106 protein-coding genes and 2 riboswitches (2 of these 108 cut by a window edge) are annotated in these 115343 nt (G+C 50.0%); of the genes, 17 read left to right on the forward strand and 89 right to left on the reverse strand.

Going from position 1 to position 115343, the window contains the following annotated elements; genetic code table 11:
- From AC506A_RS06880 to AC506A_RS06890, 3 genes are all read right to left on the reverse strand, one after another.
- On the reverse strand, window positions 1-1177 hold the 5' portion of the coding sequence (locus AC506A_RS06880; protein ID WP_495460224.1) for a Glu/Leu/Phe/Val family dehydrogenase. The gene continues 77 nt to the left of window position 1, outside the view; the window shows 1177 of its 1254 coding nt (coding positions 1-1177); its start codon is at window positions 1175-1177; its stop codon lies beyond the left edge, outside the window.
- Window positions 1178-1254: 77 nt separating this feature from the next.
- Window positions 1255-2823, reverse strand: a complete 1569-nt coding sequence (gene pruA / locus AC506A_RS06885; protein ID WP_495460983.1) for an L-glutamate gamma-semialdehyde dehydrogenase — start codon at window positions 2821-2823, stop codon at window positions 1255-1257.
- A gap of 60 nt (window positions 2824-2883) precedes the next feature.
- Entirely contained in the window at window positions 2884-3798 is a 915-nt protein-coding gene (locus AC506A_RS06890; protein ID WP_495460225.1) for a proline dehydrogenase family protein, read from the reverse strand.
- 214 nt (window positions 3799-4012) lie between these two features.
- On the opposite strand from AC506A_RS06890, the gene AC506A_RS06895 reads away from it, so the two are divergent.
- The gene (locus AC506A_RS06895) at window positions 4013-5770 is read left to right on the forward strand and encodes a sigma-54 interaction domain-containing protein (RefSeq protein ID WP_495460226.1); all 1758 of its coding nucleotides are present in this window, start codon (window positions 4013-4015) and stop codon (window positions 5768-5770) included.
- Between the two features lie 86 nt (window positions 5771-5856).
- Here AC506A_RS06895 and rocF (AC506A_RS06900) read toward each other — a convergent pair whose 3' ends face one another.
- The 6 genes from rocF (AC506A_RS06900) to AC506A_RS06925 form a co-directional block, all read right to left on the reverse strand.
- Complete coding sequence (gene rocF, locus AC506A_RS06900; RefSeq protein WP_495460227.1) at window positions 5857-6789, reverse strand: arginase; 933 nt, start codon at window positions 6787-6789, stop codon at window positions 5857-5859.
- A 55-nt stretch (window positions 6790-6844) separates the two neighbouring features.
- Window positions 6845-8035: an ornithine--oxo-acid transaminase gene (locus AC506A_RS06905; protein WP_495460228.1), complete on the reverse strand. Its 1191-nt coding sequence runs from the start codon at window positions 8033-8035 to the stop codon at window positions 6845-6847.
- A 41-nt stretch (window positions 8036-8076) separates the two neighbouring features.
- A complete protein-coding gene (rocF, locus tag AC506A_RS06910) occupies window positions 8077-8988 on the reverse strand; it encodes an arginase (protein WP_495460229.1) in 912 nt (303 codons plus the stop codon).
- Window positions 8989-9337: 349 nt separating this feature from the next.
- Window positions 9338-10213, reverse strand: coding sequence for a LysR family transcriptional regulator (locus AC506A_RS06915; RefSeq protein ID WP_495460230.1), 876 nt, complete (start codon window positions 10211-10213; stop codon window positions 9338-9340).
- A 104-nt stretch (window positions 10214-10317) separates the two neighbouring features.
- Window positions 10318-10605 (reverse strand): HesB/YadR/YfhF family protein, encoded by a 288-nt coding sequence (locus tag AC506A_RS06920; protein ID WP_495460231.1) that lies wholly within the window; start codon window positions 10603-10605, stop codon window positions 10318-10320.
- Between the two features lie 104 nt (window positions 10606-10709).
- Window positions 10710-11945 carry a D-alanyl-D-alanine carboxypeptidase family protein gene (locus AC506A_RS06925; RefSeq protein WP_495460232.1) on the reverse strand — a complete coding sequence of 412 codons (1236 nt, stop codon included), beginning with the start codon at window positions 11943-11945 and terminating at the stop codon, window positions 10710-10712.
- 193 nt (window positions 11946-12138) lie between these two features.
- Between AC506A_RS06925 and AC506A_RS06930 the strand changes: the two genes are divergently transcribed.
- Entirely contained in the window at window positions 12139-14505 is a 2367-nt protein-coding gene (locus AC506A_RS06930) for a heavy metal translocating P-type ATPase (protein WP_495460233.1), read from the forward strand.
- Window positions 14506-14538: 33 nt separating this feature from the next.
- On the opposite strand, the gene AC506A_RS06935 is transcribed toward AC506A_RS06930, so the two are convergent.
- The 7 genes from AC506A_RS06935 to AC506A_RS06965 form a co-directional block, all read right to left on the reverse strand.
- Window positions 14539-15042, reverse strand: a complete 504-nt coding sequence (locus AC506A_RS06935) for an NUDIX hydrolase (protein WP_495460234.1) — start codon at window positions 15040-15042, stop codon at window positions 14539-14541.
- A gap of 339 nt (window positions 15043-15381) precedes the next feature.
- The gene (locus AC506A_RS06940) at window positions 15382-16302 is read right to left on the reverse strand and encodes an aldo/keto reductase (protein ID WP_495460984.1); all 921 of its coding nucleotides are present in this window, start codon (window positions 16300-16302) and stop codon (window positions 15382-15384) included.
- Window positions 16303-16428: 126 nt separating this feature from the next.
- A complete protein-coding gene (locus AC506A_RS06945) occupies window positions 16429-17580 on the reverse strand; it encodes an MGDG synthase family glycosyltransferase (protein ID WP_495460235.1) in 1152 nt (383 codons plus the stop codon).
- Between the two features lie 238 nt (window positions 17581-17818).
- The gene (locus AC506A_RS06950; protein WP_495460236.1) at window positions 17819-18625 is read right to left on the reverse strand and encodes an MBL fold metallo-hydrolase; all 807 of its coding nucleotides are present in this window, start codon (window positions 18623-18625) and stop codon (window positions 17819-17821) included.
- 144 nt (window positions 18626-18769) lie between these two features.
- Window positions 18770-19093 carry an ArsR/SmtB family transcription factor gene (locus tag AC506A_RS06955; RefSeq protein ID WP_495460237.1) on the reverse strand — a complete coding sequence of 108 codons (324 nt, stop codon included), beginning with the start codon at window positions 19091-19093 and terminating at the stop codon, window positions 18770-18772.
- 1 nt (window position 19094) lies between these two features.
- Window positions 19095-19523, reverse strand: coding sequence for an SRPBCC family protein (locus tag AC506A_RS06960; RefSeq protein ID WP_495460985.1), 429 nt, complete (start codon window positions 19521-19523; stop codon window positions 19095-19097).
- 129 nt (window positions 19524-19652) lie between these two features.
- Window positions 19653-19799, reverse strand: a complete 147-nt coding sequence (locus AC506A_RS06965; protein WP_495460238.1) for a hypothetical protein — start codon at window positions 19797-19799, stop codon at window positions 19653-19655.
- Window positions 19800-20058: 259 nt separating this feature from the next.
- Between AC506A_RS06965 and AC506A_RS06970 the strand changes: the two genes are divergently transcribed.
- Window positions 20059-20982: a DMT family transporter gene (locus tag AC506A_RS06970; RefSeq protein WP_495460239.1), complete on the forward strand. Its 924-nt coding sequence runs from the start codon at window positions 20059-20061 to the stop codon at window positions 20980-20982.
- 365 nt (window positions 20983-21347) lie between these two features.
- On the opposite strand, the gene AC506A_RS06975 is transcribed toward AC506A_RS06970, so the two are convergent.
- The 4 genes from AC506A_RS06975 to AC506A_RS06990 all read right to left on the reverse strand — a co-directional run bounded on the left by AC506A_RS06975 (window position 21348) and on the right by AC506A_RS06990 (window position 25736).
- The gene (locus AC506A_RS06975) at window positions 21348-21983 is read right to left on the reverse strand and encodes a hypothetical protein (RefSeq protein WP_495460240.1); all 636 of its coding nucleotides are present in this window, start codon (window positions 21981-21983) and stop codon (window positions 21348-21350) included.
- A 79-nt stretch (window positions 21984-22062) separates the two neighbouring features.
- Window positions 22063-23127: a M42 family metallopeptidase gene (locus AC506A_RS06980; protein ID WP_495460241.1), complete on the reverse strand. Its 1065-nt coding sequence runs from the start codon at window positions 23125-23127 to the stop codon at window positions 22063-22065.
- Between the two features lie 66 nt (window positions 23128-23193).
- Window positions 23194-24873 carry an ATP-binding cassette domain-containing protein gene (locus AC506A_RS06985; protein ID WP_495460242.1) on the reverse strand — a complete coding sequence of 560 codons (1680 nt, stop codon included), beginning with the start codon at window positions 24871-24873 and terminating at the stop codon, window positions 23194-23196.
- A complete protein-coding gene (locus AC506A_RS06990; protein WP_495460243.1) occupies window positions 24870-25736 on the reverse strand; it encodes an energy-coupling factor ABC transporter ATP-binding protein in 867 nt (288 codons plus the stop codon). The genes AC506A_RS06985 and AC506A_RS06990 overlap by 4 nt, the downstream gene beginning before the upstream one ends.
- A 96-nt stretch (window positions 25737-25832) precedes the next feature.
- On the opposite strand from AC506A_RS06990, the gene AC506A_RS06995 reads away from it, so the two are divergent.
- The gene (locus tag AC506A_RS06995) at window positions 25833-26477 is read left to right on the forward strand and encodes a biotin transporter BioY (protein WP_495460244.1); all 645 of its coding nucleotides are present in this window, start codon (window positions 25833-25835) and stop codon (window positions 26475-26477) included.
- Between the two features lie 29 nt (window positions 26478-26506).
- Here the strand turns inward: AC506A_RS06995 and AC506A_RS07000 are convergent, their stop codons facing one another.
- The 7 genes from AC506A_RS07000 to AC506A_RS07030 form a co-directional block, all read right to left on the reverse strand.
- Complete coding sequence (locus tag AC506A_RS07000) at window positions 26507-27097, reverse strand: hypothetical protein (RefSeq protein ID WP_495460245.1); 591 nt, start codon at window positions 27095-27097, stop codon at window positions 26507-26509.
- Between the two features lie 158 nt (window positions 27098-27255).
- Window positions 27256-29052 (reverse strand): allophanate hydrolase, encoded by a 1797-nt coding sequence (atzF, locus tag AC506A_RS07005; protein ID WP_495460246.1) that lies wholly within the window; start codon window positions 29050-29052, stop codon window positions 27256-27258.
- Window positions 29049-32699 carry an urea carboxylase gene (uca, locus tag AC506A_RS07010; protein WP_495460986.1) on the reverse strand — a complete coding sequence of 1217 codons (3651 nt, stop codon included), beginning with the start codon at window positions 32697-32699 and terminating at the stop codon, window positions 29049-29051. Before uca ends, atzF begins: the two co-directional genes overlap by 4 nt.
- A gap of 39 nt (window positions 32700-32738) precedes the next feature.
- Window positions 32739-33392 (reverse strand): urea amidolyase associated protein UAAP2, encoded by a 654-nt coding sequence (locus AC506A_RS07015; protein WP_495460247.1) that lies wholly within the window; start codon window positions 33390-33392, stop codon window positions 32739-32741.
- 49 nt (window positions 33393-33441) lie between these two features.
- Window positions 33442-34170: an urea amidolyase associated protein UAAP1 gene (locus AC506A_RS07020; protein WP_495460248.1), complete on the reverse strand. Its 729-nt coding sequence runs from the start codon at window positions 34168-34170 to the stop codon at window positions 33442-33444.
- A 52-nt stretch (window positions 34171-34222) separates the two neighbouring features.
- Window positions 34223-34333: riboswitch (guanidine-I (ykkC/yxkD leader) on the reverse strand.
- A 202-nt stretch (window positions 34334-34535) separates the two neighbouring features.
- Complete coding sequence (locus AC506A_RS07025) at window positions 34536-36476, reverse strand: LTA synthase family protein (protein WP_495460249.1); 1941 nt, start codon at window positions 36474-36476, stop codon at window positions 34536-34538.
- A gap of 27 nt (window positions 36477-36503) precedes the next feature.
- On the reverse strand, window positions 36504-37379 hold the full coding sequence (locus tag AC506A_RS07030; protein WP_495460250.1) for a radical SAM/SPASM domain-containing protein: 876 nt from the start codon (window positions 37377-37379) through the stop codon (window positions 36504-36506).
- A 193-nt stretch (window positions 37380-37572) separates the two neighbouring features.
- Between AC506A_RS07030 and AC506A_RS07035 the strand changes: the two genes are divergently transcribed.
- Window positions 37573-38379, forward strand: coding sequence for a hypothetical protein (locus tag AC506A_RS07035; RefSeq protein ID WP_495460251.1), 807 nt, complete (start codon window positions 37573-37575; stop codon window positions 38377-38379).
- Between the two features lie 684 nt (window positions 38380-39063).
- Here the strand turns inward: AC506A_RS07035 and AC506A_RS07040 are convergent.
- The 4 genes from AC506A_RS07040 to AC506A_RS07055 form a co-directional block, all read right to left on the reverse strand.
- Window positions 39064-39390, reverse strand: coding sequence for a hypothetical protein (locus AC506A_RS07040; RefSeq protein WP_495460252.1), 327 nt, complete (start codon window positions 39388-39390; stop codon window positions 39064-39066).
- A 97-nt stretch (window positions 39391-39487) separates the two neighbouring features.
- On the reverse strand, window positions 39488-39784 hold the full coding sequence (locus AC506A_RS07045) for a DUF6509 family protein (RefSeq protein WP_495460253.1): 297 nt from the start codon (window positions 39782-39784) through the stop codon (window positions 39488-39490).
- A gap of 52 nt (window positions 39785-39836) precedes the next feature.
- The gene (locus AC506A_RS07050; RefSeq protein WP_495460254.1) at window positions 39837-40343 is read right to left on the reverse strand and encodes a methylated-DNA--[protein]-cysteine S-methyltransferase; all 507 of its coding nucleotides are present in this window, start codon (window positions 40341-40343) and stop codon (window positions 39837-39839) included.
- Between the two features lie 31 nt (window positions 40344-40374).
- A complete protein-coding gene (locus AC506A_RS07055) occupies window positions 40375-40923 on the reverse strand; it encodes a bifunctional transcriptional activator/DNA repair enzyme AdaA (protein WP_495460255.1) in 549 nt (182 codons plus the stop codon).
- A 180-nt stretch (window positions 40924-41103) separates the two neighbouring features.
- Between AC506A_RS07055 and AC506A_RS07060 the strand changes: the two genes are divergently transcribed.
- The gene (locus AC506A_RS07060; protein WP_495460256.1) at window positions 41104-42000 is read left to right on the forward strand and encodes a DNA-3-methyladenine glycosylase family protein; all 897 of its coding nucleotides are present in this window, start codon (window positions 41104-41106) and stop codon (window positions 41998-42000) included.
- 47 nt (window positions 42001-42047) lie between these two features.
- Here the strand turns inward: AC506A_RS07060 and AC506A_RS07065 are convergent, their stop codons facing one another.
- Window positions 42048-42266, reverse strand: coding sequence for a cold-inducible protein YdjO-related protein (locus AC506A_RS07065; protein WP_495460987.1), 219 nt, complete (start codon window positions 42264-42266; stop codon window positions 42048-42050).
- A 124-nt stretch (window positions 42267-42390) separates the two neighbouring features.
- Window positions 42391-42498, forward strand: a riboswitch (guanidine-I (ykkC/yxkD leader).
- 93 nt (window positions 42499-42591) lie between these two features.
- Here AC506A_RS07065 and AC506A_RS07070 point away from each other — a divergent pair.
- Window positions 42592-43944, forward strand: a complete 1353-nt coding sequence (locus AC506A_RS07070) for an APC family permease (protein WP_495460257.1) — start codon at window positions 42592-42594, stop codon at window positions 43942-43944.
- A 31-nt stretch (window positions 43945-43975) separates the two neighbouring features.
- Here AC506A_RS07070 and AC506A_RS07075 read toward each other — a convergent pair whose 3' ends face one another.
- From AC506A_RS07075 to AC506A_RS07085, 3 genes are all read right to left on the reverse strand, one after another.
- Window positions 43976-44494, reverse strand: a complete 519-nt coding sequence (locus AC506A_RS07075) for a glutathione peroxidase (protein ID WP_495460258.1) — start codon at window positions 44492-44494, stop codon at window positions 43976-43978.
- A gap of 106 nt (window positions 44495-44600) precedes the next feature.
- Window positions 44601-45509 carry a hypothetical protein gene (locus AC506A_RS07080; protein ID WP_495460259.1) on the reverse strand — a complete coding sequence of 303 codons (909 nt, stop codon included), beginning with the start codon at window positions 45507-45509 and terminating at the stop codon, window positions 44601-44603.
- Window positions 45510-45586: 77 nt separating this feature from the next.
- The gene (locus tag AC506A_RS07085; protein ID WP_495460260.1) at window positions 45587-45805 is read right to left on the reverse strand and encodes a hypothetical protein; all 219 of its coding nucleotides are present in this window, start codon (window positions 45803-45805) and stop codon (window positions 45587-45589) included.
- Between the two features lie 192 nt (window positions 45806-45997).
- On the opposite strand from AC506A_RS07085, the gene AC506A_RS07090 reads away from it, so the two are divergent.
- From AC506A_RS07090 to AC506A_RS07105, 4 genes are all read left to right on the forward strand, one after another.
- Complete coding sequence (locus tag AC506A_RS07090) at window positions 45998-47080, forward strand: endospore germination permease (protein WP_495460261.1); 1083 nt, start codon at window positions 45998-46000, stop codon at window positions 47078-47080.
- Window positions 47073-48458: a spore germination protein gene (locus tag AC506A_RS07095; RefSeq protein WP_495460262.1), complete on the forward strand. Its 1386-nt coding sequence runs from the start codon at window positions 47073-47075 to the stop codon at window positions 48456-48458. The genes AC506A_RS07090 and AC506A_RS07095 overlap by 8 nt, the downstream gene beginning before the upstream one ends.
- A complete protein-coding gene (locus tag AC506A_RS07100; RefSeq protein WP_495460263.1) occupies window positions 48455-49564 on the forward strand; it encodes a Ger(x)C family spore germination protein in 1110 nt (369 codons plus the stop codon). The genes AC506A_RS07095 and AC506A_RS07100 overlap by 4 nt, the downstream gene beginning before the upstream one ends.
- 190 nt (window positions 49565-49754) lie before the next feature.
- A complete protein-coding gene (locus tag AC506A_RS07105; protein WP_495460264.1) occupies window positions 49755-50492 on the forward strand; it encodes a C40 family peptidase in 738 nt (245 codons plus the stop codon).
- Window positions 50493-50706: 214 nt separating this feature from the next.
- Here the strand turns inward: AC506A_RS07105 and AC506A_RS07110 are convergent, their stop codons facing one another.
- The 10 genes from AC506A_RS07110 to AC506A_RS07155 form a co-directional block, all read right to left on the reverse strand.
- Window positions 50707-52035: a deoxyguanosinetriphosphate triphosphohydrolase family protein gene (locus tag AC506A_RS07110; RefSeq protein ID WP_495460265.1), complete on the reverse strand. Its 1329-nt coding sequence runs from the start codon at window positions 52033-52035 to the stop codon at window positions 50707-50709.
- Between the two features lie 145 nt (window positions 52036-52180).
- Entirely contained in the window at window positions 52181-53488 is a 1308-nt protein-coding gene (gene odhB / locus AC506A_RS07115; protein WP_495460266.1) for a 2-oxoglutarate dehydrogenase complex dihydrolipoyllysine-residue succinyltransferase, read from the reverse strand.
- Entirely contained in the window at window positions 53481-56405 is a 2925-nt protein-coding gene (locus tag AC506A_RS07120; protein ID WP_495460267.1) for a 2-oxoglutarate dehydrogenase E1 component, read from the reverse strand. The genes odhB and AC506A_RS07120 overlap by 8 nt, the downstream gene beginning before the upstream one ends.
- A 246-nt stretch (window positions 56406-56651) precedes the next feature.
- Complete coding sequence (locus AC506A_RS07125) at window positions 56652-57155, reverse strand: disulfide oxidoreductase (RefSeq protein WP_495460268.1); 504 nt, start codon at window positions 57153-57155, stop codon at window positions 56652-56654.
- Window positions 57152-57874, reverse strand: coding sequence for a DsbA family protein (locus AC506A_RS07130; RefSeq protein ID WP_495460269.1), 723 nt, complete (start codon window positions 57872-57874; stop codon window positions 57152-57154). The genes AC506A_RS07125 and AC506A_RS07130 overlap by 4 nt, the downstream gene beginning before the upstream one ends.
- Before the next feature lie 74 nt (window positions 57875-57948).
- Window positions 57949-59889: an ATP-dependent DNA helicase gene (locus AC506A_RS07135; RefSeq protein ID WP_495460270.1), complete on the reverse strand. Its 1941-nt coding sequence runs from the start codon at window positions 59887-59889 to the stop codon at window positions 57949-57951.
- Between the two features lie 126 nt (window positions 59890-60015).
- The gene (locus AC506A_RS07140) at window positions 60016-60213 is read right to left on the reverse strand and encodes a cation transporter (RefSeq protein ID WP_495460271.1); all 198 of its coding nucleotides are present in this window, start codon (window positions 60211-60213) and stop codon (window positions 60016-60018) included.
- A gap of 25 nt (window positions 60214-60238) precedes the next feature.
- Complete coding sequence (locus AC506A_RS07145; RefSeq protein WP_495460272.1) at window positions 60239-62443, reverse strand: heavy metal translocating P-type ATPase; 2205 nt, start codon at window positions 62441-62443, stop codon at window positions 60239-60241.
- Between the two features lie 135 nt (window positions 62444-62578).
- A complete protein-coding gene (locus tag AC506A_RS07150) occupies window positions 62579-62902 on the reverse strand; it encodes a metal-sensitive transcriptional regulator (RefSeq protein ID WP_495460273.1) in 324 nt (107 codons plus the stop codon).
- Window positions 62903-62961: 59 nt separating this feature from the next.
- Complete coding sequence (locus tag AC506A_RS07155) at window positions 62962-63495, reverse strand: hypothetical protein (protein ID WP_495460274.1); 534 nt, start codon at window positions 63493-63495, stop codon at window positions 62962-62964.
- A 240-nt stretch (window positions 63496-63735) separates the two neighbouring features.
- On the opposite strand from AC506A_RS07155, the gene AC506A_RS07160 reads away from it, so the two are divergent.
- Window positions 63736-64206 carry a C40 family peptidase gene (locus AC506A_RS07160; protein WP_495460275.1) on the forward strand — a complete coding sequence of 157 codons (471 nt, stop codon included), beginning with the start codon at window positions 63736-63738 and terminating at the stop codon, window positions 64204-64206.
- Window positions 64207-64234: 28 nt separating this feature from the next.
- Here AC506A_RS07160 and AC506A_RS07165 read toward each other — a convergent pair whose 3' ends face one another.
- Window positions 64235-65503 carry a chloride channel protein gene (locus AC506A_RS07165; RefSeq protein WP_495460276.1) on the reverse strand — a complete coding sequence of 423 codons (1269 nt, stop codon included), beginning with the start codon at window positions 65501-65503 and terminating at the stop codon, window positions 64235-64237.
- Window positions 65504-65658: 155 nt separating this feature from the next.
- Between AC506A_RS07165 and AC506A_RS07170 the strand changes: the two genes are divergently transcribed.
- On the forward strand, window positions 65659-65814 hold the full coding sequence (locus AC506A_RS07170) for a DUF1540 domain-containing protein (protein WP_090983801.1): 156 nt from the start codon (window positions 65659-65661) through the stop codon (window positions 65812-65814).
- Between the two features lie 156 nt (window positions 65815-65970).
- Here the strand turns inward: AC506A_RS07170 and AC506A_RS07175 are convergent, their stop codons facing one another.
- From AC506A_RS07175 to AC506A_RS07185, 3 genes are all read right to left on the reverse strand, one after another.
- On the reverse strand, window positions 65971-66777 hold the full coding sequence (locus AC506A_RS07175) for a sugar phosphate isomerase/epimerase family protein (protein WP_495460277.1): 807 nt from the start codon (window positions 66775-66777) through the stop codon (window positions 65971-65973).
- Between the two features lie 75 nt (window positions 66778-66852).
- Entirely contained in the window at window positions 66853-68625 is a 1773-nt protein-coding gene (locus AC506A_RS07180; RefSeq protein ID WP_495460988.1) for an ABC transporter ATP-binding protein, read from the reverse strand.
- A gap of 64 nt (window positions 68626-68689) precedes the next feature.
- Window positions 68690-69652 carry a serine hydrolase domain-containing protein gene (locus AC506A_RS07185; protein ID WP_495460278.1) on the reverse strand — a complete coding sequence of 321 codons (963 nt, stop codon included), beginning with the start codon at window positions 69650-69652 and terminating at the stop codon, window positions 68690-68692.
- A 105-nt stretch (window positions 69653-69757) separates the two neighbouring features.
- On the opposite strand from AC506A_RS07185, the gene AC506A_RS07190 reads away from it, so the two are divergent.
- A complete protein-coding gene (locus tag AC506A_RS07190) occupies window positions 69758-70522 on the forward strand; it encodes an alpha/beta hydrolase (protein ID WP_495460279.1) in 765 nt (254 codons plus the stop codon).
- A 71-nt stretch (window positions 70523-70593) separates the two neighbouring features.
- Here AC506A_RS07190 and AC506A_RS07195 read toward each other — a convergent pair whose 3' ends face one another.
- From AC506A_RS07195 to AC506A_RS07325, 27 genes are all read right to left on the reverse strand, one after another.
- Window positions 70594-71943, reverse strand: a complete 1350-nt coding sequence (locus AC506A_RS07195) for a beta-propeller fold lactonase family protein (RefSeq protein ID WP_495460280.1) — start codon at window positions 71941-71943, stop codon at window positions 70594-70596.
- A 478-nt stretch (window positions 71944-72421) separates the two neighbouring features.
- Entirely contained in the window at window positions 72422-73936 is a 1515-nt protein-coding gene (locus tag AC506A_RS07200) for an MDR family MFS transporter (protein WP_495460281.1), read from the reverse strand.
- Window positions 73937-74115: 179 nt separating this feature from the next.
- Entirely contained in the window at window positions 74116-75024 is a 909-nt protein-coding gene (locus AC506A_RS07205) for a CapA family protein (protein ID WP_495460282.1), read from the reverse strand.
- A gap of 19 nt (window positions 75025-75043) precedes the next feature.
- Window positions 75044-75196 (reverse strand): 50S ribosomal protein L33, encoded by a 153-nt coding sequence (gene rpmG / locus AC506A_RS07210; RefSeq protein ID WP_495460989.1) that lies wholly within the window; start codon window positions 75194-75196, stop codon window positions 75044-75046.
- Between the two features lie 114 nt (window positions 75197-75310).
- The gene (locus AC506A_RS07215) at window positions 75311-75520 is read right to left on the reverse strand and encodes a hypothetical protein (protein ID WP_495460283.1); all 210 of its coding nucleotides are present in this window, start codon (window positions 75518-75520) and stop codon (window positions 75311-75313) included.
- A 77-nt stretch (window positions 75521-75597) separates the two neighbouring features.
- The gene (gene uraH / locus AC506A_RS07220) at window positions 75598-75939 is read right to left on the reverse strand and encodes a hydroxyisourate hydrolase (RefSeq protein ID WP_495460284.1); all 342 of its coding nucleotides are present in this window, start codon (window positions 75937-75939) and stop codon (window positions 75598-75600) included.
- Complete coding sequence (gene pucL / locus AC506A_RS07225; RefSeq protein ID WP_495460285.1) at window positions 75936-76931, reverse strand: factor-independent urate hydroxylase; 996 nt, start codon at window positions 76929-76931, stop codon at window positions 75936-75938. The genes uraH and pucL overlap by 4 nt, the downstream gene beginning before the upstream one ends.
- Before the next feature lie 23 nt (window positions 76932-76954).
- Window positions 76955-77455, reverse strand: coding sequence for a 2-oxo-4-hydroxy-4-carboxy-5-ureidoimidazoline decarboxylase (gene uraD / locus AC506A_RS07230; RefSeq protein WP_495460286.1), 501 nt, complete (start codon window positions 77453-77455; stop codon window positions 76955-76957).
- Window positions 77452-77937, reverse strand: coding sequence for a nucleoside deaminase (locus AC506A_RS07235; RefSeq protein WP_495460287.1), 486 nt, complete (start codon window positions 77935-77937; stop codon window positions 77452-77454). Before AC506A_RS07235 ends, uraD begins: the two co-directional genes overlap by 4 nt.
- Window positions 77934-78437, reverse strand: a complete 504-nt coding sequence (locus AC506A_RS07240) for a (2Fe-2S)-binding protein (RefSeq protein ID WP_495460288.1) — start codon at window positions 78435-78437, stop codon at window positions 77934-77936. The genes AC506A_RS07235 and AC506A_RS07240 overlap by 4 nt, the downstream gene beginning before the upstream one ends.
- On the reverse strand, window positions 78434-80725 hold the full coding sequence (gene pucD, locus AC506A_RS07245; protein WP_495460289.1) for a xanthine dehydrogenase subunit D: 2292 nt from the start codon (window positions 80723-80725) through the stop codon (window positions 78434-78436). The genes AC506A_RS07240 and pucD overlap by 4 nt, the downstream gene beginning before the upstream one ends.
- Window positions 80726-80762: 37 nt before the next feature.
- Window positions 80763-81671 (reverse strand): FAD binding domain-containing protein, encoded by a 909-nt coding sequence (locus AC506A_RS07250; RefSeq protein ID WP_495460290.1) that lies wholly within the window; start codon window positions 81669-81671, stop codon window positions 80763-80765.
- 33 nt (window positions 81672-81704) lie between these two features.
- On the reverse strand, window positions 81705-82634 hold the full coding sequence (locus AC506A_RS07255) for an ABC transporter permease (protein WP_495460291.1): 930 nt from the start codon (window positions 82632-82634) through the stop codon (window positions 81705-81707).
- 18 nt (window positions 82635-82652) lie between these two features.
- Window positions 82653-83765 (reverse strand): ABC transporter permease, encoded by a 1113-nt coding sequence (locus AC506A_RS07260; protein ID WP_495460292.1) that lies wholly within the window; start codon window positions 83763-83765, stop codon window positions 82653-82655.
- On the reverse strand, window positions 83762-85306 hold the full coding sequence (locus AC506A_RS07265; protein WP_495460293.1) for an ABC transporter ATP-binding protein: 1545 nt from the start codon (window positions 85304-85306) through the stop codon (window positions 83762-83764). The genes AC506A_RS07260 and AC506A_RS07265 overlap by 4 nt, the downstream gene beginning before the upstream one ends.
- Before the next feature lie 25 nt (window positions 85307-85331).
- Window positions 85332-86507 carry a BMP family ABC transporter substrate-binding protein gene (locus AC506A_RS07270; protein WP_495460294.1) on the reverse strand — a complete coding sequence of 392 codons (1176 nt, stop codon included), beginning with the start codon at window positions 86505-86507 and terminating at the stop codon, window positions 85332-85334.
- 116 nt (window positions 86508-86623) lie between these two features.
- Complete coding sequence (locus AC506A_RS07275; RefSeq protein ID WP_495460295.1) at window positions 86624-87262, reverse strand: nucleotidyltransferase family protein; 639 nt, start codon at window positions 87260-87262, stop codon at window positions 86624-86626.
- Window positions 87259-88278, reverse strand: a complete 1020-nt coding sequence (locus AC506A_RS07280) for an XdhC family protein (protein WP_495460990.1) — start codon at window positions 88276-88278, stop codon at window positions 87259-87261. Before AC506A_RS07280 ends, AC506A_RS07275 begins: the two co-directional genes overlap by 4 nt.
- A gap of 216 nt (window positions 88279-88494) precedes the next feature.
- A complete protein-coding gene (locus AC506A_RS07285; RefSeq protein ID WP_495460296.1) occupies window positions 88495-88848 on the reverse strand; it encodes a hypothetical protein in 354 nt (117 codons plus the stop codon).
- Between the two features lie 77 nt (window positions 88849-88925).
- Complete coding sequence (locus tag AC506A_RS07290) at window positions 88926-90242, reverse strand: DUF4129 domain-containing protein (protein ID WP_495460297.1); 1317 nt, start codon at window positions 90240-90242, stop codon at window positions 88926-88928.
- Window positions 90239-91333, reverse strand: a complete 1095-nt coding sequence (locus AC506A_RS07295; RefSeq protein ID WP_495460298.1) for a DUF58 domain-containing protein — start codon at window positions 91331-91333, stop codon at window positions 90239-90241. The genes AC506A_RS07290 and AC506A_RS07295 overlap by 4 nt, the downstream gene beginning before the upstream one ends.
- Window positions 91334-91361: 28 nt before the next feature.
- On the reverse strand, window positions 91362-92327 hold the full coding sequence (locus AC506A_RS07300; RefSeq protein ID WP_495460299.1) for an AAA family ATPase: 966 nt from the start codon (window positions 92325-92327) through the stop codon (window positions 91362-91364).
- Between the two features lie 94 nt (window positions 92328-92421).
- A complete protein-coding gene (serS, locus tag AC506A_RS07305) occupies window positions 92422-93696 on the reverse strand; it encodes a serine--tRNA ligase (protein WP_495460300.1) in 1275 nt (424 codons plus the stop codon).
- 319 nt (window positions 93697-94015) lie between these two features.
- The gene (locus tag AC506A_RS07310) at window positions 94016-94288 is read right to left on the reverse strand and encodes a hypothetical protein (RefSeq protein WP_210658353.1); all 273 of its coding nucleotides are present in this window, start codon (window positions 94286-94288) and stop codon (window positions 94016-94018) included.
- A gap of 200 nt (window positions 94289-94488) precedes the next feature.
- Window positions 94489-96297 (reverse strand): ABC transporter ATP-binding protein, encoded by a 1809-nt coding sequence (locus AC506A_RS07315; protein ID WP_495460301.1) that lies wholly within the window; start codon window positions 96295-96297, stop codon window positions 94489-94491.
- 56 nt (window positions 96298-96353) lie between these two features.
- Window positions 96354-98102, reverse strand: a complete 1749-nt coding sequence (locus AC506A_RS07320) for an ABC transporter ATP-binding protein (RefSeq protein WP_495460302.1) — start codon at window positions 98100-98102, stop codon at window positions 96354-96356.
- A gap of 353 nt (window positions 98103-98455) precedes the next feature.
- Complete coding sequence (locus AC506A_RS07325) at window positions 98456-98989, reverse strand: ADP-heptose synthase (protein WP_495460303.1); 534 nt, start codon at window positions 98987-98989, stop codon at window positions 98456-98458.
- 165 nt (window positions 98990-99154) lie between these two features.
- Here AC506A_RS07325 and AC506A_RS07330 point away from each other — a divergent pair, with 165 nt between their 5' ends.
- Window positions 99155-100147: a YpdA family putative bacillithiol disulfide reductase gene (locus tag AC506A_RS07330; RefSeq protein ID WP_495460304.1), complete on the forward strand. Its 993-nt coding sequence runs from the start codon at window positions 99155-99157 to the stop codon at window positions 100145-100147.
- A 74-nt stretch (window positions 100148-100221) separates the two neighbouring features.
- On the opposite strand, the gene AC506A_RS07335 is transcribed toward AC506A_RS07330, so the two are convergent.
- The 12 genes from AC506A_RS07335 to AC506A_RS07390 all read right to left on the reverse strand — a co-directional run bounded on the left by AC506A_RS07335 (window position 100222) and on the right by AC506A_RS07390 (window position 112054).
- Window positions 100222-100749, reverse strand: coding sequence for a hypothetical protein (locus AC506A_RS07335; RefSeq protein ID WP_495460305.1), 528 nt, complete (start codon window positions 100747-100749; stop codon window positions 100222-100224).
- Window positions 100750-100775: 26 nt separating this feature from the next.
- Window positions 100776-101066 carry a hypothetical protein gene (locus AC506A_RS07340; protein WP_495460306.1) on the reverse strand — a complete coding sequence of 97 codons (291 nt, stop codon included), beginning with the start codon at window positions 101064-101066 and terminating at the stop codon, window positions 100776-100778.
- Window positions 101067-101146: 80 nt separating this feature from the next.
- Window positions 101147-103453, reverse strand: a complete 2307-nt coding sequence (locus tag AC506A_RS07345) for a thiamine pyrophosphate-dependent enzyme (RefSeq protein WP_495460307.1) — start codon at window positions 103451-103453, stop codon at window positions 101147-101149.
- 38 nt (window positions 103454-103491) lie between these two features.
- Window positions 103492-104502, reverse strand: a complete 1011-nt coding sequence (locus AC506A_RS07350) for a 2-oxoacid:acceptor oxidoreductase family protein (RefSeq protein WP_495460308.1) — start codon at window positions 104500-104502, stop codon at window positions 103492-103494.
- A 227-nt stretch (window positions 104503-104729) separates the two neighbouring features.
- A complete protein-coding gene (locus AC506A_RS07355) occupies window positions 104730-105650 on the reverse strand; it encodes a polysaccharide deacetylase family protein (RefSeq protein ID WP_495460309.1) in 921 nt (306 codons plus the stop codon).
- A gap of 130 nt (window positions 105651-105780) precedes the next feature.
- Complete coding sequence (locus AC506A_RS07360; RefSeq protein ID WP_495460310.1) at window positions 105781-106803, reverse strand: phosphotransferase; 1023 nt, start codon at window positions 106801-106803, stop codon at window positions 105781-105783.
- Window positions 106804-106839: 36 nt separating this feature from the next.
- On the reverse strand, window positions 106840-107499 hold the full coding sequence (locus tag AC506A_RS07365; RefSeq protein WP_495460311.1) for an MOSC domain-containing protein: 660 nt from the start codon (window positions 107497-107499) through the stop codon (window positions 106840-106842).
- A 276-nt stretch (window positions 107500-107775) separates the two neighbouring features.
- Window positions 107776-109449 carry an APC family permease gene (locus AC506A_RS07370; protein WP_495460312.1) on the reverse strand — a complete coding sequence of 558 codons (1674 nt, stop codon included), beginning with the start codon at window positions 109447-109449 and terminating at the stop codon, window positions 107776-107778.
- Window positions 109450-109553: 104 nt separating this feature from the next.
- A complete protein-coding gene (locus AC506A_RS07375) occupies window positions 109554-110147 on the reverse strand; it encodes a response regulator (protein WP_495460313.1) in 594 nt (197 codons plus the stop codon).
- Window positions 110148-110167: 20 nt separating this feature from the next.
- A complete protein-coding gene (locus AC506A_RS07380) occupies window positions 110168-110779 on the reverse strand; it encodes a DUF3298 and DUF4163 domain-containing protein (RefSeq protein ID WP_495460314.1) in 612 nt (203 codons plus the stop codon).
- Between the two features lie 52 nt (window positions 110780-110831).
- Window positions 110832-111332, reverse strand: a complete 501-nt coding sequence (locus AC506A_RS07385; protein WP_495460315.1) for a GNAT family N-acetyltransferase — start codon at window positions 111330-111332, stop codon at window positions 110832-110834.
- Window positions 111329-112054 (reverse strand): phosphonate ABC transporter ATP-binding protein, encoded by a 726-nt coding sequence (locus AC506A_RS07390; protein WP_495460316.1) that lies wholly within the window; start codon window positions 112052-112054, stop codon window positions 111329-111331. Before AC506A_RS07390 ends, AC506A_RS07385 begins: the two co-directional genes overlap by 4 nt.
- 172 nt (window positions 112055-112226) lie before the next feature.
- Here AC506A_RS07390 and AC506A_RS07395 point away from each other — a divergent pair, with 172 nt between their 5' ends.
- Both AC506A_RS07395 and AC506A_RS07400 read left to right on the forward strand, forming a co-directional pair.
- Window positions 112227-112448 carry a hypothetical protein gene (locus tag AC506A_RS07395; RefSeq protein ID WP_091215788.1) on the forward strand — a complete coding sequence of 74 codons (222 nt, stop codon included), beginning with the start codon at window positions 112227-112229 and terminating at the stop codon, window positions 112446-112448.
- A gap of 361 nt (window positions 112449-112809) precedes the next feature.
- Window positions 112810-113553, forward strand: a complete 744-nt coding sequence (locus AC506A_RS07400; RefSeq protein WP_495460317.1) for an HAD family hydrolase — start codon at window positions 112810-112812, stop codon at window positions 113551-113553.
- 68 nt (window positions 113554-113621) lie between these two features.
- On the opposite strand, the gene AC506A_RS07405 is transcribed toward AC506A_RS07400, so the two are convergent.
- A protein-coding gene (locus tag AC506A_RS07405; protein ID WP_495460318.1) for a DNA topoisomerase 3 crosses the window boundary here: on the reverse strand, window positions 113622-115343 show its 3' portion. The gene runs 696 nt beyond the window's last position; the window shows 1722 of its 2418 coding nt (coding positions 697-2418); its start codon lies beyond the right edge, outside the window; the stop codon is at window positions 113622-113624.

A 115343-nucleotide genomic window follows, 5' to 3' on the forward strand; every position in this document is an offset into this window, starting at 1 on the left:
TCTTCTTCTCTTGTGATGTGCGGTATACATTGTTGAATGCATCCACAAGTATCTTTTTCAGCCGATCGTTCACTTCTTCTTCTGTCCAATAGTATCCCTGATTATTTTGTACCCATTCGAAATAAGATACAACCACGCCGCCGGCGCTCGCAAGCACATCGGGAACGATCATAATTCCGCGTTCGGTTAAAATTTGTGTGGCCATCTGAGTCGTAGGTCCATTCGCAGCTTCTACGAGCAGCTTTGCTTTAATCAGATGTGCATTGTCTTCCGTAATTTGATTCTCGATCGCCGCTGGGATTAGGATATCGCAATCCTGAATCAATAATTCCTGATTGGTAATTCGATTCGGGAAGAGATTCGTCACACAGCCAAATGAATCGCGGCGGTCCATCAAATGATCGATATCAAGCCCATCCGGATTATAGAGTGCCCCAGCCGCATCGGAAATTCCGACGATCGTTGCACCGGCATCATGGAGGAATTTGGCCAAATAACTGCCTGCATTCCCGAACCCTTGAATGATGACGCGCGCCTTCTGAATCGGAATACCGAGTACTTTGGCCGCTTCGTTCATCACGATGCTGACACCCAGCGCTGTTGACGATTCACGGCCGATCGAACCGCCAAGCACTAGAGGTTTGCCCGTAATAAAACCTGGGGAGTCAAACTCGCGGATGCGGCTGTATTCGTCCATCATCCACGCCATAATCTGCGAATTCGTAAACACATCAGGAGCCGGAATATCCTTCGTCGGTCCGACAACTTGACTGATCGCTCTTACATAGCCACGGCTAAGTCGCTCCAATTCACCGAAGGACATCGTACGCGGATCACACTGAATGCCGCCCTTTCCGCCGCCATAGGGTAAGTTCGTCACGCCGCACTTGATGCTCATCCACATCGACAGCGCTTTCACTTCTTCCTGCGTAACATCCGGATGGAAACGAACACCGCCTTTAGTCGGTCCGACCGCATCATTATGCTGCGCACGGTAGCCTGTGAACACCTTCACCTTGCCATCATCCATTTTCACCGGGATACGGACGGTTAGCAGACGCAATGGCTCTTTAAGCAGCTCATAGAAAGCGCTCTCATATCCAAGTTTAGTTAAAGCCGTTTCAATTACTTGCTGCGTTCTTGCAAGTACATCAACATTTTCTTTGACCTTATTCATCTGTTTTGGGCCCCCTCAAGTGTGTGTGAAGAGAAAAAGGCCCTCCAAGCAATTTGCATAGAGGGCCGCAAAGTTCATTAGATTTTGCGGGAAGTCAGTTTAGCTTGAGTGAAGAGCAGCAAGTAATCATAGCCGCCAGCTTTGGAATCCGTACCGGACATATTGAAGCCGCCAAACGGATGAACACCTACAAGTGCGCCTGTGCATTTACGGTTGATATACAAGTTACCGCAATGTACCGTTTCCAGCGCTTCTGCAATCCGATCTTCGTCAGTGGAGAAGTAGGAACCTGTCAAACCAAACTCGGTATCGTTGTACATTGCAATGGCTTCCTGCCAGTCTTTCGCTTTAGCAAGCGCCAGTACCGGTCCGAAGATCTCTTCTTGCATGATCCGTGCTTTGCCGCCTACATCACCGAACACTGTCGGTTGGATGTAGTAGCCGTTGCCTTCTGCTTTGTCACCGCCAACAAGCAGTGTCCCCTCTTGTTTGCCGACTTCGATATAATCAAGAATGCGGTCATAGGAAGTTTTATCAATAACTGGACCTGCAGCAAAATCATGCTCTTGCAGACCCCACTTCAACTTCTTCGTCAATTCGACAACACGTTCAGCCACTTGATCGTAAACAGATTCTACAATAACCGCACGCGAGCCTGCCGAACACTTCTGGCCTTGGAAACCGAATGCAGATGCTACGATTGCCGCCGCTGCCGCTTCCAAATCAGCTGTCTCATCGACCACGATACCGTCTTTCCCGCCCATCTCAGCAATAACCCGTTTGATCCAAATTTGACCCGGAACCGTGTCAGCCGCCAGCTTGTTGATACGAAGACCAACTTCTTTGGAGCCAGTAAAGCTGATGAAACGAGTTTTCGGATGCGTCGTCAGGTAGTCGCCGACTTCAGCGCCGCTGCCCGGAATAAAGTTGATTACGCCTGCCGGCAAGCCTACTTCTTCCATGAGAGCGAAGAATTTATGCGCGATAACCGGTGTTGTCGATGCTGGTTTCAGTAGCACTGTGTTACCCGATACAACCGCTGCTGTCGTCATACCCGCACATATCGCAAGCGGGAAGTTCCATGGCGGAATCACAACGCCTACGCCAAGCGGAATGTAAGAGATTTTGTTGTCTTCCCCCGGAATCTTCGTAAGCGGCTGCGTCTCGTTCGTGTTGCTGAGGCGTATCATTTCACGACCATAGAACTCCAGGAAGTCGATTGCTTCCGCCGTATCAACATCAGCTTCCACATAGTTTTTGCCGGATTCAAGGATCATCGTTGCAGAGAACTCATGCTTGCGCTCACGCATTAGATGCGCGGCTTTGAACAAGTATTCCGCACGTTCGCGAGCAGGCACTTTCTTCCACGTTTCGAATGTTGTCAATGCCGCTTGCATCGCTTGCTCAGCTAGCTTCTGGTCGGCTTTACTCACATAACCGATCACTTCGTCCACATTACCGGGATTAATCGACGTAATTTTCGCTTCCGTCTCGATTTTCTCGCCGCCGATCGTAAGCGGATAATGACGACCCAGTTCAGATTTCACCTTTGCAATTGCCGCTTCCATTGCTTTCTTATTCTCTTCAAGCGCAAAGTTCGTGAACGGCTCGTTTGCATATGGTTTAACTTCTGTGTATGTTTTCATCATTGTCATGCTCCTCTCCCGGTTACGGGTCTATTTTATTCATGTATGAGTAAGCGCGTGTTATTTAAACATGTTCTTAAGGACGAACCAAACGTTGGCAGGACGTTCCGCCAAGCGGCGCATGAAATATCCGAACCAATCAACGCCATAAGGAACATAAACACGAACGCGGTAGCCTTCTTGCACAAGCTGCTTCTGAAGATCCTCGCAAATCCCGTACAGCATTTGGAACTCGAAGCGTTCCTTGGAAATGCCCTCCACTTGCACGAATGCTTTCGTAAAATCAATAATGGCAGGATCATGGCTGGCTACAGCGGTATAATTGCCGTTCTTCATGTGCTGCTGGATGATTCGCTTAAGATTGTCATCAACATCTTTCTTCTCGGGGAATGCTACTTCAGGCGATTCCTTATAAGCACCTTTCACAAGGCGCAAATTAGCGCTAAGTGCATTCAAGTTCTGAATATCTTGCTCCGTCCTGTACAAGTAGGCTTGAATGACGATGCCGACGTTGTCGAATTCCTTGCGAAGCTCTTCGTAGATATCGATTGACACTTGGCAGTGCGCGTAATCTTCCATGTCAATGCGGACAAAATTATGATGCATCCGTGCACGAGTCAGAATCCGTCTCATATTGCTCATGCATAACTCGCGGCTGATATCCAGGCCCAGCGAGGTCATTTTAAGCGACAGATTGGACGTAACACCGGAGCTTGCGATCGCATCAAGTGTCTGAATACACATCTCTGCGGACTCGCGTGCCTCTTCTTCACTAAATACAAATTCACCCAAATGATCGAGTGTCGCAATACAACCGTCTTCATTGAGTTTGCGTACGGCATCTATCGATTGTTTAATCGTCTCGCCTGCGACAAAACGGGCTGCGCCAAAGCGAAGACCATATTTCTTAGCTAAACGGTTGGCAGATCGGCTCTTGCCTAATGCTTGAAACATATTTCGAAGCATCATTTCCATGCCATCAAGTCCCCCCCGTGGAGTTGTACAATACTGTTCATTTCACTACAATGAATTATACACTAACAGCATCAAATTGAACAGTAGTTGTTCAAAAATAGTGTTCATCCAATGTTTTGAACAACTGTACAAGCTGCTCCATGGGCAATTTTGTTGAATAACTCCGACAAAGTATGGTAAATTTGAGTCATCTTACGCCAGAGCGAGGGTCATTATGTTCAAAGTTGAACAACTGCCATTGAACAATCAAGTCATGTTTCTTCCTGGTGCAGCGACAGTAGAACAGCTGCTGCAACCATTAAGAGATGGCAAAGCCGTCATTCTTGCTATTAAGGAAGACATGAAACAAGCTGTCCTCGTCATTCCGGAGGATCTTGCGCTCTTCGATAACAACGGACTTCTGAACAAGCAAGCATCGGCACCGGAGATTCTTATGGAGAATCCTTGGTTTCGTTCTGTCCTATGCGAAGTCGTGAATGACTCCTTTAACCTACTACCCTCCACGACGAATCGCCCCGTACTTCTTCGTGATGCGAGCGGTACGATTCTGGGCTACATTCATTTATCCGAACTGGTTCGTCACCTCCATTCGGAGCGGCAGCGCTGGTCGGCCTACTTCAGCACGCTCTCGGAAACCGTAACGGAAGCAATCACGGTTGTCGATCGAAGCGGCGAGGTGATTTGCTGGAACCCGGTCGCGGAAGAAATCTATAACTTACCCAAAGCCGACATTCTTGGCCGACGAATCGGGGAACATTTTGATACAGAAACACTGATGGTATTGAAAATACTTGATGAAGGCAGACTGATTCGCAACACCTATCATCGGCCGCGCGAAGACACTCATGTCCTTATTAATGCAGCTCCCATTCGTGATCCACAGGGTGTTATCATCGGCGGTATCGCAGCCGAACAGGATATTACGCAGCTCGTTAGACTCAACGAACAGCTGAGCTCAGCTCACACCTTCTCGCATCTGCAGAAATCCGCCGATAAGGAACTGTTCTCGCTTATGAAGGGCAAAGGGCCTGCGATCGGCAAAGTCATGCAATGGGCTAAGAAGGTTGCCGCAACCGATACGCCCGTTCTGCTCATCGGTGAAGGCGGCGTCGGCAAGGAGCAGCTCGCTCAAATCATTCATAATTCCGGACCGCGTGCCGATCACGCGTTTCTGTCCGTGAATTGCGGCATCGTCCCCATGGGCCTTTTGGAAACAGAACTGTTCGGATTCCAGGGAGGAGCATTCACCGGAGCCGAATCCGGGGAAGCCGGTAAGCTGGAGCAAGCAAAGGACGGCACCTTGTTCATTAACGAAATCGACCGCCTGTCACTGGAACTGCAAGCGAAGCTGTATCATTACATTTCGCAGCAGACCATTACCCGTACCGGCGGCAGTAAGCCAATTGCGCTTCGAACGCGAATTATCGCGGCATCGACGACTGACTTGGCGGCTAGAGTAGCAGAGCAGCTTTTCCGGTCCGATTTGTATTATGCGCTGAATGTCGTCTCCCTCTCCATCCCGCCGCTTCGCGAACGGCCGGAAGATATTCCTGCTATGCTGCAGATGTACCTGAAACAGTTCTCGCTTCATTATCAGAAGCCGCTGCCATCGCTCTCTCCCGAAGTGATGCTGGCATTCGCCAATTATGATTGGCCGGGCAACATCCTTGAGCTTCGCAATGTGATCGAACGCTGCATCATATTGAGTGACGAAGATACGATTGCACTGGAGCACTTGCCTATAACTCTGCAAGCCAGACAACCCAGTCTGGCACTGACTCGCAAGGATGCCGACTCGCACTCCTCGGAAGGTGAGAAGCGATTGAAGGCAAGCATCAACAATGAAGAAGAACAGTCGCTCATTCACGATGCGCTGGCGAAGACAGCCGGCAATAAGAGCGCCGCTGCCAAGCTGCTCGGAGTGTCCAGAGGCACGCTTTATAACAAGATGAAGGAATTCGGGCTGGAATAGACACCGGACTGACCGGATTTGCAAAACACAAAAGCCGTTACGAGTGCGATCCTGAGATCGTAATCGTGACGGCTTTTGTATGGTCGCTATAGAATTCGTTTACCGAGCAGAGAAGCAATCAGCCCGATAGCAAGACGAGCCGTTCGGCGGCTTTCATCCATCATCGAGTTCACTTCGACCACATCGATGGAGATGATCCGATTCGCCTCAGCCAGCAGCTCGCACGCAAAATGCGCTTCACGATAGGTCAGTCCACCGGGAACTTGCATGCCGACTCCCGGTGCTTCCATCGGATCGAGGCAGTCTGCGGAGAAGCTTACATGAATGCCATCTGTGCCTCGACCTGCAATTTCAACAGCCTTGGCAATAACCTTCTCAATGCCCATTCGGTCAATCTCATGCATCGTAAATACGGTAATGCCTTCGGACAGAATAAGTGCTCTCTCTTCCGGTTCTACATCACGGACTCCGATTAGGACCACATTTTCTTTCTTAATCGCTGTGGTCGATACTCCGCTCGTAATATCGGCAAGGGTAAGCTTGGCTTTGCTAAGTGCAACGGCTAGCGACATGCCGCCCATTTTGCCTGTTGGCGTATTCTCTTCCGTATTAAGCCCGGCATGCGCATCGAAGTAGATTACGCCAACGCTTGCGATTTCCTTCGCAAGACCTGCCAGTACACCGATCGTTACACTGTGGTCGCCACCCAGCACAAGCGGAATGCTGCCTTTGCCCACTTCTTGTGCGACGAGATCAGCCACTTGCTTGCTCATTTCCTTCACTTCAGGCAAATGCTTGAGACTTGAATCTTTGGCAGACGCCGCTGTCGGCTTCTGCGGGCACTTTACTTTGTAATCGCCTATAATCTCGTAGGCTGTCTTGCGGAGCTGACGCAATAATCCGACCTGCATCATGCTCTCCGGCCCTTCTTCTGTTCCCGGTCTTCCTGCACCGAGTCCGAATGGCACCGCGATCAAACTTAGTTTCTTCTTATCTGCTGCTTGGTTAACTTCTGCCATCGTGGCCCACCATCCTACTCGTCGTCTACGTGCTCGTTGCCGGCTGCTGCCCGGTCTAGAAAAGCTGCTTGATTCGCTCGAGCGCCCAATCCAGCTGTTCTTTCGTAATCGTAAGCGGTGGTGCAAAGCGAATGGTCGTTTCATGCGTTTCTTTGCACAAAATGCCCAGCTCCTTCAGCTTCTCGCAATAAGGCCGAGCTTCACCGTGCAGCTCCAGGCCGATGAACAAACCGCGTCCCCGTACTTCTTTAATAACCGGATTCGCAATTAGACGAAGCTGCTCTAAGAAATAAGCCCCGAGCTCATTCGAGCGTTTCACCAGCTCTTCATCCTTCAAGACATCGAGTGCAGCGATCGCAACCGCGCAGCCAAGCGGGTTGCCGCCGAATGTCGATCCGTGTGACCCTGGGCTGAATACGCCGAGAATTTCTTCATTTGCCGCAACGGCCGAGATTGGGAATACGCCGCCGCCCAGTGCTTTGCCCATAATGTACATATCCGGTTCGACGGATTCCCAATCGCATGCGAACAACTCGCCTGTGCGGCCAAATCCGGTTTGGATTTCGTCTGCCACAAACAGCACATTGCTTTCTTTACACAGTTCAGCAGCTGCCTTCAGGAAACCTTCAGTCGGTATAATAATTCCGGCTTCGCCTTGAATGGGCTCAACCAGAAACGCTGCTGTGTTCGGCGTAATGGCTGCTCGAAGTGCATCGAGGTCGCCGTATGGAATGATTTTGAATCCTGGTGTAAAAGGACCGAAGCCTTGCTTATATTCCTCCGAGGAAGAGAATGAAGTTACCGTAATAGTCCGTCCGTGGAAGTTGCCTTCGCATACGATGATTTCCGCTTGATCTGTAGGTACCTGCTTCACGCTGTATGCCCAGCGACGAACCGCCTTAAGCGCCGTCTCGACCGCTTCCGCGCCTGTGTTCATCGGCAGAATCATGCTTTTCCCGGTCAACGCCGTAAGCTTCTCATAGAATTCGCCAAGCTGATCATTATGAAATGCACGCGAGGTTAGCGTTACTTTGTCTGCCTGTTCCTTGAGGGCAGCGATGATGCGGGGATGGCGGTGTCCATGATTCAGCGCCGAATACGCGCTCAGCATATCCATAAACTTGTTGCCTTCCGGATCTTCCACCCATACGCCTTCAGCCTTGGAGATGACGATCGGCAGCGGATGATAATTCGGTGCTCCGAAGCGCTCCGTTTGTTCGATAATGCGATTAGTCACGGTACCCATACTAGCACTCTCCCTTACGATGTCTGTTACAGCATATGCGGTTATAGGATACGTTCGCCAAACACCGATCCGATCAATTCGACTGCGGCCATTGCCGTCTTATTATGCTGATCCAGCATCGGATTCACTTCAACGAACTCCGCGGATACGAGAATATTGCGTTCAAAGAGCAATTCCATGGCAAAATGGCTCTCGCGATAAGACATCCCGCCTGACACCGGCGTACCTACGCCCGGCGCTTCAAACGGATCCATGCCGTCGAGGTCCAAGCTCAGATGGACGCCGTCTGTTCCATTCGTGACGATCTCAATCGCTTCTTCCATGACCTGTTTCATGCCGTTGCGGTCAATGTCATGCATCGTGAAGACGCGAATGCCTTTCTCCTTCAGAAAAGCACGCTCGCCCGGGTCTATCGACCGCGCGCCGATAATGACAACGTTCTCCGGACGAAGCTTCGTCTCCACGCCGCCTATGCCAATAAGATCAGGATGCCCGTAACCGAGTACGGCTGCCAGGGACATGCCATGGATATTACCGGAGTTCGTCGTTTCATGTGTATTCACGTCCGTATGGGCATCAAACCAGATGACGCCAAGCCGCTTCACATGCTGCAGTACGCCTTTTATCGTTCCAATCGCAATGCTATGGTCACCGCCCAGAACGAGCGGGAATTGGCCTTTACTCATTTCAACGGAAACTTGTTCGCAAAGCTTCGTATTGACACGTACTATTTCGCTGAGATGCTTCAATTTCTCGCCTTGCTGCGGTGCTTCGAGCATACGCTGTACGCTGAGATCCCCTAGATCCTCAATGTTAAAACCGAGCGTTTTCAACCGTTCATGAACGTTCGCTCCTCGAATCGCATCCGGCCCTAAGTCGACACCTTTGCGATCTGCACCATACTGCAGCGGCACACCGATAATGGAAATGTTGTTGTTTCTCACCGCGTTCATCTGCTGCACTCCTTCCGTATCTTCAAGTATGTCCATTGTAGCATAGTGAATTTTAATGAAAAAATTGAAATAGTTAATGATTACAATTGGGAAAACCTATGTATTATTATGCACGGATATACTGAGGCGCGTTGGAGGGGATTGGGTGTGGGGGTTCCGACCGTTTCTTGTACTCGAATTAATTTGAACAATACCCTGCGGATATTATTCGAGTACAAATACGGACGCTGGCGCTTCTCCACTCCCCACACCCATCCCCTCTTCTATGCTACTTCGTTGTCCGTGCAACTTTAGAGCAAAAAACCTTCAATCCGTTTCTAACTCGGATTGAAGGTTTTAGTTAACAAGTTTAGTCCCACTCTTTCCAGATTCGCTGGACGATTTCGGAGAAGGATTGGATGTTTTGTTCGGTGATCCTTTTCTTGAGGATGACCATGGAGGTTTCGATTTTGCCGGGGAAGCGGTGGATTTCGGCTAATGTGCCTTTGCGGAGCTCGTCTTCAACGAGTGCAGAGCCAAGCAATGCGGTACCGGTATGATACATCACCGTGCGTTTGATCGTTTCGTCGGTGACACACTCGATATATTTATCAGGCGTAAAGCCATACTCCTGCAAGCATTCGTTCACGAGCCTCTGAATGTTGGAACCGGATTTGTAGGTGATAAACGGATAGGTTTCAAGCAATGTACGGGTGTCGTGCTTCTCATACAGCTCTTTGGTTGTGACGAGTACAAGATCTTCTTTGCCAAGCGGCAGCAGTTCCATCTGCTGTGACTCACATGGCCCGGCGATGATGGCCAGATCCGCTTCGTTCGTAGCCACTTTCCTCATCGCGTCGTTACTGTCGCACGAGAACAGCTGCAGCTTCACCTTCGGATTTTGCGAAATATAGGAATGAATGATAAGTGATAGATACTGCGTACAATAAAATTCAGGTGCTGCCACGGTAAGTAAACCATGCGGATTATCCAGTTTGCGGAGTTCCGCTTCCATCTCTTCCATCAGCGCAAATGTTTGATCGACGTAATGCTTGACCAGCTTACCGGATGGCGTAAGATACGTCTTCTTCCCGACACGATTCAGCAGGGTAACCCCGAGCTCGCTTTCAAGCGATTGCAGCTGCAAGGTAATGGTCGGCTGCGTATAGCCGAGCAGTTGCGCAGCTTTTGTTAAATTCAGTGTATCGGCAACGATTTGGAAGGTCTTATATTTCTTAAAATCCATGCGACAATCCGCCTTTATCAAGCCATAATGACTCATTATAGAGGTGAACGCAAAGAAGGGCAAGCACGGAGCCTGCCCTTCTACTCTACGGTATTGTTCAACTTTTACACGAGGTCTATCCAGATGTCATCCTCTTGCTCGTTAAACCGAATCTGCAACTCACGATCCTCCAGATACCACAAATTGTCCGCTTCCATAAAGAACGTAATGCCTTCCACAATTTGATGAAGCCCTGGTTCTCTTGGTTCATCCTTCATAATGCCGAGTGAATAGCCTGGTTGAACACTGCCGCTGCCACCTAAACGAACGAAAATACGCAATTGATCGCCATCCGACAATTCCATTTCTCTGATATACCAGCGTGCGGCCGATTGTTCTACCATGATCCTCATCGCTTCCATCTCCTCATTTTGGATACGGTTACATGTTATATATACGCCGTCCAGCCCGCTTTTACCTCTTTGTTCGCAAAGAATCCATTCGTGCCTAAATCCAGCTATAATTCACTCGAACGCTCCTGTTTCTGCCGTTTAAGCCTCAAGTACGCAAGCACCGCCAGGTACACGATTAATGACATCCATATGATAAAAATCGTCAACTTCGTACTTCCCGAAGGCTCGTCACTTTGTACGTCTGCCGCCATCTTCACATCTTCTTCCAGCGTTGGCGTAACAGAAGCAACAGACACAGGAAGCTCAGGCTTGACTGCTTCCATTGTACCAGCATCTACCGTCCCAATCGAGCTAGTTACCAAAACATTTCCTTGGGAGGTTACGGTAACAGCAGGAGTCTCTCCTTTGGGGAGGACCGCCCACATCGGTTCGCTCGCAATGAATTCGGCAGGCGAGCTGCTTGTGAAGGGAAAGGATTCATTTGCAGCGATTAGCTGCTTCAGTTCAAAATGTTCAAAGCCGTAATCAAGCATGGCAGTCATATCCTCGTAAACAGCTGGCTTAGACGGGGACTTTAGAATAACACCGATCAGTTCCATGCCATCTCGTTTGGCCGACGTGACAAGCGTAAAGCCTGCCGCTTGTGTATATCCGTTCTTAATCCCTGTAGTTCCTTCATAATCTTTGAGCATTTGGTTGTGGTTGATGAGCGACGAGGTCCACTCCTTGCCTACCCATGGCATTCGCTTCGTTGCGACGATTTTGCGGAACATCTCGTTTTGCATGGCATATCTGCTGATTCGCGCCATATCGAGTGCTGTTGTGACCTGCGCTTCGTCTGGCAGACCGCTCGGATTAACGAAATTGGTGTGCTCCGCACCTGCTTTTTCCTTGACAAAAGCATTCATTCGCTCGGCGAATTTAACCTTGGACCCATCTACATATTCAGCAATCGCCGTTGCTGCATCATTGCCGGAATTCATGAGCATCCCATATAGAAGCCTCTCCAGCGACACCTGCTCGCCTTCTGCCAGATAGATGCGTGTCCCCTCTTCACCTCGGGCTTCCTTTGACACCGTCACCAAGTTGGATAAAACGCTTTCATACTCTAAAGCGACAATGCCTGTTACGATCTTTGTAATACTAGCCGGAAACTGCAGCTGCTCGGCATTCTTTTGAAATAATACGGTTCCGGTTTGAGCGTCCATCAGAATAGCCGATTCCGAAGCTAAGTTGGGCTGAGCCTGTACAGCCTCTTCTGCATAAACTGGAGCAGCAAAACAGAAAACGTGTATGATAAGAAGCAATGCGCTAATGCGCTTAAGGTTGATTTGAGTCATGATTGTAAACGACCTCCCAGTACGCTCGAAAGCCTGCATCTTCTACTAACGTACCATCTGGAAAGGCTGTACTTCAATTATTATTTTATGGCATCTGACAAAAGCTACTATGGATTGGTTTGACAGCTCGTCATGATCAACCTATTCTAAAAGCAAGATCTCATAAATCGAGGGTGCAGAGAGGGTTGTCTCTATGAATGAATATCGCGTAAAAGGACTCTCGTGTCTGAGTTGCACATTGGAGCTCGAACGACAGATTCGCAAGCTTGAGCATGGCAATGAAGCCGCTCTGAGCTACACATCAGGCAAACTGAAACTCCCTCCTCTGGTTTCACTTCAAGACGTGGAGAAGCTGCTTAAAGAAGAGCGGGCTTTCATCGTACACGAAGCTGGCGAGAAACATGAGGACCATGGGCACAGTCACGATCATGAACATGCACATGATCATGGACACGATCATGAACATGCACATGATCATGGACACGATCATGTGCACGGTCACGGTCACAAGCATGACCATGAGCACGAGCATGAGAATGACCATCGGCAAACACATGATCACGGCGGATCACACCATCCTGTTCAGAACAAAAGTCATCATCACAGCTACGCTCACGGGCATGATGGTCACGATCATTCGCATGATAGTCACGATCATGACCATTCTCACGCGCACGGCGGCAGTCTGCTCGAGAACAAAGGGCTTATCGCTGCGGCAGTCCTTTATGGTGTTGCTTTTTTTGCACAGGAGTACTGGATTTCCGGACTTATCATTGCGCTCTATCTCGTATCCATCGTTCTAAGCGGGTACACAACGTTCATGCGCGGCCTCAGAAACTTAATCAAGCTGCGGTTTAATATCGATACATTAATGACCATAGCGTTAATCGGCGCGATTGGCATACAGGAATGGAAGGAAGCTGCTTTCGTTTCGCTCCTCTTCGGTATCAACGAGTGGCTCGAAGGCCTCGGTATGGAGAAGGCTCGCCGTTCGATGTCCGCATTACTGGATTCAGCGCCGAAGGAAGCTGTTACGCTGGTCAATGGAATAGAGAAGCTTGTACCGATCACTTCACTTCGTCCGGGTGATCTCGTTATTGTGAACCCGGGCTCTCAAATCCCATCTGACGGTAAGGTCTCGAGCGGTCGAAGCTCCGTAAGTGAAGCAGCCATTACCGGCGAATCGCTTCCCGTTGACAAAACAATTGGGGATCAAGTATTTGGCGGCAGCCTGAATAATGAAGGTGTGCTTCATGTTGAAATCGAGAAAGCGTACAACGACTCTTCACTTGCGAAAATTTTGCATTTGGTCGCTGAAGCTCAGGAAACAAAGACACCGACGGAGCTCTTCATCAATCGTTTCTCACGCATCTACACGCCGATCATTATGACCATCGCTGCAATCGTTATTTTGGTGCCGCCGCTATTCTTAGATGGTTCCTGGAGCAAATGGCTCTATCAAGGTCTGGCTGTTCTAATCGTGGGTTGTCCATGCGCGCTCATTCTCTCCTCCCCCATTGCGATTATCTCTGGCATTACCAGAAACGCTCGAAACGGGATCCTTGTCAAAGGAGGCGTGTATTTAGAGCAGCTTGGCAAAATCAATACCCTTGCATTCGATAAAACAGGCACACTCACCAAAGGAGTTCCAATCGTGGAGGAAACAGTCGTGTATGAAGAGAAACGTTTCTTCACGATTGCAGGAACGATTGAACGCAGCTCATCGCACCCATTAGCCAAAGCGATCATGAAAGCCGTAACGGAGCATGGGGCTGAGCTGCTGCACGCAGAAGATATTGAGACATTGCCCGGCCGCGGCGTCAAAGCCGTTATTTCCGGCCAAACCTACTGGCTCGGTAATGAACATAGTCTTGCACATCTTGTTTTGCCATCGGAAGTGCGAGATCAATTGAGACTGCTCAAAGAACGCGGCCTAACCGTCGTTCTGGTTGCAGATGACGCAAAAGTGCTCGGTTTATTTGGAATCGCAGATGAGATTCGCGAAGAGAGCGGCGCCGTCATCGATGCATTGCATCGCCTCGGCATGAAGCGCACCGTGATGTTAACCGGGGATCACGCCATTTCCGCTCAGAAAGTAGCACAGCGCGTCGGTGTATCCGAATACCATGCAGAACTGCTGCCAGAGGATAAAGTAAACAAAATCAAAGAACTCGCAAGAGACGGACGAGTCGCAATGATCGGAGACGGCATTAATGATGCTCCTGCGTTAGCCTTTGCTAACCTAGGAATAGCGATGGGCAAAGGGACGGACAGTGCCATCGAAACCGCAGATATTGTACTCATGCAGGATCACCTCGGAAAACTGCCTGATGCGATTAGAGTGGCCAAACGCATGAACCGTGTGATTTTCTTCAACATCTCCTGTGCACTTGGACTGAAGCTGATCGCGTTATTGCTTACAATTCCGGGCTGGCTGACCTTATGGATCGCTATTTTATCCGATATGGGGGCTACGATCTTCGTTACCCTTGTCAGCCTAACGATTCTCATCGGCGCTAATAAACCGATTGAACCATCAAAAAAACGGATTGACGGTTAACCGTCAATCCGTTTTTTTGTGCTCAGATGTTGCCTAAACCTTAGCTTGCAATGCATCTATCTCTGAAGATATCGGTACAGCTTCATATGCGGTTAACTGGTTATTGTCTATGATACACCGATGCTCGTAGCATACTTTGTCGGACAAGACAGCAGGTAAATATCTAGGTATGATGATGCCCATACCATGATTCGCTTTGTCCAGCACCCACGACTTTTCCTTCCACTCCAATAAGCCCTCTTCTATTCTGAGCGGAGTGCTAAGCTTGATATGCTCCGGAACTGATGCGCGGAACACATACATGCCTCCACTTTCAACTTGATCTACTCGCCAAGTCACGATCCCGCAATACCGGAAGCTCGTGAGATGAAGTCCTGTCTCTTCAATGACTTCCCGTTCCACACCTGCCAGCGGCGTCTCCCCCGCATCAAGCTTCCCGCCAACACCGTTCCACAGCCCCATCGCCGGAGGACGATCTCTGTTAAGTAAGAGCAGCTTATCCCCTTGTTCGATAAAACAAATCGTATACTTGTACATCCCGCGCCTCCATATGTATGAGCTGATCATTACGTCTCATCTAGTTTAGCACGGATTTGTCAGTGCTTGCTAAAAGGGGAAGGCTGAGAGTGACGAAAACCAACTCTCAGCTGTATTCGATCTGGAAAGCTGAGAGTCGCGAAATCCAACTCTCAGCTTCAAAACGTAGCATTTTGGATGACGAGAGTCGGAAAAACCATCTCTCAGCTGCACAAATTAGGTGATTTATTCGATCTGGAAAGCTGAGAGTCGCGAAATCCGTCTCTCGCTCCTCAACTACCCAGTAAAACAAAAAAAAGGTTGAACAGGAACCCCTGTTCAACCTCAACTTCACAAATGCTACACCTGCACATCCTGCGGATGGCCCGATTCCAACAGCGCGACGACGCTAGCATTGGAATCAACCTGCGCCGGGCTTTTGCAACCTGGAATGACAGCCGTCACAGCAGGATGCTTCAGGCACCAAGCGAGCGCCCATGCCGCCATATCGACACCAGCAGGCACTTCCTCAGCCGCAATGCGCTGTACTTCCTGCAGCTTCTGCACGGTGCTCTCGCGATCATGGCGATGACGCACATCCGTTACATCGAAGACGGCATCCGGCTTGTATTTGCCGCTGAGATATCCGCTTGCGAGCGGAACGCGTGCCAGCACGCCAAGGTCCTGTCTCAAGCAGGAAGGGAATACTTCCTCTTCCGGCGCTTGATCGAGGCGATTATAGACCACTTGAATCACCTTAGAGCCAACCTGCGTAGACGCATCCACCTGATGCACGTTACGGTTGCTGCCGATCGAAGTTCCGAGGTGTCTGATTTTGCCGGCTTGCACCTGCTTGTCCAGCACCGTCCATAGCTCGTCATTATCGAAGACGGCATCCGGCCCGGAGTGGAATTGGTACAAATCAACGTAATCGGTCTTCAGTGCGGAGAGCGAAGCATCGAGCTGCCTAATGACGTCTGCCGCCGAGAAATCATCCGTACGTGTGAATCGTTCATGAAAATGATGGCCGAACTTCGTCGCAACGATCCAATTGTCACGTTTGCGGCGGGAAAGATAATCCCCGATCAGTGCTTCGGATAAATGATCGCCATAACATTCAGCGGTATCGATCAAGTTAATGCCAAGCTCTGCTCCGCGGTCCAATATCGCATCCGCTTCAGCCTGCGTAAACGACTGTCCCCATTCACCGCCAAATTGCCACGTGCCAAGTCCGATTACCGACACGTTCAAATCGGTTTTACCAAGTCTGCGATATTTCATACTCATGTTACGTTTCGCCTCCGATTTCCCACTCGATTCACAAGCAGATAAGAATGATCCACTCCGTCATTATTGTTCTATCACAAGGAGCGGCGTGAATCAAATCGCTCCAACCACATCTGCAGCTTAGACGGTTTGTTTATTCGACTGCGATATGAGCTCCGCAACCAATGCAGCAGCCGCTTCAGCGGAATAAGGCTTACTCGCTTTCTTCGCTTGTCTGCGCATCGTATCAAGCCGAACAGGCGATTTCAGCAGCATCCGCATCGTTGCTAAGAGCTCCGTCTCATCCTCAATGTGTACAGCTGCACCGCAGTTGCGCAAGAAGTTCGCATTATCAATCTCTTGACCGGGAAGAGGCTTATAGATCAGCATAGGCAAGCCGGCAGCAAGCGCCTCGGAAGACGTAAGTCCTCCGGATTTGGTAAGAAGCAGATCGGATGCTGCCATCAGCTCCGGTACCTGGTCCGTAAAGCCTGTAACAACGATTGGCAGCTTATACGCAAATTTCAGCCGTGTAAGCTGAAGTCTGAGCTTATCGTTATGTCCGCAAACAAAGATCATTTGCGCATTAAGCTCTCTTCGCGACAGCGCGAGGCACAGCGCCTCCCCAATCTCCTGCCCCATCAAACCATTGCCGCCGCCCATAACAAGGACCGTCGGGCGCTCTGGTTCAAGCCCAATATCCGTCAGAATAGCCTGCTTATCATATACCCGGTTATATTCAGGACGAATCGGGATGCCCGTCACCGAAATCCGCTCAGGCGCAACACCCACCTTGGACAAGCTATGGGCAACCTCAATTGAACCCACGACATAATAGTCTGTCTCCGGATACAACCAATAACTGTGATCCGTAAAATCCGTAATAACGGTGACCGTCGGCACCACATAAAGACCGTTATCTTTCATAAATGACATCGCACCGGCAGCCAGCGGGAACGTAGATACAACAACAGATGGTTTGACCGTTTGCAGCATCGACAGAAATTTCCCAAGACCAAGCGCCTGCATATATTTCAGGCTGCTTGTTAACCGATTATGATGACGTGTTTTGCCATAGAAATATCCATAGGTCTTAGGGAACGTTTGCACACCACTCAAATAAACATATTTGCTAATAGGATGAACCCTAGGATGAGCTTCTGCCATATAATCCATGATGTCTACTTTCATTTCAGGATGAAGCGCAGCCAGTGCTCTTCGGAGCGCGTGCGCTGCTTGAATATGTCCGGACCCATAATCGCCGGTCAGGATCAGAATCGGTCCTTTCTCCATCAACGTCTCCCCCTCAAGTCGTTTCGAAGGCAAATGGATGCTTTGCACCGAATGAACATACTACCCCACATTAATTTGGCTAGTACCACCAATATACGTTATAAACAGGGGGCTGATGCACTTTTAGGGCTATTCTTTACTTTGGTATTTTTGTAAACCTATCTTTCCTCTTCATTCGGTATCCGGCTTCCATTTCCTTCACGCCTTTGTAAACGGATTCATACTGGTAGTTGAAGAATTAAAAGAATCGCGTTTCCCCCGGCTGAAACACATGGAATTTCTGTCCTCGGTACTTGCTAAGCAGCGCATCCATAAAGCCGGCAATGCCTTCGCTATTATTGGGATAGAGGTCATAGTGGAGCGGGATGACAATGTCCATGCGCAATTCTGCTGCAAAAGCAGCCGCTTCAAACGCATTCATATTGCCAACAACGCCAAGTCGATGACGAAACAGATCCCGTCCGTTAATCGGCAGCATGCCGATGTCAATCCGATAGGGCTGCAGCATCTCGATCAGTGATTCCTGCACCAACGTGTCCCCAGCATGATAGATGGTCATTCCGTCCCATTGCAGAATGTACCCTAAATAACGATCCCATCCGTCAAGGTCGACTTCTCGTTCTTCATGCCAAGCGGCGATCGGATGAATGACTAGTTCCTGATTCCACTGCAGAGGTGTACCATATTTCAAAGGGAGTAGTCGTTTCGCAGAAATTCCGATATCGGCTAGTAAAGACTGGCAGGCAAGCGGCCCCGCGAACTTGCAAGCAGGTGAGGCTTCTGCAATAATCGCCACTGTTTCCGGGTCAAGATGGTCTTGATGCTCGTGCGTAATTAAGACAAGATCAATATCCTTCAACTCAGATGGATGAACAGGCGGAGCATAGCTGCGCGTCCAATATCCTTCCGGATAACCGGTTAACCGATCGACAGAGTCCGTTAAATAAGGATCAATAGCTACAGCAAACCCGTTGCGACGAATGATGACACCGACTTGTCCAATGTACTGGATGGAAGCGGATGCGTTTACTTGGTTATGGATCATTTTGGAAAGACCCCCTTTCCATTTTAGCGTATCAGAAAACAGGCCAAGTCGAAAGCAGGTATAGCTACTTTTTAGGCGACAATTTCACGCAAAAAAGTGGCTGAACCGGTTTCCCACCAGTACAGCCACTTTTGATCATCACGCTCAGTCAGACTCAACGAAGCGCTGAAGTGCCGACATTTTATTTTCCCAGAAGCGTTCATAATAATTGAGCCAATTCTTGAGCTCCTGCAGCGGCTGCGTTTCCAGTCGGTAACGTGTTTCACGTCCGACCTTTCGCTCCTTTACAAGCCCGGCCTCTGCTAATATACGGAGATGCTTCGATACAGCCGTACGCGTCATTGGAAAATGTCCCGTAATCGCCGTTACCGGCATTTCCCGATCGACGAGCAGCTTCAACACTTCCCGCCTGGTTGGATCGGCGATAGCTTGAAACACATCATGTTTGCCTGCCGGAAGAGCCGCCATATTAAGCCTCTACATACTTGCCGAGGGCTTGGTGAATGCCAACCCAGCCATTGCTCATCCGGTCGCGGACGATATCGTGAGGCAATCCGTTTTCGTTTATGAAATCCGCTTTCCAACCGCCGTGAATAAGCGTGCACTCGGTTTGATTGTCGGAGATGATTTGAAGCTGTATCGTAATTGTCCAGTCCTTGCCCCAGCTAAAAGAAATACGGTTTGGCTCATCTACTTCCTTCACAATACAAGGTTGAATGCCGAAAGGACCGGCATCGATCTTGAATTCATGTCCGACTACCGCTTCCAAATCGTTTGGCATAAACCATGCCGCAAGGCCTTCAGAAGTCGCTACTGCCTTCCACACTTTCTGAATGGCAGCATTAAAAATCCCTGATTGTATGATATCAGGCAATGTGTTTTGCGTTTCCATATCCATCATTCTCCTCATGAAATAAGTTAAAATTCGATAAGTACGGACCATTAGCTCGTCCTGGTTTGTAAAAGAAAAAGCGAAACCATTTGGTTTCGCTTTAATTATAGATGGTTTGTTATTTTGATGTCAAATCTAGTTGTGTTTCTTCCCTTGCTCGTTCTCGACATTATGATCTTCCCAGCGCCTGGAGTAGGCTTTATTGGTTACCCATATTGTCATCCACGTCACAATGATCGCTATAATTGCAGCTGCAATCCAAACCCCTGTTGGAACACCCATTTCCAGTCTCCCCTTTATGCTCTGTACTATACTGCCACTTCTTATCCAAATCATATCATTTACGCGTGCATTGCGGCGCACTGACAAATGAACACATTTTGACGAATTCCGAATTCTCTGATGTTAATTACGATGTCCACACTGCCCGCGATATACAGATGCCAAATAGTCTCTATCTCTTGCGAGGACAAGCCTTTGTGTGCATAATGAGAAAGGTCGCTTCGTGCATAATGACGGAGCAGAAAGAAGGAACCTCACTGTGAATTCATCGTCATCATCCAAAATGTCTATTTCCCCCGTGTTCCCGCTTATTGTCGGAATGCTGGCCATCTCGTTTGCACCTATCTTCGTGAGGTATTCCAATGCGCCGGTTTCCGTTCAAGGGATGTACCGAATGCTGTTCACGTTTATACTCATGCTACCCTTCGGAGTCAAGCAGCTTCCAGGCATGAAAGCCATCTCGCGAAAAGACTGGCTGTTGCTCCTTGCAGCGGGCTTCTTCCTTGCCCTTCACTTTCTGCTTTGGATGGCATCGCTGACCTACACCTCTATTGCCAGCTCCACTATTATTTTGGCACTGGAACCCGTGTTCGTCATGGTCGGCGCATTCCTCTTGTTTAAGGACAAACCGCGTAAATTCGCGGTTGTCGGTATGATCGTCGCTTTGATCGGAGCCATCAGCATCGGTTCTGGTGATATCACACTGTCGCAGCGTGCGTTCTTCGGCGATAGCTTGTCATTCTTCGGCGCATTGGCCGTAGCCGTGAACATGCTGATTGCCAAACAAATTCTGAAGCGTGTCTCTTCGTTTCTCTACAGTTTCATCGTATTTGGCGTCACAACCGTATGCTTCGCCATCTACAATGTAGCTACAAGCACGCCGATGTCCGGATACGCTGACCGAGAATGGGTTGTGTTCTTGCTGCTAGCAATTGTCCCGACCGTCTTTGGCCATATGATCTTTAACTGGCTGCTGAAATATGTGAAGCCTACAACGATTTCGATGTCCGTGCTCGCAGAGCCGGTTGGTGCCAGCTTGCTCGGCATGCTGCTCTTCCGCGAAATGGTCACTGGCTTTCAACTCATCGGCGGTGCTTTTGTCATCGCAGGCCTCATTCTGTACATGCGGGCAGAGAAGCAAACCCACACTGTTGAAGTGAAGAATGAAGCAATCAGCGCGTAGCCAGTAAAAAGACTGCCCCTCGGTCATCTTTTTTGATGATAATGGGACAGTCTTTTTTGTTGGTAGTGATTATCGAATTCGAGCAAATCACCGCCACTGGACCATTAAACACTGCCCCCGAAAACTCTAACGGACCACAGAAGACTTATTTAGCTAAAATGCCGCTACAAAATTCTAACGAATCGTACAGGTGTTATTTCGTGTCGAAAACCCGTATTCTGCTCTTTTCACTCCAAATAGCGACTCCACGATTCGTTAGAATACTTCCCCTTTGGCACGAAATGCACCACCATCCCAAACATAACAAAAGCTGCCTCAACAGCGCATAATTGCACTTTTGAGACAGCCTTGTTTACAATCAGGAACTAGTCCAAACCGTGTTCTTCACGAATACGGTACAGACCTTGGATAATTGGTTCAGCCGGATCGCGATTCAGCAAGTGATGTGCAATCAGCATATGAAGCGGCAATGCGCAGACGTTGTTGCCATCGGAGATCGACGTAAAGCCTGCTTCAAGCACCGCGCCATGCTGTTCGTTCAAGTCCAGATCAATGTGAACCTGCTCATCCGCGAATTCCTCACGGATGGTCTTCGCACAGTAAGGCACGATAATGTTATCGATCAGTGCCTTCGCCTCATCTTCGGATTGTGGAGGCATTGGAAGCAAACGCTCGCCGCCTGCATCCATTAGATCCAAGAAGAACGACGACATCCAGAGCGCCGGATCTTCGTTGTTTTGGAACGTGTGAAGCAGCTCGCGCATGAAGAAGCCGCACGCATACTTGTCTCCGTCCTTCACTTCGATTTTGTATGTGAAGATCGGTCCATACACTTCATGGTTCAATACTTGTCCATCAACTTGATCTTCTTCGAATTTAAAACGAAGCGCCCTTAGCGCGTTCTCGTGAAGCGCTTGAATCAAACGTTGAATTTCTTCTTCAGGAATACCTGCCGCTTGCTCTTGCGTATCATTTGGATTAGATACATTATTCGTTGTCATAGTCAATTCACCCATCATTCATCATATAATGTTCGTTTCATTATTGTCTACTCGTAATTTTTCCTATTGGTCCCTCAAATTATGAACGAGGCTCCAATAAATATGCTAAGAGCAGTGCCGCCGTGTTCAATACAGCATCACTATGCGTTCGCTCCATACTGTGCGAGGCATGGACACCTGGCCCGATTAACGCTGCCTTGATATTGCTTCCGCCGCGCAGTGCAGCCGAAGCGTCAGAACCGTAATGCGGGTAAATATCGATTGCATATGGAATCTTCTCGCGCCCGGCAAGCTCAATCAATTTCGAAGTCATGAGATAGTCGTACGGTCCGGAAGAATCCTTCGCGCAGATGGATACGTCGCGTTCGGTTGTCGAGAGATCATCGCCGATTGCGCCCATATCGACAGCGATCATTTCCGTAATATCCGCTGGGATATTCGAGCTGCCGTGACCTACTTCTTCATAAGTCGAAATGATGATCTTGACCGTACGAAGCGGGGACTTGCCTTCGCGTTTCAACCACTCCATCAAGCCGAATACTGCGGCCACGCTCGCTTTGTCATCCAAGTGACGGGATTTAATATAACCATTAGGGAAGAATCGTGTGCGGGCATCCCAAGAAATAAAATCACCCGGAGCAATGCCCAGCTTCTGTACATCTTCCTTCGACTTCACATGTTCATCGATGCGGATTTCCATATTGGCCTCATCGCGTTTCAAATCACGAACATCGGAGAAAACGTGCACAGATGGCTTCGTTGTCAGTACAGTACCGTCATACGTGCGGCCATCCCGCGTATGAATCAGACAATATTCGCTCTCTACCGTATGCATCGAATATCCGCCGATCGGTGTAAACCGAAGCGTACCGGACGGTTTAATGGACCTTACCATGGCACCCAATGTATCCACATGGGCTGTAATGGCGATAACCTCGTTATCTTGAGGGTCTGAACCTGGAATCGTTATAATGCCGTTGCCTTTAGGGGTCAGCTCTAGCGCGTAACCCAGCTTGGCAGCTTCTTCTTGAATGATGCGCATAATCGTCATGCAAAATCCGCTAGGGCTCGGTGTTGTCAGCAGTAGCTCCAGCAGGCGGTGAATGTAAGCTCGATCGAGCTGAGGTTGAAGCGGTTCAGTCATAGCTTGCCAGACACTCCTTTCAAAAGTTAACACTTGTTCTATCATAGCCGATTCGGAGCCAAATGCCTATTGCCACATCCAGAAAATGACCAGAATGGCAGCTCCGGCAGCCGCAAGAACAGTGTCACGAACCTTCCACCTCTCGGTTATCAATAGTGTTGGCTGTCTATCCCTTCCAACACCTCTGCTCTCGAGCGCATCTGAAACTTGTTCACCGAGCCGGAACAAAGCCAGCATGAACGGGATGGATGTTTCTTGCAGCCGCTTGAGCGAGCCTCGGGCAGAACGCTCTGTTTGCTTGCCTCTAGCTGTTGCTATACGTGCGAAACGCTCCCATTCCGATAAGAGAACCGGGATGAATCGAAGAAGCAGCGTAATCGTTAACAGCAATTTGGTCGCCAAGAGCGGCACTTTCCCTACCTTGGCAAACAGCTGCTCCAATGACCTTCGAAGCCGAAGCGGAGTTACAGCAAGCGGCAATCCGAAGCCGAGCAGCATCGCAAGCAATGGCCGAAGAAGAGATTGCAAGGACACGAGTGCAGCTTCTGTACGCCAGAAGCCGCCGCCTTCTTGCGGTCCGAGTCCGGCAATTAGGGCGACTGAGAACGTAAAGAAGGTCAGTGCCATAATGGCGCTGCGCCAGCGTCTCAGTGGGATTTTGCCAAAATGTATCGCAGCTGCAACAACCAGTGCCATTGCACCTAATCCAGACCAGGTGGATTGAAAGAGAATCGCGGCAGAAATAAGAATATAAGTAAGCCAGACCGATCTTGGATCGAATAAAGACAACGGTGATGGGTGCTTGCCCGAGTCTCTCAAAGCGAATGGCGCTCTAATTGTATGTCGAGTTACCGTGATGCTTGGTTGTAGAACCGTGACGTTCGACTTTACGATTAACGCTGCTTCTTGCGCCAACGCGGCCGGCTCCCAAACCCACTTGTACGGTACGCCCATACAAGCTAATCGGTGGGCTACTCGCAGCCAATCCGGAATGTCCATGCCGGCATTCTCCAGCCAATGAGGATTCGCAAGGAGCTCTTCCCTGCTGCAATGCTGCACACTCCCATTCGTGTGCATGATGATCACTGCATCAGCCAGCTGTAACGCCCAGTCGCTCTCATGAGAAATCAGCAGCACGCCTTTGCCGCCTTCCGCTTGCTGTTTCAGCTGCGCACCGAGCCGTTCATGACCTGCAGCGTCCAGCCCAGCGGTCGGTTCATCGAGCAACAGCCATGCTGCCGGAGGAGCAAATAAGCAGGCTAATGCCGTCCGCCTGCGCTCACCACCGCTCATCAAGTAAGGATCGCGATCCAGCCACGACTCGTCCCAGCCTACGGCGGCCAATGCTTCACTCGCCCTGCGTTCGCGCTCTTCGCCATCGAGGTGATAGGGACGCATCACATAATGCAGCTCATCGCGCACCGTTCTTGCAAACAATTGCTCTTCCGGCGATTGACAAGAATAGCTGTAAGCGAGCATAGCTTGCGGATTGCGTTCTAGTTTTCTTCGTCCTATGCGGGAGCGCCGCTCCGTCCACAACGAATGCGAGTCATAGGATATGACGATATCGTCCGACTTAGAAAGCCCGGCGATCGTTTCCATTAATCTCGTTTTGCCTACACCATTGGCGCCAATAATAACCGTAATTGAACCTGGTTCCAATCGCAATTCATGCGCTTGAATGGCGGCCATCTCATTATGTACCCCTATTGGCACCTGCTTCAAACCAACAATATGTAAGTTCATCGTGCGTCCGCCCCAATTCGAGTAAGCGCCTGATCCCATTCTTCCGGTGTTTCAGGATACGGGGGCTGCAGCTTGCCAAGCCTTCCCAACTCTAGTGCTAACGTAGATAAGTAAGGTAAACGAAGTCCGCATGTTTGGCAAGGCGTCGGGCCGAATTCTACCTGCTCTGCCGATCCCGATCCGTAAAGGAACTCCCCGCCTTTTCCGTCAAAAACGATACGGCCTTCCATTAACGCAACGACACGCGCAACAGACTCAATTTCTTGCAATCGCTGCGTGACCCACACGATCGCTGAGCCGCGCTGATGAAGTTTCTTAGCTAATCCATGCACAAGCACCATCGATTGCTCATCAAGCATGGATGTCGCCTCGTCGAATACGAGAAGCGATGTTTCGCCTGCCGATGCAGCGGCCACAGCAGCTAACTGTCGTTGACCGCCTGACAGACGGTCCCAGGGGGTATCACCAATGACCGAGAGACCGGTGAAGAGGAGTATTTCTTCTGTCTGCTGCATAATTTCTTGAGGAGACATTCCGCGCCATTCCAGCGCAAATCGTATTTCCTCACGCGGTGTCTCAGCGAATAGCTGGGCATCGGGCTGCTGCATCACATAAGGCGAAGGCCTATTCCCCGCAAAACCTCGGCTCCATGTTCCTCTCACACCTTCAATTGTTAACCCTGCCAGCAATCTGGCTAGTGACGATTTACCGCTTCCGTTTACCCCGGCAAGATTCACCCATTCTCCCGGTGCCAGATCGAAGTCAATTTGCTGTAACCGCGGGCTGCTGTCACCATTATCGAGCAGCCGATCTATAGAAACATCCTTCAAGATCAGATGTTCATCGTAAATTGTATGACTCATGAAAATCCCTCTTCCCAAACGGATTAACCCATGTTATGATTTCAATTGTTAACCAAGTAATGATAACAAGGTTAACATTAGAGAGGAGAATATACAATGGAAACCACTTCAAGATCAAGCTCAAATTCAACCACACCTTCTGCTGCACACGCCCCTATTTCGGCAAGCGGGCAATCCGGAACCACCTATTGGATTCGGGGTATCGTATTCACGGCGCTGTTCGCCGCGCTCTTCATCGCATTCGGTTACATAAGCATTCCACTGGGGTTTACAACTGTGCCTATTACGCTGCAAACCTTTGCAATCATGTTAGCGGGCGGCTTGCTCGGAGCTCGATATGGCTTCTGGAGTATCGCAATCGTCATCCTTCTTACTGCTGCAGGATTACCGCTATTGCATGGTAACGGCGGGTTGTCTGTCATTTTCGGTGCAACCGGCGGATACATCTGGATGTTCCCTATATCAGCCTTATTAATTGGTCTGGCAAGTGACCGCATCTTCGCACGTACGAAGAAACTCAATCGCAGCCAGTACGTGATGTTGTTCATTAGCTTAGTACTCTTTAGCGTAATCCTCGCTTATGTTGGAGGCGTGCCATGGCTTGCATACAAGGCCAATTACTCGTTCGCCAAAGCAATGGTTAACGGCTGCTATCCGTTCTTGTTCGGAGACATGGTGAAGGCCATTGCGGCAACCTTCTTGATCGCTACTCTACGTCCGCTTCTTCCGAAACTCCGCTAACTGCAAACACGCATAACCTAGCTATCCAATCAGCCGACCTGCCGCTTCACTTTCTGCTCAATCAGAGTACGAAGTTCGCGCAGCGTCGGCTTTCTTATGGTTACAACCACGTTTCCCTTGTCGATCACGACCCCTTTAATAAAAACAAGCTCGGGGAGCTGCGACCCAAGCGGTATGACGATATCGTCAAAATAATCCTTCGATAACGTGATCCCGCGCAGCTGTGCTTCATCAACCTTCGCAATTAGATTCGGATTGTTCCACTCCAGCTTGTAGTAAATCACGATCCCAACCGGCAATCGCTCCTTCAGCTTCAGGTTTAAATGCGCAACTAAACGCTCCCCCTCCAGGTTAAAACGAGCCCCGGTAATGCGGACACCCGGCTGGTATTCCGGTTTCAAACGAATCGCAGCTTTGCCGATATTGTCAATGTCTGCCTCAGAGAGCACAAACGAAGTATTAAACTTCCGGATCATCGTCAACGCTCGTTCCATAAGTGGTACTTCATTAAACCGCAGATCCAATGCCTCTGTAGGTTTCACATACATGACAGCCCCGAAACCGGCAGCGATACCGAGCACCAGCAGTACAAGAAGTGTGATCCCTATTTTCTTAAGCACATGTCTTCACTCCGATCTCATTCCTCCTATTATACTCTCCCTTCTGTTTCCCCTTCTACTGTCGCTTGAAGGAGTAGGGTAAAAAAATACAAGCCGGTCCCCATAACTGGAGAGACGCGGCTTGCATATCGAAACGTTGAACTTCGAAACATTCCTCTCTATTGCAGCACGGCGTTGCGCCATGAGCCATGAGCAGTAATATCTTCCGCGCCGAGCTCCGCATAAGCTTCGCAAATAAACCCGGGCACTTCTGTGCCATCACTCAGTTCAACTTTCCCGATGCCAAGCGGTGCAGGAATGGATGCAGCGAATCCGCCGAAGGAAGCGAGAGGCATTTCCCAGATTTCGAGCGAAATGGCGGAGCCGCCCTGCTTCTGCTTAATCATCCCCGGCTTCGCGGGAGTGGTTGGCAGCTTTACGAGCAGATATTTAGCCGCACTCTCAGCCTCTCGAACAAATGTGGCACCGCAAGCAATCATCTGCTTCTCAAGCGGGAACCCCCGCATGTGAAGACCGCATACCGCAACTAGCGTCGTCGCCGGAGCTTGAACGGATGCTTGCGGGGCAGATGGTTTCGCATCAACAGAGGACTGTTCGCCGCTAAACGCGGAAACAAACCATTTTGCTGTACTGCATAGCAGCGATTCATCCTCGGCATTCCCAAACAAGGACACGCCAAACGGCAAATCCGTATCCGCTTCTCCGGCCTGAACCGCTACGGCGCACAGATCAAGTAGATTACAATGATTCGTATAGCGTCCCATATCGCTGTTCGTGCTGATCGGATTCGTTCGCACCTCATCGCGCGTCCACGTTCCGCCGCATGTTGGAAGGAACAGAACGGCATCCTTCAGCAGCTGCTTTGCCTCCAACTTGAATGCTTGAAGCTTATGCGCTGCTTGAAACACCGCTGCCGCGGTATAGTCTGGCGATGCACCGGTACGGAGCACCTGCTCTGTGACAGGAAACGCTACTCCGGGATGGTTCTCGATGAAAGGACCCAAATCAGCCCATCGCTCCGCCACCCAAGGTCCTCCGTATAGTATAGCTGCAGCTTCCGCGAACAAATCGAGCTCCACGTAGGCTACAGGCAGCCCCATCGCTTCAACTACATCAACTGCTTTCGCCCAAGCTTCTGAATATTGATTCGCGAAGGGTCCGTAGAACGTCGGCGTTTCCTTTGGCAAGCATACAGTCTGTGGAAGCTTATCTCCTGTTGGCTGCGCAATCGCTCGCGACCACGGGTCCGTTTCTTCCAAGCCGCGGGCGAACCTATCAACAGCCAGTGCATCGTCGAGGTTATGCGCAAATACGGTGACGCAGTCCAAGCTCGCACAAGCCGGAACGACGCCTTTCGTCGGCCAAGCGCCAAGGCTCGGTTTATAGCCGACCAAACCATTCAACGCCGCCGGAACGCGGCCGGAGCCGGCCGTATCCGTGCCTAGAGCGAAGACGGCTTGCCCGCGCGCCACTGACACAGCCGAGCCGGAGCTGGATCCGCCGCTGATCAGCTCGCTGCGCAGCGCATTATGCGTTTCGCCGTAAGGGCTTCGCGTGCCGACAAGTCCTGTCGCGAACTGATCAAGATTGGTTTTGCCAAGAGGAATGGCTCCGGCATCCACGAGTCGCTGAACGACTACTGCGCTGACACTTGGCGTGTAGCTGAACTCGGCACAAGCAGCTGTTGTCGGAACACCGGCTACATCAATATTGTCTTTGACAGCGAAAGGGATGCCCCAGAGCGGCAAGCTCTCCGGAGAAATCGTGGTCAACCGCTCCAGATAAGGTTCGATCAGCGCCAATGACGGAGGCGTAATCCATATATTCATCTCTGCATCCGCCTCAGCTCGGCTGATGATTTCAGCAATCACATCAGCAGGCTTCAGCAGCTTAGCGGTATATTGTTCTCTAAGCCATTGTACGGTCAGTTGTCTCGGCCATTTCATCGCGGTCATATGGGCAGCACCTCTCTTTCCCTTTCCTTCACGAGTCCAACAATCAATTGACCCGTATGCACCTCATCACCCGGTTTCACGAAGATCGAGGACACATACCCATCGCATGGTGCGGTCTGGGTAAACTCCATCTTCATGCTCTCCTCGATAATCAGCGTTTCGCCTTTCTTCACCTCTTGACCAGGGGTCACAAGCACCTTCCATACACTTCCCGGCATCGTGCAGCGAACCGCGATCGTTCCTTCAGGCAGCTCATCCTCCGGCGCTTCTTTAACCGCATCATGCTCCGAAATAAATTCCGCGAGTCCAAGCGCTTTCCAGTTTTCGCGTTCTGCTTGAAAGGCTGCTTGCTGCATCGATTGGAAAGCATCCGTGCTATCCTTGATTTCACCCAGGAATGCCAAGTAATCGCTTAGCTTAAACGTCGTTTCCGTAATGTCTGCCTCGAAACGTCCGCGCGTGAAGTCTTCACGAAGCCGCAGCAGCTCATCTGCAGTGACCGGGTAGAACTGGATTTGGTCAAAGAAGCGAAGCAGCCACGGTTTGCCCGGCTGGAAGCTCTCGGTTTGACGGTTCAAGTTCCACATTTGAATCGTACGGCCAACGAACTGGTAACCTCCCGGACCTTCCATGCCATATACGCACATGTAGGCGCCGCCGATACCGACAGCATTCTCCGGTGTCCAAGTACGAGCCGGATTGTATTTGGTAGTGACTAGACGATGACGCGGATCGATCGGCGTGGCAACAGGTGCACCAAGATAAACATCACCGAGTCCCAGCACCAGATAATTAGCTTCATGTACGACTTTAAACACTTCATCCAGATCCCCGAGGCCATTAATGCGACGAATAAATTCCAGGTTACTCGGACACCAAGGAGCATCCGGACGGACATTTTGTTGATAACGCTCAATAGCCAGCTGGGTGGCAGGATCATCCCATGAGAGCGGCAAGCGAACAATTCGTGAAGGGACTTCAATGGTTTCAAGCGGCGGCAGGCTGGAATCCAATTCAAGAATTCGCTCACATGCTTCTCGCACGGTGGTTCTCTTCGGATCGATATGCACTTGAAGCGAGCGAATGCCAGGCGTGAGATCCTGTACCGGTATCAAGCCGCTTTCCCGAATAGCCTGCATCAATGCGTGTACTTGGAAACGAAGCAGCAAGTCCAGCTCCATCTCTCCATACTCCACAAGAATGTTCTCGTCCCCGCTGCAGCGGATCGTAATCGGGAATCTGCGATTGGCCGATTCTTGCTTTAATAGCGGGTATTCCGGCGATAGTACGCACTCTTCTAACGGTAAGCCGAGCGGTATAAGCTGATCCCAATCCCCTTGCCCGATTGCTTCCAGATTGCCTTCTTGTTCCTTGCGCAGACGATCAGCCTGATCCAGCGACAGCAGCCGGAAGCGAACCCGGTCACCGGGATGCAGCTGGCCCAGCTTCCAGAATTCCGCTGAAGCCGTCGTCACCGGACAAACGAATCCGCCTAAGCTGGGACCGTCCGGCCCAAGCAGGATCGGCATATCCCCCGTCAAATCCAGCGTTCCAACCGCATAAGCATTGTCATGGATATTGGAAGGATGCAGGCCGGCTTGACCGCCATCTTCTCTTGCCCAATGAGGTGCAGGGCCAATGAGTCGAACACCTGTCCGCGAACTGTTAAAATGCACTTCAAAGCTGGTTTCCTCAAGCTCTTTGAGGTAAGTAGGCAGCAAATATTCCGCTGTACAGTGTGGTCCCGGAATAACGCCGATTGTCCATGTGCGTGTCATCGTCGGCAGATCCCATTCTTGCAGCTGCACGGCTGTTCCCGTCGAAGGGATTTGCTGCTCGCTCCGATTGACACCAAGCACATCCCCTGCGCGAAGCGCTCGACCGCCATGACCGCCGAAATTGCCAAGCGTAAACGTTGCGGAGCTGCCAAGGATACGCGGCATATCAAACCCGCCGGCAACAAGCAAATAGCCCCGCATGCCTGCTTTGGCTTCGCCATAGCTCAGCACCTGTCCTTTGCGGGCAAGGATCGGCTGATACAACGGTACAGCAGCCTCATCCAGCACGGCTTCCATATCGGCACCGGTCAAACAAATCCACATATCATCACGGAACTTATAAGCACCGCCGCGAAGTGTCAGCTCAAGTCCAGCGGCATCATCTGCATTGCCAAGCAGCTTGTTACCCATCCGGAAAGAGAGCGGATCCATCGGGCCACATGGCGGAACACCGACATCCCAGTAGCCTGTGCGCCCCGGCCAATCCTGAACGGTCGTTTGCACCCCGCCATCCAAGACTTCAAGAGCAAGCTCAGCAGGCTCAAACGTAGCCAGCAGCTGCGTGTACACGTTACCGCTCAAGCAATCTTCGTGACTAAGCAGCGCTTTCACATACTGTAAATTCGTCGTAACGCCATATAGACGCGTTTCATCAATCGCTCGAATCAGCTTTGCGATGGCATCCATTCTGTTATCGCCGTGAACGATAATCTTCGCCAGCATCGGATCGTATAGCGTGGTTACGGTAATTCCGTCGCGTACCCAGGATTCGATGCGTGCATGCTCTGTAAATTTCACTTGATCAAGCTTACCGGCGCTCGGCCGGAATTGCTGCAGACAATCTTCTGCGTAGATACGCGCTTGGATACTGTGACCAACTGCCGGTTTGATCAAGGAATCCAGTCCTGTCAGCTCATTCGCAGCTTCCCTAACCATCCATTCTACGAGATCAAGTCCAAGCACTTCTTCGGTCACACCGTGTTCCACTTGCAGCCGGGTATTCACTTCCAGGAAATAAAAGGCGCAGGAATCCGGATCGTACAAATATTCAATCGTTCCCGCACTGCGGTAACCAACCTCTGCGGCCAGTCGCTTCGAGGAAGCGAACATTTCTTGACGCACATGCTCTGGCAAATTAGGCGCAGGACTTTCCTCAATTACCTTCTGATTGCGACGCTGAATGGAGCAGTCGCGTTCACCCAAGGTCACGACTTCACCGAAGCCGTTGCCGAAGATTTGCACCTCTACGTGACGGGCTTTTGCGATATATTTCTCTAGAAAAATGCCGCCGTTCTTAAAGTTCGTCTCCGCCAAGTATCGGACACCGTCGAAAGCAGCAGCAAGCGCGCTTTCGTCCGCGCAAACTCGCATCCCGATTCCGCCGCCGCCGGCCGTGCTCTTCAGAATGACGGGATACCCGATCTCTTCCGCCTGCGAAAGCGCTTCGTCCAGCTCCGAGATGAGCGCCGTTCCGGGCAGCATCGGTACGCCTGCCCGCTCCGCGATTTCACGAGCGGAGTGTTTCAGACCGAACATCTCCATCTGCTCCGGCGTAGGGCCAATAAATACGATGCCACGCTCGCGGCAAGCACGAGCGAATGCGGCATTCTCGCTCAAGAACCCGTAGCCCGGATGAATAGCTTGCGCACCGGTATCGATGGCGGTTTGGAGAATACGATCCACATCCAGGTAGCTTTCTTTTGCAGGACCCGTCCCGATCAACACCGCTTCATCTGCACCATCGACATGAAGGCTGTCTTGATCTGCTTGTGTATAGACGGCAACGGATTGGATGCCAAGCTTGCGAAGAGTACGCTCTATTCGAACGGCAATTGCACCGCGATTCGCGATGAGAACTTTAGTGAACATGGACATGGTGTTTCCCTCCCTGAATGACTGTTTTTCTCTCTATGGATTCCAGATCAACACCCGAATCGGAGTTGGGTTATAGGCATTACATGGATTGTTTAATTGCGGGCAATTGCTGATTAATACCATCGTGCGGCAGATCGATTCGAGCTCCACATAACAACCAGGCGCAGATACACCATCGGCAAACCGCAGCCCGCCATCTTCTGACACGGGTACATTCATGAAGAAGTTCACATTAGGTGCCAAATCCCGTTTCGTATAGCCGCCATCATGTTTGGCAAGCTGCAGCATGAACGTATCGCGGCAGTTGTGCATTTGAAGCTTCTCGTGCGCATAACGCACGGTATTACTCTGAGCGGAACAGGAGCCGCCGACCGTGTCGTGCCTTCCGCAAGTATCTGCTACAATCTTCAGCAGTTCCTTACCGGATTCGGCCCGAAGCACGGAGCCTGTAGTTAAATAAATGTTTCCTTGCCCTGTTATTGTCGCAACCGCACTATAATGATCTTCCGGATTATCAGCATCGTAGAACAGCGTGTCCGCCGCTTGGTTCCCTTCCAAGTCCACGATCCGCAATATTTGACCTGGCTGAAGCTCCTTCATCCAGCCATCCCCTGCCAGTACAATTTCATCTATAATAGCCGATTCCGGCTGCAGCAAACTTTCGTATCGGTTAAACGCAGTAGTCATCGTAGTTCCTCCTCAATAGTAGTTGCGTGTATCCATCAAGCGTCTCGAGCTATGAACGACCTGCGAGCAAATAGTACTCGGCCGTATTCTCGAACGCCCGTCGATTCTCGGATCTGAAGTTGCAGCAATAATCGGTATCAAGATCGACAGCCGGTGCTGCAAAAACCTCAAGCTGTATAGCAGCAGTCGGATAGTTGGTGCTTGGATTCAGCGGGTTCGGTGTATTCGAGACCACAAGAAGAATATCCATCTCTGTCCGCAGCGTTACGGCAGCGCCTTCCTTGCAGTGCGTAGAATCATAAGTCATTCGGCCTACGTCATCGCAGCTCACTTTCGAGAACAAATTAACGACTGGTCCAATATCGCGAACGCCTAAACCACAACGAACGAGTTCAACCGCGAAATTCTCATAGCCGCTGCGCAGCCACTCATTCCGATATTGCTGGTATTGTTTCAGCCCGTACTTCGTGTCAGTTGATGCTCGAGTTGTAAAGCCTGTTATCGTATCATGCCAGCCAAGTTCATCATCGACGAAACTTGCCATTGCGCGGCCATTATCACTCATCAGAATGTTTCCGCGAGTCAAATGCGCGGTATATTGTGCTTTCAGCGTGTCCGGCATATTGTAGCGCTCTGTCAAATCATCAGCGTGGAACATCATAACCGACAAATTAGCGTTATCCTGCAAGGCCGTAAAACGAAGCAACCTCCCTTTGCTAATTCTCCCTGACCATTTATCTCCTGCCCCAAAGGTTGTGGTCCATAAGCCTGTCGTCATTGAATAGTCCCCCTCGAAAATGATTTAAATAAAAAAAGCCCGAGAGATTGGTTTCTCCCAGGCTTTTATCCTTCCGTGTTATGCAGCGCTGCTGCACACCATCTCTCGGACCAGGCTTGCTTGAACGAGTCGCTCACGCAACGGAACCCTAGATGGTTAGTTGTTCTCAATAGCTAACATGAGAACCGATATTCAATTGTTAAAACCTGCTATTGATTCGTATTATAGGGGCGATTTTAGGGAAGTGTCAATCCTTATGTAAGGTATTATTACATTAACGTTCGTTAGGAAATGCAAACAACGACGAAAAACCTCCCCAATACGCTTCGTGACACGCACATTGGAGAGGCTGCTTTCAATCCGTATTAATGACGTTGCGGAAGCGATTTGACGTAACGGTCAGAAACATCCATTAGTTTCATCACATAATCATAGTCGCCTCGATATGGAGCAAGATTCGTCACCGGCTCAAGGGTCCGGATGTTTACCGCTTTGCCATCCTCGAAACCTTTACCCGGTACGAACAAAATATCGTTATTGTAGAACGAGCCTGTCGGCAAGTAGTACCTCGTGCCAAGTACATTCCGGTCCACATTAAGAAGATCATGACCGAAAGCCGTAAATTGCTCATCCTTAAGCGACACGCCAAGCAGATTCGCGACTGTCGGCATGATATCCAGCTGACCACCCACTTGTTCGACAACCTTACCTTCTTGACCAGGCGCATGGATAATCAGAGGAATATTAAACCGGCTGACTTGCGGGTCGTATTTGATGCCTAGCGATTGGCTCACGAATGCAGGATCATTATCGTTTGGCTGCAGTCCGAAGTGGTCTCCATACAGCACCAGAACGGTATTGTCCCATTGCCCGGTTGCTTTAAGGTTGTCAATCAACGTTCCAATTGCATAATCCGTATAGTTCACACCGAGCAAATAATTGCCGAGCTGCGTTCCTTTCAATTCTTCCGGAAGCTGCATTTTCATGCGGTCCATCGGAACTTCGAACGGGAAATGATTCGATACCGTAATAAACTGTCCATAATAAGGTTTGCTGCCTTCGCTCACTTCCTGCAGCTTCTGGACTCCTACGCGGTAAAGTTCCTCATCAGAGGCTCCGAAGCTGTTGTAATGATCGTTCGTGTAGTACGGCTTGTCAAAATAATGATCAAACCCTAGCGCTGCATACAGTTTGTTTCGATCCCAGAACGTCACATCATTCACATGGAACGTATTTGCGACATAGCCGTTCTTTTGCAGCAGTTTCGGCAGACTCGGGATATCCCGATCCCCGTAACCGGTCGACATCGCGATCTTCGCGGTCGGGTAAATGGATGTATTGGACATGAACTCGGCATCCGAAGTGTTTCCCTGCCCGATCTGCTGGAATACATGTGGGAAATAGAAACCTTCATCAGCCAGCTTGTTCAGCACAGGCGTCAGCTCTTGACCGCCGACAGAAAGATGAATCGGAAAGTTTTGAAACGCCTCCATCTGGATGACGATCAGATTCTTGCCCTTCTGTGAAGCGAAATACATCGGAACTCCACTCGTTCCATCCTTGTACGGATAAGAAGCTTGAAGATCGCTGGCTTCCTGCGTGATTTCGTCGATATTCCCTTCGGCAGCCACACTGTTGTCATGCGCTGCTTTAATCGCTGCCGATATTTGATAATTCAAGAAGCCTTCCTGCTCCGCTTCGACAAGCTCATTTTCGATAGGCATGCCAACCTGAATAACGCGAGCCGAAAGCGCAAAACTAAGGATTAGGATTAGTGTCATAACGACACGGTAAATTGGCGTCACAAGCGGCTTGCCATACCCGTAACCACTCCTTGAGCGCTCGCGTGAACCTCTAACTGCGACGATGATCCAAAGCGCTAACCCAATCACCAAATCGGCGAAAAACAAGTAGTGACTTAGTTGGATTGTCGATTCTACGCTTGAACCGATCTTCGTCACCTGGTGCAGTTCATATAACGCCGTGTAAGTCGGAACGTTACCGAAATGCTCAAAATACACAGCCGATGAGAATAATGCGAAGGAGTAAATCAAATTCACCGCGCCATATATGGCAGTGCGAAGCTTATTCGGTGTTGCAAGTTCAACTGCGCTGAGCAATACCAGTATTGCTCCGATGTCTGCGATAATTCGCGTCCAATCAATTTCCTGAAACAAGAAATAACGCAGCAGCAGCATTTTGGCAAGGAACATTACAATAGCGATATAAAATAGCGGAATTCTCGCGTTCTTCTCCTGGTTCAGAGAAAGCAGCGTTCTCCGCTGATGGATCGGTAATTGATTCATAACGACTTTCTATACCTTCTTTCTTTATTAACTGAACCGTTGCCTGAAGCCGCACTTCCGGCAAAGCTCTTCGACGACTTCCCTGCGCGAAAATCCGTCATACAGGCGGTTTGCACGATCACCTTCAATAATCTCCGAGAACGACGTTTGATGAATATTGCCAAGATTAATGACACCTTCGCCGTCTAAGCAGCAAGGCACGACCGTACCGTCGACCAGAATGCCGGCTTGATTGCGAAGCGCGTGGCAGAAGCCTTTGCCCTCGTCTTCCTTCTCCTTCAGATCCGGCCATTTGAACTCCACCTCGTGGTTCAAATAAACGCGATCCGCGATTTTAATCCCATTCCCACGTGTAAACTTCTCTTGAATGCGGAAATCCAGCTCAAATGCGTCTTCAATCTTCTGGAGAATCTCATGATTACGGTTAACCTCAACATTAACCTCATTGTCTTCAGCCAAATTCCACAACCGAAGCGAAACCAGCATATCCGAAGTGGCCACAGCCTCTTTCACGAACGACAGCACGCTGCCGACGTAGCCTTCTTTATCAACAGAGCCTTCATGACCGTCAAAGCTGTGCAGCGAGAAGTTCATTTGACGAAGTGCCGGTTTGCCCATGATCTTGTGCTTGGCTTTGTGCAGCAGCGTCCCGTTCGTCGTAATATTCACCTTGAAGCCGCGTTCATGGCTGATGTCGAGCAGCTGATCGATCTTCGGGTGCAGCAGCGGTTCGCCCTTCAGGTGGAAGTAAATATAATCGGTATGTGGTTTGATTTCATCTAATATTTTCGTGAAGTCTTCGACCTTAATGAAATTCGCCTGACGTTTCGTTTGCGGACAGAACGAGCAGGCAAGATTACAGACACTCGTAATTTCGATATAGAATTTCTTGAACTTTTTCATCCCATTAGGCCCCGTTCATACAATCAATATAAGTTGCTGCGCAATAACATACCCTCCATTATAAATCGCCGATGCAAAAGCTGTCCACTTAAGGACACTGGAAACGGCGGTTTCGGCGTTGACACAATCGGCAAGCGCATTTTATAATTGCAGTTCATGTGATTGAGAAATGTTATCAAAGGAGCGAGCACAAATGATGATGAACAAGCTCGTCATCGATTTCTCCCAATTCGATTCGTATTACTTGCGCGTGTCGCCGACAGGTGCTGCAACCCCCTCCTTCGAGATGCCTACGACAGATTTTTTGCGCGCCGATGCAGTGAAGCAGGCGATTGAGATCGCAAGTTTGACGGTACGCGCTACTGGCTCTGAGCTGGCAGCTTCTTTTATCGGCGGTTCATTATTCAATTTGTGCAAAGCAAGACTGCTCCTACTGTCCCAATATAACGTGCTGCTGGACATGTCGCTCGATATACTCACGTTTCAAATGGAAGATTTCGGGACTTATAATATGTTCGGCTATAAACTGCATGAAGTCCGTTATACAGAGATACCGAATGATGCCGACCGCGGACAGCTCGTCCGAGACACGCTCGAGGCAGATTTCCGAGACGTTGTGGGACCGATACTGAACGCCCTTGCTTCTGCGGGGAACCTCAAGCCCGCTGTCATTTGGATACAATTCGGCAGCATGCTGGCTAACATGATAACCACTTTCGAGGCAAAAGAAACCCCTGACGCCGTGCGGGAGCGCTTCGCTCACGATTGCAAGGTGCTCACGGAACAGCTCGCCCCCCGTCTGTTCGGCAGCAAACGTAATCCTTTCGCTCATACGCCGAGATATGTCGACAGCCCCTACCAGATCGGCGGCAAAACGATGATTCGTTCCGGCTGCTGCATGTATCACTGCCGCGAAGACGGCGACATGTGCTACAACTGCCCGAAACTCACCACCTCCCAGCGCGAAGAGCGCTATGCTCGTATCGTCGGCACCACTTAACCACTTCAAAGTGACGCCCAGAGTCGCGAAATCCGTCACTCAGCACTCCAACTAACCACTTTAACCCCGTGCCGGTTGCTGAGAGTCGGATAACCCTACTCTCACCTCCAAAACCACGCCTATATCACGCTGAGAGTCGCAGAATCCGTCTTTCAGTATTCCAACTAACCACTTTAACCCCGATTCGGATGCTGAGAGTCGGATAATCCTACTCTCACCTTCAAAACAACACCTATATCACGCTGAGAGTCGCAGAATCCGTCTTTCAGCATTCCAACTAACCACTTTAACCCCGATTCGGATGCTGAGAGTCGGTAAACCCCACTCTCACCTTCAAAACCACACCTATATCACGCTGAGAGTCGCAGAATCCGTCTTTCAGCATTCCAACTAACCACCTTACCGCCGATTCGGATGCTGAGAGTCGGAAAATCCCACTCTCACCTCCAAAACCACACCTATATCACGCTGAGAGTCGGAAAATCCTACTCTCACCACCATCCATTCCGCCGTTAGCTGCCCTCGGCAAATGCTGCGTGACGAAAGCGGCATATCCGCTTTCACGTCTCATTCCTGCCACATTCGACGCTCAAGAGCGGTATATCCTGGAAATCGCCACCAGGGGGAGACTTAAGCCAAAAACACAAAAAAGGCAGCCCCCTTCGGCTGCCTCATTATTCTCGATCACTCACTCGTCAGCATAGCGTGCATTTCGTCCTTCGATCGCTCCTGCTTGAGGACATGCTCCGCGGAAATGTCGGACTTGTTCTCATTGCGGAACCAATTGCCTTCCAGATAGTAGCCGTTGACTCTGGCCATCGAGTAGAACGCGCACAACTGATTAGCGATTCGGATGGCATGCTCTTTAGTTTGGGCCGAATATAACGTGTTACCGAAACTGAGTGGATTGTTGTTGCTTTGAATGTTGACATTGAATGGCCCTTCATCACCTTCTACCTGCTTCACCAAAATTTGGTTGTTGTAGCAATTCAGCAGATAATGAACTGTCATGTCATACACCGCCTTAATCACTTTGTTTCGGCCCGCTATTTGCTTGCCGTACAAACTATTACACACGCCTGCTGATTTCTAAGCAGTTCACCTTATTCTATTCTTCGGCTTCCGAGAAATGCGCTTTACAAAAACTATCAATGAGCTGCTCTTCCTCATCTTCCAGCTCTGCATCGACATAACGATCGTTAATGCGCTCGTACAGCTCATACTTCACGATGCTCGAAGTCTCGCCGTCCACTTTATAAATAACGCGGATATAAACGCCGTTCTCGACGAAAAGCTCATCATCTTCCGGCAAGTCCACATCCAATCTAAACTCGTACCGATCGCCGGTCAGTATGCCGAACGGGTCTTTAATTTTGTCCACCGAAAATTCTGTAATCGAAATCATTGCCTCATCCCTTCAAATTCTTCAAGTTATGCCTCATGTGCTAGTATATCGTCTAAATCGGAACACCTTCAAGCCTCAGCAACCGCTCCTTCGCATCCATCCCACCACGAAACCCGGTTAACGCACCGTTCTTCCCGATAACACGGTGACAAGGTACAACGATAAGCACCGGATTCGCACCGATTGCCGTTCCAACAGCTCGAACCGCACTCACCTTTCCAATCCGCTGCGCGATATCGGAGTAGGAGCAGGTTTGTCCATGCGGGATTTGCTCCAGCGCTTGCCAGACCAACTGCTGAAACGCCGTCCCTTTCACACTCAGCGGCAAATCAAAGCTTGTCAGCTCCCCATTCAAATATTCACCTAGCTGCTTCCTATATCCCTCTAATCGCCCGTCGTCTCTTGTTAACGTACAGCCGGGATAATGTTTCGCACACCACTCAGCCACATCTTCCAATGAAGCAGCAGGCGAGCTGACATAACTGAGCCCTTCATCCGTCGCAACAAGAATAAACCGCCACGATGCATCGTCAATCTCCGTCCAATACAAAGCTTTCATTATCCCCATCCTCCCCTAATCCCTTCAACTCTCATTGTTTCTCAGCAGCCATTCGATATGCCGATGGAGAGCTGCCCGTCTCCTTCTGAAATACGGTTGAAAAATGCGCCGCATTCGGATAGCCTGCTCGCACGCCAATTTCACTAATTGACATCTCGGATGCGCAAAGCATCTCTTTCGCCGCTGCCACACGCACCTGTTGCAAATACGAAGCAGGGGAGACGCCCTTGATTCGCTTAAACGTTCGCTGTATATGATAAGGACTGACATGCGCCAGCTCGGCTAATTTGGGCAATGTAAGCGGCTCTTCATATCGAGTGTCCATCACCGCTGCAATCGACTCCACCCACTCTTCCTCAGGAAGCCGCTTTCCTTCCGGTTTGCATCGTTTACACGGTCGATAATCACTCGCAAGCGCAGCTTCAGTATTCAAGAAGATGTGAACATGCTTCGGATTCGGGGTTCTCGACTTACAAGAGGGCCTGCAAAAAATTCCGGTCGAACTCACACCATAATAAAACTGACCGTCGTATGAAGCATCACAGCTCGCAATCGCCAGCCACATTTCGCTTGTCATCATCGGCATGCACCTCCATGAGAAGAAGTATACCCGCTTTACGTGGTTGATGTAAGCTTTCCCGCATGAGAACGCAAGATTACGAAAGCGGACCCGCACCAAAGTATGATACAACTAGTAATGTACTTCATCTTATACAGCTGCCGAGTCAAGCCCGATTGAAAGGAGACTTCCAAACGAGATATGCACGCGACTACGATTCATCCACCTGCTCCGTTCAGCAGTGCCCATATCATTGATTATTTGAAACGATCCAGTAACGAATGCTTATTTCATGTCGAAAATAATGCTGTATTGCGGCTTATTCCCACTGCGAGCCATCCCGTACTCATCCGAATCACACCTGATACTAACGATGCGCTAAACATCGAGTTCCCGGCTTTGAACGAGGAACCTTCTCAAGAACTTTGCGAGACAGCATATCGCTATGTATGGGATTGGTTTGACTGCGATCGCGACCTATTGCCGTTCTATGAATTGGCTGAGCAGGACGAACTGCTGCAAGGCACGGTCAAGCAGTTTTACGGCCTGCGAGTTGTGGGCATCGAAAACTTATTCGAGGCACTTAGTTGGGGAATTATGGGCCAGCAAATTAATTTAACTTTTGCCTACACACTCAAGCGACGATTCGTGGAGCGCTTCGGTTCTTCAATGGAATGGAATGGCCGACGTTACTTTACCTTCCCTACACCCGAAACCATCGCAGCTCTTCAGGTTTCCGACCTGACGGAGATGCAGTTTACTGGCCGCAAGTCCGAATATTTGATTGGAACCGCAACCGAGATCGCGGAAGGCCGATTATCCAAAGAACAGCTTCTGGCACTTCAAGACTGGTCAGCCATTGAGAAAGCACTGACCAGCATCCGCGGGATCGGCCCATGGACGGCTAACTATGTACTGATGCGCTGTTTACGAATGCCCGGTGCTTTCCCTATTGAAGACGCCGGACTTCACAATGCGCTCAAACACCTCATGCAGCGGACAGATAAACCATCCATCGCAGAGATCAAACAGCTCTCCTCAACCTGGGGCGACTGGAAAGCCTATGCTACCTTCTACCTCTGGCGGACTCTTTATTAGCGCTGCCTCCCCCTCCGAACACAAATAAAAAAGCCGCCAATAGGCGGCTACAAGTCAAATTCGTTCTTCTTCTTTCGAGGCTGCGATTTAATCTTATTCTGAACAGCAGGCAGATGCCTCATACTCCGATGCATTGGTCCTTTACAGATCGGACAAGCCTGTTCGCCGGCTTCGGCAAATTCCTCACGAACCCACGCCTTACAATCTGCGTTCTTACATTTCCAAATCTTCGTTACGATCAACTTCGGTTTATCCTCTTCATTCATAGACAATTTAAAGCATCCTTTCTCTTGCTGCCTGGACGAAGCTAGTTCGCACGCCATTAAATTTTCAATTGACGATCAGGTAGTTTATGTTATATTATCTAACAAAACAACGTAACTAAATATGCCATACGTTTTCTAGGGTTCCGCAGCAGCCATTCCGGCATGCTGGACTGGACCGAGAGAGAACGCACAGCCGCTGCTGTGTTCACGGAGGGATAAAAGCCCGGGAGGATCTCATTTAGGGATACCTTCCGCGCTTTTTTATTTTCAGCCATCCATCCTAAGATGTGATGGTTACACGCGGGATGACGGAAGGGTGCTGCACATGAACGCGAACGTACAAGTCAAACTAACGCCAACATTATCGTTATTCCAAATCGTATTCCTCGGCCTTGCTTGGATGACACCGATGATCTACTTCTCCATTTACGGCATTGCTTACGAGTCTTCCGCAGGGATGTTAACCCAAGCGTACTTGACCGCTTTTGTAGCCATCATGTTTACGGCTTACAGTTATGGTCATATGTCGAAGGCCCACTCTAGCTCTGGGTCTGCCTACTCTTATGTGAAGAAATCTATCCATCCCTACCTCGGCTTCCTTGTCGGATGGGCGTTGCTGCTGGATTACCTCTTCTCGCCTATAATCGCCTGCCTAACGTTCGGCATCTATATGCATGCACAATTTCCGGCCATACCGTCCTACCTATGGATGATCGGAATCAATTTGCTCATCACGCTAGTCAATTTGCGCGGCGCGTCATTCTCAGCCAATCTGAGCAAATGGTTCGTCCTCATTCAAATGGGTTTCATCGCCTTGTTTTGCATCTTGCTCTACCGAAACCTAACTTCCATAAGCGAGCCACTGGCGCCATTCCTCCAACACGAGATCCCCTTCACCACGATTCTTTCAGGCGCATCCATGATCTGCTTCTCCTTTCTTGGATTCGATTCCATAACGACAATGTCAGAAGAAACGAAGAACGCAAGCAAAACCATCCCCAGAGCCATCGGTATTATTATTGGGATCGCGATCGTTTTATATGTCGTACCGTCTTATTTAACTCAGCTTGCATTCCCGAATCCAATCCCGTTTGCCAACATCGATTCGGCCGGGCTTGAAATTGTGAAAATGGTCGGCGGAGCCATGCTTGGATCGGTATTCATCATTGTGCTCTTATTCGCAATCTTTACGCAAGGAATCTCTTCCGTTTCCAGCGTATCTAGGCTATTACTCGTCATGGGTCGCGAATCGATCCTGCCGGAGCGCATATTCGCCTATGTACACCCCAAGCTGAAGACGCCTGCGGTCAATATCTTAATCGTTGGCGTGGTTTCGATGTTCGCATTGGTCATCCGACTCGATACAGCTATCAAATTCGTGAATTTCGGCGCGCTTACCGCTTTCTTCTTTGTCAACTTATCTGTCATCTGCCACTACTACATCAAGGAACGGAAACGTACTGTAACAGGAACGCTAGCCTACTTGGTTCTGCCGGGTGCAGGTGCTTGTGTCATCGGTTACTTATTCCTCCTGCTGAGCAAGGATGCGCTTATAATGGGACTCATCTGGCTTATCATTGGTGTCCTTTATCAAGCCTATCGCAAACTAGACGCCTTAAAACTAATCCTGCAAAGAACCAAAACCTTCTCGATCGAGAAATCAAAAAGCACCCCTTAAGGGGTGCTTTCATCATTCCATGTACATACAGTTAGTCATTAACCGTATTTGGCGCCGCTCCCAGGCTGCCATTATTAATCAAGCTGCGAAGATCCGGCTCAATTGCCGCTGGATCCGTCGAAGCCGGATATTGTTTCACAACGTTGCCTTCTTGATCAATCAGGAATTTCACGAAATTCCACTCGATTGTCCCGGTATGGTAAGGGGCAGGCGCTGCGTCCACAAGATATTTATATAACGGATGAGCATCTTCGCCAATCACGTCAATTTTCGCAAACATAGGGAAGGTTACGCCGTAATTCAGCTCGCAAAAGCTTGCAATCTCCTCGTTCGTCCCCGGCTCTTGACCTTTAAATTGATTACACGGGAAACCAAGTACAACCAGATTCTCGTCCTTATGGGCATCATAAATTTGCTGCAGCCCTTTGTAATGTGGGGTAAGTCCACATGCGCTTGCCGTGTTGACGATCAGAAGCGTCTTGCCTTTATATGCTGACAACGACTGCTCTTCGCCAGTAATGGTCTGGACGGTGAAATCGTAAATGCTCATCGATGGATTCCTCCTGAATTGAGTTCACAGTATATTGCATTTAATTAAATTGTATAAAATGATTATAGCCCATGAACACCACTTCGAGCAACCCCTAAAAAATTCACTATTCCTTCGTTAACACCTTCTGCAGCAGCCTTACCAGCTCATCCACATCCTGCCAGATCAGCGGTCTGACCCCTTGCGGGAGCTGCTGTTCCGCCACTTGGCTTGTCCATATGATCGGAATCTCATTACCCATAGCAAATCCCGCACGAAGCCACAGCTCCGCATTAGGTTCGGTCACATCTGCTACAAACAGCTTGCAGTTGCTCACCTCTTGCAGCATTGATTCAATCGGCTTAGGATCAAGTCGCTGAGACAGATCTTCCTCCAGAAACTTCGGCGCATAACCAAGCTGGATCAATCTCGGGAACACCGTTTCCAGCCATCCTCTGCTTGCGTCCTCATCATAACCGCTAAGCTGAACATAACAAGGCTTTAGCGCTTTACCACTCGCGGTGTTAGCTGCTTCCACCCAACCTTTCTCCGTCAGCTTAAACGTCGAGCCGATGCGCTCGATATATCCTTCTTCTTTCATTTTCTCCGTGATGAAAACAAGCTCTTGCAAATTTAAGGAATAAGTCAAATTATAGCTTTGCGAGAACTGATTAATGACTACCGCATCACCTGGCCCACTCGTATGCCGGTGCAAATAGCGGAGAAGTCGATTCCCCTTCTCTTCGGTTGTGATTGGGATTTGCGGCGATTGCAGGATCGTTTCCCGATCATCGTAAGTGATAATTACCTTCTCATCACAATCCGTTTGTTCCCGAATGTAAGCCGACAGAATCGGGAACGAATTCCGTTTCTCCGAATAGGACAACAGACGGTAAGGCTCATAGCTGTCTTCACGCAGTCCATAAGAACCGCCCGGCGCGCACATACAGTCGATGTACCATTCGTTGCCGCCTTTTCGTTTTACTTTGACAAGCTCATCACAGAATAAACAACGTTTCGATTCTAAAACTTCCATGAATCTAATCACCCCTTACTTAACGATTCGCAGCCGCCGCCTCCGATTAGGGCGCAAAGGGGATTAAGCTTCTCTCATTATTGTCCCACAGCCTCGCCATCCCGTTGCGTGAGAACCCACTTTGCTCCGTCCCAGCGCAGCACATCACCGACCACGATTTCCTTCCCCGCCTTCTCGCGAGACAATGTGAGCACCTTGCCGTTCACTTCTATGACAAGGTTATGCTCCTCTATGGCAACAACTTTCCCCAGCCGTTGAATGGCGCACTTGACCGTAGTATTCGCTTCATGTTCCATCTCTATAGCCCCTTCAGGTCAAATGTGAAAAACCTCAATGATTCGTACATTTAATTATACGCTTCTGCAGTGTTAGGGCAACCACCACCACACTCCAGCCCAGGCGTTGTGCGTGAGACTGCCATTTTTATGCATAAAATTCGACAAATTGGAAATTTTAAGCAGACTGCCATTGAAAGGAGGATTATGGATTTGAAAGATAAAATCACCCCTTTCCAAATGTCCACACTGCTGGTTACGTTTATCGGAATCTCCAACCATGTCATCCTTATTCCCATCTTGCTGGATACGGCAAATCGCGACTCCTGGATCGCTGTATTGGCGGCTATCATCCCTTCCTTACTTCTTGGCATGCTGTATGTGTATATCTACAAACATATACCTTCCTCGTTATCCACCTGGATGATCGAGAAAGCGCCTACGTTTATTTGGCTAATTTTCACACTGCTGTTCACCCTATATTTCTTAACTCAAGCGAGTATAAGCATACGGGATACGATTATGTGGTCCAATTCGTCTTACTTAACCTATACCCCGCAATGGGTAGTTGGCCTATGCCTTATTGGCATTAGTTATTTCACAGCAAGAAAAGGTTTGGCTGCCATCGCCATCACCAATGGCATTCTGCTGCCCTTCATTATTGCGGCCGGATTCTACGTGATGACCGTGAACTTTCAATATAAAGATTACAATTACCTCTTTCCCATCTTCAAAAATTCGGCGCAAGCGATCACGAAAGGCGCTTGGTATACGACATCGGGCATCACAGAGATCTTCATGGTGTTCTTCCTGAAGGACGAAGTCAAAGGGAAGCTGTCGCGACTCAATATAAGTCTTGTCGTTCTCATGTTGATTGAACTAACGTTCGGCCCATTGACTGGCGTAATCGCGATGTTTGGTCCGTTCGAAGCTACGCTGCTGAGGTACCCAACCTACGAGCAGTGGCGAATGGCGGCCATCGGAAGCATGCTGAGCCAAACCGACTTCATGTCCATTTATCAATGGCTGGCTGGAGCATTTATACGAATCTCATTGGCGATCTACATCATTCACACGCTGTGGGTGAAGAAATGGAAGCATCCCGAGATTTTGCTCATTCTGATCTCATTGTTCCTATTTGTAGTCAATCTGCTCAAGCTATCTGATGTGTGGTTCCACAGTCATGTGAAAACCTACTATACAAGTTCCAGTATGATTTGCGGCATAGTTTCTGTAGTGCTCTTAATTTGCATTTGGTCAGGAAAGAACAAGAAGGCGGTGCAGCGAAATGGCTAGCATAAGCGAAAGCGATATCCGGCTGTTATTCGAGGACTGCGGCGATGTTACCTTCGAGAAGAACGGCACCTTTCTATTCCTATTCTGCGAAGGGTTATCCAGCCGTGAGCAGATCAATGAAATCAGTACACACAGCGCGGACGTATGGCGGCAGCACCCCTTAACGCTTACATCCCAGTGGAAGAACGAGCTCTCCTCTTACGTCTTCAACGGAAACTTAGTCCTTTACGATTTGGAAATGGCTAGCTGTTATATGCAATACGTATCGGATCAGCCCCAAAGAAACACGGAAGAGTCCGTAACGGAAACGTCTACGAAGGGAGCACGTGACGGATTTACCGAGAGTATCGAGACGAATTTGGCGCTGATTCGCAAACGATTGGCTACCCCAACACTTAAAGTCGAATCCTTTACAATCGGCGTCCGGAGCCAAACCGCGATAAAATTGCTTTTCATAAAGGATATCGCGAACAAACAGGCAGTCGATGAGGCTAGGGCAAGATTGCGGAAAATACATATTGATGCGCTCGTCACGAGCTCGCAGCTAGAGGAAGCTATATCGGATCGTTCTTATTCGGTGATCCCCCTTATCGACAATACCGGGCGGCCGGATTTTGCCGCAGAGTGCCTGATGAGCGGCCGTTTTGTCATTTTGCTTAACAACTCACCGCTAGCCATTATCGCGCCTATTACGCTTACATCGCTCATCAACTCACCGGAAGATGGCTATTTCCGGTCGGTGATCAGCTCTTTTCAACGGTTGATCCGATTTTGCGGCTGGTTTTTGGCACTGTTCCTGCCCGCATTCTACATTGCGCTAATCGGATTTAATTTCGAACAAGTACCATTGCCTTTATTGGCTACAATCGCCTCGAATCGTATCGGACTTCCACTCTCGCTTCCATTCGAGGCGATTACCGTGCTTATCTTGTTTGAGTTGTTTAAGGAAGCCGGACAGCGGCTGCCAAAGTCGGTTGGCCCAACCGTAACCGTTGTCGGCGGTATCATCGTTGGCGATGCTGCCATACGTGCCGGCATTACTTCACCTACAGTGACTGTTGTGGCTGCCACCACGGTGATAGCCGGGTACACACTCGTGAACCCAACGCTAAGCGGCATCGTGTCGATTGTCCGCATCGCCATTATGATCATCTCCTCCATCCTTGGCATGTTCGGGTTCTTCATGTCCATCTTCTTCGTTGTCGCTTATTTGTCCGATCTCAAATCATTCGGGATCCCGTACCTCTCTCCGATTTCACCGCCATCGCGGGCAGATATTGTAGCAGCGCTGTTTAAGAAACCGGCCAATAACATGAATAAGCGACCGCAGAACCTAAATTTACAGGACGATACGAGGATGAAGGATGGACAACCATGAACCGGATCTGGAAGGCGGGCTTGGTCAGCTGCATCATGTTATCCTTGTGCGGCTGCTGGGACGTGAAGAATATTCAATATTTCAACTTCGTCACTGTAATGGGGATTGATTACGTCGACGGAAAATATAAAATTTATGCGCAAATCAATGACCTTACTACGATGGCCAAGCAAGAAGGCGGCGGACAAAGTCCAAAACCAGTCGTGATCGGAAGAGGTGAAGGCGAAAGCATCGGGATGGCGGTGTTCGATCTACAGAAGGAAAGCCAGATGCGAATGGATTGGACACAGAATAAAGCGTTTATATTCAGTGATCGCTTGCTTGCCAAGGGAGTCTTCGAAATCCATGACGAATTGATGCGAACACGCGATCAACGATATACGCCTTGGGTATTTGCTACGAATGAAGATTTGGCAGAAATCCTTAGCACCATGCCGATCACCGGCAGCTCCTATGTATCCACACTGTACTATCAGCCCAATCTTTTATTTAAACAGCTTCAATCTTCCTTTGAACCCATTAAATATCAACACTTCATTCGATCTTCAAGGGAACCGTTCGAGACGACCTTGCTTGACCATGTAAAGCTATCGAAAAACTGGAAGAAAGGCGGGAAACCTTTTACACTGCCAATCGTGGATGGTCTTGTCGCGTTAAAGAACGGAAAGAGCGAAGCTCGATTCAACCGTGAAGAAGCAAGCGGTGTGAAATGGTTAAAGAACAACACATTACGCGGCCTTCTCCCCATCAAGGATGAACAAGGTCATTTCGTTGGAACTGCGGCACTGCGAAGTAATAAGGTGAAGAAAAAAGCCGCATATAAGGACGGTAAACGAGTTGTTAAACTGTACGTCAGCATGGACGCCGCTCTTCGAGAGCAGAAGAAGCCGCTCAGTCTATCTGAAATGAATAAGCTGCTCGAGAAGAGCTTATTTGATGAAATTACGAAAACCTATGAAGCAGGTAAGAAACGATCTGTTGATATTTACTCCCTCAACAGAGTCTGGTATCGCAAAGGCCTTGCCGTAAACGAAGAAATTCCGGGTATAGAGCTGCATGTTAAGGTTAAGCTTTTGGCCACAAGTATGCTCGAGCTGCGGAAGTGACTCTTTAGTAAGTCAAGACCGATTACATTAGTCTTTTCTAATCGTATTCTCATAATCGGGATCATCCGCTATGTTTCATGGGGCTTCCGCCCACATTGGAAAGTGGTGGTACAAAATGCTGTGCTATAGTGTTCCTAGGCAAGCACAGCGGCCTGTACCACACTACATTTCAGTACAGGAGGAATTCATCATGACAAACACACTAAACAACCATAACCGTTTAAATAAAAAACTACTGAGCATCACATTAGGCTTATCCATTGCATTCGGCGGCGGAAGCATGCTCTTCACACCGAATACAACTCATGCGGCGACAACTGCGAGTACGAGTACAACTTCCTCAATTGTGGATGACATTATTGCAACAGGTAAACAATATATAGGTGTCCCATACAAATTCGGTGCCAAATCAACGACAACGACTGCATTCGACTGTTCTTCTTTTGTTCAATATATTTTCAAGCAGAATGGCATTGAGCTGCCGCGTTCGTCCAGACAGCAATCAAAAGTCGGTACAAAGGTAACTAAGGATCAACTGCAGCCCGGTGATCTGGTGTTCTCGGATACGAATCGAGATGGTATCATCAATCACGTCAGTCTCTATATTGGCGACGACAAATTGCTTCAAACGTATCGTGTCGGTGTCGGTGTAACGGTGTCGAAATTCTCAGGCAGCTCTTGGGATAAGACATTTGTAACGGCACGTCATGTCATTGCTGACGACAATACCGGCAATAACGACGGCAGCGAAAACTCCGATAATAGCGATAACGGCAATACTGATAATGGCAGCATTGATGAAGGCAACACTGGCGACAATAACGATAATATTGGTACGGTTGACGATACTCAGCCAGTGGAGTCAATTGATTCCACAACGCCAACGCAATCATCCGGCAATTCCGGCCATCATTACTGGAATCGATAAGGGCTACGCTTGGAATTAATCCACCACCAAATACAATTATCGGCTGTCCCAAAAGTGCATGTATTGGCTTTTAGGGCAGCTTTTTCGACTTTTTCCCAGCACATTCAAACGCTAACGAATCGTATAGGCCTTATATGCCATGGTGCAGCTTATCGCTTCCAGTGATTCATGCGCACAACAAAGAAGAGGCTGCAGCTATGCAGCCTCTTCTCGTTTAATCCCTGTCATACAATAAACCGCCTTTTGTCGTAGACGCGCTTCCATAAAATTCAGCATAAACCTTCTCCGCATAGGCATCCGTCATACCTGCAATATAATCGGATACCATCCGCTCCCATGGCCAAACATCCTTCAGCCGCTCGTAGCTTTCCAGCCAATCCGGCGGTATGATCAACCGACCTGAGTCTTGTACTTTGAAGCTGTCCCATAATCGTTTAATGATAATCTCACTGCGTTTATGAAGCCGCTGCACCCGGAAATCCTTGATCAGCATCACCCAAGCCAACTTCTTCAAAATCTCCATCGTGCGCAGCAGCTCCATGTCCTGTACGCCGTCGCGGACGAAGGTGACCCGTTTCCATCCTGTTTCCGGATCATCGATAATTCCGACTCCGCTGACAAACTTCCTCACCCACCGCGCTTTCATCTCTCTGCGCGTGCGTGACGGCTCTCTGCCACATTCCACATAGATGCTTTCCCACTGCTCCAAATAATGATGCAGCGCCTGCTTCACCATCAGTTTCATATCGACCTGTTCCCAGTGCATCACTTCATTGCCGGGATCATTGACGATTTCCTGCATGACATTCGCGACGAGACGATCATCTTCGAACAAGCTGGGATTCATCTGGATCTTTCCTGCACGGATACCATCCTCTATATCATGTGTAGAGTATGCAATATCGTCACACAGGTCCATAAGCTGCGCTTCAAGAGTTGCACAGCCGTCCGGCATCCCCCAAGCACTGCGCAGCGCGCTGATCCCTTCCCATTCCATGCTGTAGACACCTTTCAGTCGACCGGCGTCATCGAGGCAGAACGGGTATTTATTAATTGCGAGCAGCACAGCGGCTGTGAGATCAAGTCCGCTATCACTTCCTGCACGCTTCTCCAGAAACATTAAGATCCGATAATTTTGAGCGTTGCCTTCATATTTAAGTCCGCACTCGTCTAAGAGCAATTCATTGAGCACTTCTTCCCCTTTATGGCCAAAAGGAGGATGCCCCAAGTCATGGGCGAGCGATGCGCATTCCACTACCTCTGGGTCGAGCATCAGTCCCGGATGTTCTTTCTTCGCCAGGAACGAATAACTTTTCCCAAGCTTACGAGCCACTTCCCGCGCAATTTGCGACACTTCAAGCGAATGCGTCAGACGTGTTCGATAGTAGTCACCGGAGCCTGCTCCGAATACTTGTGATTTGCCCTGCAGGCGACGAAATGCCGGGGATTGAATTAATCTGGCATAGTCTTTCTCATACTCATCCCGATCCTCGCTGGAGTGGATGTTCTCGAAATCAAATAACCGCATTTTTCGTACGTTCATCTGCATTCGCCTCCGTTTCTCGCTGTCTTATCATCATTCTATGTAGAATGAGGGCCAATAGCAAATAAAAAACCCCACAAATCTGACGTCCAGGGATAGAGGCCCTAACGTCAGAAGGTGAGGTTAATGTTTGTCCACGGAAGTACTAGCCTTCGAGCAGCAATGATTCTGGATCTTCAAGCAATTGCTTCACTGTAACGAGGAAGCGAACGGCTTCTGAACCGTCTACAATACGGTGATCGTATGAAAGTGCAATGTACATCATCGGACGGTTCTCCATACGCACATCGTCAATCGCCACAGGGCGAATTTGAATTTTGTGCATACCGAGAATACCGACTTGCGGTGCATTTAGAATTGGCGTGGAAAGCAGCGAACCGAATACGCCGCCATTCGTTATCGTGAATGTGCCGCCTTGCAGATCATTCAATGCCAATGTGTTGGCACGTGCTTTACCGGCAAGATCAGCAATTTGCTTCTCGATTTGAGCAAAGCTCAGACGATCCGCTTCACGAACAACCGGTACAACAAGTCCTTCTTTCGCAGATACCGCGATACCGATATCGTAGTACTGTTTCACAAGGATCTCATCGCCTTGAATTTCTGCATTCAGCAGCGGGTATGCTTTCAGCGCGCCGATTACAGCTTTCGTAAAGAAGGACATGAAGCCAAGACCGATGTCATGCTTCTCTTTGAAAGCGTCCTTCCGACGTTTTCTAACTTCAAGAATCGCAGTCATGTCGACTTCGTTGAACGTTGTCAGCATTGCAGCCGTTTGCTGCGCTTCTACAAGGCGTTTCGCGATTGTAATACGGCGACGGGACATCTTACGGCGTTCTGCCGGTTTGCCTGGCTCTGCTGCCGGAGCAGGCGCCGCTGGCGCCGCTTGTACGCTAGGCGCTGTCGCAGGTGCTGTCACTGCAGTGTTATGAGCTTGGATATCTTCCTGACGGATGCGACCCATTGGATCTTGGGCTTGTACTTGTGTCAGGTCAATGCCCCGCTCTCTTGCAAGCTTACGAGCTGCAGGCGTTGCAGAGAATACAGCAGCATTCGCATCGGAAGCAACCGCAGCAACTGCTGGAGTTGGAGTCGGAGCAGCCGCTGGAGCCGGTTCCGCTGCTGCCACTGGCGCTGCCGGTGTTGATGCAGGTGCGACTGGTTCAGGCGCTGCTGCAGGGTCGCTGCTTGGAGACATTGGCTGAGAAGCTGCACCGGAGCCGCTTCCGATCTTACCGATCGACTCTCCAACTGCTACGGTTTCCCCTTCGCCGCGAAGAAGCTGCTCGATTACGCCAGCTTCCTCCGCACTGATCTCGATGTTAACTTTATCGGTTTCCAGCTCAGCAAGCACATCGCCTACATTAACGCTGTCACCAGCTTTAACATGCCATTTAGAGATCGTGCCTTCTACGATCGATTCACCCATTTCGGGTACTTTAATTTCACTCATGGCTGTTCTCCCCTTTAGTCGTCGTTGTTAGCGTACTGCGATTCAGTGCAACGGAAACGATACGTTGCTGCTCCATGTTGTGTACGTATTGGAAACCGCTTGCCGGGCTCGACCGTTTAGGACGACCGATATAACGGATTGTTGTATTCGATGTTACACGTGCGCGAATCCGCGGCTCAACATAGTTCCATGCTCCCATGTTTTGCGGCTCTTCTTGAACCCACAGCACTTCTTTCACATTCGGATAGCGGTTGATGATTTGCTCAATATCGGTTTTCGGGAACGGATACAGCTGCTCCACGCGAACGATATGAACCCAGTTCCATGCATCGGCCGCTTGTCCGTCTTTAATCTCTAATGCAGCTTCCAGATCGATTGCCACTTTACCCGTACAGAAGATCAGTCGCTCTACTTGCTCCGGTTGTTTGCCAAGACCTGGCTGCTCCAGCACAAGCTTGAACGAGCCATGACTGAATTCAGCAGGGTCGGAAGCAACGCTCGGGTTCCGGATCAAGCTCTTAGGCGACATGACGATGAGCGGACGCGCTTCGTCCGTATTGATAATCGCTGCTTGACGACGAAGCAGATGGAAGTATTGCGACGCTGACGTCAAGTTCACGATTGTCAGGTTGTCTTCCGCTGCCAGCAGCAAGAAACGCTCAAGCTTCGCGCTGGAATGCTCGGGACCTTGGCCTTCGTAGCCGTGAGGCAGCAGCATGATAAGACCGGACTTCTGCGACCATTTTACACGACCTGCCGTGATGAACTGGTCAATGATTACCTGCGCACAGTTGGCAAAGTCTCCGTATTGTGCTTCCCAAATAACAAGTGTTTCCGGGGAGAACACGTTATATCCATAATCAAACCCAAGAACGGACGCTTCTGCAAGCGGACTGTTATGCACCGCGAAGGAAGCATTCGCTTGAGGCAGCTTGTGAAGCGGCGAAAATGTCGCATTCGATTCATAGTCATGCAGCACCAGGTTACGGAATGCGAAGGTGGCGCGCTCCGAATCTTGACCGCTCAAACGAATCGGCGTGCCGTCGGATAGAATGGTTGCAAAAGCAAGCGTTTCTGCCAAGCCCCAATCCACCTTGCTGCCTTTCTCCAGTGCGTTAGCACGACGCATCAGAATACGTTCAAGCTTCTCGTGAACCTTAAAGCCATCCGGCCATTTAAGCAGCTCTTCATTAATCGCATTGAGCTTCTTAAGCGGTACGGAGGTAATGACTTCTTTCTTGCGGCGTTTGCTCGTATCATCGATTTTCGGCTGCTTGAACGATTTATCGCTCGACTTCACCTCATCGAGTGCGGCTTGCAGCTTCGCAAGACTTGCTTGTCTAATCGCTGTGACTTGATCCTCAGACAGAAGCCCTTTCTCTTTCAGCTTCTCGCTGTAAATCCGGCCGACAACCGGGTGGTTGCGAAGCTTCTGATAAACAAGCGGTTGTGTTGTTTCCGGATCATCGGTCTCGTTATGACCGTGACGGCGATAGCCAACCATGTCGATCAAGAAGTCTTTGTGGAACTTCTGACGATATTCACATGCCATCCGAACCGCAGCAATACACGCCTCCGGATCGTCGGCGCTAACATGTACGATTGGGATTTCATATCCCTTTGCAAGGTCACTCGCATAATGGGTGGAACGTGAATCCTTGCTCTCGGTCGTGAAGCCGAGTTTATTGTTTACGATAATATGAATCGTTCCGCCGTTCTCATAGCCCGCAAGCTTCTTGAAGTTCAGCGTCTCAGCTACGATACCTTCACCTGCGAATGCCGCGTCACCATGCATCAGAATCGCTGCTGCGCTGCCGAAATCCGATGTTGGGTAGCCCGCTTTGCTGCGATCATCTTGTGCTGCGCGTGTATAGCCTTCAACGATCGGATTCACGTATTCCAAATGACTCGGATTGTTTGCCAGCGAGATCCGCGTTTCAACCGTTTCATTCTCTTTAAGCGAACGATGCGCGCCTAAGTGATATTTCACGTCGCCCGTCCAGCCGATATTGATGCCCATCGCGCCTTCGGATGGCAACAAATCCTTCTCTTTGTTCGGCGAATGATGGAATTCAGAGAAAATAGCTGTGTATGGTTTGCCAAGAACATGTGTCAGTACGTTCAAACGACCACGGTGCGCCATTCCCATTAGAATGTGACGAGCGCCGTCATGCGCGAGCTCGCGGATAATCTCGTCCAGCATCGGCACAAGGGTATCCGTGCCTTCGATGGAGAAACGCTTCTGTCCGACGAACGAGCGATGCAGGAAAGTCTCGAATTGCTCAACATCAACTAATCGTGCCAGCAAAGCGATCCGTTCTTTGGCACTCATCGGCTTGCTTGCCATGCCGATCTCAGCTTGGCGTTGGAGCCAGATCCGCTCATCTTCAGCATGAATATGACCGAATTCGAAACCAAACGACTTCGTATAGACTTCCTTCAAGTGCGAAATCGCTTGGGCACCTGTCCGAATCGTCTCCGGTGCTTCCTCCCAGATGAGAGAAGCCGGAATCGTCTCCAGATCTTCAGGAGACAGCTTGAATGTAACAGGTTCAAGCAGCTGCGTATCCGGTGCGGCAGATAAACCGAGCGGATCATTATCGGCTGCCAGATGACCATAAGTACGGATATTCCGCACAAGCTTGCCGGCGTCGACGATTTTCTTCAAGAAAGCAGGATCAATCGATTTGATGCTATCAGAGCCTGAAACGCCGGATGCGAGCGGTGGATTCACATTTACGATTCGTTTTGCCGATGTGGATGGCGGCGGTCCCCACTTCGCAAAAGAATCTCTGAATGCCGGCTCAACATTTTCAGGGTTTATCAGGAACTTTTCATACATTTCCTCGATATACCCTAAATTCGGGCCGTAATAGAGTTCCCATGGCGACTTCTGACTATTATTCTCTGCTGTCATTACAGGCTACCTCCAACTATTTAGATGCGCTTATTTAATTAATTAACCCTTTGTACGTCCATCCATACATGATAGCAGAAACACCATAGTTGGGACAAATGAACAGGCAAATGTCCATGGAATGTTCATATTTTCAGGCCTGAATCCCCGTTGACAGAGAAAATGCATACTCACAACCGTCAAATCCAAGTAAATTAGCACCTAAATTCGACAAAAAAAAGAAGTCCCTAAGGACTTCTACTCTTATTATAAGGTGGAACGCTCGCCCAACTGTGTTTCATCCTCGCCTTGCTCGGAATCATCATTTACTTCCTCTGCCGTACCGCGCGCATTCAGCATCAGCATCGTGATCAGTGCGAAAGCGATGAACGCCAAGAATGGAATGGTGACATAACCGCCAAACCAATCGAGGTAATCTTCGCTGCATGGAACACCGACGGTGCACGGAAGCATTTTGGCCAAAGCAGGTATTTGCTGTTCCGCATAATGATAGATGGCAATCAGTCCGCCTAGGAGCGACAGCGGCCAAATATAAGGGATCAGCTTTCGATCATTACGGTAGCTCGCCATTCCGAGGAGCACCACAAGCGGGTACATGAATATACGTTGATACCAGCATAAATTGCATGGGATAAAGTGCATGATTTCGCTTAAATATAGACTGCTGCCCGTTGCGACGATCGATACGATCCACGCCAAGTATAGCGCGTATTTGCTAAAGAACCCAAGTCTCGTTGACGATTGGATCATTTGTCCTCGCCAGCCAGTGCGTTGTCGATGGCCTTCTTGATACCCGGATAGTCACCAAATTCACCTGTAAATTCTTCGCCGTTAATGAACAGGGTTGGCGTCGAGTTTACGTTAGCGGCAATTGCGGTCGACTTATGTTTGCTGACTTCTGACGCATACGTTCCTTCTTCGATATCCTTCTTCAGTAATTCCAAATCGACATCGATTGCATTATCTTTAGCTAGTTGAACCAAATATTCAGGCGTAGCCCATAGCGTATGCTCGTCTTGTTGGTTCTTATAGAGAACATCGAAATATTTCCAGAAAGCGTCATTATTCTGATGGTAGACGGACTGCGCGGCTAGTGCGGCTGTCGTCGAATCATCTCCGATGAACGGGAAGTTCATGAAGTAGATCGCGACCTTGCCTGACTCGACGTAGTCCTTCTCGATCTGAGGCTTAATTTGCTGACTGAATACTTGGCAGGATGGACATTTATAATCGCCGAACTCGACGATTTTGACAGGCGCATCAGCTTTCCCAAGAATAGGCAGTTGTTCATAATCAAACGCGGTTGGGTCTGCCTTCGGCGTGAAAATCAGGGCTGCAATAATGCCTAGAAGGACAACGACTCCGGTTCCCCACATCAGCTTCTTCATAAATTTGCGCTGTTTCTCCTGCTTCTCTTGCTCGGCTTTACGTTGACTCTTATACGTGGATTTCTTCATTGGCTGTGACATTTCCGCTTCCCATCCTTTTCTATAAGCCTATTCTATTTAAATTGTAAGAGAATGACTTACTAGATGTCAATTCATCAAACGCTCAGAACCAGCGGCTTTACGCCTCTCGGAAGAATTCGTTCTACCTGCTCCATCACCCGCGAATCCGCCAGCTCTTTGCCCATAATCGTAATCATCCCGGTATCCTCGCGACCACGAATCAATCTTCCCAAGCCTTGCTTTAACCGAAGCAGCATATGAGGCATGTCCACGCTTTCGAATGGGTGCTCGGCATCTCTGCGTTTGGCAGTGAAGACAGGATCGTTCGGAGGAAAAGGAAGCGACCACATCAGCACATGAGACAGCGACGGTCCGGGGATATCAAGCCCTTCCCATAATGTGACTGCACATAGGACGCTGGCTTCATCACTTTGGAACGTCTGGATGAGATGGCTAATTTCAGCTGTCCCTTCAAATAGAAACTTAAATGCTGCGAAATCAGGAATCGATGCGATATCCTCTTTAAACTGAAGCAGTTCTTCCTTGGACGGGAACAAGATAAGCGCGCGTCCTTCCGATTGCTGAAGCCTCCGAAGCGCTAATTTCAACTTGTCAGCTTGGCTGCTAATCGGTGCCACAGCCGCACTCATCTGCGTCTCATAATCATAAGGCGATGCTACCGAGAAGGATAACGCTTTCTGAATACCGATACTGTCTGCAATATAATCAAACGAATCATTTACGGACATCGTAGCAGAGGAGAACACGATTGGCATATGCTTCGAGAAGACACGTTCCTCCAAAATCTCCTTCACCATCTTCGGCATAATGACAAGCGTAATGCCGTCATGCTCTTCTTCGATCCAAGTAATTAAGCCGCTTGGCTTCTTGAATAAGTTCAGGGCCAGCTGGAGCATCTCGATATGTTCTTCTACAATTGTAAGCTGATAGGCATCAATCGTATGCATACCGCTCTCGAAGACAAGCTCCTCTTCAATTGCAGCGAGTACCGTGCCGAAACGAGTGACTTCCTTCAACAACCGCTCTGACATGATCACTTCACGCCGATCCGACGCTGCAATGGAACGGCTGCTGGAATTCAGCAATTTGAAGAGATGCTCGCTCTGATCGATGGCTTCATCAATCGTGACTGCAAGCGTCTCACGGATTTCTCCTTGGAGCAGCCTTATTATAATAGATTCAAATACGTTGTGCTTTAATTTATAAGTGAGCGCCTTCTGTGCTGCAGTCTCCAGTAGATGACCTTCATCAAATACGACTGAGCTGTGCTCAGGCAGAAGCGGTAGCTGCCCCTCGCGCTTACGCGCCTCATAGGTCCACACATGCTCCATATAGAAGTCATGGGAGCAGATGATAATGTCAGCTGCCTTACGGTAATGCTCACGCGAGAGCGTCTGTCCGCAGCGATGTCTTCTTGAGCAAACGAGGCAGTCCTGGAACACGTCCCAGCCAACCGCTTTCCACTGATCATCCGTCAAGTTAGGGTAATCCTTACGATTGCCGTATGGATAAAAGGCTTGCATCGTGCCCGGGTTATGAACAAAATCAGGCAATGCGGCGTGCATGTCCCGATAGATCTCCGTGTCCGTAAAGCCGCCTCTTGCATCTTCAAGCTTATTTAAGCAAATATATTGATCCATCGATTTGCCAAGCCGCGCATCAATCGTCAAATCCAGATAACGTGCCAGCTTCGCGATATCGCCTTCCGGCTTCACCAACTGCTCGATCAACGATTCATCCGCGCAGGCAATAATGGCCGGTTTTCGCGTGTATCGCGCATAGTTAATGGCATAAAGCAAATAGACGAAAGTTTTGCCCGTCCCTACGCCAGCTTCTGCAAAAATCGTTTGTTTCTCGCTATAAGCCCGTTCCAGCTGAAAAGCCATATAGATTTGCTCATCTCTGAGCTCAAATCCGGCTTCAGGCAGCCGCTCATAGAACACATCCGCAATCCAATCGCTGGCTTGCTGGACGAAGGATTCTTTCGGGTCAAAGTCAAAAGGGTACTTGTTCACCAGTTTCAAAGCCTCCAGCACTACTCAATTTCAAACAACATTCAAACCGTAATCATACCATGTTTTCATTTAAAAAGGCTAATCCATCTAGTGGATTAGCCTCGATGTAAGTATTGCCACCTGCGATTAAACGACATCGAATCCTTGATCTTCGATCAGCGTTTTAATGCGATCCAGCGAAATCGATTTCTCCTCAAAATCGACCATAACGCGGTTGCCGGGCAAATCTACCTTCGCTGCAACTCCGTTCTTCTTCAGTGCTCCCTCAATACTGTTCACGCAATGCTGGCAGGACATGCCTTTCACTTGAATGGTAGTTGTCATTAGAAATCGCTCCTCTTAGTCAAAGTTACTTACGGAATCGTTGAAGTCTCAACGCGCTGAGTACGACCGAAACTGAGCTCAACGCCATTGCAGCCCCTGCCACCCAAGGGGCGAGCAAGCCTGCAGCGGCTATCGGGATACCGACAACATTATAAGCCAGCGCCCAAAACAAATTTTGCTTAATGTTGCTCATCGTCTTCCGGCTCAGCGAGATTGCCTCCGGAATACTGCTTAAATCGCCGCGCATGAGTGTAATATCGGCTGCTTCAATGGCAACGTCAGTACCTGTCCCCATGGCCATGCCGATATCTGCAGTAGCGAGCGCCGGCGCATCGTTAATACCGTCGCCAATCATCGCTACTTTAAGCCCTCGCGCTTGAAGCTTCTTCACTTCCTCTGCCTTACCCTCCGGTAAAACTTCGGCAAGGACAGTGTGTATACCTGCTTGTTCAGCGATTGCACGCGCTGTAGAAGCATTGTCACCTGTAATAAGTACAACTTCCAAACCAAGCTTCTGTAAGGCTTCGATAGCAGCGCGAGATGTCGGTTTTATTCGATCCGCGACCGCGATGTAAGCTGCATACACGCCATCAACAGCTGCGAGGACGACCGTATTGCCCTCATTCTCCAGCTGTTCCAATCGTGTTTGGTCTGCAAGCTCGACTAGATGCATCGCAAGCAGACGGCGAGTGCCGACAAGAAGCTCCCTCCCATCAATGCGCGCCTCGATCCCGAATCCTGGAATCGCCGCGAACGATTCGATGGCCGCCGCTTTCTCAATCCCCCGCTCGCGAAGACCGGTGACAATCGCCTCGCCCAGTGGATGCTCTGAGCTGCTCTCAGCAGCGAGGACTAATCGCAGCACTTCTTCTTCTTGAAAACCTAACTCCACCCGATACTGCGTCAGCTTCGGCTTCCCTTCCGTTACGGTTCCCGTCTTATCGAGCAGCACAGCGTCGATGAGATGCGCTCGTTCAAGGTGCTCCCCGCCTTTGAACAAGATGCCCAGCTCAGCCGCTCGGCCTGAGCCGGCCATAATCGAGGTCGGCGTAGCAAGACCAAGGGCACATGGACATGCGATGACGAGCACTGCAATTGCTTTGCGCAGTGCTTCCGGGAATGCTCCCGGCTCCAGTGCGAAGTACCATAACAAGAACGTCACCGCAGCGAGTCCGATGACAATGGGTACGAATATGCCTGAAATAACATCCGCAATACGCTGAATCGGCGCTTTCGAGCCCTGCGCCTCCTCCACGATGCGGATAATCGAAGCCAGTACGGTTTCCTTGCCCACCTTCGTAGCTTTCATGACCAGCAGGCCGTTTCCGTTTATCGTAGCTCCGATAACCGGATCGCCTGTCTGCTTCTGAACGGGGAAGCTCTCTCCGGTAAGCATCGACTCATCGACGGACGAGCTGCCTTCTAATACAACCCCGTCGACCGGGATCTTCTCCCCCGGCTTCACGGCGACTAGATCGCCGGGCTGTACCTCTTCAATGGGTAGACGAACCTCGATTCCTTCTCGCAGGACGACAGCTTGCTTCGGAGCAAGCCCAATCAAGGCACTAATCGCTTGCGAGGAACGCCCTTTGGCCAACGCCTCGAGCAGCTTGCCAAGAAGCAAGAAGGTGATGAGCAGCGCACTCGTTTCATAGTACAGTTCAACACTATGCATGCCATCCTGAAGGGATGCCAGCGTCTCGACCAAACTGTAGAAATAGGCTGCGGATGTGCCGATCGCAACTAACACGTCCATATTGGCGCTTCTTCCGCGCAACGCCTTAAAGGCACCTATATAGAACGGGGCTCCAATGACAAACTGAACCGGTGTAGCCAAGGCGAGCTGCAGCCAAGGATTCATCAACCAGCTCGGAATAGGAAGAAAAGAATCAAATGCAAAGTGATCAGCCATTGCTAACAACAGCGGCAAAGAGAGCAGCGCAGAAATAAACAACCGCAGCTTCAACTGCTTCAATCCCGATTCCCGCTGCTCACCGAGCTGTGTCCTATCCTTATGCAGTTCAGCATGAAAGCCGAGTTGATCCACTTTGCTCATCACGTCGCCAACAGCGATGACAGCTTCATTATATTCAACACGAGCGGTTTCCATCGTCAAATTCACGCTGGCACTCGTGACTCCCTCAAGTCTCGACAGCCCCTTCTCGATTCGAGCTGCGCAAGAGGCACATGTCATGCCGCTAATTTGCAGTGTAGTCTTCTGTATCGCCACTGTCGGTCCATTCCTTTCTTCACTCCATATACCTCTGGAGGGTATATACCTAATCTCATAATAACATACCCCATGGGGGTATTACAAGAGGTGTAAAAAAGACCGCACAGCCTGCTCTTCCGGTCTGTCGGCCTTTTATTTCATCAACTTGTTCATGGTCACAAGCAGTTCTTTTACTACTTCATGATCTCCCTGCTGAATGCGTTCGATAACGCAGCTATTCATATGATGCTCGAGCAGCAGCTTCCCGACTCCATTTAAGGCAGACTGAGCTGCAGCGATCTGATTAAGCACATCATCACAATAGGTATCCTTCTCAATAAGCCCCTTCAAGCCGCGGATTTGTCCCTCAATTCGGTTCAATCGCGTAATCAGGCTATTCTTGATTTCATCGGTATGCGCACTTCGCCGAACAGAACCAGCTTGATCGTGGCAATGCTCATGCTCGCTATGGTTCATCCCACATCCCCCTTTCTTAGCATCACTATATCATACCTCCAGGGGGTATACAACCTCGCCTAACCTTGATACAGAAACACGGCAGCAAGCACAAATATGCCTAGACCGAATACGAGCGGATGCAGGAGCGGCGTCTGCTTACTGCCTTCCTGCGCTTCTATATTCACTTCTTGTGATTCTTCCCGAATCAGCTGTAAAACAACCAGATGAATGAATAGATACAACACATCGACGAATAGCACCATCATGGCGGCATGAGTGCCCATCATGACGCCAAGCATTGCCCCCATCATCCCTCCCATTATCCCTGCGAGCATGCCGTCCAGTGCAGCCATCGTACTGATCGGTTTCCCTGCCAGGTAACCACAGACAAGCCCAAGCAGCACGGAAGCTGCTGTCGGGAAGGTCAAATCCTTTGGATACATAACGCCTGCGATCGTACCAACTGTGACGCTTGTCATCATACCAATCGTCATCGCAATCATCATTCCGGCCATACAGCTGATGAACTCACTTCTTATATAGGTACGAATTATCGACCATACGGACATGCCTGCAACCCCAACAATACTGCCGATATAGAAGTAATTCATCCTTCAAACGCCCCTTTGTCACCTCATCATTCCATGATAGTATTCGGCTGCGTCTGTCAATATTCGTTCGATGAAGATTTTCTAATGCATTTCTCATACTTCGGCTGAAACCCTTGTCATTCCTTGTGAATCCGCTTACCAAGTAAATGTTGGGATTTTTTTATGTGCTATAGTGTTCCTAGGTCATTTGTCCCAGGCAATAAAAACTACTTAGATGAACATCACAGGGGGAATTTCAGCATGAAGACGAAAATCAGCAAACTTGTTATGAGCATCACATTAAGCCTCACTTTACTGGCAGGCGGCACAGCAGCACTACAAGCAACTCCAGCACACGCAACATCAGCTGCGAAAGCAAGCAGCGTGATCAGCACAGCCAAAAAATATCTCGGTACACCCTATAAGTTTGGAGCTTCCACTTCAACAACTCGTTACTTCGATTGTTCTTCATTCACAAAATATGTGTTTAAGAAGTACGGCACTACGCTTCCGCGTACGTCCAAGAGTCAATCCAAAGTCGGTTCTTATGTAAGTAAGAGCAACTTGAAGCCAGGCGATTTGGTTTTCTTCTATAAACCGATTCATCACGTCGGCATCTACATCGGCAATGGTAAAATGATTCACACCTACGGCAAGCCAGGCGTCATGATTTCGAGCATCAATTCCGGTTGGTGGAAAGATCACTATGCTACTGCACGCCGTGTATCCTAGTAAATGATTTTAAAAAGGGAAGAAACGCTCATTGCTGAGCGTTTCTTCCCTTTTTTCGTATCGTATACAGCGCACGTAGTCCGGGCACTTTAATATAATAGCGCGGCCTGTCAACACCAATTAGCTGTGAGCTGTAGATTCCATTATGACCAGAGAACATATAGCTGATGATACATGCAAGCAGCATATAACCGGCACCTGAGGTGCCGAAGAGTTCAAGACCAAGAACGACACAGGCCAGTGGTGCATTGGCAGCTCCACTGAATACCGCAATTAATCCGAGCCCGGCCATAAATGCGATGCTCAAATGCAATAGTGGCGCAAGTGCATTGCCGAGTGCGGCTCCAATGACAAACAGCGGCGTAACTTCTCCGCCCAAATAACCTGTGCCGAGTGTTACAACGGTAAAGATCGTTTTCCATAGAAATGCAGCTCCAGGCAGCTGCTCTTGAAATGATTGCACTAGAAGCGGCAAGCTCAACCCCAGATACTCACGGGTACTAGCGGCGAAAACTAATCCAATAATGAGCAAACCACCAACGAATGCTCTTATCGGAGCAAGCGGAACCAGCTTCGTGGAGATGCGTTTGACAACTTGAATCGCAGTCGTGAATAGAAGGCTCATCAACCCGAACAATACAGACGCCAACAACACCTTCAATAGAACAACCAAACTAAACGAAGGAATGCTGCCGCCCATACTGTATGCCATATGGTGGATTCCCCAAGCTTTCGTTGTATAGTTCGCTACAAAAGCTGCAATGAGACATGGCAAGATCGCATTATACGTAATCTTCCTGCCCATGATTACAACTTCAAGTGCAAAGACCGCGCCTGCCCACGGCGTTCCGAATACCGCACCGAATCCAGCACTTATTCCACATAACAGAAGGATTCGCCTGCCAGCTGCACTCACCTTAAATGCCCTTCCGAACCAGTCAGCCAGACTGCCGCCTATTTGAACAGCTGTCCCCTCCCGGCCGGCTGAGCCTCCAAATAAATGAGTGATCCATGTGCCCAGCAGGATGATGGGAGCCATCCTAATAGGGACGCGTTCATAGCGATCGATATTATTATCACCGCGACGTATTTGTTCAATGATGAGGTTATTGCCCTTAGCGGTGTTCGCCCCATATTTCACAAATAAGTAGCTCATTCCGGCTCCTGCGATTGGCAGAAGCAGAATTAACCAATTAAAGGAATTCCGAAGATAAGTTGCATATTCGAGCCCGGCAAGAAACAAAGCAGCTGCCGAACCCACTGCAATCCCTGTTACCACGCTATACATGATCCACATTAAACGCTTGCGCACCATCGCCATCGTCAGCCCTTACATTCTATTTGCTCCCTATCATAGCCGCTTTACAGCTTTGCAGGCAATAAACTTCTGCGGCTAGGGTATAAAAGGCATGCCAAAACGACCATCCTAAATGAGAACGGAGGTGAGTTCAGATGGCGAAAGATGTACTTTGCGAAGTTAATTCCTGCAAGCATTGGGCTGCAGGCAACCATTGCAACGCTTCTTCCATTTATGTGGTAAGTAATCGCGGGAAACAAGCGAACAATTCCGAAGAGACAGATTGCAAAACCTTTGAAGCGAAAATTTAACGAAGATGCTTGGTTTGCATAACAAAATGTGATGAAACGACAACGAGCCGCCTCGACCAGAAGGCGGCTCGTCCTGTCCTTCTATACCGTAGTATAGCCAACAGTGATAATAATTATCATTGAGAATGGAAATTGCAATTATTTTTTATTAAATTTCTAGGCTTGCCATTTCTTCACGTTTTCACGGAAACGTTTGTAGATCCAATCGTTAACTTCCCACAGGTCCGCAACCGGTTGGTTCGTGTGTGGAAGTGTGTGCATGTAACCCGGAGGTCCGAATTCAGGCACAACCGTTGAAACAGCATGTCCTTGTGCCGCACGGCTTAGGATCATTTCTTTCCACCAGCCTTCGAACAATGACACTTCATAAGCGTATTCCGGTGCCGAAGGATCTGGTACTTGCGGTCCTTCCGCGTAGCCTACACGTGCATGAATATGAAGCGTACGGGAAATCGCAAGCTCGATATCCGCTCTGTTATCTTCCAGATGTGACTCGCAAACACAAGTCCAGTGGCTGAAGTCTGCTGTGATTTTGAGCTCAGGGAGCGCTTCAAGCAAACGAGCTGTCGTCCAAGGCGTGAACATTGCACGTTGACGATGCGTTTCATGACCAACCGCAAGGCCTGTTGCGCGTTCTACTGCAAGCGCTTGTTCAAAGAAGCTGACTTGCTGCTCAAACGTCATATGATCACGAGCACTATGGGAGTTCACGAAGAGCGGTTTAAACGAAACCGCGCGCTCCACTTGCTCAGCAAAACTTGCTGCATGATCAGCGCCGCCTGTGAAGATTTGCGGGATAAAGTCAAATTTGAACTCTTCCAGCAGCTCCTTGAATTCATTCTCTTGATCGGCTTCAGGCATCGGTGTCTCAACACCGTCAAAACCTGCTGCTTGAATCCGGGTAAACATATCCCGATATGTGCCTTCCATTCCCCACAATGCTTTCAGAAACTTCGTTTGCATCTAAATGTTCCTCCTCAGACCTATACAGTTTATAAAATTACCACACTTTACTATACACGTGCTCGTCCAAGCTGACTACTCTAATTCTACGGTTTCTCTCTCATTCAAACGAAGCTGCTGCGTGGCAAATTCCAAGTACAAGGGATGCGATTCAAGCAGCTCATCATGTGTCCCGCTTCCGGTCAGCTTCCCTTTCTCAATGAATAGAATTTGATCGGCATCCACTACCGTTGACAACCGGTGTGCGATGACAAGCGTCGTACGCCCTGTCATTAAATTTTTAAGCGCTTCTTGAACGACAACCTCAGACTTGCTGTCAAGACTTGATGTTGCCTCATCGAGCATGAGAATCTTCGGATCACGCAGCAGCGCTCTGGCGATGGCAATCCGCTGACGTTGACCACCGGAGAGTTTGATTCCGCGTTCCCCGACTTCCGTATCATAACCATTTGGCAGCTCGCTGATGAATGTATGGGCATAAGCCATTTCCGCCGCATGAACAATCGAAGCGTCGCTTACTTCATGATCCATGCCGTAGCACAAATTATCTCGGATCGTGCCTGCGATCAATGGACTTTCCTGCGAAACGTACCCGAACTGGCTTCTCCACGATCTCAAATTGTAGTTGTCTATGGATTCCTTACCAAGCTTGATTGTCCCGCCTGTCGGCTCATAATACCGTTCCAGGAGTGAGAACAAGGTTGTTTTCCCGCCGCCGCTTGGCCCTACGATTGCCGTAACCGTCCCCGGCTCTACACGGAAATTCAGATCAGCCAGTACGGGTTCGCCGTTCGAGTAATTGAAGCTGAGATCGTTGACGGAAATGGCCTGATCCGCACGATCAACCGGTTTGCCGCCCTCGTGATCTTCTTCCGGTGAATCCAGAATCGTAATAATTCGTTCTGTTGCGCCGACCGTTTTCTTGAACTGCGTGAAGAATGACGTGATTTGCGTCATCGGCATTACGATTTGAATGAGATATAGAATAAAGGCAACGAGTTCACCGGCCGACAAAGCGCCTGAAGATACCCGCATTCCGCCGTAACCGATAATGACAACCAGCAGCATCATCATAACGAAAAACATGAGCGGTGCAATCATGGCTTGGATGCGCGCTTCTTTCAGACCGAAGCTGAACAGACTGTTAATTCTCGTACTGCCGGCTGCGTATTCGCGTTTCTCGGCATTCATCGATTTCACAAGTCTAACTTCTGATAGAACCTGTGTAAGTGTAGTTGTGAAGGATGCAGTTTCTTCTTGCAGCCCTTTCGAAACGATGTACATTTGACGGCCCAGCGGGACGAGGAATAGTGCAGCAATCGGAATAACGCCGAGCATGACTGCAGTCATTTTCCAATCCATGTAGAACAATACAGCAACCGATCCGATTACCGAGATAATCCCGGTTAAGAAATTCGTTACATTCTCTGAGATAAGCTGTTTCACGACACCCGTATCATTGGTCATCCGGCTAATCGTTTCACCGGTGCGATGATTGTCATAGAACGGAATCGGCAGCTTCAGCAGCTTCTTCCATAGCCGGTCGCGCAAGTTGGCGACAATTCGCTGTCCAATCGCATTCAGCATATACATCGCGAAACTGCTGGCTAGTGCTTGCAATACGAAGATGCCGCCAAATAGCGCAATTTGCTGCCAGCTGAGATTGCTGATCGAAAAGCCGTCCACGAGATTTTTCGTAAACAGCGGTATGATAAGCGAAATTAATGTCCCGATCAAACTCATCGAGATGGCCGTAATAAGTAGTCCTTTAGACGGTCTTGTTTGACCGATCAATCGTAACAGCGGTTTCCAACCGCCGCTTGGTTTTGCTTGGTCGTTCATTGTAATCAGTTCCTTCCCTGCGTATCTATTCTGTAGTACGCGTTAAGCATATCAGCGGTTTTTGAACAGATTATGAACAGAACGGAAGGATATGTTGGAAGAGCAGCTGTTTGGCTGCCATCGCGCTGCTCTTGCCTTCAGGCTCTTTGCGAATTGCAACCACCAGTTCATGAGACGGTACGATAAAAATGTATTGTCCCCCATAGCCTTTGGCGAAGCATATGTCTACGACCCCATTATGCGACTCCGTTGAGATCCACCAATGGTACCCGTATTCACCGAATATCGGGGGTTCATAATGAGCCAGTCCTTTATGATGAATCGAGGTTGACGTTTCGACCCAGCTCCGCGGAATAACCTGCTCTCCATTCCACATCCCGCCTTGCATATATAGCTGTCCGAATTTCGCCATGTCTCTGGATGTCATATGTAATCCCGCTCCACCTTCGTAAATGCCGTCGTGACTGTTCCATCTCGGTTTACGAAAGTTCAGTTTCTGAAACAAATGCTCCTCCGCGTAAGCATAGGTTGTTTGACCGGTCGCCTTCGTCAGAATGGCTGATAATAAGTGAGAACCGCCGGAATTATAGGCAAAAGCTTCTCCCGGGTCATGCGCCATCGGCTGCGAGAGAATGAAGGAGATCCAGTCGTCCGCACGCTTCATTTTCCAATACGGCTTATCGAAATCCGGCCAATCCAGTCCGGACGTCATGGATAGCAGATGCTTGATTCGAATGGAACGTTTACGTTCATCATCCGTTGCAGCAAGTGCGGGAAAGTAGTCGGCAATCGGCTCGTCGATACCGCTAATGTGACCTTGCTGGGTGGCGATGCCGATTAAAGCAGAGAGAATGCTCTTCGTACAGGAGTAAATCGCGCCAACTCGGTCGATGTTCTTCTCATGCCATTCCCACAGCAGCTGACCGCTTCGCAGGATGACGACATCGTTTATTTTCCATGCTTCCAGATGATTGCGAAGTTCTTCCGTATCGAACTCTGCCCCAAGTGCTGACGAAGGCGTTATGAATTCCATGAATATGTAATTCCTTTCTCACTGGCTGAATGGGATATCGGCATGTAAAATAAGAATAGCTTGTCAGATCCTAACAAATGCGAACAAACCGGAGGTATGAACAGGATGGCTCTAATTCAATGCGATTTCTATTCGGAAGTGCTTGGCTTATCTATGTCGATGAACGTTATTTTACCACAGGCTGCTCCCTCACAAATTGGGATGGCTTCTCATGCCGGACAGACGAAACATAAGACGTTGTTCCTGCTTCATGGCTTATCGGATGATCATACGATCTGGCTTAGAAGAACATCAATCGAGCGCTACGTCGCAGCACTTGGCATCGCTGTTGTTATGCCTGCCGTACATCGCAGCTTCTATACCAATATGGTATCCGGCGGCAATTATTGGACATTTATCAGCGAGGAGCTTCCGGCAATTGCTCGTTCTTTCTTCCCCCTGTCGGAGCGTAGAGAAGATAATTTCGTAGCAGGTTTGTCCATGGGCGGCTATGGCGCATTTAAGTTGGCCTTGAATAAGCCGGAGTCGTTTGCGGCTGCAGCGAGTTTGTCAGGCGCACTTGATTTGAGAGACTTTACGGATCGCTCCTCTCTTGATTATAACCTGATTTTCGGATCACCTGAAAAGGTGGAGGCGCTGCCGAACAACTTGTTCCTGGCTGCAGAGCAGTTGGCTTTATCGGGCCAGCCTGTTCCGAAGCTCTATCAATGCTGCGGCACCGAGGATTTCTTATACAGCCATAATGTGCGGTTCCGTGAACATGCACAGCAGCTCGGACTGCCTCTTACCTATGAGGAAGGTCCGGGAGAACACGAGTGGGGTTATTGGGACGAACATATCCAGCGTGTGCTGGCATGGCTGCCCTTATAGATGGAACGATGGAAATAAAGCCGCGGCGGAAATGAGCTCTGAAGCTCCTTTCCGTCCGCGGCTTTGTTTGGTTAATCCAGCAGTATAGGTGAAATAGCAACGCCAGATGGGAAGCTGCCCGTCGGCAGAATCGCAATCGGCAGCTGACTGGCAACCTCAATGACCGCAACATAGCCAAAGGTTAGTATCGTCACATATACCTTCAAACCATCCGCAGTTATCGCGATATCGCTCGTATTGCTGCCTGCCGGCAGCTCAATACGAGTTAGAATTTCATTGCGCGACAGATTGATGACCACGATCTCGTCGCCACCTCGGCTAGCAACATAAGCTAAAGCGCCATCCGGCGTAATAACAAGCTTCTGGGGATCATTGCCCGGATCCAGCTTGATCGTAGCCGTAATGGCTTGCGTAGAGGTCCGAATCGCATAAACGCGTTCGAATTGCACGTCGGTTACATACGCGATCTCGCCATCCGGCGTAAATGCGATTGCAGACGGTTTAGAGCCATGAGGGAGCCTTATTGTGGATACTATGGCATGGGTGATCGTATCTACTACCGCGATGCAGCCTTTGTTAATCAAACAGCAATAGGCTTTCTGTCCATCAGGCGCAATTGCTACCGCAACGGGATCACTGCCTGAAGGGAGCGCAATCAACTTGATGAGCGAACGTGTTTCCGTATCAATGACGACGATATAGTCCTCCACCATGGTCGTCACGTAAGCTTTCCCGCTATTGCGCGACACGGCAACCGCAAGCGGCACCGCACCTACCGGGAACGTAATTTCGCCGACGATGGTATGCGTAAGCGTATTGATGATTTTGACCGTTTTATCACCTTGGCAGGTCACTAACACTTCTCGCCCATTCGGAGTAAAATCAAGCTGACGCGGACTGCTGCCAACCGGGAACGGAATCGTTGCCACTCTCGTATTGGTTGCCGTCTGAATGACCGTTACCGTGTGCCCGGTATGATTCGCGACGTATGCGTGCATCATTTCATCCATCAGCGACGACATCACCTGCAAATTATGCTGGGCGATCACCTCACCTTTGTCATCGAGCTCCGCCATCGTAGCAAACACTTCACCGGCCGCAAGACCGTTTGCCGTAATACTAACGCCAAATTGATCCAGTTCCTTAACCTCATGCTGAACCGTGAAAGTACCGCTGGAATAACCGACAGGCTGCAGCTCCACAATAGCCAACCGGCGCATAACGAGCTTCCCATACCCCCCTCCTACTTGATCACTGTTTACTAGATTCGAATCCATTGATGCTGCTGCCTCAGTGGCAATCGTATACACCTGAATGCCTGCCGATGCTTGCTGTCTTCCGCGATTCATTACCGTAATTCTAAGGCTCGCCGTTCGTCTGCGTTCTCGATTAATCAGCAGCCCAGTGTCCAAGATCGGCAAAGGGGACGCCTCCTCTACTCTTCCATTCCTCTATCCTATGAGATGCTAGAGTAAATGGCGCGAGACATATCACTATGTCGAGCTGGTAGATTGTGCAGGCTCGGTTGCATGAACATAGAAAAGCACCGTTCGCTGCCGAACGGTGCTTGGACAGGTGGTTGACGATCTAGTTATGTTCTGGCAGATCGCAGTCATCACCGTAGTCGGTGGAATGATCTAACGAACCGTACAGCGCTTATTTGTCCATTCATGGCTCCTAAATATTTCTAACGAACCGTGGGGGCTCTATTTGATGGTTTTGGCTTATATTAGAGCCTATTATCCCCAAATAACGCCTCTACGGTTCGTTAGATTCTCGAAGCCCCGAAATTCGGCTCAATAACGTCCCTACGGTTCGTTAGATTTTCGCGGAGGCAAGATGAGGAGTACGAAAAGATGAAAAATGGTTGTCGAGACTTTATCGACTGCATGAGACCAGTTAGTGCCCCATCATCATAGCCGCATCTGCTCCCGTTTCATCTCCGGTCGTTACTTTATCCTCTTCCTTCAATCTTGGTTTGCGTAGGATGAGTGAAAGAAGAACACCTGCCGTTGCAATACATGCCGACAGGAAGAACGTATCACCATATCCCGCTACAACTGCCGTAAGCGGGTTTGCCCCTTGCTCAGCGCTTGCCGAATGGGAAGTAATTTGCGAAGTCAGATACCCGGTAAGTCCGGCAACCGCGAAGGATACAACAACTTGCTGTGCGGCTGTTGTAAGAGGCGTTACACGGCTGACCAACCGACGAGGTGCCGAGTTCAGAACATGTGTGTTCAGCGGCATCATGGAGAAGCCCATACCAAGTCCCATCATGCAGACGGATACAATGATAAGCCACAGACTGGTACCAACCGATACGGTGGATAAAATAAACAACGCAGCAGAGACGACGGCCAAACCACAGAATGCAAGCGGTCTAGCCCCGATTTTATCAAATAACCGTCCGCTGATCGGCATGCCGATGCCTGCGCAAAGCGCTTGCGGCATTAGGATCCAGCCGGTCTCTAGAGCTGTGTAATGCTTTACGCTTTGAAGGTACAGCGGAACAATCAACATGGCGCCAAACAACGCGAGCTGCACGATCCACGTCAAAATAATACCGCGGGTAAAATCCGATGATTTGAACACTTTCAGTTCCAGGAGCGGCTGCTCCTGCCTGAGTTCCACGAATATAAACGCGATTAATGCAAATCCGCCGACTGTCAGTCCCGTAATTGTAGCCGTCGAAGACCAGCTTGTCCCCCCTTCGCTCACCCCGAAGGCAAGCATGGTAAACGCAATTGGAGCAAGGAACATGCCGATAACATCCAGATGAGGCGCTTGATGACGATCGGACTTTGGCAAATATTTAACGCCTAGAAAGAATGCAATAATGCCGATTGGCAAATTAATAATAAAGATCCAATGCCAACTGACTGAATCCACCAACCATCCTGACAAGACAGGGCCAAAAGCCGGCGCCATCAGCATCGGAATGCCTAATACACCCATAATCGATCCGCGCCGTTCGGGAGGCGCAAGCTTAAATACCATCGCCATACCGATTGGGGACACCATACCTCCGCCTAGGCCTTGAATAACTCGGTAAATAATCAGTTGTTCCGGCGTCTGCGCAATACCGCATAAGAGCGAACCAATGGTGAACAACGTAATCGTCAGAAGAAAGATTTGTTTGGAGCCGAATTTATCCGTCAGCCAACCGGCAAGCGGAATTACAGCAGACAAAGCAAGCGTATAACCGGTAACGGTCCATTGGATCGTCTTCAGATCCGTATCGAAATAATCCACCAGATGCGGAATGGCGTTATTGACGACCGTACTATCGAGAATAACCATAATCATACCTACGATAATCGCCATAAGCGGCGCAATAATGGTTTTAAGCGAGAAGTCATCGTCTTTACCCGGTAAAGGTTGCGATTGTGTTCGTGTTCGTGTTCGTGCAGACATGTTCGGATCCTCTCCTTTCTACTGATGATTAGGTTCTCCCTCGACCCGCCGTAATAATTGTTGAGCGCAATATTTGTATCTGCCACTTCTGCACGATTATTGATGGATTACCATGTTCGGTTGACATAATAAAAAGAAGCGAAGCTTCTGCTTCACTTCTGGCCATCTTCAGGTGCCTATCACCCCGGCACGACTCGATAAACGTTATTTTTCCCTACATTCTGTTTAATCCGGGTTGCCACCCTTGACATTTTCACCACATCGGTCTTTCCTTTTGCATTTTTCGTTATGGTTAATAGCAAAATCGTACCTCGGAGTCTTGCGGTATGCTGAGGGAGTTCGGTGGATACGAAATTTCCCAGCGAAGATGCCGATATTCGGTTTCTAATTTGTCCGTCGATGTCCTTCATCTTAGACATTCGTATCGGATGCAGCACATGAGGATGCGCTCCCAGCACTGCATTCACACCATTTCTAAATAACAGCTGCATGAGCCGAATTTGGCCGCGGTCGGGATAAGTGCGAAATTCTTTCCCAAAATGGAGGCAAGCGATGATAAAATCCGTTCTACGCTTCAAACTGCGCACATCCGCAATCATCTTTTTCCGATTTAAACGGTTGACCAACCACGTCTGAGGCACTGAAATCCCATTCGTTCCTTTGGTATACGCCAATATTCCGATTCGGATTCCCTTTACGTTAACAATCAGTTTTTTGCGTCCTTCTTGGGCGGAACGATTCGTCCCCGTATGCCGCACACCGTAACGATCGAGGACGTTTAATGTCCTCTTCAAACCAGAGACTTTCCCGTCCATACAATGGTTATTGGCTGTGCCTACTACATTGAAACCCAAACTTCGAAGCGTACCAGCAAATTTATCCGGGGAGTTGAACAACAGTTTTCCGCGCACTGGGCGAAAATTGGAACCAGAGAAGGTCGTCTCCAGATTACCTATCGTGAAATGGGCATTTCGCAGATAAGGCTTCACTTTCGCAAAAATCGGGGCGAATCCGCCTTCTCGCTGAGCCGATGCGATCATCTTCTTTTTCATCAACAAATCCCCGACAGCAGCAATTGTGATTCTCATCCATTCACCCCGCTTCTGCTCATGAGCGAGTCTCCCTATGAAGCGTTACTTTTTTATGCGACGGGCAATATTTTCGAAGCTCCAGACGCTGGGGATTGTTTTTCTTGTTTTTGGTCGTCATGTAGTTGCGGTCACCGCATTCCGTACATGCCATTGTAATCGTTACGCGCATGATCCTGATCACCGTCCTTTATCCATAAATTATGAATAAAGGCGTCTGGGTGACAATCATAAATAAACAAAAAAGAGCTAAGCACAACAAGCTGCTTAGCCCATTTTCCATACTCTAACCTGTTGGGCCATCCGCGAACAATACGCGCAGCTCCTCCAGCCTTGCCAGCATATGTTTAAGCTCAATCGCCAGAAACTCCTCATTGGCAGCTTCAAACGCCTCTTTCAGCTTCGCTAAACTTTCGGTTGCTTCCGGCAGCAGCTTGAACGCTTCTTCAGCATGTTTGTAAAAGGGATGGACTTGGCTTGCCTGCGGATCTGTCATCGATGCTCACTCCTTGCACGTATGTAGGTAGTCTATACTCTACCATTGCGCAAGCGATTTTGCAAAATCCTGCCAGTTTAGCTTCCTCTATACGTGCTGTAACCCCCCGGCGCAACCAGCAGTGGAATATGATAGTTGGAGCTAGAATCCTCGACGATAAACCGAACAGGTACAAGGCTTAGAAACCGCGTATCTCCAAAATAGCCGCCAACATCAAATAGCAGCTCGTACTCGCCAATGTGCAATTCCCCACGGCCTAACAAGGGCATATCCACGCGACCATCCGTGTTTGTCCGTACTTCCTTGATCAACTTCGGCGCTTTGCCAAGTGAGGAATGAACCCAAAGCTGAATCTTCATCCCGGCGGCCGGCTTCCCTTGCGACGTATCCAGAACATGCGTGGTTAATTGCCCCATCATGGCGACACAACCGACTTTGCCGTATTATGGGCCATTGCCTTTTGAAAAGCAGCACTCTCCAAATCTGCTCTCGTGAGCGAGAAGCCTTGAAACCCATATAACGGCCTTGGCTCTGTATAAACGCCGGCTCCTGTTACAGGATCACGATCGACGATCGTTTCCCACGTGCGGTTATTGGATTCGAAGCTGACCTCCTCTAATTGCGGGAACCTATTTAATAGCTGCAGGCCAATTTGACAGACCAAATATTGAATAGACGGAGACTGGATCGCGTGGAACACCTGCTGAGCAAGATCGCGAATTTGCTCTGCCGCAGCATAGGAACCGCCGTCAAATGCATCCTCAACCTTCGCATATCGCCAATTAAGATTTAAGTAAATAAATAAAGGTCGATCAAAGCTTTCGGGCAATGTCGTATATTCATCACGGATGAAACCGTAAAACGAGCTCCCGCTCACTTTAATGAGCTGCAAATCCGCAATACCGCTGGAATGATTGACCACGACCGCTTTGGCATCGGCTGCGCGTTTCATCTCCAGGGAGGCATGCGCATGTTCATTATGAGATCGGCGAAACACTAATCCACTCTCGTTAAACCCCTCTTCCGAGCTCACCTGAATGACATGGAAAGGAATACGATCGGCAGTAATCTCGATATCCGTAATATGCGGGTACTGAGCCAGAAACGCTTCTGCGACATAGGCTAGGAAACCTTCTGTCGTGTTCCCATCGTAACTCGCAGCATGACGAAGAATAAAATTTTTCATGGAGTCGGTAGCCACAACCTGCGTATTGTCACCTTCACTGAACGAGCTGAGCAGTACCTCGCTGCTGACCGAGAACGTCACATTATGCGCAAAAATAATATTGGATTCGCCACTGTACGGTGATTCCGGAATCGGCGCTACAACAAGCGGAGCCGCATAGGTTCGATAGGTTAACACATCGCCTTTGCCATAATAAAGCGTCCGTCCATCTCGAAGCTTCATCATGCATCATCCTTTCACCTTAAGCCTTATTCTTCAATGAAATCGATCAGACGCAGCTGTGTGATTCGCTGAATTTCGAGCAGTGCTTGTTTGCGCTCCTGCACGGCAGTATGCTGCAGTCGTTCTTGCATGGCCGCCAGTAAATCCGCTCGTGTTCTGCCGCGTACCGCCATAATAAAGGGGAAACCGAATTTCGACGTGTAAGCTGCATTGAGCTGTGCGAATCGCTTAAATTCGTCCGGGGGTAGCTCGTGCAGCCCTACCCCTTGCTGCTCTGCGGTTGAATAGGACGTCATCGTCATTCGGGAAGCCAGATCCGGGTGTGCGCGAAGCAGCTCAGTGACTTTGTCTTCCGGTGCTTGTCGCACTGCGGCCAGCATTGCTTCATGCAGCTCATTCACGGAATGGAACGGCCTTGCTTCCCAAGCCTTCTCCGCTACCCAAGGCGAGTGTTCAAACACGCCTCCGATTTGCAAGGCAAACATCTCTTTACTGAGCGTATTCAACTGCCATAAACTTATGCTCATGTCCAGTACCCCGCGTGTACGGCTGCTGTCTCCGCATCGATTTCCGGGAATGGCCCAATCACGCCGATCGGCTTCCGACCGCAGGCAAAGACGTCTCTGCATGGTAAATTAAGCGTTAAATTCCGTTCATCGTCACCTGTCAGCTCTAGGAGTCTTTTCTCCGACATGCCATACACGACAGTGCCCACATTCCCCCAATAAATCGCACCTGCACACATGGCACAAGGCTCAACGGTCGTGTAGAGCGTGTACTGCCAGAGCTGCTGCTTGGAAAATGTTCGGGAGGCATTCACCATTAGGGTCGTCTCCGCATGACCGGCGCAGCTGCCTGTAGTCACTTCCACATTGCCCTGCTCCAGAACGATGGCGCCGGACGGATCGACCAAGATCGCACCAAATGGCGTATTGCCTGAAGCTAATGCCTGCTTGGACACTTCAATGCTTTTGCGCAAATAATACAAATGCCGCTCCTTCTCGTTCATGGCTGATCCCTCCCTTGTTCAATCACCCTGTGTACCGCACGTATGATTCCTCCATAGCCCGTACACCGGCATAAGTTGCCGGACAGTGCCTCTTCAACCTCTTCAAGTGTCGGGCTGGGCCGCTCCTGCAGCAGCGCTGTTACCGAAACGATCATGCCGGGCGTGCAATATCCGCATTGATAGCCGCCTTCGTCAAGGAAGGCTTGCTGGACCGGATGCAGCCCTTCGCCGGCAATGCCTTCAATGGTGGTAATGGCCTTCCCGCTGCATTGATACGCCATCGTCAAGCAAGCATTAACCGCTCTGCCGTCTACCATCACCATGCAGGCGCCGCAGCGGCCGATTTCGCAAGATATTTTGGTACCGGAGAGCTCCAGATCCTCTCGCAGGATAGCTAACAATCGTTTACTCTCAGGAACGAGCAAGCGTACTTCATCGCCATTTACGGTACAGCTAAGCGGAGCAGGAGACCACAGCTGAAGCTCGGACTCATTTTTCATAGGTCCTTCACCGCCTTCACCGTGAAAGTAGGCCGTTCCAGCAGCTCGAGCGGATCGATAGGGAGCTTATTCAGCCGCCTTCCGGTTGCGTCATACACAGCTGCCAGAATGGCAGGCGCGACGCCAACCGAACCGATTTCTCCCACTCCGCGCGGACCGTAAACATCGCCTTCGGGCAGCTCCTCTATGGCCTCGACATGAACGACGCCGTTAGCATCCTTGATTGTGGGAATTAAATAGCTGTCGAGGTTAGCCGTCATATAACGACCATCCTGCATGAGCGCTTCCTCAGTCAGCGTGTAGCCGAGCGCCATGATGCTGCCGCCTTCGATTTGTCCCAAATACCCTTGCGGATTAACGACCGGCCCGGCTGCTACAGCATGGTACTGTTCAAGAACGCGAACGCGGCCTGTCAGCGAATTCACTTCCACCTTCGCGGCCACCGCAGCAAACGTATATAAATAATGGGCTCCTGTCCGAGGGAACGACGTGGTAGGGAACGCGAACTTCGTCTCGGCACGGATTTCCCTTCCTGCACCATCAGCCAGTGCTTTGTAACTCAGCACTACTTTATCACTGCCCTCTCCACCTGTGCTCCAAATGCCGCTGGCGCCAACTCGCAGCTGATCCTCCGGCAGCGCCAACAGTTCAGCTGCTGAGCCAAGCAGCTCGCTAATAAATGGGAGCCTCAGCTGCTGCAGCGACTTCCACATCATCGTTGTCGCTCTGGAAGCGGTCGTCGACCCGCTGTCCGGTACCGCATCGGTGTCGCCGATAATGAGACGAAGATCTGACGGCGCAAAGCCGAACTGCTCAATCAGCATCAGCTCCAGTGACGCTAACAGCCCTTGCCCGCATTCCTCATAGCCGAACTGCGCTTCTATTAGTCCATCACGGGCCAGCACCAACCTGCCGCCTGCAGGGTCGGGTATGCCAGCTCCAAGGCCGGCTCCATGCATGATGAACGCTGCACCTATGCCGGTCTGCAGCCAGGGTTCCAATGTCGCAGGACTCTTGTTCTGCTGCTTTTCCTGCCACAGCGGTGCGTTCACAATCGCATCCCATACCTGTCTCGCGCCGTCCGTCGGTGCTATCGGATGGCCGAACGGTCCCGGATCATCCGGTTTACGCATATTGTGCAGCCGGAACGCCCAAGGCTCCATCCCGCACGCCTCTGCCAGACGATCCATCTGCCCCTCCAGCGCAAATATCGCTTGATTGCCGCCAAAGCCGCGAAACTCGCCGGACATCCCGTTATTGGTGTAGACCGAGACGCTTTGTACATCTAGATTTTCATATCGGTAAGGCCCGATCACATGCTCTGTGGCAAAATGAAGCACTTCCGCCCCAAGCGTCGCGTAAGGCCCGGTATCCGCTGTTATTGATACTTGATGCGCCAGAATGCAGCCATGCTCATCAATGCCCGTTTTCATCGTAATCGTCATGGGATGACGTTTAAGCCCGGCTCTGACTGACTCCTGCCTGGAGTTGTGAATCTTGACGGGCCGATTCGTCTTGAGGGCAAGTAAAGCGCCATATGGCTGAACGTTAAGCTCATCCTTGCCGCCGAAGGAGCCGCCGATCGGACTGGACAAGATGCGAATGGCTGTCTCCGGCATCGCCGTAATACGCGAGAGCTGCAGTCGATCCATAAATCCATGCTGGGTCGGGGAGTGAACCGTCAGCCGTCCGTTCGCTTCCGGAACGAACAAGCCTCCTTCGGTTTCCATATACGTATGCATTTGTCTAGGCGAGACGTAGGTCTCCTCCACGATGTGGACGCAGCTCTCGAAGCCTTTCCCGATGTTTCCGTGAGCAAAATCGGTTTGATGCAAAATATTCCCCTTAGCGTGCAGCTTCACCGCATCTGCCGCCATCGCCTTCGCAGGACTGTCCATAATCGGAAGCTCTTCATAGTCGACTTCAATCAGTGCCAAAGCCTGCTCTGCCAGCTGAGCCGTTTCGGCGGCTACCGCAGCAACCGCATCGCCGACATAGCGGACTCGATCCCAGCACAGTACGGGTTGATCCTGAACTGCTATGCCGTATCCATTCAAACCGGGGACATCCGCATGAGTCAGCACCGCATGAACGCCTGGCAGCTGCTTCGCTTTGTCTGTACGTATGGCAACAATGCGCGCATGTGGGTAGGGACTGCGAAGCACGCGCCCAATCAGCATATCTGGTGCGGTGCGATCCGTGAGATAAGCAAGCTTGCCTGTCACCTTATCAGGACCGTCAGGCCTGACTCGCCACCTCTCCTTGCTCAAGCTTCGGTTAAGCAGCATGTTCATCACCCTCCCATGTAGTTAGCGTCGTGTCGAACTATTCGGCGGAAGTCACGTTCTGCCATTGCTGCCACAATAATGCTGAGATGAGCCCCGCAGCCGTTCGTTTCCGATAAGCAGTTGAAACGAATGGATCTCCCTTGGTCTGCGCCTCCAGCTCAATTTGTTCATACAGCTTCTCCATCCGTTCAGAGCTCAAAACTGTATTTTGCAACAGTTTCTCTGCGCCGTATAACCGATGCGGAACCATCTGTCCCCCACCTACGGCGATCACGATTCGGGTGATTTCCCCGCTTGCTCTATCAATGTCGCAGGAATAGGCTGCTGTCACGACAGAGGGGGTAAACGCCTCACGTCTGCCAATCTTCTGATAGACTGCCAATCTACGAACATGAGGATTTGCTTCCGGCAGCTGAAGCTTCAGCTGGGTCAGTATTCGTCCCTGCGGTTTCGCCGCTTCGCCTAAGCTCTGAAGCCACTCCACAAGCGGTTCACGCTGTACGCCGAGCCCATCATGCCAGATCAGTTCTGCCTCACTTGCGATCAGGGCTGGGAGGATGTCACCGATCTTGCATGCTATATTGCCCCCGATTGTCGCGGCGTTGCGGATCGAAGGTGCGGCGATGTGTGTTACAGCATCTGCGATGATCTTGTAATGCTCGCCTAGAAACGGGTCTCGCCGAAGCGTCGTTAAGGTGGTTAATGCGCCGATTGTCGTTTCCTTCGAGCTGACTGAGATCCCTTTCATGCCGGAGATGCAGCTCAGATCGATGAGATGCCGCGGTTTGGCCGCACCATTCTCCCATTGCGCGGAGAGCCAGGTGCCGCCGGAGATAAATGTCGCTTCATCGCCGAAGCTCTGCTTCAATCGCCAAGCTTCCGCCGCGTCTTGCGGATGCCAGACCGCAGGAGTGTCATATAAACTCTCATTGTCGGTATTGCTCATTTGATCACCTCCTTACCCAAACGAACAATCGGATCAGAATCGCTGTTCCCGATAATAAGGAATACCAAGAGCTTCAGGCGCACCGGACGGTTTGTTGCGGTTACGCCACCCTAAAGCCATAAGCACGAGGATGGTGACAAGATACGGAATCATTTTCAGAAAATAAGAGGGGATCTCAACGCCAATGAGCTGCAGCCTAAAGCCGATCGTACTGAGCAAACCGAAGAAATACGCGCAGAATAACGCACGAATGGGGTTCCATCTGGCAAATATAATGAGGGCAACGGCAATCCAGCCTCGTCCCGCGGTCATCCCCTCCGTCCAAGTTGGCGTATATACGAGCAGCAGATCGGCCCCTGCTATACCGATCAGCATCGAGCCCGCGATGACACAACCATATCGGAATGCATTCACATGGATACCCATCACATCCGCTGTCGCAGGACTGTCTCCCATTGCACGCAGATGCAAACCCCAAGAGGTGCGATAAATAAACACATGCATCGCGATGACAAGCAGAAAACTGAGCCAAGTCAACAAGTCCAATCGGGCAAAAATATCACCGACAACCGGAACTTGCGCAAGCCAAGTCAATCGAATCGTCGGAACGGCATGCGCAATTGGAATGCCGCTAATTCCTTTACCCAGATAAGCGCTTAGACCTGAACCGAATAACGTCAGCGCAAGTCCGGTTACAATTTGATTCGTCCGCAGTGAAACGGTGAAAGCCGCATGCAGCAAACCGAGAATCGCACTTATTCCGATGACCGCGAGCAAAGTTAGTGTGAGATTTTCGGTATGCAAATAGGTCAGCCCTGCCATCACAGCCCCGAGCAGCATTAATCCTTCCGCCCCAAGCTGAATGATGCCGGAACGTTCGATGAGAATACCTCCAAGCGCAGCGATCAACAGCGGTGTCCCGGAGGAAATGGCGACCTGTATCAGCTGGATCATGGTTTCCATATTCACGACACTCCTCCGTCACACGTTTCGGCGCAGTCGCAAGCGGCCCATGAAGCCCCCTGCAATGAGGAAAAATAAGATTGCGCCCTGCAGCATATTTGAAATGGATGAAGGCAGTCCAATCGTTTGAACGCTGTAGCCGCCGACAATCAGCCCTCCGAACATGACGGAAGATACAACCAAGCCGAGCGGGCTCAGCTTAGCGAGCCATGCCACGATAATTGCCGTATATCCGTAGCCTGGCGATATCCCATACATCAATCGATGAGTAACGCCTGATACCTCACTCATCCCGGCAATGCCGGCTAAGCCCCCGCTAATCAGCATGACCAGCAGGATATGCTTGTTGAGTGGAATACCCGCATGCCTTGCTGCCTCTGGGTTCGCACCAATCAATCGAAGCTCATATCCCCATTTCGTATACCGAATCGTAATGGCATACAATGCAGCTGCGACGATTCCGATAATAAGGCCGGCATGCAATCGTGTACTGCCAAGAACGGGCAAGGATTGTGCAGCAGTGAAAATCGGTGTACCAGGGAAGTTGAAGCCTTCCGGATCACGCCATGGACCGAAGACAACGTAATCCAGCGCCAGCAACGCGACATAATTCAACATTAATGATGTTATTAGTTCGTTGACACGAAAATAAGTACGAGGCAAGGCCGTGAGCAACCCCCATAATCCACCTGCCACGATACCGAATATGGCCATAAGCGGGATCGAGAAGTAGAACGGCAATGTCGGAAAATAAACGGTGACCGCAGTCGCTGCGATCGCGCCTGCGGCAAATTGACCTTCTGCACCTATATTCCAGAACGAAATCCGGTAGGCTATGGAAACGCCGATCCCGCATAAAAGGAGCGGAATCGCTTTAACTAGTGTTTCCGAAAGGCCGTACGAGGTACCGAACGCACCGGTCACCATCTTCTTATATACGACGAGCGGATTCATCCCATTCATCGCAATGAAAATGCCGCATACGATTAAAGCCAGAACGATCGAAACAATGACGACCCACCAGGGGTTTCTAACGGAGTCTGCCGGTTCCAATACAAGCCGAAGAGGCAGTCTGCGCTTCGACTCTGCATGCTGCGGCAGCGGATGACCGGCAACGGGATTATCGCTCATATCACTTCCTCCCCTTCACCGCTCTCATCTAAGACACCTGCCATGTAGAGACCGATTTGCTCGCGCGTAGCATCCTCCCGCTTCATTTCCCCAACAATTGCACCTCGGCTAATGACAAGAATACGGTCTGACAGGCGAAGCACCTCATCGAGATCCTCTGAGATCAGCAGCACGCTTCCTCCTGAATTGCGAAGCCGAAACAGCAGCTGATGAACGCTGTTTGCAGCCCCTACATCCAAACCTTGCGTCGGATGAACCGCAATCATCAGCTTCGGAGACTGATGAATTTCGCGTGCGAACAGCAGCTTCTGCTGATTACCGCCGGAGAGCTGACTAACAGGCGTGTCGACAGCAGGCGTTCTCACATCGAATTGCTCGATAAGCTGCTGCGACCAAACCAGATTGCGCTTCATCCGAAGAAATCCAAATCTAGTCCGTTCTCGTAGTCGGTATGATTTCATTAACAAATTATCCGCGGACCCCAAGCTTCCGGCCAATCCGCTGCGCATTCTGTTCTCCGGAATATGCGCAATACCGGCCTCAACGAAGTCTCGAACCGAAGCTGCACGCATATCTCGGTCTGCAAAACGGATCGTACCTTGGCTTGGAGAGCGGAGCCCCGTCAGCACTTCGGCCAGCTCCTTCTGTCCATTGCCTGCCACACCGGCGATGCCGACGATTTCGCCTTCGTGCACTTGAAGGGACAACCCCTTGCAAGCATTGCGGCCATGATCGGCCATCACTTCAAGCTCTTGCGCGGAGAGCAGCAGCTCCCCGCGCGGCTTTGCTGAAGGTTGCTTCATTTCGATGATGGCTTTCCCAACCATTAGCTTCGCTAAATCTCGTTCATTCGTATCATTTGTTTCCATCGTTACGACCATCTTGCCTTTACGCATGACAGAGATCCGATCTGCAGCTTGCATCACTTCATTCAGCTTATGCGTCGTCATAATGACGGTCTTACCTTCCTTCTTCATCGCTTCGAGCGTCTGAAAGAGGAGATCCGCCTCACCCGGCGTAAGCACGGAGGTCGGCTCATCCAGAACGATGATATCCGCCCCGCGGTATAAGGTTTTCATAATTTCAACACGCTGCTGCTCACCAACGGAGAGCTGCCAGATCGGACGATTAACATGGATGGCAAGACCGAATCTGCTCGCAATCGCTTCGATTTCTTCCTGCTTCTTCTTCATCCACCCGGCTCCTCGCCAGATAGAGGATTGCTCGCCGAGTACAATATTCTCCGCAGCAGTCAACGTAGGAACAAGTCTGAAATTCTGAAAAACCATTCCTATGCCCTGCTTCATCGCATCCTTCGGCGAACGAATTCTCACCTGCTCGCCGCGCAGATAGATGGCGCCGCCAGTCGGCTGGTACACGCCTGAGAGCATACACATCAAGGTGCTTTTGCCTGCTCCGTTCTCACCAAGCAGCGCATGGATCTCACCTGCTCTTGCTTGAAAGTCCACCTCGTCATTGGCGATCACACTTCCGAAGCGCTTCACAATGCTTCGCATTTCAACAGAGCAGCTTCCCTGCATGACGAGCCGCCTCCTGACGATCGGATTACTTCGGAATCGTGCCGACGACCCCTTTGACGAACCAATCCATTTTCAGAATCGTATCCAAACTCATCGTTTCTCCGGCTTTCACCTTCTCTGTGCCGCTTGCATCCGTAATCGGACCGGTAAACACCTGCAGAGAGCCGTCCAATACCTTCGCTTTCGCATCCTCCACTTGCTTCTTCACGTCATCCGGAATCTTCGCACCAAGCGGCGCGAGATCGACCATCCCATCCGCCATCGAGCCCATAAATTGCTCATTCTTCCACGTACCGTCCTGCACGGCTTTCACGATACTGGTATAATAAGGTCCCCAATTCCAAACCGGGTTCGTTAAATAAGCATCCGGTGCATATTTGCTCATATCCGAATCGTTTCCTCCCGCGAATGCGCCGCGCTCAGCCGCCGCTTGTACCGTTGCAGGGGAGTCTTGATAGGCCATGAGCACATCTGCGCCTTTATCCAGCAGACTGATGGCCGCTTGGCGCTCCGTATTCGGATCAAACCAAGTGTTGGACCACACAACATCGACCTTAATGTCCGGATTTACGCTTAGAGCTCCCAGTGCAAATGCGTTGATATTATAAATAACTTCCGGAATCGGAAAAGCACCTACATAACCGAGATGATTCTTCTTCGTTACCTTACCTGCCGCAATACCGGCTAAGTAACTGGCTTCAAAATTTTTACCGAAATAAGTACCCATGTTGTCAGCTGTTTTGTAACCAGCCGTATGTTCGAAGATGACCTTCGGGAATTTCTTCGCCACGTTCAAGGTGTAATCCATATAACCGAAACTTGTTGTGAAAATAATATCGTGGTTCTGCGCCAGCTCTGTTATGATTCGCTCCGCATCCGCACTCTCCGGCACGTTCTCTACCGTGTCAGCTTTAATGCCCGTCTGTTCTTCCATATACTTACGTCCTTGATCATGCTGATACGTCCAGCCGCCATCACCGGGCGGTCCGATGTAAACAAACGCGACACGAGGAGCTTTCGTTTCCGTGGTTGTCGTGTCCGTGCTTGTCGCCGAGCTTGATTCAGAATCGTCAGCCTTTGCCGTGTTAGTAGAGGTTGATGTCTTATCTTCGTTGTTGTTGCTGCTGCAGCCAGTCAGCACCATGACAAAAGCAAGAATGGCAGTCAAACCAAACGTCATTGCCCGGTTACGAAGTTTCATACCGTTCCTCCCCAAACCTTATCTATATTCATCCCAGGTTCTGCCTGGGACGTAATTCCACTATAAGTCCACGTCATGAATACGTCAACTTATATTACATTAACATGACTCGTACTTCACTTGGCGTTTAATTGCATCTGCGACCATATCAACCTCGCCTTCTCCAGCTGTTCTTTCGTATCGATATCAATAAACGCCCACTCCGCTGCATAACGAACTACTTTCCCCCGATAATCCGGTGATTTCAGCAGCCGCCTAGCCCCTGCGTCACCTTCAAGCTCACACAGCAGCGGAAACATTGATTTATTAAAAATCACTGGCGGACCCGCAATGTCCCCATAACCGCTTGCAACATAATCTACGGTTGGATCTTCTTGAAACACCGATACAAGACGCTTTAGCAGTGTTGCAGATACGAAAGGCTGATCCGCAAGGGCAATCAACACGGCATCCGGATCCTCCGGCAGCAACGCTTGAATGCCGCTTCGAATGGAATGCGACATCCCTCCATGTGCTTCTTTACAAGGCGTAATCCGGTATTTAGGCAGCACACCAAGACGTTCTTTCCGGTCATACAGCCATAAGAGCGGGTCGTCAGGCCGCACAACTACGGTCAGCGGGTGAAATCCACAACTGCGCAGCTCGCGCAAACCTCTGCTGCCTAAGGTGATACCGGGGGCTAATTCAAGCGATAATTTCGCTTCACCCATCCGTTTGCTCGAACCCGCAGCGAGATAGATACTGCCCATTTTCATGTTAGTTTCGCCCCCTCTTTACTTCTTTGCCCCGCAAGCAGCGCTGCACGCACTGCAATCAACTGCGCCGCTGCGCTAATCGCAATTTCCTGCGGACCTTCCGCACTGATCGTCAGCCCCATTGGCGCATATACATTCTCGCTTCGATCCAGCCCTTCGAACAACAACGCCGCCCGCGATCTCGAACCTAGCAGTCCAATATATCGCAGCTCTAGCGGTATCGCCAGACGAAGCATTTCGCGATCTTGCCTCAACTGATGGCTGCACACAATGAGATAGTCCTCGGTGCAGAGTTGAAGCTTATGAACAAGCTCTTGAGGAGTACCGAAGACAAACGCAACATCAGCTCTATCGTCCGAGGTACGGCCGCTCAAACTCTTACCTGTGTACTCACGTTCACGCCAATCAGCAACGACGACGCGAAAACCGATATCACCGGCCACCTTCGCAATTGCCGCAGCATCCTGGCCATCTCCGAATAGAATAAGCCTTTGCTGAGGCGACCAAACACAGTCGAGACTCCCCCCACGCTGCCAGGCTTCCATCTCAAACGGAGCTGTCGCAATATGGCTGTCAATACATACGACATCCTCATCAACGAGCGTATATTCGATTCGCACGCCATCCCACCGTCTATGAAGTGCAATCGTTTGCCCGATCTCCAGTCGCCGAGCCGCTTCTAGGAGCAATCGCATCAGTCCGCCTCGTGCAGCCTCCATCAGAATGGCGAGCTCACCGCCGCAGCCAACTGCGTCTCCCCAAATGGCATCTTCATCTGACCTGAGATTGTAGCTCACCAGTACAGGGAGCCCTCTCCCCAGCACGCCTTCCACTCTCGCTTGCAAATCCTCTTCCAAGCAGCCGGGACTTAAACTTCCGATTCTTCTACCGTCAGCGAGAAACAGCATAGCTGCCCCTTCCTTGCGGTAGGAATGACCATTCACGCGAACAATCGTAGCCAGAACAGCCGATTCTTCATTTCGTTGATCCGCCAGTTCGGCCAATATCGGAGTCATATCCAATGCCGCCACCTCCTATACCTTACATGTAGGTATCACGAAAGGAAACACTAACGCGTCATTTGTGTCATGTTATATAACATATTACGGTGCTCTATCAAAATATTCAAGAGTTTAATGTAATGTTAATTTACATATTGTATGCGCAAAAAACCTTCTTGCTGCACGTCCAAGACGTTGCAGGAAGAAGGTTTTATTGGGCTTCATCGATTGTTACTGCATATAAGGGTTTGCTTGAATGGCGGCAGCCGGCTTTGCTGATCCGCCAGTCGAACTCTTTATTTGAGCCATTGCTTGCTGGATTTTCTGCTGAATGAGCTGAATTTGACGCTTCTGCGCATCCATCTGCATTTGCAGCTGATTCTCGGCAAGATTCAGCTCGCGTTCAATGTTGTAAAGTTCTTGCACGACCTGCTGAACCTGCTGTGATTTAGGGTCCAGACCCGCATTACGCAGCGCCTGCTGTGCTTGAAGCTGCTCCTGCTGCTGTCTTTGCTTAATTTGCTCTTGGAACTGCTCATAGCTAAGCTGTTGACTGTTCATGTTCGATTGACCTTGCATCTCCATAATGAGCCTCCTGTGCGGTATCCTAATTCCGCTTTAGAATGCCCCTTCATAGGGATGATTATGTCATTTCGTACCAATCAACGCTTCACTCCTCCGTCACGACTGACAAGTTCCTCCACCAAATCATTCGAGATCGGTTGTTTACCGTAGCGCACCTGTTGATAAGCAGTTAGGAGCGGATTCGTTACAGCAGCGCCATTTTCCTTACTCAGAGCTTGTACATCCGCTCCGATTTCATTAGGCGTCAAATGCGGCTTAAACGAATAGCCCTTCTTCACGAAATTGCCTACCCAGCGACGATACAAGTACCGGACCCGCGCTTCATTATCCGCAAGATCCTTCCACTTGAGCTTATGCTCTTTAGAACGATTGCGCCATGAAGTGAACCGGTTGCCGGTGCTGCGAATCCGTTCGACTTCATCGACATATCCGCTTGTCGTCCGAGCTGCGTCCCTGCGGAACAGCTGCGCGAGTTTACTGCGAAGCTGTTTCAACCACTCCGGCAGTCCCCTCAGCTTGCGCAGCGCGAGCCAGAGCACGAATCCAAGCATGATAGCCGCGATTGAGTACAGGATGATCTCTACCCAGAGTGGCAGCCCCTGCGACGCACCATCGATTGGCGGCATTTCAGGCATTTGTGAAGCCGCCTCCCCGGATGCCGGCGGAGCGGATTCTTCCCCGCCACCGCTTAACAAACCTCCAAGCAGATCCTTGATCCCGCGCCCTGCAGCCCCGAACATAGCCTGCAGCTGATAGCTGAGCACAATGAGAACCGAAATTGCTGCGGCTATACCGACGAAGAGCCGATTATGTCTGCGCACGGTATAGTCTACGGTCGGTTTAGCGTCCCCGGACAACGTCTCTCGGCTGACTGTACTGCGATTCGTCTGATAGAGCGTCAAGCCAAGCGTAAGCAATCCTGCAATCAAGTAAAAGGTATGATACTTGTCGAAGCCATCCTTAAATTGATACACGACCGACCCGGCAAAATAAAATGCCGTCCCCATCACATACGTTCGCGGCAGGTGACGCAGCAATGCAGGTGTCACCGCGTAACCCGAACCCCGGAACAGCGCTGCCGTTAAATATAGAAACGGAACTATCGCATCCACCGTTAAACCAACCAATAGGTAGCAGCTTGCAGCCGCTATGATAACAGCAAGAACGCCTCTACCGAACGAATGCGCAAACTTCACAAGTAAGTTTAAGCCGCAACCGACCATATAGCCGGCCAATAACAGAAGCAACATCGCGGGCAAAGAAACGTCAAATTGCGGTTTCCATACATAGACAGCAAGATAGATCGGCATGAACAACAACAATTCGATCAAACCCGAAACAAGTAACGAGAAAGTCGCCTGAAGCACGTTTCCGTTTGCGTTCTTTGTACTCATCCGGCAGCAACCTCCACTCCCGCAATCGGCAGCCAATCAACAGAATGGCCATCGTTGCGCAGCTTCGCCATTTCCCGCTCAATGGGGTCACTCATGAAAGCTGAGATAATGACGACATCACAGCGCTCCTCCCATTTGGAGCTGAGCTGCTCCACCATTGCATCGAAAGGCAGTGTCCGAACGATCACAAGCTTCGCAAGCTGACCATAAAGATGCGTTAAGTGCTCGCTCCCACTTCCTCGTTCTACGTTCATGACCGTTTCCGGATGGTCAAGCTCATGGCCATTGCTCGCAAAGGCCGTTTCCACGCCTTGCTCGGTCGCATATTGCAGAATCGCAGCCGCATAACGGATGCCTTCTTCTATGAGAGCCGGATTGTTTACCGCTTCCCACATCCCGGCATGATCCTCGACATTGAGCAGGACGATTAGCCGATAATCCGCCGTGTAGTCACGACGGTGGACCTGCATCGCGCCTGTGCGCGCGGTTGCGTTCCAGTTGATCATCTTGAACGAATCGCCCGGCCGATACTCCCGAACCCCGCTGATGTAGAAAGGATCTTCCACAATCCATCTGCGCACCGCGATATCTCCCTGCCAGCTCCGAGATGGAAGCTGGATCAACGATCGATCAGCAGGCTGCGGGTACACAAGCAGCTCCACTTGCAGAGGTACCGACCGCCATGAGCTGAACATCCCAAACAGATCGCCAAACGTCAGCGAAGCGCTTGTCAGCCGGTAGCAGCCCCTCGAAGCTGCCAGAACCGTATGGCGTCGCTTTAATTGTTTATTGCCCATAAGGCTGAACAAGCTGCGATGATTCTGATAAAATTGCCCGTGGCTTACTGCGAAATTGGTATCGCTTTCGAATTTCAATCCGGTGTGCAGCAGGGATTCAACACGAAGCCACGGCACAGGCACAAATTTACGATTCACTAACCGCTCCACCATCTCAATGCGGTCGCCCTCAAAGCAGGTCGCCACATTGAACGTGCGCGAGTACGTCACTCCTCTCATCCCGAAGTAGCGGAAAACATACCGCTGCACCACGATGACAAAGAGCGCGCTTAGAATATACCAATGAATGCCCATGCTTCATCTCCCTCCAAGGCCGACTTCTTTAAGCCCGGCCGACTAGCGGTGAATCCGCAGGTACCGAGACGGATCCCAGAATGCTGCTGATGACCTGCTCCGCTGCTTCAGGACGCATCCGCTGTACGCTTCTGAGCGCGATACGGTGAGCCAGCACCGGCAATGCCATCGCCTTCACGTCATCAGGCAGAACATAGCCTCTGCCCTTAATGGCCGCATGCGCCTGGCAGGCACGCAGCAGCGCCTGACTGCTGCGCGGACTTGCGCCAAGCGCCGCATCCGAATGCACTCGCGTCGCTTCCACGATCGCAAGCATATAGCTGAGCAGCTCCTCGCTCACTTGAACGCTCGTAAACAGCTGTTTGGCAGCTTCGATTTCTTCAGCTCCGATAACCGGTTCCAGCTGCTCCAGCGGACTATCCGCCATGAAACGCTTCATGATGGAGATGCCTTCCTCAGTAGTCGGATAGCCCATCTTGATCTTGAACAGGAAGCGGTCAAGCTGCGCCTCCGGCAGCGGGAACGTGCCCTGCTGCTCGATCGGATTCTGCGTCGCGATGACGAGAAACGGACGGCCAAGCGTATGGGTCGTGCCATCAATGCTCACTTGACGCTCTTCCATGCACTCCAGCAAGCTGGACTGCGTGCGCGGAGTCGCTCGGTTAATCTCATCTGCCAGCACGATATTCGCGAAGAGCGGACCCGGCCGAAATTCAAATTCAGTGATTTTCTGATTGTAGAAGTGAATGCCCGTCAGGTCAGACGGGAGCAAATCCGGCGTAAACTGAATCCTTTTGAACACACCGTCAATCGACTTGGCAAGTGCTTTAGCGAGCAGCGTCTTCCCTGTCCCCGGTACATCCTCCAGCAGCACATGGCCGGATGTGAGAATGGCGATAATTAATTTGTCTACGATATCTTCTTTCCCTACGATGACTTTACTGACGTTGGAACGAATTCGATCTGCCGTTTGACTGATTTTACTTAAACTCATCCTGCCTGCTCCTCTCGTTTTCCAGCGAATGGAAGTACATCCTCTCAAGTATACCCGCATTCTACTAGACAGGCTAGACCCGATTGATCGACTGTTAACGAAGCTCCGAGAGGCCTCTCATATAGGGACGAAGTACCGGCGGAATATAGATCGAACCATCCTCTCGTTGATGGTTCTCCAGCAGCGGAATGAGAATTCGCGGCGTGGCTACCATCGTGTTATTAAGCGTGTAGGCATATTGCGGTTTGCCGTTCTCATCCATATAGCGAATATTCGAGCGTCTGGCCTGAAAATCAAGCAGAAGCGAGGCCGAGTGCGTTTCCCCGTAGCTGCCGCGGCTAGGCATCCATGTCTCGATGTCGTACTGCTTATAATTCTTCTGCGACATATCCCCGGTACATACCGCAACAACTCGATACGGCAGCTCCAGAAGCTGCAGCAGTTCTTCACTCGTCGCAGTCATTTGTTCCAGCAGCGCTAGCGCTAGCGTAAGATCCGCAACACACAAGACAACCTGCTCCACTTTCGAAAACTGATGAACCCTATAGAGACCTTGTACGTCACGCCCCGCCGAACCGACCTCGCTGCGATAACATGGGCTGACAGCCCCAAGCAGCTTCGGGGTCTTGAGATCTACGAGCTCCCCGCCGTAATACGAAATTAGCGGCACCTCCGACGTCCCGATCAACCACTTATCTTCCCCTTGAATGCCGAAGGTTTGATCCCGATTGGCCGGAAAATACCCCGACGATACAAGCGTTTCTTCTTTCACCATGACAGGCACATCCATCAGGTCATAGCCTTTATCCATCAACATATCAAGTGCCAGCTGTTGGACAGCCCTGTGCAGCTGAAGCCCGTAATTAGCCAGCACATATTGCCGCGTACCGCCGATCTTGACCCCGCGAGCAAAATCCACCATGCCGAGTCGTTGCCCGATTTCCACATGGCTTTGCGGAGTGTACGAAAATTCGGGAACGTCTCCCACTCTGCGAATTTCAACGTTATCCTCATCGCCAGCTCCGAGCGGTGTATCCGCCGAGGTCAGATTAGGGACACGCAGCATGAGATCTTCGTAACGGAACATCGTCTGCCGATATTGCGCCTCTGTTTGTTTAAGCTGCTGAAGCAGCTCCGACGTTTCTAGTTTCATCGGTGCCGCTTCTTCCTTGCGACCTTCGTGCATCAATTGCTCAATGGCCTTCGAGCGTTTATTTCTCTCCGCACGAAGTGTTTCTGTTCGTTGAAGCAGCTCCCGCCTGCGGTCATCGACCGCGATGAGCTCTTCAATCGAAATCGAAATCTTTTTCCAATCTGCGGCTTGTTGATACTCACTAGCTTGCTGTCTGATCTTCGTCATGTTTAACATGGTTAGCACTCCCTTTGAATTGTCGATGGAGACAAACAAAAATACGCGTTCCTTTTGTCCCATAAACAATGGGACGAAGAACGCGCTCGCGGTGCCACCCAAATTAGCCAATCGCATGATCGACTCTCTCAGATCCGCCGATAACGGTGCGGTACCGGAATGCTTGGAGAGCCTGGAACGGCAACAGAATTGCCGTCAAACTCTGTACGCAACGCCTCCGAGTTGGATGCTCATCATCGGCCTGTGTGCTTATTGCTCGTTAGTATAGCAGAGCTATACTCGCGATGCAAGGGGCAGTCATGAAAGACTGCTTGGAAAATTACAGAACGGAAGAAATAAGCTCTTTGTCGAGCACTTCACGCTCAAACGCTTCTACATACTTGGTCATGCAGTTGCAATAGTAATCTCTTCTGCAGATTGGGCAAGGAACCGTAAGAAGACGGTTAACGCCAATCAATTTCCAATCCGGCTTCTTCGTGAAGATCAGTCGGCATTGGGTGTTATCGGACATCGTAACGACAAAATGATATAGTCCATCTGCTACATTAATGTCTGCAGCTGCAAAATCTTTAATTTTCATATTGAATTTCATAATCAATCTCCTGTTTTGTAGATTTGAAAATTCCTTGTAAGCTTATTAAATTTGCGGGTGAATGTCAATTCATTTATATAGTTTACCCATGCAGGTACGGTACGAAACGTGAACATTTGTCTATTCTCGCGATTAAGCGCCAATCTAGCACGAAAGAAACAGCAGCTCCTGGAATTTAGGAGCTGCTGTTCGACCGGATCTTAAGCACCCGTTTGCATCGCAAGCGATTGCTGCATCTCGAATTGCGTCATATATAGCTTCTTGTAAAGACCATTTTGCTTCATTAGATCATCATGTGAACCTTGCTCGGAAATGCGTCCATCCTTGACGACTAGAATGATATCAGCGTCGCGGATCGTGGATAGCCTGTGCGCAATAATAAACGCCGTTCGGCCTTCGAGCATCGTGTGAAGCGCGGCTTGGATGTGCTGCTCCGTCTCAGTATCTACACTGGAGGTAGCCTCATCCAGAATGAGAATGCGCGGATCCGAGAGCAGCACCCGCCCGAAGGCAAGCAGCTGACGCTGACCGACGGAGAGCTTCGAGCCGCGTTCTTCCACTTGCGTCTGATAACCGTCTGCATATTGCGAGACAAACTTGTCGATGCGCACATTCTCGGCCGCACGGCGCAGCGCCTCATCGGATGCATCCTCGTTGCCGTAGCGCAGATTCTCTTCGATCGTTCCCGAGAAGATGAAAGAATCCTGCAGCACGATGCCCATCTGACGCCGCAGCGACTCCAGTGTGACATCTTTTACTTCCTGGCCGTCGATAAGTATCCGGCCTCCGGTCGTATCATAGAAGCGCATGAGCAGATTGACGATCGTACTCTTCCCAGCCCCGGTTGGGCCGACAAGCGCAACTCGCTGACCCGGTTTGATTTGAAGGTTGATATCCTTCAGCACATCCTGCTTATCCGTTTCATAGCGGAACGATACATTCTCGAAGATGACTTCGCCTTGGATCTTCTTCATCGGCTTCGCATTCGCGCGATCTTTCACTTCCGGCTCAGAGTCCAGTATCTCGAAGATTCGCTCAGCCGAAGCCATCGCGGACAGAACTTGGCTGTATACTTTGGACAGTGCGCTGAGCGGCCCCCAGAAACGCCACAGATAATTGATGAACGCCATAATGAAGCCCAGCGTTAATTCTTTATCCATTACGGCTTGCGCGCCGAACCACAGCACGATGCAGGTTCCGATCATCCCGATCATCTCGACTGACGGGAAAACGATCGATTCCATCGTCACAGCCCGCATGAACGCATTCTTGTTGCGCGTATTCAGCTTCTCAAACCGCTTGTTGTTCTCGGATTGCCTAGAGAATGCTTGAATGACTCGAATGCCTTGCAGCGTCTCGTTTAAATTGCCGTTGATCGCGGACATCGTTTTACGCGAACGCGACCAGGAGCCTTCGATTTTGGATTGCATTTGGCCAAAAACCAAGTAAAGCAGCGGCAGCGTGATGAATGAAAGCAATGCCAGCTTCCAATCCATCCAAAGTAGAATGACGACGATCCCGATTAGATGTGTAAACTCCATAACGAGCGTAATTAAACCACCGTTGATGAGCTCTCCAATCGCATTCGTATCATTCGTGATGCGGGACATGATTTTTCCGGCAGGCCTGCCATCGAAGAAACGAAAAGATAAGGATTGCAAATGATTGAACAACTGCTGACGCAGATCAAACAAAATCCGTTGTCCCGTAAAGTTGATGAATCTGGTGTGCAGATAGCCAAACAGCCACCCTCCTGCTCTGATGCCAAGCAGGGTTAGACCAATCATATTAATCACGAAGAAGTCTTGCTTCAAGATCCCTTCGTCAATGATGTACCTTAGCAGCAGCGGCTCCGCCAGACTAAGACCCATGTTGAATAGGACAATAATGAGGACGATGGTAAGGACTTTGCGATAAGGGAGCACATAGCGGAACAATCGCTTCATGTACTCGCGGTTAAACGGCTTCTCTTCTAAATCTTCGTCGGAATCCCATTCGACTTGACTCACTGAGGTTTCCCTCCTTTATGACGTTAATGATAATTTTTCATGTCATTAATTCCTGATTATCTGGCTGCAGCAGCCTCTTGCATTTGGAACAGATTGCGGAAGAATCCGTCTTGCTCGAACAGTTCTTTATGCGTGCCCTGCTGCACAATCTTGCCTCCGTCAAGCACGATAATGCGATCCGCGCGTTTCACCGAGGAGAGTCGCTGCGCGATAATGAACGTTGTGCGTCCCTTCATCACCTCAAGCAGCTCCTCGTGAATGGCAGATTCCGTAGCCGTATCAACGCTTGCCGTTGCTTCATCGAGCACGAGAATCGGCGGATCCATCAGAATAGCGCGTGCAAGCGCAACACGCTGCCGCTGCCCGCCGGACAACCCAACGCCGCGCTCGCCGATGATCGTGTCATAGCCATGCGGCAATGTATCGATAAAGCTATGAATTTGCGCTTTGCTCGACGCCCATTCAATCTGCTCCTGCGTCGCTTCCGGTACCCCGTATGCGATGTTCTCCCGAATCGTTGCCGAGAACAGGAACGTCTCCTGCGGCACGATGCCGATTTTGCGACGGAGCCCTTCGAGCTCGTAGTCACGAACATCGATGCCGTCAATCATCAGTCGGCCTCGGCTTACATCATAGAAGCGCGACATCAGGGCAATTAAGCTGCTCTTGCCGGAGCCTGTTGCGCCAAGAACGGCAATTACTTCACCCTGCTTTACGCCAAGCGAGATATCTTCCAGAATGCCGGCATCCTGCTCCGGATCTTGATCGGCAAAGTGGAACGAGACGCCTTCAAAGCTGACATTCCCTTCAATGCGGTCCGTAGCCTCGTTTGCACCTGTCTCCGAGCTGATATCTACCGGAGTATCCAGCACTTCAAACACGCGAGGTGCCGCTTTGATCGCCTGCTGCATAATGTTGATCTGCCAGCCGAGCATGTTGAGCGGCCAGATAATCCCCCATGTGTACCACTGAAATGCCATAAACGTACCAAGCGACATTTGACCTTTCGCCACAAAATATGCCCCGACCCACACCATCGTCAGAAAAACGAGACCGCCGTAGAAGTTCATCAGCGGGAACGATTTGGCCTCCAGCTTCGCCCGTTCCATATTCGTTTCGAAGTTCTGGTCGTTGCGTTCTTCGAACTTGGATTGCTCGACATTCTCGCGGGCAAATGCTTTCACGACGCGAATACCCGAGATATTCTCTTGCAAGGTTGTCGTCAACTTGCCCATTTGCTCTCTGATCCGGCCCCACGCCGGTCCAACCTTCTTGTTAAACTGATACAGCGCAAGCAGCAGTAGCGGAACGCTCGCCATACAGAGCAGCGTAACCTGCCACTGGATGAGCGCCATGAAAACGATCGTCCCGACAAAGGTCATCACCCCTGTGAACATCGCCATCGCACCGAAACCGATGAAGTTCTTCACAGACTCGATATCGCCCGTCATCCGAGACATCAGTTGTCCGGTCTGCGCTTTATCGTAATAGCTGAAGGACAATTTCTGCAGATGATTATAGAGCTGCGCCCTTAGCGTGAAGACGACATTTTGCCCGACAAGCTCCTGCGCCCGGCCTTGAACGAACATCGCGATACTTTTGACGACTTGAATGCCTGCCAGACCTAAAGTCATCGCTAGGATCATCTTTACGTCGCTTTTGGCGATCCCCTCGTCAAATACCAGCTTCAGCATCCATGGCGCGATCAAATCAATTATCGTCCCGAGCACCATCATCCCAAGTGAAATGACGACCCATCGCGTGCTCGGACGCAAATAACGCAATAATCGAATTAAATCTTTCATTGTTGTATTCCCCCTTTAAACAAGCTTGCGCAAGTTCCATGACGGCAACAAAAAAGGAGACCTCGAGCCCATGGCTCAAGATCTCCTTATACACAGACTGGTCTACAGCAGCTGCTTAAGGCTGCGGTCTGTGAAAGAAGTCGGGCCGATGGACATGATTAAACGCTTCATTGCGCACATCAATTGAAAAGTTAAACATATCCATCGCCCTCCTTTCATCGTTTTCCGTAAATTGGAACATCCAAATCTTAACACCACTTCCGGCAGTGCGCAAGAGGCTCTTGTGAAATTTATTTTCGCCTTTATACGGTCTAATTCAGCCTAATTGCGGTCATGCTCCCTTGAACGGAACGCTACAAATCGGTGGTAGACTCGAAATCCGCCGCCGTGATTCCTTGTTCAACCGCGAATTCAAAATCCTCGATATCATACACCTGGACGGGCACTTCAGCCTCCAGAAGCTTATCTTGAAACTCGAATTGATCCGACAGCAGCGGCACGCTAAGCTTCATCGAAGTTAAAAGCAGCTCCGTCTCGATCGGGTCAAAATATTCGCCGTAATGCGCGTTATCTACCGCATGCACAATTGTAAATTGGATCATATCGTCCAGCAGCAGAGGCGAGCTCTCACGCCAAGGCATTTGAAGCGCGCGCTCGATCTTCTTCTTGTTAAACGGGTCCTCGAAGAACGCAATAAGCTCTCCGATTTTCCCTTTCACATGGGCATCGTCTTCGGGATCATCCATAACAGGATCCGTTCCTGCTTTCATATCGTAAAGTTCCATAATTGTCGAATATGGCAAGACAAAATCGACAGGCCGGCTTGGCACGAGCAGATGACCATAAGTTGCTACCATTACGGCTTCAATTACAAATCGCCGTCGCATTCTATCTCCCCCTATTTGCAAGTGATAGCTTATTATACAACATAACCTTTCCCGTACACAGAGTTAAATGCTTGTTTTACAGGAAGCAAGAGCTGGGAAGCTGTGCTAAAATAAGACTGGTCCCCGCCCTGATGTTAAATGTGTATTGGAGTTGATCCCGAACTTATGCATAACGAACAAGTAATCATCGTCGGTGCCGGTCCATGCGGACTAGCCGCTGCTATTGAATTGCAGGCAATAGGCATCGACCCGCTCATGATCGAGAAGCGCAATGTCGTTCATTCGATATCGCAATATCCGACCTATATGCACTTCTTCAGCTCCCCGGAGCTGCTCGAGATCGCCGGCATCCCGTTCACGACGGCCAACGAGAAGCCGTCTCGGGTTGAAGCGCTCAACTACTATCGCAGCGTTGCTCTGAGGCGTGAGGTGCGGATAAATGCCTATGAGACTGTCACGGCGATTCAGCCGCAGCAAGATGGCGGCTTTGTCCTAGAAAGCTCCAATCGTCATGGCGAGATAAGCCAATACCACGCCAAAGCCGTCATTATCGCAACGGGCTACTTCGATCATCCGAACGAGCTTGGTATTCCGGGAGAGAAATCCGATAAAGTGACGCATTTCTTCCGAGAAGCGCATCCGTATACCGGCATGCAGGTCGTCATTATCGGCGGCAGCAATTCGGCCATTGATGCGGCTTTGGAGCTTGAGCGAGTTGGCGCGAAGGTCACTGTCGTTTATCGAGGTGAGCAATATTCTTCGAGTATTAAGCCATGGGTACGGCCAATCTTCGAAAGCCTTGTCACGAAAGGCCGCATCCAGATGCGTTTCGCTTCCCGCGTCATTGCGATCAGTCCGCGAAGCGTTACGATCGAAAGCGAAGGCGGACTTGATGAGCTGCCGAATGACTTCGTGCTTGCCTTGACCGGTTTCCATCCGGATCGCGCTTTCCTTGCCTCCTTCGGCGTTACGATCGAGGAAGAAGGATATCCGACCTTCAACGACGAAACGATGGAGAGCAATGTACCCGGCATTTATTTGGCAGGTGTTGTCGCTTCACGACGGGAAGCCAATGAGATTTTTATCGAATCCGGGCGGTTTCACGGCCTTAAGATTGCCGCACATCTTCTGCGCACGGGTTCGCTTTGCCGAGCATGAAGACAACAAATAAAGGCTTTGAATCCTGCACCTGCGCAGCTGCGCTCGGTGGATTCAAAGCCTTTTTTGTGAAGTTATAGACTTACTATCGGCTGTACCCCATCCTCGTCGACGCCTTTGAAGGTCATCACCGTCGCGATTTTCTGCAGCCGGATATATTCATTATTCAGCAGTTCCGTTCGGAAATACGCAAACATGTAGACGGCTTCAATAAAGGTTAGTGCCGGATAAACGGTAATGTTCTGATTGCTGAACGGATTATCGAGCAGCACCTGCCATTCTCCGCTTCGCTCATCTTCCGGTATGGATTCGAATACATGACGCTTGGTCTTGATGATGCCTGCGAACTCACGCCAAATGTAAACCCATGACGGGCTTGTTCGGCCAGGCTCGGGAACCGCAAGCTGCCCGCGTCGCAGCAGTTCTATAGCAAACTCGCCTTCTTCATCCGTAAATGATCGCAAATATTGCCTGAAGTCATCCAGAAACCGTCTAATCGCGGTAAATCCTCCCGTTCTGAGCTCCAGGCCGAACGCTTCTATTTCCGCATCAGAGCCCAGCTCCTTGATCGTTTGAAAATAGGAATGATCCGTCACATTCATTCGCCTCTTACCCTCCTACATTAACGCTATACCTTCAACAGCCTGATGGCTCCATCTTGCTCGAGCAGAATCTTTCTCTTCGGATCATTGTTCAGCTTCACATTAAACAGCTTGAGCCGTTCTTCCCTCACGTCAATAAGGTCCCAGTCCGAGTAAGGCTCGACGAAATCCCTCTCGACAAGTGCCTGCTCAGCCAGTTGTTCCGCTGTTTCATTATCCTCCCACCAGAGAGCGCCATAATATGCAAAATCATACACATTTCTCATCATTCCACAAGCGATTTCTCCGGTCATGCGATGACGCAAAACGATCGGCATTGTGCTGCAGCCCTCCTTCTACGAGTAGGATTCAAAATAAAAGGCGCGGCCGCTTATTCGCCGCCGCGCCCTCACAGGTTCTACAAGTATTCACTCTCGTGTTTCGCTTTCAAACGAAGCCAGCGGCGTTCCACTTCATCCTCGAATGACTTGAGCGCTTCGGCATATTCCGGGCGCGTCATATGTTTGGTTTTGCCCATATTCTTAAGCCAGTCGCCGAGTGGAATTCGTTTGCCCTTTTCTTCCGGGTTATACGTAATCGTCGTGACGCCTTCTTCAACCTCATACATGGGGAAGAAACAGGTATTAACGGCTTCATCGATCAAGGTTTGACCGATTTTCTCTTCCGAGAGCCAGTTCAGCGGACAAGAAATGAGAATTTTCCCATACACGAGTCCGACATTCTGCGCATAATATTGCGCTTTAGCCGCTTTGCGGAGCAAATCCTGCGGCAGTGATTCCGAACCTGTAAATACATACGAAATATTGGTCGCCGCCATAATTTGCGCGGTATCCTTATGATGGAACAACTTACCGCCTTGATGCTTGCCTACGTTGGATGTTGAAGTACGATGACCGAGCGGTGTTGAATACGACATTTGCGCGCCGGTATTCATATAACCCTCGTTATCGTACTCAAGAATGATCATCTTATGGTTACGCAATGCACTTCCGATTGCAGGTCCCATACCGATGTCCATTCCGCCATCGCCTGTAATCATGACGAAAGTGAAATCATCCTTCAAGCCATACTGTTCAAGCTCACCGCGGCGTTTGCGTTCCCAGAACATCTCCACCACACCGGACAGCGTTGCAGCACCATTCTGGAACAGGTTATGAATATACGTCGCTTTATGCGAAGAGTACGGGAATCCGGTCGTTACAACCATCGCACAGCCGGTTTGGTAGAGGGCGACAATATCGCCTTCGATTCCTTTGAAGAACAGCTCCAAGCCGGAGAAAATGCCGCAGCCCGGACAAGCTCCATGACCTGGCGCAAGTCTCTTCGGTTTCTTCGTCAGTTGGCGTACAGGAGGCACTTTAACCTTCAGCTTGCCGGTTGTCTCATCGCGATCTACCGTAATCAAACCGGTCTTCAGCTCTTCATACTTGAGCGGTTCGAGCACACGCTTTGGCGCTTTCTCAGGATCGCCCGGCGTATGTCCCCAGTAGTCAAACGGAACGTCAACTTTGCCCGATTGCGCCGCTTCGATCGCAAGCTCAAAGAAATGATGCCCGTCTTCCGCGTAGAAATCTTTGCCGCCCAGACCATAGATCCGACTAATGACGAGCGTATCCCGAACGCCTTGCGTGAACAGCGCTGCTTTAATTTCATTCGTCATGTTGCCGCCATGTCCGCCATAGGAATCAGCGCGATCGCCGATCGTTACTGCTTTGACACCACGGAGCGCTTCAGCGATTTCTTTCGCTGGGAACGGACGAATGATATTCGGCGCAACAGAACCTGCTTTGATGCCTTTGGCGCGAAGCTGATCCACGACATCCTTGATAATTTCCGAGGCGGAATTCATCAGGAACACCGCTACCTCAGCGTCGTCCATCCGATACTGATCGAGAATCGGATAGTCACGGCCTGTCAGTTCGGCATACTCCGCGCGGATACGGTCGAATACTTCTCCCGCGTTGTACATCGCCATCGACTGCTGGTAGCAGTTGTTAATATAATCCGGCTCGTTCATGTAAGGGCCGACAGTAATCGGATTGTTGCGGTCGAGCACATGCTTGAATCCTTCCGGCGAGTGTTCGCCTACGAAAGCATGTACATCAGCGCGGTGAGCAAAGGTTTGGACGCGGCGTTTCTGATGCGAAGTGAAATAGCCGTCCGAAGCGACAAGAACAGGCAGACGCACCTGCGGATCTTCAGCAAGCTTAAGCGCAATAATGTTCATGTCATACACCGCTTGGGGGTCGCGGCACATCAGGATCGGCCAACCGGTATTCAGTGCGAAGTAGAGATCGGAGTGGTCGCCATGAATATCGAGCGGCCCGGAGACCGAACGGCATACGAGATTCATAACCATTGGGAAGCGCGTACCGGATTGGACCGGCATTTGCTCCAGCATGTATAAGTAACCATTGGAGCTAGTAGCATTAAATACGCGGCCCCCGGCAGCGGACGCGCCATAGCAAATTCCTGCGGAACCGTGCTCGCCGTCAGCAGGAATCAATTTAATATCATGCTGCCCGTTCGCTTTCATCAGATCGAGAAACTGGGCAACCTCCGTTGAAGGTGAAATTGGGAAATAGCCCATGACGTGATAGTTAATTTGATGTGCGGCATAAGCCGCCATCTCATTTCCTGACTCATAGACCATACGCTGCTCTACTTTACCTCTGCTCACTTCTTTGTTGATTTCAATGGCCATTGTTTCGCTCCTCTCTTCCGTGCAAACCCTACACGACGTTAATTCGCTTTTGCCCAATCAAACTTGTGCGGCACTCGGTGTTGTTCGCCGTAACCATCCGTCTCACGTTCAGAAGCAAGCGCTTCGGTCGGACAAGCTACAACGCATTTCAAGCAACCCTTGCAATATTGATAATCGATCCCCTGCAGAAACATTTGCGGACGTCCTTTCTTATCCGGCTGCTCTTCCCATACGAAGCAGAAGTCCGGGCAAGCGGTGTCGCAAGCTGCGCAGTGAATGCATTTCTCATCGTCAAAATGCGGCATCATGCCTTGCCTTGAAATACTGATATCCTTCAGCACGCTGTTCCCGGGATTGATAATCATCCCGCCCATAGGCTGCGTCTCGTAGCCGAGCGATGGAACGTCCCACCGTGTTGGCTGAGGCATACTCTCGCCTTCAGGAAGCACGTAAGTCTGAAACTTCACTTCATCGTAACCGCGCTGAAACGTACGCAGTGCCGGCTCGACAGCCTGTGGATATTTCTTCTCCAGCGACTTCCGGATAATTCCTTTCATATGCTCAAAATCCAGGAAGGTGCAGAGTCGGAATAGACCCCCAAGCATCGCCATGTTCACGCGATTGTTCTCCTCGAGCGATATGCTTGTAGCATCAACTACAGCAAGTGTACCAGCGGACAAGTTCATTTTCTGCTTCAATTCATCAGTTGTTTTACTAGAATTGACCAGCACCACGCTGTCTTCATAAATCCCGCTGATGACATTCACGGTTTTGGACATGTTCTCGTGAAACACCCCTACGATATGAGGGCGCTCTACCGGTGTCGTATCCCGAATATTCGTCTCCATATCGCAGAAGCGAATATGCGCCTTTACCGGCGAGCCCTTCTTCTCTGATCCGTAAGAGGAGAAACTGACCCCATTGAAACCGCTTCCAACAACACCTGCTTCAGCTAACATCTTTCCGGCCAAGTTAGCGCCCAATCCGCCTATTGATTCCAATCGAATTTCAAAGAATCCAAGATCATTCTGTTTTGGAAGTACCGCCACTTGCTCCACTCCCTTCCCGAATTAACTGAATACTTATATAATTCACAACTATCAGTATACCATTATCAGGAAGTGGCGAATAGACTTTCTTTCCAAAACAGGATCGGGAAAACAGTAATACAGCCGAATGTCCAAGAAGCTGTACTAGGACAGCTTGTCCCATTTCCATAAACAAAGCTATCACAGCTGCTGTTCATCTCCGACATGGACAGCCCTGCATTCCCGATTTACGGCCTGGAAAAACGGCGCTGATAGTGCCTTAATTCTTTCCATCCGATTTGTTTGATCCCCTCGTATTGCATCACTTCTTGTACTTCCTTATCGCGAAAAATATCCATTTCCATCCCACGCTTCAAAGGCTCCGTGTGAAACGCGGTTAGCTCGTCGGTTACAAGCGCCGGATGAATAATCAGTTCGGAAACGCCTGGCTTTAATCGTTTCAGCAGCGAAATCATCTGTGTCTTGAACTGCGTATACGTTTCACCCGCCTTTGCCTGAAACGGCAGCGCCACGAGATAGTCCAATACGACGACCCCTCTGAGATCCGCATCTGCAGCATGCTTAAGCGCCTGCAAGGCCAGCTCCTGAGGTGCAGGTGCTCCCGATTCCAGCTGCAAGAACCGAGGAAGTCGAAATGGCAGTCCGTATCCTGCGCAAACATCAAATACTTCCGCCAGAAAGTGTCTTCCCGTCTGCAATCCATACAAGCTGCCCATATGATTATCCGTATGTGTAACATTAACGCCCATCTCCAGCGCCATCTCAACTTGAGCTATTAGCTCTTGTTTCACCTGCTCTGCATCGGCTCTGCGCTCGAACGATTTGGAATCCCGATGAAAATAACCTTCTCTCGTCACGAGCGACTCCGTTGATCCGCCGCGGTAAACCGGTCCCCATTTCATCACATCCCATTCGCTGGTCAAGGTGAAATGGACACCGACATCCAAGAGCGTGTGACAGGCGCTCCATACTGCTGCTTCTCTAGCCCACCCGCAAGGCATCATAATGGTTGACGATGAAACAACCCCGTCCTCAAGCAGCTTCTGAATGCCTTTATTGCTGGAGTGACACAGGCCAAAATCATCCGCATTAATAATCAACAATCGATCATTCGGGCCGTAGCCCAGCAGCTCAGCCGTACTCTTCATATGCATGCCTCCCACCTTGCTTCAGCATGGACGCTTCCGGTTTACCGAAAATACACAATATCATGTTATCTATATGAATAAAACAAGGCCGATCATTCTCCGCTCCGGAGATAGATCGGCCATTCATGTCCTACCTTATCAAATGATGACGAAACACATTCATTAGCTCTTCATGCCAGCGATCAACCCAACTGCAAACGAAAGAGACGCGTTCGATCTGATCTTGCCAAATGGCATCGGCATCCAGTCCGGCGAACAGCCTGCCTGCGAAATGAAGCCAAACATCGATCATCCGAAGTTTCATTAGCGCCGGCAGCATCAGCATCTCTTGCTCAGTCAGCTTGGCCGCTTCACCATAGCCGCTGCAAAATAACTGTATGCGTCGCAGAGCTTCTTCATTGTTATCACTTGGAAACTCAGCTAAAGCAACAGCCAGCTCCATGGCTCGGACATCGATCGTGCAAAATTCGAAGTCCAGCAGACCATGTATCCGATCTCCTTCTGCCACTGCATTCGTGAACACAATATCGCCATGGATCCATTGCTGCGGCAGAGCCGCTATATGATCTCTTAATGTCGTTAATCGTTCTCGTTCACGCTGAAGTCCAATCAGCTTCTCTCTGCTGTTTAAGAGTCGCTCAAAGCGTCCACACAGCTCTATAAGCTCCACTGCAGACATGGAGCCATGGTTTTCTTCGAGCTCGTAGTAAGGTTTATAGTGGGGCACTGTCTCCGAATTCATCGTTGTTAAGTGGGCCAATGCCTCTGAAAGTTCTCCTGCTGCAAAGCCAAGTCCGTATATATGCGAATCGAGTTCTGGCGTTGGCCTATTCCCGTTTATATAGCGATATAATGCCGCCAGCTTGCCCTGTGCGCCGATTGTTATGGAGGATTTGCCGTGATTAAGAATCGGCTGAGGTACTTCAAATGAAAGCTTCATTCGCTGTAGCTCATTTAAGATCGCATGCTCGGTAATAATAAGCACTTCGTCACGATGGTTCTCGTATATTCGGAGCACGAACTTGTCCTTATCAGAGTAGACCATGCGAGTAGTATTGTTCATTCCGCTTTCCTCTTGCACGAGCCTCCTATTCGAATCAAGTAGATATGCATTCAAGTATTCGGCAAACTCGCCTTCTATGATTTGAACCATGTAAGCTGCGGCCTCCTGTTGGTCACTATGCCTTACTTATTCGGATTCCAGCTTCGCCAGTCTTCCTGTAAGAGTTTGCTGCCAGCTCTCCGACAACTCGGGAATGGCAAGCAAAGCGATCATCCCCGCCTTGTCTTGTTTATCGAGATGCATGACCCGGTTTGCTTCAGTAATCGTAATTGCTGCAGGATGCCTCTTCGTCAGGAGCAGCTTGTCCCCTTGCTTTACATGGCCTTCTGTAAGTACGCGCAAGTAAAAACCAGTATAACCGTTCGTCTGTACCTCAAGCGCAAGCTCGGGCAATTTATGCTTCATACCAAGTTTGTAGCAGGGCTGTCTCGGCTGGCTGATTTGAACTACCGTTTCGCCTACGCTCCATACGTCTCCAATACATACTTCATGCTCCGTTAATGCGGATACAGTAAAATTTTCGCCAAAAGCACCTGGAAGAACGTCGCGCTTCCAGCGCCTTTCCCAATAAGGGAAATGTGCTGCCGGGTACACACAAACAGCTTTATCTTCACCGCCATGATAGACGAGATCGCCTTGCCCGTCACCCTTCAGACCCGTGCGAGATAAATAAATAGACTCCGCCCCAACCGGGTTCTTATTGATGCCTGTGCTTATATCTTTCTTGCCGAAAAGTACGGTTTCCGGCAGTGCTGTATTGATCGAAATCAATGTTCCAAGCTCCATCCCTGCTCCTCCTTAATCGACGACTATATGCTACAACGAATTATAAGCCTGATTATGGAACGCAAGCAAACATTAATGCCGTTAATTAAGGCATTGTTGACACGATCTCCCCTATTCGTTCATGTTGTTACAGATCGTGTCGAAAGCGCTCCTTTCGTGTTGTTTCGTGCGCTTCCCCGGGAAATATTCGCTCGTATTTGGGGAAATATTTTCCGAAGTCAGCGCTTCTATTTCCCCATTTCCCTACCCTGTTGTACGAGCTGATTTGGCGGCTTTCTACTGTTGCGGGAATTTTCTTTCAATTCTGATACATTCATCAATTGATCTACGACTGAACCGAATGGAGCCTACAACCTTGAACGGCACCTTCTTCAGCAAGGCCCGGTATCTCCATTCGATTAGAAGGCCTCCTATCAGCACTGCGAAAGCTAAGTAAAGCAGGACGACGGGATCCATAAATACGAATGCGGCTGCAGCACTAACGATAAGCCAGCTCACCGAGATCGAATCCACATACACTTCATATGCACCTAGGTTCCACGGTCCTTTGAGCTTCGAAAGATTTCTTCTCGATAATTCACCATACAGCTTAGCTCCAATGGGAAATACCAGTGCGATATGCAGCGCAGCTGCACTTAATAAGATAAGCTGCACGAGCGTATGCTGTGGAGTCATTCCGCCGTTTGATACCGCTTTGAGCCCCAGTGCTGAGACACCAGCAGTTATCGATACTGCCAGCACCGCACGAAGTGGAGTGCGATACAACTCAGAGACCGCCGCAAGTTTGCCTGAGTAAGGCGCGGCTTCGTCTCTTGCCATGGCGAATAACGTGCGTGAAGCTGCGGCCATAGAAGCATTGCCACTCATCCACACAGAGGAAACGATAAGCAGCAGTAAGATCGCATTTATCAGCGCTCCCCATTTGGTCCATAGGGTCACAAACCAAGTACCGATATCCGAATAAGAGGTGAACCCCTCACTCCCAAGTGGAAAATACATGAACACAAGCACAAACAGGATAAATCCGAATAAACCAAGCGCAACAGATGAGAAGAAGATCGACCATGGAACGTTGATCCGAGGATCCCTCGTTTCTTCGGCCATCTGCCCTGCAAAGTCGCTGCCCAGAAACAGTCGCTGCAGCATAAGCATCCCGATTAACAGCATAGGTTGATTATTGCTCGCGACGGTTGCAACTAGGTCCGTACCTGCCAGCATCTGAAATGGATAGCTAGCCGGCCTAGCTGCTGCAATAAAGAAGAGAATGATCGCAAACCCTATCAACAGCTGCAGACCAGAAGAAATCCCCGCTATTTTGCCAAGCGAATGGACCGCTCTGACATTCAGAAGAGCTTGCGTGAGAAACAGTACAATTAGGAGCACATAGAATAACTCCCTGCCGCCTGCGTACCCTAACTGCTGCACCATCACTTTATAAATCCAGTCTGCCAGAAGCAGATTCATCGTCACAAGCATGAGAATCGTACCCAGGAAATGCAGCCAGCCCGACCACAAGCCTATTCGTCGCCCTCCTGCGGATAACGCCCAATGATAGCAGCCGCCTGCAGTTGGTATGGCTGACGCAAGTGACGCAAGCGAACTCGCCGTCACAATGCCAAGGAAGGATAGGATCGGCCAACCAATGCCCATGACCGCAGGACCTCCGGCAGCTAAGGCTGGCCCCAGAAACAAGACTGCTCCCCCGATAAAAGATAATGATGAGAATGACAGTCCAAACGAGGATAATCCTCTCATATGCCGGGTCAGCTGCTGTGCAAATCCGATGCCATTCAAATCATGCTTATCCTGCATATAGCGCACATAAGGCGAGAAGTGATGCAAGGACTGGTGCAAGGATCGCTTTACGCCGCGCTCTGCTGTCCGTGCAAGGAATAGGGAGAGACCACATGTACATGCGAAAATCAAACAACCTGCCCACAGCAAAAACAATGCCCCCACCCCCATACTTGACTCTATGAGCATGGCAATCCTATCAGCACAACTAAAAAATCCGTCGGCATCGAAGCTGCCAGGACGGATTGGATCTTGCATGTTTATTCTATTGGAGGCCTCTGTTCAACCTTGCAATCCTTTTTCTTCAAGCTGTTCAACACACGATCCTTTACTTGCTCGATATCAAACGGCTTGGTGAAAAACGATTGCACGCCCAGCTGTTTGGCTGCCTCCATTTTGAGCGGATCCCCAAATGCTGTTATCATCGCAACCTGCACATGTTCGTTCCATTGACGAATTCCCCGGAGCGCTTCAATTCCGTCCATATCCGGCATCTTCAGATCAAGCAATATGAAGTCAATCGCCGTTGTACGAGCGGTCTCAATCGCAACTGCACCATTGATAGCCTCATAGACAGTCAAACCTTCAAGCTCGAACAATTCTCGCAGCAGCATACGGATGGCCACTTGGTCGTCGACGATGAGAATGCTGCAAGTCGGCAAGTTATCTCTCGTTACAGATTCCGTATCAGATGTTCGTTGAATCACTGCTGAATCTAGTTGAGTCTTGGCATGATGCAGTTGGCTTTGATGGTCGCGGTCCATGACCGGTTTATTATTCTCGTGCTGTCTATGTCTGATCAGGATGACAGTCAGAATAAAGCAGATTAGCAGCAATATGAGAACATAAATCATAAGGATCTCCTCTAGTACAGTTAATTGTTCACATCCATTCGGCCAAGTGGCCCGTTAGGATTGATGATATCGCTTAGGTCATAGACGGAAATCGGAAAATACGGAAACCCGAAGGCATACGGTGTAAGCTCATATAGCGCAAAATAGATAACAAGCGCTCGATCAGCGATGTAGAAAGGCTGGTCTGGCCGTATCGAGTTAAACGGCTCGAGCGTAGCGATTTGCCGTTCGTCGATTTGCGCCTTGATGATATCGGAGAGCCTGCCGACATAATTGCTGCCTGGTTTGAAAAGCTCGGCCAGCGTGTATGATTTGCCAGTGCCGGTATCGAACGTAAGCGACTCCTGAAGCGTCAGCCCATGTGCCCCGCCCGTAAACGCATAATTAAACAACGATAAGCTTAGAATATCCTTCTCGTTCGTCTTGATCTCGAAATAGCCTTGCATATCGGCGCGCGGATCCTCAAGAGAGCCTTGATTTTGCACAAGCTCACTTACCGTTCTGCGAATTTTACCGTTAATCGTATTGCGTGCCGATGTGTTATGAAGTCCGCTTACGACCGGAACCCAAAGCTCGGCTTTCGGGAACGTGACACGGGAAGCATGGATAACGGCCGGAAACTGGAATGCCATGATGGAACACCTGCCTATTCTAGGTAATGCTCCATTGTATGCCGGTTCCTATTTAGATGACTCTTCTCATCTCATGCCATTCTATGCCACCATGCGTGGATGCCGAAACACCTAAGTACTCAAACCCAAGTCCTTTATAGAAATCGATCAGTTGAGGCTCACACATGAGAACGATGGTAGCCAGTTGATCGGTTACCGCTTGTTTGATAAGCGCTCTCATCAATGCCGTTCCAATGCCGCTTTTGCGATGCTCGGGAGCGACTGCCACGGACAGAATGACGAGGTGGTTTCCACCGGTCTCCGCGCTGTGCGCACTCTTCACAGCGTCGCTCTCGCAGCTGCTTTCTGCTGTACGAACGCCGCATGAGAGCCCAATCAGATTGTCACCTTGCCAAGCAGACCAGAAATAGCCTGGGAAATGCCGCTGTCTAAACGTAAAGGATTCACGGCTAGCTGCTGCTTCAGCTGTATAACAGGCCAGCTCAAGCTTGTGTGCGGCATCAAGCTCATCGTGTTCAATCGGGCGCAGCTCGTACGTTAAGGAAGTACTCACAGCAGCATTTTCTCCCGCTCCGTCATTCTTCTGCCTTTGATATCCAGCACGAGCTTCCCGTTATTCAAGCCGATAATCCGGTCCGCAAACCGTTCCGCCCAATCCCCTTGATGCATGACCGCTACGACCGAAATCCCTTGCGTCTGGCACATCTTCTTCAAATCGGACAGCACTTGCTCTGCCGCATGTGGATCCAAGCCGGAGACCGGTTCATCCGTGAGCAACGTTTTGGCACCGTGAACCAAAGCGCGAGCCATCGCAATGCGCTGCTTCTCCCCACCGCTCAGCTTATCGCCTTTCTGATGGGCTTTCTCAAGCAGCCCCATCTTCTCGATCATATCCATGGCCCCCATGTAGTCATCGCTGCGGATCATGCCGGTCACTCTGCGCCAGATCGGTGTTTGGTGCGATGTGCCGATCAATACGTTCTTGAGCGCGGACCGTTTGCCGATTAAGGTTGGCTTCTCTTCGAGATAAGCCATTTCACGACGTATTTTCATTTTACCAAGCAGACCTTTTTTGAGAATATCGACGCCGTCCACCATATAGGAGCCGCCGCTCCACGACTCTCTAAGAGCCAAGCATCGGAGCAGCATGGACTTCCCGCTTCCGCTCGCCCCTTTGATGGCGATAAATTCGCCGGGTTCTATATTGAAGCTGATCCCGGAGAGCACCTTAGGCCCGCCCGGAATTTGTTTGGATAATTGATCGACTTTTATCATGAGTGGCGCTCCTTTATGAATGCATTTGCTGTTGAATGCGAAGAGTTCTATGTAAGCTATTAATCTAGTTTAAGTTAAAAAAATAATAGTTTCCATACGAACAAATGTTTGCTATAATAAAAACAAGAACACACGTTCTAAATTCCCGCCAATTGTGAGGAGGCTAACCATCATGAATAACTGTGAAAACTATCGATTTATCGAAACGCATCGACCTTTCCGGGATCTAACTTTTAAGTTTTATTCCAACGGCTCTTTGACCATTATCGACAACAGTGCTGATGAAGTCATTAGCCCCCGCGAATTGAAAGGGGCAAGCTATGACTTCTATGTTCGCAAGAGAATCGCTTATATTAAGCAGGATCTCACTGCTAAATTAAATAAGTACGCCTAATATCTTACAGTCTCTATATGTGTCCGCAGATACGTTCTGGCTGCTGACCATATAGAGACTGTTCACTTCCCTGACTCTGTCCTGCCGTATGTATTAAGGCAGCTGTTTGTTAATGCCGTTTAAGCTTGACGGCCTGCTCGCTAATTTCTCCAACTTCTTTAATGAGGAAGAATAATCTCTCCCTTCTGATTCACTTCCACGGTTTTTCTTATTGCTGTTCCTATTTGTTGGCATGCATCAATCACCTCCACCTTCAGTATTTGTAAATGTTCCCAGTACTATTCGATTTGACGGCGAATCCCAAGATGCGGTAGATTGAATCTACACAGCGAAATCATCTGGGGAAGGAGCCGTGCCTAAGATGAAACAAAGTATTCTATTCGATCTCGATGATACGCTCATTTACTGCAACAAATATTTCTATTTTGTAATTGATCAATTTACAGATCTCATGACAGACTGGTTCAGGGGTTATGGAATTTCGGCTCAGGAAATCCGTGACAAGCAAACCGAAATCGATATTGCCGGCGTACATATATCCGGCTTTAAGAGCGATCACTTCCCGCAATCCTTTATCGGAACTTATCAGCATTTCTCCGATCTACTGGGCAGAGCGACATCCCCCGTAGAAGTAGACATGCTGTGGAAACTAGGAAGAAGTGTTTACGATCATGAGGTGGAGCCTTATCCGTTCATGGAAGAGACCTTGGACGAGCTGGCTTCGAAAGGACATGAGCTTCACCTGTACACCGGTGGAGAAATGTTGATTCAACAACGTAAAATCAAGCAAATGCAGCTGGAACGGTATTTTGGACCTCGCATCTATGTCCGTTCGATGAAGAATATCGAAGCGATGGAGAACATTTTACTCGAAGGCAAGTTCGATCGTAATTCGACTTGGATGATCGGAAACTCCATCCGTACAGACGTGATTCCTGCCTTAACGTCAGGCATACACGCCATCCATATGAAGACTGACTCCGAATGGGCGTACAACATTGTTGGCATTGATGTTACGCCGAAAGGTGCATTCTTCACATTGGACCAGCTCCGGGATGTTCCGGCAAGTATTCATACTTACCTGAATCAGCGCGGACCCCATTAACAAACAAGAAAAGGCTAGTCCTACACAAGAGTCATTAACTCCTGTGAGGACAAGCCTTTTGTTCGTTTTTACGGGGCAGGTACGAATTCTACTGCACCGGTTATGTGATCCGTTAGCTTCAGCTTGCCGGACTCGCTGGTCCCATCTTCCCGCTTGAACGCGGATGACCTTGTGGCGCCGCTTACTGCGAGCGCCTTTGCCATTGTTGCTGTTACCAGACGTCCCTGCTGTTCCTTCCAGATAACAAACGTGCAGCCTTCCCTAAATCGCATACAGCCATAGCCGCGCTTACCTTCCACCAGCTCACCACCGCAGCCTGGCCGAGGACAGGCTGCAATAACCTTCGGCGAGCCTGCTGACGGTTCCGAAGTTGCTGCCGCACGTGTGGCTGTCGCAGATCGAACTTGGGAGCTGCTGCTTCCAGCCGCCGAGGCGCTTGCAGTCTTCGATCGAGATGCAGCTGCACTCCGTGTGGCAGATCCCGAGCTTGAGCCAGCCTCCTTGGGCTTGCCAGCCCTCTCCTTCGAAGATGTCCGCGTGCTTTTCTCCCCCGAAGCAGTTGTTCTCGCTCCCTTGCCTCTGCCTTTAGCTTCTCCGCCTGCTTGCCCGGGCTCTTCGAACAGGCTCGCGTCTGCTTGCCGTTGATGCTTCACTTTCCCGACAATCATCTCGGCAAACTGCTTAACCTTCGCGATGAACTGTTCATCCGATGCTTCGCCCTTCGAAATCTGATGCAGACGCTGCTCCCAGCGTCCCGTCATTTCCGGAGATGCGAGCAGTTCGACACCGGCACCGCGAATCAGCTCGATAGCCGCGCAGCCTTTCGTCGTGATATCAAGCCGTTTGCCTGTCGGCTTGATATACCCGACATACTTGAGCCGCTCGATCGTTGCGGCACGGGTTGCCGGTGTTCCCAGCCCAGTCTGCTTCATGGCATCACGAAGCTCTTCATCCTCAATCGATTTGCCGGCACTCTCCATCGCTTTGAGCAATGTACCTTCCGTATACGGCTTCGGCGGTTTCGTCGCCTTCTCAAGTGCATCTGCACCTTCACAATGCACCGGCGCATCGGGGTCGACCGAGAACGGACGATCGGTTTCAACCAGATCATCCTCTAGATCGTCCGTCGCATCATCGGATTTCTTCTTCGACTTGCTCTTTGCTTTACTGGCGTTGCCGTCCTCTTGATCGCCCAGTACGACTCGCCAGCCAGCATCCAGCTGTTCCTTGGCGCGCGTACGGAACTGCTCCTCTTCCACCTCTGTTAACACTTCATGATTGTTATAGACAGCAGGAGGATAATAATGAGAGAGGAATCGACGAACGATCATATCGTAGATATTCTGCTCTTCCGTGCTTAAGGTGCCCGGCCGCTTAGGCGTCGGCAGGATCGCGTGGTGATCCTCAACCTTTGCGGGATTACAAACGGCCTTATTCCCTTTATGCACCCTGCTGCGATCCGCTCCATTCGCCAGATCACCGTAGGATGTTTGTTTCAGCATGTTAAGAACATTACCCATTACTGGAAGATTCTCTTCCGTAACATAGTTCGAGCTTGTCCTTGGATAAGTAATTACTTTATGTTTCTCATAAAGGGATTGCGCGATATCGAGCGTTTTCTTCGCCGGGTAGCCATATCTGCCATTCGCTTCGCGCTGTAACAGCGTCAAGTCGTATAACCGATAAGGGTATTCCTTCGATTCCGTCACCGTATAGCTGACAATCTTAGCCGGTTTCCCCGATACCTTCGCTGCAAGCGCCTCGGCTTGCTCGCGTTTGGTTATCCGATC

The sequence above is a fragment of the Paenibacillus sp. N22P23 genome, from assembly GCF_059383735.1.

What these genes read in the sequence shown, in the direction of transcription:
- pruA (WP_495460983.1), bottom strand. Translation starts at nt 2,823, where the DNA reads ATGAAAACATACACAGAAGTTAAACCATATGCAAACGAGCCGTTCACG.
- AC506A_RS06890 (WP_495460225.1), bottom strand. Translation starts at nt 3,798, where the DNA reads ATGGAAATGATGCTTCGAAATATGTTTCAAGCATTAGGCAAGAGCCGA.
- AC506A_RS06895 (WP_495460226.1), top strand. Translation starts at nt 4,013, where the DNA reads ATGTTCAAAGTTGAACAACTGCCATTGAACAATCAAGTCATGTTTCTT.
- rocF (WP_495460227.1), bottom strand. Translation starts at nt 6,789, where the DNA reads ATGGCAGAAGTTAACCAAGCAGCAGATAAGAAGAAACTAAGTTTGATC.
- AC506A_RS06905 (WP_495460228.1), bottom strand. Translation starts at nt 8,035, where the DNA reads ATGGGTACCGTGACTAATCGCATTATCGAACAAACGGAGCGCTTCGGA.
- rocF (WP_495460229.1), bottom strand. Translation starts at nt 8,988, where the DNA reads ATGAACGCGGTGAGAAACAACAACATTTCCATTATCGGTGTGCCGCTG.
- AC506A_RS06915 (WP_495460230.1), bottom strand. Translation starts at nt 10,213, where the DNA reads ATGGATTTTAAGAAATATAAGACCTTCCAAATCGTTGCCGATACACTG.
- AC506A_RS06920 (WP_495460231.1), bottom strand. Translation starts at nt 10,605, where the DNA reads ATGAGGATCATGGTAGAACAATCGGCCGCACGCTGGTATATCAGAGAA.
- AC506A_RS06925 (WP_495460232.1), bottom strand. Translation starts at nt 11,945, where the DNA reads ATGACTCAAATCAACCTTAAGCGCATTAGCGCATTGCTTCTTATCATA.
- AC506A_RS06930 (WP_495460233.1), top strand. Translation starts at nt 12,139, where the DNA reads ATGAATGAATATCGCGTAAAAGGACTCTCGTGTCTGAGTTGCACATTG.
- AC506A_RS06935 (WP_495460234.1), bottom strand. Translation starts at nt 15,042, where the DNA reads ATGTACAAGTATACGATTTGTTTTATCGAACAAGGGGATAAGCTGCTC.
- AC506A_RS06940 (WP_495460984.1), bottom strand. Translation starts at nt 16,302, where the DNA reads ATGAAATATCGCAGACTTGGTAAAACCGATTTGAACGTGTCGGTAATC.
- AC506A_RS06945 (WP_495460235.1), bottom strand. Translation starts at nt 17,580, where the DNA reads ATGGAGAAAGGACCGATTCTGATCCTGACCGGCGATTATGGGTCCGGA.
- AC506A_RS06950 (WP_495460236.1), bottom strand. Translation starts at nt 18,625, where the DNA reads ATGATCCATAACCAAGTAAACGCATCCGCTTCCATCCAGTACATTGGA.
- AC506A_RS06955 (WP_495460237.1), bottom strand. Translation starts at nt 19,093, where the DNA reads ATGGCGGCTCTTCCGGCAGGCAAACATGATGTGTTTCAAGCTATCGCC.
- AC506A_RS06960 (WP_495460985.1), bottom strand. Translation starts at nt 19,523, where the DNA reads ATGGATATGGAAACGCAAAACACATTGCCTGATATCATACAATCAGGG.
- AC506A_RS06965 (WP_495460238.1), bottom strand. Translation starts at nt 19,799, where the DNA reads ATGGGTGTTCCAACAGGGGTTTGGATTGCAGCTGCAATTATAGCGATC.
- AC506A_RS06975 (WP_495460240.1), bottom strand. Translation starts at nt 21,983, where the DNA reads ATGACAACGAATAATGTATCTAATCCAAATGATACGCAAGAGCAAGCG.
- AC506A_RS06980 (WP_495460241.1), bottom strand. Translation starts at nt 23,127, where the DNA reads ATGACTGAACCGCTTCAACCTCAGCTCGATCGAGCTTACATTCACCGC.
- AC506A_RS06985 (WP_495460242.1), bottom strand. Translation starts at nt 24,873, where the DNA reads ATGAACTTACATATTGTTGGTTTGAAGCAGGTGCCAATAGGGGTACAT.
- AC506A_RS06990 (WP_495460243.1), bottom strand. Translation starts at nt 25,736, where the DNA reads ATGAGTCATACAATTTACGATGAACATCTGATCTTGAAGGATGTTTCT.
- AC506A_RS06995 (WP_495460244.1), top strand. Translation starts at nt 25,833, where the DNA reads ATGGAAACCACTTCAAGATCAAGCTCAAATTCAACCACACCTTCTGCT.
- atzF (WP_495460246.1), bottom strand. Translation starts at nt 29,052, where the DNA reads ATGACCGCGATGAAATGGCCGAGACAACTGACCGTACAATGGCTTAGA.
- uca (WP_495460986.1), bottom strand. Translation starts at nt 32,699, where the DNA reads ATGTTCACTAAAGTTCTCATCGCGAATCGCGGTGCAATTGCCGTTCGA.
- AC506A_RS07015 (WP_495460247.1), bottom strand. Translation starts at nt 33,392, where the DNA reads ATGACTACTGCGTTTAACCGATACGAAAGTTTGCTGCAGCCGGAATCG.
- AC506A_RS07020 (WP_495460248.1), bottom strand. Translation starts at nt 34,170, where the DNA reads ATGACGACAGGCTTATGGACCACAACCTTTGGGGCAGGAGATAAATGG.
- AC506A_RS07025 (WP_495460249.1), bottom strand. Translation starts at nt 36,476, where the DNA reads ATGAATCAATTACCGATCCATCAGCGGAGAACGCTGCTTTCTCTGAAC.
- AC506A_RS07030 (WP_495460250.1), bottom strand. Translation starts at nt 37,379, where the DNA reads ATGAAAAAGTTCAAGAAATTCTATATCGAAATTACGAGTGTCTGTAAT.
- AC506A_RS07035 (WP_495460251.1), top strand. Translation starts at nt 37,573, where the DNA reads ATGATGATGAACAAGCTCGTCATCGATTTCTCCCAATTCGATTCGTAT.
- AC506A_RS07040 (WP_495460252.1), bottom strand. Translation starts at nt 39,390, where the DNA reads ATGACAGTTCATTATCTGCTGAATTGCTACAACAACCAAATTTTGGTG.
- AC506A_RS07045 (WP_495460253.1), bottom strand. Translation starts at nt 39,784, where the DNA reads ATGATTTCGATTACAGAATTTTCGGTGGACAAAATTAAAGACCCGTTC.
- AC506A_RS07050 (WP_495460254.1), bottom strand. Translation starts at nt 40,343, where the DNA reads ATGAAAGCTTTGTATTGGACGGAGATTGACGATGCATCGTGGCGGTTT.
- AC506A_RS07055 (WP_495460255.1), bottom strand. Translation starts at nt 40,923, where the DNA reads ATGATGACAAGCGAAATGTGGCTGGCGATTGCGAGCTGTGATGCTTCA.
- AC506A_RS07060 (WP_495460256.1), top strand. Translation starts at nt 41,104, where the DNA reads ATGCACGCGACTACGATTCATCCACCTGCTCCGTTCAGCAGTGCCCAT.
- AC506A_RS07065 (WP_495460987.1), bottom strand. Translation starts at nt 42,266, where the DNA reads ATGAATGAAGAGGATAAACCGAAGTTGATCGTAACGAAGATTTGGAAA.
- AC506A_RS07070 (WP_495460257.1), top strand. Translation starts at nt 42,592, where the DNA reads ATGAACGCGAACGTACAAGTCAAACTAACGCCAACATTATCGTTATTC.
- AC506A_RS07075 (WP_495460258.1), bottom strand. Translation starts at nt 44,494, where the DNA reads ATGAGCATTTACGATTTCACCGTCCAGACCATTACTGGCGAAGAGCAG.
- AC506A_RS07080 (WP_495460259.1), bottom strand. Translation starts at nt 45,509, where the DNA reads ATGGAAGTTTTAGAATCGAAACGTTGTTTATTCTGTGATGAGCTTGTC.
- AC506A_RS07085 (WP_495460260.1), bottom strand. Translation starts at nt 45,805, where the DNA reads ATGGAACATGAAGCGAATACTACGGTCAAGTGCGCCATTCAACGGCTG.
- AC506A_RS07095 (WP_495460262.1), top strand. Translation starts at nt 47,073, where the DNA reads ATGGCTAGCATAAGCGAAAGCGATATCCGGCTGTTATTCGAGGACTGC.
- AC506A_RS07100 (WP_495460263.1), top strand. Translation starts at nt 48,455, where the DNA reads ATGAACCGGATCTGGAAGGCGGGCTTGGTCAGCTGCATCATGTTATCC.
- AC506A_RS07105 (WP_495460264.1), top strand. Translation starts at nt 49,755, where the DNA reads ATGACAAACACACTAAACAACCATAACCGTTTAAATAAAAAACTACTG.
- AC506A_RS07110 (WP_495460265.1), bottom strand. Translation starts at nt 52,035, where the DNA reads ATGAACGTACGAAAAATGCGGTTATTTGATTTCGAGAACATCCACTCC.
- odhB (WP_495460266.1), bottom strand. Translation starts at nt 53,488, where the DNA reads ATGAGTGAAATTAAAGTACCCGAAATGGGTGAATCGATCGTAGAAGGC.
- AC506A_RS07120 (WP_495460267.1), bottom strand. Translation starts at nt 56,405, where the DNA reads ATGACAGCAGAGAATAATAGTCAGAAGTCGCCATGGGAACTCTATTAC.
- AC506A_RS07125 (WP_495460268.1), bottom strand. Translation starts at nt 57,155, where the DNA reads ATGATCCAATCGTCAACGAGACTTGGGTTCTTTAGCAAATACGCGCTA.
- AC506A_RS07130 (WP_495460269.1), bottom strand. Translation starts at nt 57,874, where the DNA reads ATGTCACAGCCAATGAAGAAATCCACGTATAAGAGTCAACGTAAAGCC.
- AC506A_RS07140 (WP_495460271.1), bottom strand. Translation starts at nt 60,213, where the DNA reads ATGACAACTACCATTCAAGTGAAAGGCATGTCCTGCCAGCATTGCGTG.
- AC506A_RS07150 (WP_495460273.1), bottom strand. Translation starts at nt 62,902, where the DNA reads ATGAACCATAGCGAGCATGAGCATTGCCACGATCAAGCTGGTTCTGTT.
- AC506A_RS07155 (WP_495460274.1), bottom strand. Translation starts at nt 63,495, where the DNA reads ATGAATTACTTCTATATCGGCAGTATTGTTGGGGTTGCAGGCATGTCC.
- AC506A_RS07160 (WP_495460275.1), top strand. Translation starts at nt 63,736, where the DNA reads ATGAAGACGAAAATCAGCAAACTTGTTATGAGCATCACATTAAGCCTC.
- AC506A_RS07165 (WP_495460276.1), bottom strand. Translation starts at nt 65,503, where the DNA reads ATGTGGATCATGTATAGCGTGGTAACAGGGATTGCAGTGGGTTCGGCA.
- AC506A_RS07170 (WP_090983801.1), top strand. Translation starts at nt 65,659, where the DNA reads ATGGCGAAAGATGTACTTTGCGAAGTTAATTCCTGCAAGCATTGGGCT.
- AC506A_RS07175 (WP_495460277.1), bottom strand. Translation starts at nt 66,777, where the DNA reads ATGCAAACGAAGTTTCTGAAAGCATTGTGGGGAATGGAAGGCACATAT.
- AC506A_RS07185 (WP_495460278.1), bottom strand. Translation starts at nt 69,652, where the DNA reads ATGGAATTCATAACGCCTTCGTCAGCACTTGGGGCAGAGTTCGATACG.
- AC506A_RS07190 (WP_495460279.1), top strand. Translation starts at nt 69,758, where the DNA reads ATGGCTCTAATTCAATGCGATTTCTATTCGGAAGTGCTTGGCTTATCT.
- AC506A_RS07200 (WP_495460281.1), bottom strand. Translation starts at nt 73,936, where the DNA reads ATGTCTGCACGAACACGAACACGAACACAATCGCAACCTTTACCGGGT.
- AC506A_RS07205 (WP_495460282.1), bottom strand. Translation starts at nt 75,024, where the DNA reads ATGAGAATCACAATTGCTGCTGTCGGGGATTTGTTGATGAAAAAGAAG.
- rpmG (WP_495460989.1), bottom strand. Translation starts at nt 75,196, where the DNA reads ATGCGCGTAACGATTACAATGGCATGTACGGAATGCGGTGACCGCAAC.
- AC506A_RS07215 (WP_495460283.1), bottom strand. Translation starts at nt 75,520, where the DNA reads ATGACAGATCCGCAGGCAAGCCAAGTCCATCCCTTTTACAAACATGCT.
- uraH (WP_495460284.1), bottom strand. Translation starts at nt 75,939, where the DNA reads ATGATGGGGCAATTAACCACGCATGTTCTGGATACGTCGCAAGGGAAG.
- pucL (WP_495460285.1), bottom strand. Translation starts at nt 76,931, where the DNA reads ATGATGAAGCTTCGAGATGGACGGACGCTTTATTATGGCAAAGGCGAT.
- uraD (WP_495460286.1), bottom strand. Translation starts at nt 77,455, where the DNA reads ATGAGCATAAGTTTATGGCAGTTGAATACGCTCAGTAAAGAGATGTTT.
- AC506A_RS07235 (WP_495460287.1), bottom strand. Translation starts at nt 77,937, where the DNA reads ATGAACGAGAAGGAGCGGCATTTGTATTATTTGCGCAAAAGCATTGAA.
- AC506A_RS07240 (WP_495460288.1), bottom strand. Translation starts at nt 78,437, where the DNA reads ATGAAAAATGAGTCCGAGCTTCAGCTGTGGTCTCCTGCTCCGCTTAGC.
- pucD (WP_495460289.1), bottom strand. Translation starts at nt 80,725, where the DNA reads ATGCTGCTTAACCGAAGCTTGAGCAAGGAGAGGTGGCGAGTCAGGCCT.
- AC506A_RS07250 (WP_495460290.1), bottom strand. Translation starts at nt 81,671, where the DNA reads ATGAGCAATACCGACAATGAGAGTTTATATGACACTCCTGCGGTCTGG.
- AC506A_RS07255 (WP_495460291.1), bottom strand. Translation starts at nt 82,634, where the DNA reads ATGGAAACCATGATCCAGCTGATACAGGTCGCCATTTCCTCCGGGACA.
- AC506A_RS07260 (WP_495460292.1), bottom strand. Translation starts at nt 83,765, where the DNA reads ATGAGCGATAATCCCGTTGCCGGTCATCCGCTGCCGCAGCATGCAGAG.
- AC506A_RS07265 (WP_495460293.1), bottom strand. Translation starts at nt 85,306, where the DNA reads ATGCAGGGAAGCTGCTCTGTTGAAATGCGAAGCATTGTGAAGCGCTTC.
- AC506A_RS07270 (WP_495460294.1), bottom strand. Translation starts at nt 86,507, where the DNA reads ATGAAACTTCGTAACCGGGCAATGACGTTTGGTTTGACTGCCATTCTT.
- AC506A_RS07275 (WP_495460295.1), bottom strand. Translation starts at nt 87,262, where the DNA reads ATGAAAATGGGCAGTATCTATCTCGCTGCGGGTTCGAGCAAACGGATG.
- AC506A_RS07280 (WP_495460990.1), bottom strand. Translation starts at nt 88,278, where the DNA reads ATGACTCCGATATTGGCCGAACTGGCGGATCAACGAAATGAAGAATCG.
- AC506A_RS07285 (WP_495460296.1), bottom strand. Translation starts at nt 88,848, where the DNA reads ATGGAGATGCAAGGTCAATCGAACATGAACAGTCAACAGCTTAGCTAT.
- AC506A_RS07290 (WP_495460297.1), bottom strand. Translation starts at nt 90,242, where the DNA reads ATGAGTACAAAGAACGCAAACGGAAACGTGCTTCAGGCGACTTTCTCG.
- AC506A_RS07295 (WP_495460298.1), bottom strand. Translation starts at nt 91,333, where the DNA reads ATGGGCATTCATTGGTATATTCTAAGCGCGCTCTTTGTCATCGTGGTG.
- AC506A_RS07300 (WP_495460299.1), bottom strand. Translation starts at nt 92,327, where the DNA reads ATGAGTTTAAGTAAAATCAGTCAAACGGCAGATCGAATTCGTTCCAAC.
- serS (WP_495460300.1), bottom strand. Translation starts at nt 93,696, where the DNA reads ATGTTAAACATGACGAAGATCAGACAGCAAGCTAGTGAGTATCAACAA.
- AC506A_RS07310 (WP_210658353.1), bottom strand. Translation starts at nt 94,288, where the DNA reads ATGAAATTCAATATGAAAATTAAAGATTTTGCAGCTGCAGACATTAAT.
- AC506A_RS07320 (WP_495460302.1), bottom strand. Translation starts at nt 98,102, where the DNA reads ATGAAAGATTTAATTCGATTATTGCGTTATTTGCGTCCGAGCACGCGA.
- AC506A_RS07325 (WP_495460303.1), bottom strand. Translation starts at nt 98,989, where the DNA reads ATGCGACGGCGATTTGTAATTGAAGCCGTAATGGTAGCAACTTATGGT.
- AC506A_RS07330 (WP_495460304.1), top strand. Translation starts at nt 99,155, where the DNA reads ATGCATAACGAACAAGTAATCATCGTCGGTGCCGGTCCATGCGGACTA.
- AC506A_RS07335 (WP_495460305.1), bottom strand. Translation starts at nt 100,749, where the DNA reads ATGAATGTGACGGATCATTCCTATTTTCAAACGATCAAGGAGCTGGGC.
- AC506A_RS07340 (WP_495460306.1), bottom strand. Translation starts at nt 101,066, where the DNA reads ATGCCGATCGTTTTGCGTCATCGCATGACCGGAGAAATCGCTTGTGGA.
- AC506A_RS07345 (WP_495460307.1), bottom strand. Translation starts at nt 103,453, where the DNA reads ATGGCCATTGAAATCAACAAAGAAGTGAGCAGAGGTAAAGTAGAGCAG.
- AC506A_RS07355 (WP_495460309.1), bottom strand. Translation starts at nt 105,650, where the DNA reads ATGAAGAGTACGGCTGAGCTGCTGGGCTACGGCCCGAATGATCGATTG.
- AC506A_RS07360 (WP_495460310.1), bottom strand. Translation starts at nt 106,803, where the DNA reads ATGGTTCAAATCATAGAAGGCGAGTTTGCCGAATACTTGAATGCATAT.
- AC506A_RS07365 (WP_495460311.1), bottom strand. Translation starts at nt 107,499, where the DNA reads ATGGAGCTTGGAACATTGATTTCGATCAATACAGCACTGCCGGAAACC.
- AC506A_RS07375 (WP_495460313.1), bottom strand. Translation starts at nt 110,147, where the DNA reads ATGATTTATGTTCTCATATTGCTGCTAATCTGCTTTATTCTGACTGTC.
- AC506A_RS07380 (WP_495460314.1), bottom strand. Translation starts at nt 110,779, where the DNA reads ATGGCATTCCAGTTTCCGGCCGTTATCCATGCTTCCCGTGTCACGTTC.
- AC506A_RS07390 (WP_495460316.1), bottom strand. Translation starts at nt 112,054, where the DNA reads ATGATAAAAGTCGATCAATTATCCAAACAAATTCCGGGCGGGCCTAAG.
- AC506A_RS07395 (WP_091215788.1), top strand. Translation starts at nt 112,227, where the DNA reads ATGAATAACTGTGAAAACTATCGATTTATCGAAACGCATCGACCTTTC.
- AC506A_RS07400 (WP_495460317.1), top strand. Translation starts at nt 112,810, where the DNA reads ATGAAACAAAGTATTCTATTCGATCTCGATGATACGCTCATTTACTGC.